At 52.9% G+C, this 115343-nt stretch carries 108 protein-coding genes, 1 other RNA gene, 1 pseudogene and 1 other annotated feature (2 of these 111 cut by a window edge); of the genes and pseudogenes, 60 read left to right on the forward strand and 50 right to left on the reverse strand.

What is annotated here, in order from left to right:
* From brnQ to malZ, 4 genes are all read left to right on the forward strand, one after another.
* Positions 1–1183, forward strand: partial view of a branched-chain amino acid transporter carrier protein BrnQ gene (gene brnQ, locus AL515_RS06975; protein ID WP_040232748.1) — the 3' portion only. 137 nt of this gene lie to the left of the window's left edge; 1183 of the gene's 1320 nt are visible here — the last part of the coding sequence; its start codon lies off the left edge, out of view; the stop codon is at positions 1181–1183.
* Positions 1184–1264: 81 nt separating this feature from the next.
* The gene (proY, locus tag AL515_RS06980) at positions 1265–2638 is read left to right on the forward strand and encodes a proline-specific permease ProY (protein ID WP_061067409.1); all 1374 of its coding nucleotides are present in this window, start codon (positions 1265–1267) and stop codon (positions 2636–2638) included.
* A 519-nt stretch (positions 2639–3157) separates the two neighbouring features.
* Positions 3158–4573 (forward strand): hypothetical protein, encoded by a 1416-nt coding sequence (locus AL515_RS06985; protein WP_129533665.1) that lies wholly within the window; start codon positions 3158–3160, stop codon positions 4571–4573.
* Between the two features lie 144 nt (positions 4574–4717).
* The gene (malZ, locus tag AL515_RS06990; RefSeq protein ID WP_061067411.1) at positions 4718–6535 is read left to right on the forward strand and encodes a maltodextrin glucosidase; all 1818 of its coding nucleotides are present in this window, start codon (positions 4718–4720) and stop codon (positions 6533–6535) included.
* On the opposite strand, the gene AL515_RS06995 is transcribed toward malZ, so the two are convergent.
* The gene (locus AL515_RS06995; protein WP_061067412.1) at positions 6529–7431 is read right to left on the reverse strand and encodes a LysR family transcriptional regulator; all 903 of its coding nucleotides are present in this window, start codon (positions 7429–7431) and stop codon (positions 6529–6531) included. The two genes, malZ and AL515_RS06995, sit on opposite strands and share 7 nt — an antisense overlap.
* Before the next feature lie 273 nt (positions 7432–7704).
* On the opposite strand from AL515_RS06995, the gene AL515_RS07000 reads away from it, so the two are divergent.
* The 3 genes from AL515_RS07000 to AL515_RS07010 all read left to right on the forward strand — a co-directional run bounded on the left by AL515_RS07000 (position 7705) and on the right by AL515_RS07010 (position 10954).
* Positions 7705–8346, forward strand: a complete 642-nt coding sequence (locus tag AL515_RS07000; RefSeq protein WP_048212446.1) for a hydrolase — start codon at positions 7705–7707, stop codon at positions 8344–8346.
* A gap of 172 nt (positions 8347–8518) precedes the next feature.
* Positions 8519–9064, forward strand: a complete 546-nt coding sequence (locus AL515_RS07005; RefSeq protein WP_005125120.1) for an antibiotic biosynthesis monooxygenase — start codon at positions 8519–8521, stop codon at positions 9062–9064.
* Positions 9065–9085: 21 nt separating this feature from the next.
* On the forward strand, positions 9086–10954 hold the full coding sequence (locus tag AL515_RS07010; protein WP_061067413.1) for an amidohydrolase: 1869 nt from the start codon (positions 9086–9088) through the stop codon (positions 10952–10954).
* A 60-nt stretch (positions 10955–11014) separates the two neighbouring features.
* On the opposite strand, the gene AL515_RS07015 is transcribed toward AL515_RS07010, so the two are convergent.
* Both AL515_RS07015 and acpH read right to left on the reverse strand, forming a co-directional pair.
* Complete coding sequence (locus AL515_RS07015; RefSeq protein WP_048212444.1) at positions 11015–11617, reverse strand: peroxiredoxin; 603 nt, start codon at positions 11615–11617, stop codon at positions 11015–11017.
* A 168-nt stretch (positions 11618–11785) separates the two neighbouring features.
* Positions 11786–12367: an ACP phosphodiesterase gene (acpH, locus tag AL515_RS07020; protein ID WP_048212443.1), complete on the reverse strand. Its 582-nt coding sequence runs from the start codon at positions 12365–12367 to the stop codon at positions 11786–11788.
* Between the two features lie 293 nt (positions 12368–12660).
* Here acpH and queA point away from each other — a divergent pair, with 293 nt between their 5' ends.
* The 8 genes from queA to AL515_RS07060 all read left to right on the forward strand — a co-directional run bounded on the left by queA (position 12661) and on the right by AL515_RS07060 (position 19761).
* On the forward strand, positions 12661–13731 hold the full coding sequence (gene queA, locus AL515_RS07025) for a tRNA preQ1(34) S-adenosylmethionine ribosyltransferase-isomerase QueA (protein ID WP_061067414.1): 1071 nt from the start codon (positions 12661–12663) through the stop codon (positions 13729–13731).
* A gap of 55 nt (positions 13732–13786) precedes the next feature.
* Entirely contained in the window at positions 13787–14914 is a 1128-nt protein-coding gene (gene tgt / locus AL515_RS07030; RefSeq protein ID WP_003021535.1) for a tRNA guanosine(34) transglycosylase Tgt, read from the forward strand.
* Positions 14915–14936: 22 nt separating this feature from the next.
* Positions 14937–15269 (forward strand): preprotein translocase subunit YajC, encoded by a 333-nt coding sequence (gene yajC / locus AL515_RS07035; RefSeq protein WP_003021544.1) that lies wholly within the window; start codon positions 14937–14939, stop codon positions 15267–15269.
* Between the two features lie 27 nt (positions 15270–15296).
* The gene (secD, locus tag AL515_RS07040) at positions 15297–17144 is read left to right on the forward strand and encodes a protein translocase subunit SecD (protein ID WP_003021547.1); all 1848 of its coding nucleotides are present in this window, start codon (positions 15297–15299) and stop codon (positions 17142–17144) included.
* Between the two features lie 10 nt (positions 17145–17154).
* Positions 17155–18126, forward strand: coding sequence for a protein translocase subunit SecF (gene secF, locus AL515_RS07045; RefSeq protein WP_003021550.1), 972 nt, complete (start codon positions 17155–17157; stop codon positions 18124–18126).
* Between the two features lie 289 nt (positions 18127–18415).
* Positions 18416–18523: a type I toxin-antitoxin system toxin Ldr family protein gene (locus AL515_RS23450; RefSeq protein ID WP_071887321.1), complete on the forward strand. Its 108-nt coding sequence runs from the start codon at positions 18416–18418 to the stop codon at positions 18521–18523.
* Positions 18524–18679: 156 nt separating this feature from the next.
* The gene (locus tag AL515_RS07055) at positions 18680–19045 is read left to right on the forward strand and encodes a VOC family protein (protein WP_061067415.1); all 366 of its coding nucleotides are present in this window, start codon (positions 18680–18682) and stop codon (positions 19043–19045) included.
* 23 nt (positions 19046–19068) lie between these two features.
* A complete protein-coding gene (locus AL515_RS07060; protein WP_061067416.1) occupies positions 19069–19761 on the forward strand; it encodes a helix-turn-helix transcriptional regulator in 693 nt (230 codons plus the stop codon).
* A 45-nt stretch (positions 19762–19806) separates the two neighbouring features.
* Here the strand turns inward: AL515_RS07060 and AL515_RS07065 are convergent, their stop codons facing one another.
* Complete coding sequence (locus tag AL515_RS07065; protein WP_003021561.1) at positions 19807–20670, reverse strand: nucleoside-specific channel-forming protein Tsx; 864 nt, start codon at positions 20668–20670, stop codon at positions 19807–19809.
* Positions 20671–21092: 422 nt separating this feature from the next.
* Positions 21093–21632, reverse strand: a complete 540-nt coding sequence (locus AL515_RS07070) for a DUF3251 domain-containing protein (RefSeq protein WP_048212439.1) — start codon at positions 21630–21632, stop codon at positions 21093–21095.
* A 154-nt stretch (positions 21633–21786) separates the two neighbouring features.
* Here AL515_RS07070 and nrdR point away from each other — a divergent pair, with 154 nt between their 5' ends.
* The 6 genes from nrdR to pgpA all read left to right on the forward strand — a co-directional run bounded on the left by nrdR (position 21787) and on the right by pgpA (position 25894).
* Positions 21787–22236 (forward strand): transcriptional regulator NrdR, encoded by a 450-nt coding sequence (nrdR, locus tag AL515_RS07075; RefSeq protein ID WP_016152032.1) that lies wholly within the window; start codon positions 21787–21789, stop codon positions 22234–22236.
* Positions 22237–22239: 3 nt separating this feature from the next.
* Complete coding sequence (gene ribD / locus AL515_RS07080; RefSeq protein WP_048212438.1) at positions 22240–23343, forward strand: bifunctional diaminohydroxyphosphoribosylaminopyrimidine deaminase/5-amino-6-(5-phosphoribosylamino)uracil reductase RibD; 1104 nt, start codon at positions 22240–22242, stop codon at positions 23341–23343.
* 90 nt (positions 23344–23433) lie between these two features.
* Positions 23434–23904: a 6,7-dimethyl-8-ribityllumazine synthase gene (ribH, locus tag AL515_RS07085; protein WP_061067417.1), complete on the forward strand. Its 471-nt coding sequence runs from the start codon at positions 23434–23436 to the stop codon at positions 23902–23904.
* A gap of 19 nt (positions 23905–23923) precedes the next feature.
* The gene (gene nusB / locus AL515_RS07090; protein WP_000801129.1) at positions 23924–24343 is read left to right on the forward strand and encodes a transcription antitermination factor NusB; all 420 of its coding nucleotides are present in this window, start codon (positions 23924–23926) and stop codon (positions 24341–24343) included.
* A gap of 77 nt (positions 24344–24420) precedes the next feature.
* Complete coding sequence (thiL, locus tag AL515_RS07095; RefSeq protein WP_061067418.1) at positions 24421–25398, forward strand: thiamine-phosphate kinase; 978 nt, start codon at positions 24421–24423, stop codon at positions 25396–25398.
* Positions 25376–25894: a phosphatidylglycerophosphatase A gene (pgpA, locus tag AL515_RS07100; RefSeq protein ID WP_061067419.1), complete on the forward strand. Its 519-nt coding sequence runs from the start codon at positions 25376–25378 to the stop codon at positions 25892–25894. Before thiL ends, pgpA begins: the two co-directional genes overlap by 23 nt.
* Positions 25895–25985: 91 nt before the next feature.
* Here the strand turns inward: pgpA and yajO are convergent, their stop codons facing one another.
* The 4 genes from yajO to xseB are packed head-to-tail and all read right to left on the reverse strand — an operon-like array spanning position 25986 to position 30046.
* Complete coding sequence (gene yajO, locus AL515_RS07105; RefSeq protein ID WP_061067420.1) at positions 25986–26960, reverse strand: 1-deoxyxylulose-5-phosphate synthase YajO; 975 nt, start codon at positions 26958–26960, stop codon at positions 25986–25988.
* 56 nt (positions 26961–27016) lie between these two features.
* Positions 27017–28879, reverse strand: coding sequence for a 1-deoxy-D-xylulose-5-phosphate synthase (gene dxs / locus AL515_RS07110; RefSeq protein WP_061067421.1), 1863 nt, complete (start codon positions 28877–28879; stop codon positions 27017–27019).
* Positions 28880–28903: 24 nt separating this feature from the next.
* A complete protein-coding gene (gene ispA, locus AL515_RS07115) occupies positions 28904–29803 on the reverse strand; it encodes a (2E,6E)-farnesyl diphosphate synthase (protein WP_048212434.1) in 900 nt (299 codons plus the stop codon).
* Entirely contained in the window at positions 29804–30046 is a 243-nt protein-coding gene (xseB, locus tag AL515_RS07120; protein ID WP_038638224.1) for an exodeoxyribonuclease VII small subunit, read from the reverse strand.
* A 208-nt stretch (positions 30047–30254) separates the two neighbouring features.
* Here xseB and thiI point away from each other — a divergent pair, with 208 nt between their 5' ends.
* Positions 30255–31703: a tRNA uracil 4-sulfurtransferase ThiI gene (gene thiI / locus AL515_RS07125; RefSeq protein ID WP_005125147.1), complete on the forward strand. Its 1449-nt coding sequence runs from the start codon at positions 30255–30257 to the stop codon at positions 31701–31703.
* 65 nt (positions 31704–31768) lie between these two features.
* Here the strand turns inward: thiI and AL515_RS07130 are convergent, their stop codons facing one another.
* From AL515_RS07130 to panE, 3 genes are read right to left on the reverse strand one after another with little or no spacing between them, the layout of a single operon-like run.
* The gene (locus tag AL515_RS07130; protein WP_061067422.1) at positions 31769–32851 is read right to left on the reverse strand and encodes a hypothetical protein; all 1083 of its coding nucleotides are present in this window, start codon (positions 32849–32851) and stop codon (positions 31769–31771) included.
* A 32-nt stretch (positions 32852–32883) separates the two neighbouring features.
* A complete protein-coding gene (gene yajL / locus AL515_RS07135) occupies positions 32884–33474 on the reverse strand; it encodes a protein deglycase YajL (protein ID WP_061067423.1) in 591 nt (196 codons plus the stop codon).
* Entirely contained in the window at positions 33437–34348 is a 912-nt protein-coding gene (panE, locus tag AL515_RS07140) for a 2-dehydropantoate 2-reductase (protein WP_003021593.1), read from the reverse strand. The genes yajL and panE overlap by 38 nt, the downstream gene beginning before the upstream one ends.
* Before the next feature lie 174 nt (positions 34349–34522).
* Here panE and AL515_RS07145 point away from each other — a divergent pair, with 174 nt between their 5' ends.
* Entirely contained in the window at positions 34523–35014 is a 492-nt protein-coding gene (locus tag AL515_RS07145; protein WP_003831002.1) for a YajQ family cyclic di-GMP-binding protein, read from the forward strand.
* Between the two features lie 80 nt (positions 35015–35094).
* On the opposite strand, the gene AL515_RS07150 is transcribed toward AL515_RS07145, so the two are convergent.
* A complete protein-coding gene (locus tag AL515_RS07150; RefSeq protein WP_061067424.1) occupies positions 35095–36459 on the reverse strand; it encodes an MFS transporter in 1365 nt (454 codons plus the stop codon).
* A gap of 235 nt (positions 36460–36694) precedes the next feature.
* Here AL515_RS07150 and AL515_RS07155 point away from each other — a divergent pair, with 235 nt between their 5' ends.
* Complete coding sequence (locus AL515_RS07155; protein ID WP_061067425.1) at positions 36695–37069, forward strand: DUF1493 family protein; 375 nt, start codon at positions 36695–36697, stop codon at positions 37067–37069.
* Between the two features lie 63 nt (positions 37070–37132).
* Here the strand turns inward: AL515_RS07155 and cyoE are convergent, their stop codons facing one another.
* From cyoE to AL515_RS07190, 7 genes are all read right to left on the reverse strand, one after another.
* The gene (gene cyoE / locus AL515_RS07160; protein ID WP_003835956.1) at positions 37133–38023 is read right to left on the reverse strand and encodes a heme o synthase; all 891 of its coding nucleotides are present in this window, start codon (positions 38021–38023) and stop codon (positions 37133–37135) included.
* Positions 38024–38034: 11 nt separating this feature from the next.
* Positions 38035–38364, reverse strand: coding sequence for a cytochrome o ubiquinol oxidase subunit IV (locus AL515_RS07165; protein WP_003021607.1), 330 nt, complete (start codon positions 38362–38364; stop codon positions 38035–38037).
* Positions 38364–38978 (reverse strand): cytochrome o ubiquinol oxidase subunit III, encoded by a 615-nt coding sequence (locus AL515_RS07170; RefSeq protein ID WP_003021608.1) that lies wholly within the window; start codon positions 38976–38978, stop codon positions 38364–38366. The genes AL515_RS07165 and AL515_RS07170 overlap by 1 nt, the downstream gene beginning before the upstream one ends.
* On the reverse strand, positions 38968–40959 hold the full coding sequence (gene cyoB / locus AL515_RS07175) for a cytochrome o ubiquinol oxidase subunit I (RefSeq protein WP_003021610.1): 1992 nt from the start codon (positions 40957–40959) through the stop codon (positions 38968–38970). Before cyoB ends, AL515_RS07170 begins: the two co-directional genes overlap by 11 nt.
* An 11-nt stretch (positions 40960–40970) precedes the next feature.
* Positions 40971–41927 (reverse strand): cytochrome o ubiquinol oxidase subunit II, encoded by a 957-nt coding sequence (gene cyoA / locus AL515_RS07180; RefSeq protein WP_061067426.1) that lies wholly within the window; start codon positions 41925–41927, stop codon positions 40971–40973.
* Between the two features lie 458 nt (positions 41928–42385).
* On the reverse strand, positions 42386–43861 hold the full coding sequence (gene ampG, locus AL515_RS07185) for a muropeptide MFS transporter AmpG (RefSeq protein WP_061067427.1): 1476 nt from the start codon (positions 43859–43861) through the stop codon (positions 42386–42388).
* Between the two features lie 44 nt (positions 43862–43905).
* Complete coding sequence (locus AL515_RS07190; RefSeq protein WP_016152050.1) at positions 43906–44484, reverse strand: lipoprotein; 579 nt, start codon at positions 44482–44484, stop codon at positions 43906–43908.
* A gap of 305 nt (positions 44485–44789) precedes the next feature.
* Between AL515_RS07190 and bolA the strand changes: the two genes are divergently transcribed.
* From bolA to fadM, 9 genes are all read left to right on the forward strand, one after another.
* Positions 44790–45107 (forward strand): transcriptional regulator BolA, encoded by a 318-nt coding sequence (gene bolA, locus AL515_RS07195; RefSeq protein ID WP_003021619.1) that lies wholly within the window; start codon positions 44790–44792, stop codon positions 45105–45107.
* 344 nt (positions 45108–45451) lie between these two features.
* On the forward strand, positions 45452–46750 hold the full coding sequence (tig, locus tag AL515_RS07200) for a trigger factor (RefSeq protein ID WP_003021622.1): 1299 nt from the start codon (positions 45452–45454) through the stop codon (positions 46748–46750).
* Positions 46751–46997: 247 nt separating this feature from the next.
* Complete coding sequence (gene clpP, locus AL515_RS07205) at positions 46998–47621, forward strand: ATP-dependent Clp endopeptidase proteolytic subunit ClpP (RefSeq protein WP_003021624.1); 624 nt, start codon at positions 46998–47000, stop codon at positions 47619–47621.
* Positions 47622–47747: 126 nt separating this feature from the next.
* The gene (gene clpX / locus AL515_RS07210; protein ID WP_040232704.1) at positions 47748–49022 is read left to right on the forward strand and encodes an ATP-dependent protease ATP-binding subunit ClpX; all 1275 of its coding nucleotides are present in this window, start codon (positions 47748–47750) and stop codon (positions 49020–49022) included.
* Between the two features lie 184 nt (positions 49023–49206).
* On the forward strand, positions 49207–51561 hold the full coding sequence (lon, locus tag AL515_RS07215) for an endopeptidase La (RefSeq protein WP_003831014.1): 2355 nt from the start codon (positions 49207–49209) through the stop codon (positions 51559–51561).
* A gap of 208 nt (positions 51562–51769) precedes the next feature.
* Positions 51770–52042, forward strand: a complete 273-nt coding sequence (gene hupB / locus AL515_RS07220) for a nucleoid-associated protein HU-beta (RefSeq protein ID WP_003021629.1) — start codon at positions 51770–51772, stop codon at positions 52040–52042.
* 267 nt (positions 52043–52309) lie between these two features.
* Positions 52310–54184: a peptidylprolyl isomerase gene (ppiD, locus tag AL515_RS07225; protein WP_061067428.1), complete on the forward strand. Its 1875-nt coding sequence runs from the start codon at positions 52310–52312 to the stop codon at positions 54182–54184.
* Between the two features lie 146 nt (positions 54185–54330).
* Positions 54331–54705, forward strand: a complete 375-nt coding sequence (locus tag AL515_RS07230) for a helix-hairpin-helix domain-containing protein (RefSeq protein WP_048212425.1) — start codon at positions 54331–54333, stop codon at positions 54703–54705.
* Between the two features lie 106 nt (positions 54706–54811).
* On the forward strand, positions 54812–55210 hold the full coding sequence (fadM, locus tag AL515_RS07235; protein WP_003021636.1) for a long-chain acyl-CoA thioesterase FadM: 399 nt from the start codon (positions 54812–54814) through the stop codon (positions 55208–55210).
* Between the two features lie 117 nt (positions 55211–55327).
* Here the strand turns inward: fadM and queC are convergent, their stop codons facing one another.
* Together queC and AL515_RS07245 are read right to left on the reverse strand one after the other, a co-directional pair.
* Complete coding sequence (queC, locus tag AL515_RS07240) at positions 55328–56023, reverse strand: 7-cyano-7-deazaguanine synthase QueC (RefSeq protein ID WP_003021638.1); 696 nt, start codon at positions 56021–56023, stop codon at positions 55328–55330.
* Positions 56024–56088: 65 nt separating this feature from the next.
* On the reverse strand, positions 56089–57789 hold the full coding sequence (locus AL515_RS07245) for an SgrR family transcriptional regulator (RefSeq protein ID WP_061067429.1): 1701 nt from the start codon (positions 57787–57789) through the stop codon (positions 56089–56091).
* 100 nt (positions 57790–57889) lie between these two features.
* Here AL515_RS07245 and cof point away from each other — a divergent pair, with 100 nt between their 5' ends.
* The gene (cof, locus tag AL515_RS07255; RefSeq protein WP_061067430.1) at positions 57890–58708 is read left to right on the forward strand and encodes an HMP-PP phosphatase; all 819 of its coding nucleotides are present in this window, start codon (positions 57890–57892) and stop codon (positions 58706–58708) included.
* 50 nt (positions 58709–58758) lie between these two features.
* Here cof and AL515_RS07260 read toward each other — a convergent pair whose 3' ends face one another.
* Entirely contained in the window at positions 58759–59814 is a 1056-nt protein-coding gene (locus tag AL515_RS07260) for a PLP-dependent cysteine synthase family protein (protein ID WP_086523606.1), read from the reverse strand.
* Positions 59815–59926: 112 nt separating this feature from the next.
* Here AL515_RS07260 and decR point away from each other — a divergent pair, with 112 nt between their 5' ends.
* The 5 genes from decR to amtB all read left to right on the forward strand — a co-directional run bounded on the left by decR (position 59927) and on the right by amtB (position 65886).
* Positions 59927–60385, forward strand: a complete 459-nt coding sequence (gene decR, locus AL515_RS07265; protein ID WP_005125175.1) for a DNA-binding transcriptional regulator DecR — start codon at positions 59927–59929, stop codon at positions 60383–60385.
* Positions 60386–60429: 44 nt separating this feature from the next.
* A complete protein-coding gene (locus AL515_RS07270) occupies positions 60430–62202 on the forward strand; it encodes a SmdA family multidrug ABC transporter permease/ATP-binding protein (RefSeq protein WP_061067431.1) in 1773 nt (590 codons plus the stop codon).
* Positions 62195–63973, forward strand: coding sequence for a SmdB family multidrug efflux ABC transporter permease/ATP-binding protein (locus AL515_RS07275; protein WP_061067432.1), 1779 nt, complete (start codon positions 62195–62197; stop codon positions 63971–63973). The genes AL515_RS07270 and AL515_RS07275 overlap by 8 nt, the downstream gene beginning before the upstream one ends.
* A gap of 256 nt (positions 63974–64229) precedes the next feature.
* Positions 64230–64568, forward strand: coding sequence for a P-II family nitrogen regulator (gene glnK, locus AL515_RS07285; protein WP_003021657.1), 339 nt, complete (start codon positions 64230–64232; stop codon positions 64566–64568).
* A gap of 31 nt (positions 64569–64599) precedes the next feature.
* Positions 64600–65886, forward strand: a complete 1287-nt coding sequence (gene amtB, locus AL515_RS07290; protein ID WP_048212419.1) for an ammonium transporter AmtB — start codon at positions 64600–64602, stop codon at positions 65884–65886.
* Positions 65887–65936: 50 nt separating this feature from the next.
* On the opposite strand, the gene tesB is transcribed toward amtB, so the two are convergent.
* Positions 65937–66797: an acyl-CoA thioesterase II gene (tesB, locus tag AL515_RS07295; protein WP_061067433.1), complete on the reverse strand. Its 861-nt coding sequence runs from the start codon at positions 66795–66797 to the stop codon at positions 65937–65939.
* Positions 66798–67009: 212 nt separating this feature from the next.
* Between tesB and AL515_RS07300 the strand changes: the two genes are divergently transcribed.
* Complete coding sequence (locus AL515_RS07300; RefSeq protein WP_048212418.1) at positions 67010–67579, forward strand: YbaY family lipoprotein; 570 nt, start codon at positions 67010–67012, stop codon at positions 67577–67579.
* Positions 67580–67610: 31 nt separating this feature from the next.
* Here AL515_RS07300 and AL515_RS07305 read toward each other — a convergent pair whose 3' ends face one another.
* Complete coding sequence (locus AL515_RS07305; RefSeq protein ID WP_086523608.1) at positions 67611–68000, reverse strand: MGMT family protein; 390 nt, start codon at positions 67998–68000, stop codon at positions 67611–67613.
* 84 nt (positions 68001–68084) lie between these two features.
* Here AL515_RS07305 and ffs point away from each other — a divergent pair.
* The 3 genes from ffs (at position 68085) to AL515_RS07320 (ending at position 68846) form a co-directional block, all read left to right on the forward strand.
* Positions 68085–68181: signal recognition particle sRNA small type (gene ffs / locus AL515_RS07310), an RNA gene on the forward strand.
* Between the two features lie 198 nt (positions 68182–68379).
* On the forward strand, positions 68380–68631 hold the full coding sequence (locus AL515_RS07315) for a hypothetical protein (RefSeq protein ID WP_048212417.1): 252 nt from the start codon (positions 68380–68382) through the stop codon (positions 68629–68631).
* Positions 68628–68846, forward strand: a complete 219-nt coding sequence (locus AL515_RS07320) for a hypothetical protein (protein ID WP_005125184.1) — start codon at positions 68628–68630, stop codon at positions 68844–68846. Before AL515_RS07315 ends, AL515_RS07320 begins: the two co-directional genes overlap by 4 nt.
* 59 nt (positions 68847–68905) lie before the next feature.
* Here the strand turns inward: AL515_RS07320 and yczR are convergent, their stop codons facing one another.
* Positions 68906–70333 carry a MocR-like transcription factor YczR gene (gene yczR, locus AL515_RS07325; RefSeq protein ID WP_061067434.1) on the reverse strand — a complete coding sequence of 476 codons (1428 nt, stop codon included), beginning with the start codon at positions 70331–70333 and terminating at the stop codon, positions 68906–68908.
* An 86-nt stretch (positions 70334–70419) separates the two neighbouring features.
* On the opposite strand from yczR, the gene yczE reads away from it, so the two are divergent.
* Together yczE and AL515_RS07335 are read left to right on the forward strand one after the other, a co-directional pair.
* Positions 70420–71031, forward strand: coding sequence for a membrane protein YczE (gene yczE, locus AL515_RS07330; RefSeq protein WP_061067435.1), 612 nt, complete (start codon positions 70420–70422; stop codon positions 71029–71031).
* 82 nt (positions 71032–71113) lie between these two features.
* Complete coding sequence (locus tag AL515_RS07335; protein ID WP_061067436.1) at positions 71114–71467, forward strand: DUF1428 domain-containing protein; 354 nt, start codon at positions 71114–71116, stop codon at positions 71465–71467.
* A 54-nt stretch (positions 71468–71521) separates the two neighbouring features.
* Here the strand turns inward: AL515_RS07335 and AL515_RS07340 are convergent.
* A pseudogene (locus tag AL515_RS07340) lies at positions 71522–73075 on the reverse strand (EAL domain-containing protein).
* 188 nt (positions 73076–73263) lie between these two features.
* Here AL515_RS07340 and AL515_RS07345 point away from each other — a divergent pair.
* Positions 73264–73524 (forward strand): type B 50S ribosomal protein L31, encoded by a 261-nt coding sequence (locus tag AL515_RS07345; RefSeq protein ID WP_005125189.1) that lies wholly within the window; start codon positions 73264–73266, stop codon positions 73522–73524.
* Between the two features lies 1 nt (position 73525).
* Entirely contained in the window at positions 73526–73666 is a 141-nt protein-coding gene (gene ykgO / locus AL515_RS07350; protein WP_005125190.1) for a type B 50S ribosomal protein L36, read from the forward strand.
* A gap of 77 nt (positions 73667–73743) precedes the next feature.
* Here the strand turns inward: ykgO and AL515_RS07355 are convergent, their stop codons facing one another.
* The 6 genes from AL515_RS07355 to acrA form a co-directional block, all read right to left on the reverse strand.
* The gene (locus tag AL515_RS07355; RefSeq protein WP_040232692.1) at positions 73744–74214 is read right to left on the reverse strand and encodes a YlaC family protein; all 471 of its coding nucleotides are present in this window, start codon (positions 74212–74214) and stop codon (positions 73744–73746) included.
* 116 nt (positions 74215–74330) lie between these two features.
* Positions 74331–74882 (reverse strand): maltose O-acetyltransferase, encoded by a 552-nt coding sequence (maa, locus tag AL515_RS07360; RefSeq protein WP_061067437.1) that lies wholly within the window; start codon positions 74880–74882, stop codon positions 74331–74333.
* A gap of 188 nt (positions 74883–75070) precedes the next feature.
* The gene (locus AL515_RS07365; RefSeq protein WP_002892050.1) at positions 75071–75289 is read right to left on the reverse strand and encodes an HHA domain-containing protein; all 219 of its coding nucleotides are present in this window, start codon (positions 75287–75289) and stop codon (positions 75071–75073) included.
* A gap of 27 nt (positions 75290–75316) precedes the next feature.
* A complete protein-coding gene (gene tomB, locus AL515_RS07370) occupies positions 75317–75691 on the reverse strand; it encodes an Hha toxicity modulator TomB (protein WP_003021733.1) in 375 nt (124 codons plus the stop codon).
* Between the two features lie 488 nt (positions 75692–76179).
* Entirely contained in the window at positions 76180–79329 is a 3150-nt protein-coding gene (acrB, locus tag AL515_RS07375; protein WP_048212411.1) for an efflux RND transporter permease AcrB, read from the reverse strand.
* A 22-nt stretch (positions 79330–79351) separates the two neighbouring features.
* Positions 79352–80545 (reverse strand): multidrug efflux RND transporter periplasmic adaptor subunit AcrA, encoded by a 1194-nt coding sequence (gene acrA / locus AL515_RS07380; protein ID WP_061067438.1) that lies wholly within the window; start codon positions 80543–80545, stop codon positions 79352–79354.
* A 141-nt stretch (positions 80546–80686) separates the two neighbouring features.
* Here acrA and acrR point away from each other — a divergent pair, with 141 nt between their 5' ends.
* The gene (gene acrR / locus AL515_RS07385) at positions 80687–81337 is read left to right on the forward strand and encodes a multidrug efflux transporter transcriptional repressor AcrR (protein WP_061067439.1); all 651 of its coding nucleotides are present in this window, start codon (positions 80687–80689) and stop codon (positions 81335–81337) included.
* 127 nt (positions 81338–81464) lie between these two features.
* Positions 81465–84830 carry a mechanosensitive channel MscK gene (gene mscK / locus AL515_RS07395; RefSeq protein WP_048212408.1) on the forward strand — a complete coding sequence of 1122 codons (3366 nt, stop codon included), beginning with the start codon at positions 81465–81467 and terminating at the stop codon, positions 84828–84830.
* 74 nt (positions 84831–84904) lie between these two features.
* Here mscK and rsmS read toward each other — a convergent pair whose 3' ends face one another.
* Together rsmS and priC are read right to left on the reverse strand one after the other, a co-directional pair.
* Positions 84905–85066 carry a pleiotropic regulatory protein RsmS gene (gene rsmS, locus AL515_RS07400; protein WP_071887323.1) on the reverse strand — a complete coding sequence of 54 codons (162 nt, stop codon included), beginning with the start codon at positions 85064–85066 and terminating at the stop codon, positions 84905–84907.
* Positions 85067–85080: 14 nt separating this feature from the next.
* Entirely contained in the window at positions 85081–85608 is a 528-nt protein-coding gene (gene priC, locus AL515_RS07405) for a primosomal replication protein N'' (protein ID WP_061067440.1), read from the reverse strand.
* 69 nt (positions 85609–85677) lie between these two features.
* Between priC and AL515_RS07410 the strand changes: the two genes are divergently transcribed.
* The 8 genes from AL515_RS07410 (at position 85678) to hemH (ending at position 93823) form a co-directional block, all read left to right on the forward strand.
* On the forward strand, positions 85678–86055 hold the full coding sequence (locus tag AL515_RS07410; protein WP_003847534.1) for a DUF454 family protein: 378 nt from the start codon (positions 85678–85680) through the stop codon (positions 86053–86055).
* 193 nt (positions 86056–86248) lie between these two features.
* Positions 86249–86800: an adenine phosphoribosyltransferase gene (gene apt, locus AL515_RS07420; RefSeq protein WP_005125198.1), complete on the forward strand. Its 552-nt coding sequence runs from the start codon at positions 86249–86251 to the stop codon at positions 86798–86800.
* A gap of 101 nt (positions 86801–86901) precedes the next feature.
* Positions 86902–88827 carry a DNA polymerase III subunit gamma/tau gene (dnaX, locus tag AL515_RS07425; RefSeq protein ID WP_061067441.1) on the forward strand — a complete coding sequence of 642 codons (1926 nt, stop codon included), beginning with the start codon at positions 86902–86904 and terminating at the stop codon, positions 88825–88827.
* Positions 88160–88224, forward strand: a sequence feature (DnaX frameshifting element). It overlaps the preceding gene by 65 nt.
* A 57-nt stretch (positions 88828–88884) precedes the next feature.
* Complete coding sequence (locus tag AL515_RS07430) at positions 88885–89214, forward strand: YbaB/EbfC family nucleoid-associated protein (RefSeq protein ID WP_003021764.1); 330 nt, start codon at positions 88885–88887, stop codon at positions 89212–89214.
* Positions 89214–89819, forward strand: a complete 606-nt coding sequence (recR, locus tag AL515_RS07435) for a recombination mediator RecR (RefSeq protein WP_003021767.1) — start codon at positions 89214–89216, stop codon at positions 89817–89819. Before AL515_RS07430 ends, recR begins: the two co-directional genes overlap by 1 nt.
* A gap of 110 nt (positions 89820–89929) precedes the next feature.
* Positions 89930–91804, forward strand: a complete 1875-nt coding sequence (gene htpG, locus AL515_RS07440) for a molecular chaperone HtpG (protein ID WP_048212404.1) — start codon at positions 89930–89932, stop codon at positions 91802–91804.
* A 231-nt stretch (positions 91805–92035) separates the two neighbouring features.
* Entirely contained in the window at positions 92036–92680 is a 645-nt protein-coding gene (gene adk / locus AL515_RS07450; RefSeq protein WP_003021773.1) for an adenylate kinase, read from the forward strand.
* A gap of 180 nt (positions 92681–92860) precedes the next feature.
* Positions 92861–93823: a ferrochelatase gene (gene hemH / locus AL515_RS07455; protein ID WP_061067442.1), complete on the forward strand. Its 963-nt coding sequence runs from the start codon at positions 92861–92863 to the stop codon at positions 93821–93823.
* On the opposite strand, the gene aes is transcribed toward hemH, so the two are convergent.
* Positions 93820–94779, reverse strand: coding sequence for an acetyl esterase (gene aes, locus AL515_RS07460; RefSeq protein WP_061067443.1), 960 nt, complete (start codon positions 94777–94779; stop codon positions 93820–93822). The genes hemH and aes overlap by 4 nt on opposite strands.
* A gap of 152 nt (positions 94780–94931) precedes the next feature.
* Here aes and gsk point away from each other — a divergent pair, with 152 nt between their 5' ends.
* Entirely contained in the window at positions 94932–96236 is a 1305-nt protein-coding gene (gene gsk / locus AL515_RS07465) for an inosine/guanosine kinase (RefSeq protein ID WP_048212401.1), read from the forward strand.
* Positions 96237–96328: 92 nt separating this feature from the next.
* On the opposite strand, the gene ybaL is transcribed toward gsk, so the two are convergent.
* Positions 96329–98008 (reverse strand): YbaL family putative K(+) efflux transporter, encoded by a 1680-nt coding sequence (ybaL, locus tag AL515_RS07470; RefSeq protein ID WP_003835904.1) that lies wholly within the window; start codon positions 98006–98008, stop codon positions 96329–96331.
* A 225-nt stretch (positions 98009–98233) separates the two neighbouring features.
* On the reverse strand, positions 98234–99454 hold the full coding sequence (gene fsr / locus AL515_RS07475) for a fosmidomycin MFS transporter (RefSeq protein ID WP_003021788.1): 1221 nt from the start codon (positions 99452–99454) through the stop codon (positions 98234–98236).
* A 173-nt stretch (positions 99455–99627) separates the two neighbouring features.
* Here fsr and ushA point away from each other — a divergent pair, with 173 nt between their 5' ends.
* The gene (ushA, locus tag AL515_RS07480; RefSeq protein WP_061067444.1) at positions 99628–101280 is read left to right on the forward strand and encodes a bifunctional UDP-sugar hydrolase/5'-nucleotidase UshA; all 1653 of its coding nucleotides are present in this window, start codon (positions 99628–99630) and stop codon (positions 101278–101280) included.
* A gap of 181 nt (positions 101281–101461) precedes the next feature.
* Here the strand turns inward: ushA and ybaK are convergent, their stop codons facing one another.
* From ybaK to AL515_RS07530, 10 genes are all read right to left on the reverse strand, one after another.
* On the reverse strand, positions 101462–101941 hold the full coding sequence (gene ybaK / locus AL515_RS07485) for a Cys-tRNA(Pro)/Cys-tRNA(Cys) deacylase YbaK (RefSeq protein ID WP_003021794.1): 480 nt from the start codon (positions 101939–101941) through the stop codon (positions 101462–101464).
* A 201-nt stretch (positions 101942–102142) separates the two neighbouring features.
* A complete protein-coding gene (locus tag AL515_RS07490; protein WP_048212399.1) occupies positions 102143–102937 on the reverse strand; it encodes a TraB/GumN family protein in 795 nt (264 codons plus the stop codon).
* Between the two features lie 100 nt (positions 102938–103037).
* A complete protein-coding gene (copA, locus tag AL515_RS07495) occupies positions 103038–105539 on the reverse strand; it encodes a copper-exporting P-type ATPase CopA (protein WP_061067445.1) in 2502 nt (833 codons plus the stop codon).
* A gap of 147 nt (positions 105540–105686) precedes the next feature.
* Positions 105687–106457: a heme ABC transporter ATP-binding protein gene (locus tag AL515_RS07500; protein WP_061067446.1), complete on the reverse strand. Its 771-nt coding sequence runs from the start codon at positions 106455–106457 to the stop codon at positions 105687–105689.
* Entirely contained in the window at positions 106454–107446 is a 993-nt protein-coding gene (locus AL515_RS07505) for a FecCD family ABC transporter permease (protein WP_061067447.1), read from the reverse strand. The genes AL515_RS07500 and AL515_RS07505 overlap by 4 nt, the downstream gene beginning before the upstream one ends.
* 51 nt (positions 107447–107497) lie before the next feature.
* Positions 107498–108121 (reverse strand): anaerobilin reductase, encoded by a 624-nt coding sequence (gene chuY / locus AL515_RS07510; protein WP_048212395.1) that lies wholly within the window; start codon positions 108119–108121, stop codon positions 107498–107500.
* Positions 108121–108615 (reverse strand): heme utilization cystosolic carrier protein HutX, encoded by a 495-nt coding sequence (gene hutX, locus AL515_RS07515; RefSeq protein ID WP_003847520.1) that lies wholly within the window; start codon positions 108613–108615, stop codon positions 108121–108123. The genes chuY and hutX overlap by 1 nt, the downstream gene beginning before the upstream one ends.
* A gap of 12 nt (positions 108616–108627) precedes the next feature.
* Complete coding sequence (gene hutW, locus AL515_RS07520) at positions 108628–109965, reverse strand: heme anaerobic degradation radical SAM methyltransferase ChuW/HutW (RefSeq protein WP_061067448.1); 1338 nt, start codon at positions 109963–109965, stop codon at positions 108628–108630.
* An 18-nt stretch (positions 109966–109983) separates the two neighbouring features.
* Positions 109984–110808, reverse strand: coding sequence for a heme/hemin ABC transporter substrate-binding protein (locus AL515_RS07525; protein ID WP_061067449.1), 825 nt, complete (start codon positions 110806–110808; stop codon positions 109984–109986).
* Positions 110809–110810: 2 nt separating this feature from the next.
* On the reverse strand, positions 110811–112955 hold the full coding sequence (locus AL515_RS07530; RefSeq protein ID WP_061067450.1) for a TonB-dependent receptor plug domain-containing protein: 2145 nt from the start codon (positions 112953–112955) through the stop codon (positions 110811–110813).
* 290 nt (positions 112956–113245) lie between these two features.
* On the opposite strand from AL515_RS07530, the gene cueR reads away from it, so the two are divergent.
* Positions 113246–113656, forward strand: a complete 411-nt coding sequence (gene cueR / locus AL515_RS07535; protein WP_003021822.1) for a Cu(I)-responsive transcriptional regulator — start codon at positions 113246–113248, stop codon at positions 113654–113656.
* On the opposite strand, the gene AL515_RS07540 is transcribed toward cueR, so the two are convergent.
* Positions 113653–114369, reverse strand: coding sequence for a DUF3142 domain-containing protein (locus tag AL515_RS07540; protein ID WP_048212391.1), 717 nt, complete (start codon positions 114367–114369; stop codon positions 113653–113655). The genes cueR and AL515_RS07540 overlap by 4 nt on opposite strands.
* A protein-coding gene (locus tag AL515_RS07545; protein ID WP_061067451.1) for a hypothetical protein crosses the window boundary here: on the reverse strand, positions 114339–115343 show its final stretch. It continues 1140 nt past the right edge of the window; the window shows 1005 of its 2145 coding nt (coding positions 1141–2145); its start codon lies beyond the right edge, outside the window; the stop codon is at positions 114339–114341. Before AL515_RS07545 ends, AL515_RS07540 begins: the two co-directional genes overlap by 31 nt.

Consider the following 115343-nt stretch of genomic DNA (forward strand, 5'->3'; position numbering starts at 1 on the left):
TGGCTTCCTGATTACCGCCGTAGGCCTTCCGGTACTTACCGTGGTCGCATTGGCGAAAGTGGGCGGCGGTGTGGACAGCCTGAGCACGCCTATCGGTAAAGTTGCCGGTCTGCTGCTGGCTACCGTCTGCTATCTGGCCGTGGGGCCATTATTCGCCACGCCGCGTACCGCAACGGTTTCGTTCGAAGTTGGGATTGCACCGCTGACCGGTGATTCTGCGCTGCCGCTGTTCATCTACAGCGTGGTCTATTTCGCGATTGTGATTCTGGTGTCACTGTATCCCGGCAAACTGCTGGATACCGTGGGCAACTTCCTTGCTCCATTGAAAATTCTGGCACTGGTTGTGCTTTCCGTGGCGGCGATTGTCTGGCCAGCGGGCCCGATCAGCAATGCGATGGAAGCCTATCAAAACGCGGCATTCTCGAATGGCTTTGTGAACGGCTATCTGACGATGGATACGCTGGGCGCGATGGTATTTGGTATTGTTATTGTTAACGCCGCCCGCTCGCGTGGCGTTACCGAAGCGCGTTTGTTGACCCGTTACACCGTCTGGGCTGGGCTGATGGCGGGCGTGGGTTTAACGCTGCTGTACCTTGCGTTGTTCCGTCTGGGTTCAGACAGTGCGACGTTGGTCGATCAATCTGCTAACGGTGCGGCAATTCTGCATGCGTATGTTCAGCACACCTTCGGTGGTGCAGGCAGCTTCCTGCTGGCGGCGCTGATTTTCATCGCCTGTCTGGTCACCGCGGTTGGCTTGACCTGTGCGTGCGCAGAGTTCTTTGCCCAGTATGTTCCACTGTCTTATCGTACGCTGGTATTTATCCTCGGCGGCTTCTCGATGGTGGTTTCTAACCTGGGCCTGAGCCATCTGATTCAGATCTCTATTCCGGTGCTGACGGCTATCTATCCGCCATGTATCGCACTGGTTGTATTAAGCTTTACCCGCTCATGGTGGCATAATTCTTCCCGCGTCATTGCACCTGCGATGTTTATCAGCCTGATTTTTGGTATCCTTGATGGCATTAAAGCTTCTGCAATTGGCGATGTCTTACCAGCCTGGACCCAGCGTTTACCGCTGGCGGAGCAGGGGCTGGCGTGGTTGATGCCAACAGTCGTGATGGTGGTCCTGGCCGTTATCTGGGATCGCGCAGCGGGTCGACAAGTGACCTCCAGCGCACACTAATATCACTGACAATAAGTTTTAACCACGGGGCTATTAATATGGCCCCGTGGTTTTTTTATTGTGTTAACAGGTTAGGAATCGATGGAAAGTAATAACAAGCTAAAGCGTGGGCTGAGCACCCGGCACATTCGCTTTATGGCATTAGGTTCAGCAATTGGTACCGGGCTGTTCTATGGTTCAGCCGATGCCATCAAAATGGCGGGGCCGAGCGTGTTGCTGGCCTATATTATCGGCGGTGTGGCGGCGTATATTATTATGCGTGCGCTGGGCGAAATGTCTGTTCATAACCCGGCTGCCAGCTCTTTCTCGCGCTATGCGCAGGAAAACCTCGGACCGTTGGCTGGTTACATTACCGGCTGGACCTACTGTTTTGAAATCCTGATTGTCGCCATTGCCGACGTGACTGCCTTTGGTATTTACATGGGCGTCTGGTTCCCGGCCGTACCGCACTGGATTTGGGTACTCAGCGTAGTGCTGATTATCTGCGCCATCAACCTGATGAGCGTGAAGGTGTTTGGCGAGCTGGAGTTCTGGTTCTCATTCTTCAAAGTTGCCACCATCATCATCATGATTGTTGCCGGTTTCGGTATCATCATTTGGGGGATTGGCAACGGCGGGCAACCGACTGGTATCCATAACCTGTGGAGCAACGGTGGTTTCTTCAGCAACGGCTGGCTCGGCATGGTGATGTCGCTGCAAATGGTGATGTTCGCTTACGGCGGGATTGAGATTATCGGGATTACCGCAGGCGAAGCCAAAGACCCGGAAAAATCTATTCCGCGCGCCATCAATTCCGTACCAATGCGTATCCTGGTGTTTTATGTGGGGACGTTGTTCGTCATTATGTCTATCTACCCGTGGAACCAGGTGGGAACCGACGGTAGCCCGTTCGTTATGACGTTCCAGCATATGGGCATTACCTTTGCTGCCGGGATCCTCAACTTTGTCGTCCTGACTGCGTCGCTGTCGGCCATCAACTCTGACGTCTTCGGTGTGGGGCGTATGCTGCACGGTATGGCAGAGCAGGGCAGTGCCCCGAAAATGTTCGCCAAAACGTCGCGTCGTGGCGTGCCGTGGGTTACGGTGATGGTGATGACCATCGCGCTGCTGTTTTCGGTGTATCTTAACTACATCATGCCGGAAAACGTCTTCCTGGTGATCGCTTCGCTGGCAACGTTCGCCACGGTTTGGGTGTGGATTATGATCCTGCTGTCGCAGATTGCTTTCCGTCGTCGTCTGCCGCCGGAAGAGGTCAAAGCGCTGAAGTTTAAAGTACCGGGTGGGGTAACGACGACCGTTGTTGGCCTGATTTTCCTGGTCTTTATCATCGCTCTGATTGGCTATCATCCGGATACCCGCATTTCGCTGTACGTCGGTTTTGCGTGGATTCTCCTGCTGCTTGCTGGCTGGGTATTCAAACGCCGTCGCGAGCGCCAACTGGCTGAAGTGCAGTAATTTTTTTACTGGGTGGTAATGTTGGTTCGTAGTTGAATTTGGCAATTGCTCTTTATTTAAAAAACGAAGTTGAATAATCAACTTCGTTTTTATTTGTATAAACATGGTGAATGTTTAGTGTTTAATAATGAAAGATAATAATCATTTTCTTTGTTTGCCATCAAACTATTATGAGCGTTTTTTGAAAGTTTGATGAGGGTTTTTATGTTATTTTTCTGCTGCTTTATGGTTTTTATATTCCTTCTTGTAAAGTATAACTATTATTAATGAGATTAAATGAGGAACTTTATGGGTATAAATGATATTCCAGCAGACTGCTCTACAAAGAGTAGAACTCATAATAACCCGGGAGTTAGGGGTAATAGTACATGTGAGGTTTCTGTCTTTAACTCTAAAACTAACAAATTAGTTGGAGTGGCAAATAGTGGACAAACACCCACAAATATTAGTGGTTTAATATCACAAGGACCACGGCCATTACCACAGGCCGGTATAAAGAAGGCCAGTATAGAGATTTGTGTGCCGAAACCTTCACCAGGAGCGGTACGCGCGCAGGCGTCGGTGCAGACCCCTCCGCCGGTGCCGCCCCGTACAGATGTGCACAAGCAGGCGTCGGTGCAGACCCCTCCGCCGGTGCCGCCCCGTACAGATGTGCACAAGCAGGCGTCGGTGCAGACCCCTCCGCCGGTGCCGCCCCGTACAGATGTGCACAAGCAGGCGTCGGTGCAGACCCCTCCGCCGGTGCCGCCCCGTACAGATGTGCACAAGCAGGCGTCGGTGCAGACCCCTCCGCAGGTGCCGCCCCGTACAGATGTGCATAAGCAGGCGTCGGTGCAGATCCGCCCGCAGGTGCCGCCCCGTACAGATGTGCACAAGCAGGTGTCGGTGCAGACCCCTCCGCCGGTACCGCCCCGTACAGATGTGCACAAGCAGGCGTCGGTGCAGACCCCTCCGCCGGTGCCGCCCCGTACAGATGTGCACAAGCAGGTGTCGGTGCAGACCCCTCCGCCGGTACCGCCCCGTACAGATGTGCACAAGCAGGCGTCGGTGCAGACCCGCCCGCAGGTGCCGCCCCGTACAGATGTGCATAAGCAGGCGTCGGTGCAGACCCGCCCGCAGGTGCCGCTCCGTACAGATGTGCACGGGCAGGCTGCGGTGCAGAATACCCCACGGCCTGCACCCCCTGGAGCAGAAGACTTGCGGAGGTCGGAATTAAAACGTGAAGTTCTTCTACAGCCAGAAACAAAGGTAATGAGTAATCCAAAGAGCCATGTAGCGAAAAATGCAACTATTCAAGCGGAGAATGTCGCTAAGGTAAAAAACGACGTTGTAAAGAAAAATAGTGTTCCAGAAAAAAAATCACTTAAGGATAAAATCCTGCAACTTAAGAATAAAATCCTGCAATTTTTTAGTATTCACCACAGCAAGGATGCCTTGCTAAATCTGGAACAGAGAAAAGCTTTAGCTTATGAAAATAGGGACTTAATTAATAAAGGTGTTAGGAATATTCTTGCTCTCGATGTGCCTCAAAGTAATGAATCAACACGTCTTGAAGCATTTGGGGTTTTTAGGAGGGCGCATCGCGAAGCCAATAACACTCAAACATATTTTCAACAAACCATAAATAAAATGGCTGAAGGTAATGGAGATCTGTTTAATGATGGTGACGATGTAGTTGCTTTCTTTAATATATTCAAATATGCCATCAATCAGGCATACAGTGAAATGAAAAGTGGTCAAGACAAGGAGACAGCCAAGAATGCTTTCAACGAAATGGTGTCATTGCTCGGTTCAATGCAACAGCATTTTGCCAATGCCGATAAAAATACCTATAACTTTAATAATGTAGCGCAAGTTATGTTCAGTGGTATGCCTGAAGCGCTCTCCCATCTAAATTTGGAAAAGCCTACTTTCAATTTGCCTGATGGCCAATAAGTATTCATTGTTTACCGGGTAGTCTGACGTTACCCGGTAATTTTCTCCTCCCCCGCACTCCTCCCCCAATAAACGTTAAGATGATGAGTGATCCTGTACTTCGCTATGGCAAGGTGTCGTCATTATCATCAAAGGGGATACGTGATGTTGAACGCCTGGCACCTTCCGGTTGCCCCATTTGTGAAGCAAAACAAAGATCAACTGACGATTACGTTATGGCTGGCGGGGGAAAATCCTCCTCAGCGGGTGACGCTACGCGCGGAAAACGATAACGAAGAAATTTCTCTGAGCATGCACAAACTGCGTAGCCAACCGCAGCCGGGCGTGAACGCGTGGCGAGCGGCGATCGATCTTACCAGCGGGCAGTCCCGCCGACGCTATAGCTTTAAATTACTGTGGCGCGATCGCCAGTTGTGGTTCACCCCGCAGGGATTCAACCGCTTTCCGCCTGCGCGTCTGGAGCAGTTTGCTGTTGATGTACCGGATAACGGTCCGCAGTGGGTTGCCGATCAGATTTTTTATCAGATTTTCCCGGATCGCTTTGCCCGCGGCCAGTCGCGTGAAGCGACTCAGGATAACGTCTATTACCACCACGCGGCCGGACACGACATCGTGCGGCGCGAATGGGATGAACCGCTTACGGCTCAGGCCGATGGTTCGACGTTTTATGGCGGAGATTTGGGCGGCATCAGCGAGAAACTGCCGTATCTGAAGACGTTAGGGGTAACGGCGCTGTATCTGAATCCGGTGTTTATCGCGCCGAGCGTACATAAATATGATACTGAAGATTACCGCCATGTTGATCCGCAGTTTGGCGGCGACAGGGCGCTGCTGCGCCTGCGTCACAATACGCAACAGCAGGGCATGCGGCTGATTCTGGACGGTGTCTTTAACCATAGCGGCGATTCGCATGCCTGGTTTGACCGACATCATCGCGGGACGGACGGGGCGTGCCATAACCCACACTCCCCCTGGCGCGACTGGTACCATTTCTCTGATGATGGGGTTGCGCTGGACTGGTTGGGGTACTCAAGCCTACCCAAACTGGACTTTTCCTCTGAAAGCCTGGTAAATGAAATTTATCGTGGCGAAGACAGCATTGTTCGCCACTGGCTAAAAGCACCGTGGAGTATGGACGGCTGGCGTCTGGATGTCGTGCATATGCTGGGAGAGGCCGGTGGCGCACGTAATAACTTGCAGCATGTCGCCGGAATTACGCAGGCGGCGAAAGAAACCCAGCCAGAGGCGTATGTGGTGGGTGAACATTTTGGCGATGCGCGTCAGTGGTTGCAGGCCGATGCGGAAGATGCCGCCATGAACTATCGCGGTTTTACTTTCCCCCTCTGGGGATTCCTCGCCAATACCGATATTTCATACGACCCACAATCTATTGACGCTCAGACCTGTATGGCGTGGATGGATAACTACCGCGCGGGGTTGTCGCATCAGCAGCAGTTGCGGATGTTTAATCAGCTCGACAGCCACGATACCGCCCGTTTTAAATCTCTGCTTGGTAAAGACGTTGCACGGTTACCGCTGGCGGTGGTGTGGCTGTTTACCTGGCCTGGCGTGCCCTGTATTTACTACGGCGACGAAGTGGGGCTGGATGGAAATAACGATCCTTTTTGTCGCAAACCGTTCCCGTGGCAGCCTGAAAAACAGGACGCTGACCTGCTGGCGTTGTATCAGCGTCTGGCCAAATTACGTCACCAGATCCAGGCGCTACGCCACGGTGGGTGCCAGGTGATTTACGCCGAGGATAACGTGGTGGTGTTTGCACGCGTGCTAAACCGCCAGCGCGTGTTGGTGGCGATAAACCGCGGCCACGCTTGTGAAGTCGTGCTGCCAGCCTCACCGTTGCTCAATGTCAGTCAATGGCAGCACAAAGAGGGCAAAGGCCAACTCGTCGATGATATCCTGACGCTGCCCGCAATATCGGCTTCAGTCTGGATGAGTCATTGATACAAGCGCGCAATTTCCCCACTGGCCAGCAGCGCGTCTCGCCACCAGCGCTGCGCCAGTCCTTCGCTACTATTGCGCCATGCCATATAGGCGACGTCTTTTTGACGAAATGAGATAACCTTCTTTTCCACCAGTTCACCGCTGGCAATCCATGGGCTGGCAATGTGGCGGGGGAGAAATCCGCAGCCCATTCCCGCCCGCAGCAGCATCACCTTACTGTGGAAATCATCGACGCGAATTTGCGCCTGTTCATCCATCAGGTTGGTCTGTAATGGGTGGCAAAAGCGAGCGCTGTCGCTGATAACAATCGCCCGGTGCAGACACAATTGCTCATTCGTCAGGTCATCAGGCGCGCTCGCCAGCGGGTGTCCTGGGGCGACGACAAAGACATTGTCCAGCGTGCCGAGCATTTTGTAGGACCAGGCCGCTGACGTTGGTGGTTCATTAATCGCCCCCAGAATGATATCTGCTCCATTATGGGTCAGCTCCTCCCATGAACCCGCCAGCGTATGGTGGGTGAAGTTGAGACGGGTCTGTTTATTAAGTGCATGAAATTCATCAATAATAGGTAGCAGCGCGGCAAAGGGAAAAGAATCATCGAGCGCTATTGCCAGCTCCTTTTCCCAGCCAGAACTTAGCTGTATTGCCTGCTTTTCGAGATCTTTTGCCGCACTCAGCAGTAGACGCCCTTTTTCCAGCATCATCCGTCCGGTGTCGGTGAATTTTGCCCGGTGTCCGGAACGGTCAAGCAATTCGATGTTCAGATCGCTTTCCAGCTTCTGAATCATATAGCTGAGTGCCGCAGGGGTTTTAAACAGCGATTCGGCCGCCGCAGCAAATGACCCCTGTTTGTCGAGTGCGTCGAGGATCAGCAGAACATCCAGATTGAGGCGCATAAGCAGAAAATATCCTGAAAATTAAACCTCTCTGTTTTACCGAATGGAGAAAAACAATGCCAGTGAATAAATTAGATGAGTCATGCGCATTTTTTTGATGTTGTTTAGGATATATCGCAACACAGAACGAATAGTTTCACAGGACGGTAAGTTTTCTTTAATAACTCGTTAGAAATTTCCCGCTATACTCAACAAGCTTTCTGATTCAGGATCCTGCTGCTGACGGCAGATACAGACCGTTACCTTTTAACTTATTGATTAAGAAGGTGTGCTATGTCTATTCGGGAACTGATTGACCCTCAAAACTCTACGCTAATTTTTATTGACCATCAGCCGCAAATGTCATTTGGTGTGGCGAATATTGATCGCCAGACATTGAAAAATAATACCGTTGCATTAGCCAAAACCGGGAAAATATTCAATGTTCCAGTAATTTATACTTCAGTAGAAACGAAAAGTTTTAGCGGATATATCTGGCCGGAATTGTTAGCTGTTCATCCTGATGTGAAACCGATTGAACGCACCTCGATGAACTCCTGGGAAGATGCAGCCTTTGTTAAGGCGGTAGAAGCGACCGGGCGTAAAAAACTGATTATTTCCGCGTTGTGGACCGAAGTGTGCCTGACCTTCCCGGCGCTGATGGCGCTGGAAGCGGGCTACGAAGTGTATGTGGTAACAGACACTTCAGGCGGCACGTCGGTGGATGCCCATGAACGTTCCATCGATCGCATGGTGCAGGCGGGTGCTGTACCTGTGACCTGGCAACAGGTTCTTCTTGAGTACCAGCGCGACTGGTCCCGCAAAGAAACCTACGACGCCGTTATGGATTTGGTGCGTGAACACAGCGGCGCCTACGGTATGGGTGTGGATTACGCGTATACCATGGTGCATGGCGCGCCGGAACGTAAAGCCTGAATACACGCCATCTTTCATGTTGCCTCTTTGATGGCTTAGTTTGCGTACCCCGGTCACTGACTTATGTAAGTGACCGGGGCTACACAATCTTGCCGCCTCGATGTTTCACGAATAATTGTGTATTGCTTTCATGGCTTAAGCAGGTCAATTTCCCTTTAGCAAGGAACCTTTCATGGCGCAGAACAAACATGTGACGTTGGTAATTACTCACACCCTGCGGCCTGACCAGGCGCAGCGTTATGAGCAGTGGTTGGGGAAAATCATGCCGCTGGCCGCCGAGTTTCCCGGACATCTTGGGGCGAATGTCATTCGACCCACAGATGGACAAAATCTGTGGAACATCATCATTCGCTTCGACACCCTTGAGCATCTGTATAACTGGACTCAATCTGATACGCGCCGGGAGCTGGTTGAGGAAATTGCGCCGCTGCTGGCCGAAGGCGATAAAACAGAAGTGCGCACCGAAGCGGCCTTCTGGTTTACGCCGCCAGCCCCCCATGTACGTCAGCCCAAACGTTGGAAGCAGTTTTTGATAACGCTGCTGGTGATTTTCCCCAGTACCAACCTGGTGCCGTGGCTGACCGGCATTCTGCTGCCTTCAATGAAAGGCTCGTTACTCCTGCATCTGATTAATGATGCCTGTGTGGTTGCGCTGGTGGTCTGGTTGTGGATGCCCATCGTAACCCGTCTGTTTGCCGGATGGCTGAAAAAAGCCTGACCGGTTTCTCAGGAGATTGTTATGTCTCAAACTGCCACACTGATTCTGACTCACGGAAAAATTCATACTCTCGAAAAGCAAAGCCCGCAGGTAGAGGCGGTGGCGATCGCTAACGGGAAGATCCTCGCGACGGGTAGTCACGATCGGGTAATGAGCTTTGCGACCGACGGTACGCAGATTGTCGATCTGCAGGGACACACCGTGATCCCGGGTTTAAATGATTCGCACCTGCACCTCATTCGCGGTGGGTTGAACTACAACCTGGAGCTGCGCTGGGAAGGTGTCCCATCGCTCGCAGATGCGCTGCGCATGCTCAAAGAGCAAGCCGATCGGACGCCGTCTCCGCAATGGGTGCGGGTGGTCGGCGGCTGGAGCGAGTTTCAGTTTGCCGAACGGCGCATGCCAACCCTGGAAGAACTGAATGAAGCTGCTCCGGATACCCCGGTTTTTGTTCTGCATCTCTACGACCGGGCTTTGCTGAACCGCGCTGCGTTGAAAGCCGTCGGCTACACCAAAGCGACGCCGGATCCGGCGGGCGGTGAGATTGTGCGTGACAGCAACGGCAATCCAACCGGAATGTTGATAGCCAAACCGAACGCCATGATCCTCTATTCGACGCTGGCGAAAGGGCCAAAACTGCCGTTAGAGATGCAAGTTAACTCGACCCGCCAGTTTATGCGTGAACTGAACCGACTGGGGCTGACCAGCGCCATCGATGCCGGCGGCGGCTTCCAGAACTACCCGGAAGATTACGAGATCATCGAGCAACTGCACGCGAACCAGCAGATGACGGTGCGTATTGCCTACAACCTGTTTACCCAGCGTCCGAAGCAGGAAGTGGAAGACTTTGAGCGCTGGACGGATATGCTCAAACCCGGGCAGGGAACCGATTTCTATCGTGCTAACGGGGCAGGGGAAATGTTGGTCTTCTCGGCGGCTGACTTCGAAGATTTCCTGCAGCCACGCCCGGATTTACCGGAAGGGATGGAAGAGGAACTGGAGCGCGTGGTGCGCCACCTGGTGGAACATCGTTGGCCGTTCCGCCTGCATGCCACCTACGATGAATCCATCAGCCGCATGCTCGACGTGTTTGAGAAGGTGAACCGTGACATCCCGTTCAATGGCCTGCACTGGTTCTTCGATCACGCCGAAACGATTACTGAACGCAACATCGAGCGGGTAAAAGCGCTGGGCGGTGGCATTGCAGTTCAGCACCGTATGGCATTCCAGGGCGAGTATTTTATCGATCGCTTTGGCAAAGAGGCGGTTAAACATACGCCGCCGGTGGCGAAAATGCTGGCGGCTGATGTGCCGGTTGGCCTGGGTACCGATGCTACGCGCGTGGCAAGTTACAACCCGTGGACAGCGTTGTACTGGCTGGTATCAGGACGCACCGTTGGCGGTATGGCGATGTATGATGATAACAACCGTCTGGCGCGCGATGTGGCGCTGGAACTGTGGACAGCAGGCAGTGCCTGGTTCTCCAGCGAGCAGGGTAAGAAAGGGCGTATTGAAAAGGATCAACTGGCAGATCTGGTGGTGCTGTCAAAAGACTATTTCAGCGTGCCGGAAGAAGAGATCAAAGGCATTGAGTCGGTGATGACGATTGTCGACGGCAAGGTTGTTTATGCCGCCGGACATTTCACCCCACTGGCACCGCCGGCCATCCCGGTTGTACCTGACTGGTCGCCGGTAGTGAAGGTGCCGGGGCACTATCGCTCAGCGCCTCCTGCTGCGGCAAAAATTGGCGCAATGGTGCAGATGCATCAGTGCTGTGGCAGCTGCGGCGTACACGGTCATCAGCATGATATAGCGCGTAAATCGGGGATTCCTGTGTCAGATGACCGGGCCTTCTGGGGTGCGCTCGGTTGTTCCTGCTTCGCGTTTTAACGGACGGGTCAGAGCCAATAAAAAAGGCCGCTTTTGCGGCCTTTTTTCGATTCATGCCAATTACAGGCTGGAAACGTTTTCAGTCAGGTATTTTGCTACGCCGTCCGGAGAGGCGTTCATACCTTCTTTACCTTTTTCCCACTGTGCCGGGCAAACGTCGCCGTGTTCTTCGTGGAACTGCAGCGCGTCAACCATACGCAGCATTTCGTCGATGTTACGACCCAGCGGCAGGTCGTTAACCACCTGGTGACGAACAACGCCGTTAGCGTCGATCAGGAAAGAACCACGCAGAGCAACGCCCGCTTCCGGGTGCTCGATGCCGTAGGCTTTCTGGATTTCGCGTTTGATGTCAGCAACCATTGCGTATTTCACTGCACCGATGCCGCCTTTGTCGACAGGGGTGTTACGCCATGCGTTGTGGACAAATTCAGAGTCAAAAGAAACGCCAACCACTTCAACGCCACGTTTCTGGAATTCTTCGTAACGCTTGTCGAATGCGATCAGTTCAGACGGGCAAACGAAGGTGAAGTCCATCGGCCAGAAGAACAGAACGGTGGTTTTACCGTTGGTATGCTGTTTGAAGTTGAAGTTATCAACAATCTCACCGCTACCCAGTACCGCAGCTGCTGTGAAATCCGGAGCCTGACGAGTTACCAGTACCATATAATTCTCCTGCAAAGTTAAGGGGTTTTTGGAACGCAACGCGGGCCAGTATAGAGAGTGTTCGGGAATAAGACAAAGAGGCGCTGGCAATCAATGAGACAGGTTTTGTCTATCAATCTTTTGCCGGATGACGGCTACTGCTTATCCGGCGCGTCATGCGGGCTACAATCAAAGGGTTTTACGCCGCGCCTGGTCCATCATTTGCGGATAAAACTGCCAGAATCGTTCTTCTAACGCATCGTAATGCGTATTGAGGTCATACCATGAGTCGCGTAGGGCATCGAGACGTGGACGGCGACTGGCCATGCCGTTGAGTACGTTCTGGATAAAATCCATGTCGCGATAGCGCTCAAGCCATTTCTCTGACCACATATAATTGTTCAGATTAATAAAGCGCGGCGGTGATTCTGGCAGAATAGTGGCAACCTGGGTGTGCGCGTAGCGCACAAAATCCGTCAGCGGGAAATCGGGAGAGATTTCCGACCAGTGGCGCGACAGAAAATGATCCCACATGACGTCCAGTGTAATCGGTGCGACGCGACGCGTTTCGCTACGAAACCACTCCTTGGCTTCACGCACCTGTGGCAGGTTATCGGTCATTACGTCGATGCGACGGTGCATGAAGATGCCTTCCACCACGTCGGGCGAATAGTGCGTTTGGGGATTACCCCGGACAAAATCGGCCAGCAGATTGCCGGAAAGCGAGCTATCGGCAAGGTGGGCCAGGTGCAGGTGTGCAAGAAAATTCATATCCACTTCATCCTTCAAACTGCCTCTTTGTTGGCTGCTGAGTTACTCGTCTCGTCCTGAGACTCGCCCTTACGGGCCGTCGCTTTGCGACGTTCAAATCTGTTCCTGACAGATTTGTCACTCACCCCAGTCACTTACTTGAGTAAGCTCCGGGGACTCATTCAGTTGCCGCCTTGATGCATCTTGAATGATTTTGTGTATAGATTATGTCTCTTAACTTGAGGGGTAAAGGTTGCAGGGAGAACGCCCCGGCACTAGACTACCCGCCTCTTATTTTAGTCTGAGTCAGTGTCATGCGCGTTACCGATTTCACCTTTGAATTACCCGAATCCCTGATTGCCCACTATCCGCAAGCTGAGCGCAGCAGTTGCCGCTTGCTGTCACTGGATGGGCCGACGGGCGCGCTGACGCACGGTACTTTCACTGATTTGCTCGATAAGCTCAACCCTGGAGATCTGCTGGTCTTTAATAATACCCGCGTGATCCCGGCTCGTCTGTTTGGCCGTAAAGCCAGTGGCGGCAAGATTGAAGTGCTGGTCGAGCGTATGCTGGATGACAAACGTATTCTGGCGCATATTCGTGCTTCAAAAGCGCCGAAGCCGGGCGCCGAGCTGCTGCTGGGCGATGACGAAAGCATTAAAGCAACGATGGTGGCGCGCCATGACGCGCTGTTTGAAGTTGAGTTTAACGACGAACGCAGTGTGCTGGATATTCTGAACGCCATCGGCCATATGCCGTTGCCGCCGTACATCGACCGTCCGGATGAAGACGCCGACCGCGAGCTGTACCAGACCGTGTACAGCGAAAAACCGGGTGCCGTCGCTGCGCCGACTGCGGGTCTGCATTTTGACGATCCGCTGCTGGCTAAACTGCGCGATAAAGGCATTGAAATGGCGTTCGTCACCCTGCACGTTGGTGCGGGTACTTTCCAGCCGGTGCGCGTAGACACTATTGAAGACCACATTATGCACTCCGAATATGCGGAAGTGCCGCAGGATGTGGTTGATGCTGTGCTGGCGGCGAAAGCCCGCGGCAACCGCGTGATTGCAGTAGGTACCACCTCCGTACGTTCACTGGAAAGCGCAGCGCAGGCAGCCAAAAACGACCTTATTGAACCGTTCTTCGGCGATACGCAGATCTTCATCTATCCAGGCTATCAATACAAAGTGATAGACGCGTTGGTGACCAACTTCCATCTGCCGGAATCGACGCTGATCATGCTGGTTTCCGCATTTGCTGGCTACAAAAACACCATGCACGCCTATCATGAAGCGGTAAAAGCGGAATATCGCTTTTTTAGTTACGGGGATGCGATGTTTATCACGTACAATCCGCAGGCTATTTCTGAGCGTGTCGGGGAATAAGTTTCCGGCATGAGTGTTTAAAACGTCGGACTGTTTTTCTGACGCAGGAGTGAAGATGAAATTTGAACTGGACACCACAGACGGTCGCGCTCGCCGCGGCCGCCTGGTTTTTGATCGTGGCGTAGTGGAAACGCCTGCTTTTATGCCGGTCGGTACTTACGGCACAGTAAAAGGTATGACGCCGGAAGAAGTTGAAGCGACCGGCGCACAGATCATCCTCGGCAACACTTTCCACCTGTGGCTGCGCCCGGGTCAGGAAATCATGAAGCTGCACGGCGATCTGCACGATTTCATGCAGTGGAAAGGCCCAATCCTCACCGATTCTGGTGGCTTCCAGGTATTCAGTCTGGGCGACATCCGTAAGATAACCGAACAAGGCGTGCATTTCCGTAACCCGATCAACGGCGATCCGATTTTCCTCGATCCTGAGAAGTCGATGGAGATTCAATACGATCTCGGTTCCGATATCGTGATGATCTTCGACGAATGTACACCGTATCCTGCCGACTGGGACTATGCTAAACGCTCGATGGAGATGTCTTTGCGTTGGGCGAAGCGCAGCCGTGACCGTTTTGATAGCCTCGGCAACAAAAATGCGCTTTTTGGCATCATTCAGGGCAGTGTTTACGAAGATTTACGTGATATCTCCGTCAAAGGTCTGGTAGATATCGGCTTTGATGGCTACGCTGTCGGCGGTTTGGCTGTTGGTGAACCGAAGGAAGATATGCACCGCATTCTGGAGCATGTTTGCCCGCAGATTCCGGCTGATAAACCGCGTTACCTGATGGGCGTCGGTAAACCAGAAGATCTGGTTGAAGGCGTGCGTCGCGGTATCGATATGTTTGACTGCGTGATGCCAACGCGAAATGCCCGTAATGGTCATTTGTTTGTGACTGACGGCGTGGTAAAAATTCGTAACGCGAAACATAAAAGCGACACCAGTCCGCTCGATGCTGAGTGTGATTGCTACACCTGTCGCAATTATTCGCGCGCATACTTGCATCATCTTGACCGTTGCAACGAAATATTGGGCGCGCGACTCAACACGATTCATAACCTTCGCTACTACCAGCGTTTGATGGCGGGTTTACGCAAGGCTATTGAAGAGGGTAAATTAGAGAGCTTCGTGACCGATTTTTACCAACGTCAGGGTAGACCAGTTCCACCTGTGAACGTTGATTAATTTTAATAATGAGGGAATTTGAATGAGCTTTTTTATTTCTGATGCGGTAGCGGCAACAGGTGCTCCGGCGCAGGGCAGCCCGATGTCTCTGATTCTGATGCTGGTGGTGTTTGGTCTGATTTTCTACTTCATGATCCTGCGCCCGCAGCAAAAGCGTACCAAAGAACACAAAAACCTGATGAACTCCATTGCGAAAGGCGATGAAGTGCTTACCAACGGTGGTCTGGTGGGTCGCGTGACCAAAGTAGCAGAATCCGGCTACATCGCTATCGCGCTGAACGACACCACTGAAGTGGTTATTAAACGTGATTTCGTAGCTGCCGTTCTGCCGAAAGGCACCATGAAGGCGCTGTAATTTATTGTTTTCCCAAAGGGAACTGCCGTGTTAAACCGTTATCCTTTGTGGAAGTATGTCATGCTGATCGTCGTTATTGTCGTCGGTCTGCTCTATGCGCTTCCCAACCTGTATGGTGAGGATCCGGCTGTTCAAATCACTGGCGTGCGCGGTGCCGCCGCCAGTGAGCAAACGCTGATCCAGGTCCAGAAAACGTTACAAGAAGATAAAATCACACCTAAGTCTGTGGCTCTGGAAGAGGGTGCTATTCTCGCGCGCTTCGACTCCACTGATACCCAACTGCGCGCACGTGAAGTATTAATGGGCGTATTGGGCGATCAATACGTCGTGGCGCTTAACCTTGCTCCGGCAACCCCGCGCTGGCTGGCAGCCATTCATGCAGAACCGATGAAACTCGGTCTTGACCTGCGTGGCGGCGTTCACTTCCTGATGGAAGTGGATATGGACACCGCGTTGAGTAAGTTGCAGGAACAAAATATTGATAGCCTGCGCAGCGATCTGCGTGAAAAAGGCATTCCTTATACTACCGTTCGCAAAGAAGATAACTACGGTCTGAGCATCACCTTCCGTGATAGCAGCGCCCGTGATGAAGCTATCTCTTACCTGAGCAAGCGTCACCAGGATCTGGTTATTTCCAGCCAGGGCAGCAATGCACTGCGTGCGGTAATGACTGATGCGCGTCTGAGCGAAGCCCGTGAGTACGCGGTACAGCAGAACATCAACATTCTGCGTAACCGTGTTAACCAACTGGGTGTTGCTGAACCGGTTGTACAACGTCAGGGTGCTGACCGCATCGTGGTCGAACTGCCGGGTATTCAGGATACCGCGCGGGCGAAAGAAATTCTGGGCGCAACCGCGACGCTGGAGTTCCGTCTGGTAAACACCAACGTTGACCAGTCCGCTGCGGCATCCGGGCGTGTACCGGGTGATTCGGAAGTGAAACAGTCTCGTGAAGGTCAGCCGGTTGTGCTGTACAAACGCGTGATCCTGACCGGTGACCATATCACCGATTCCACTTCCAGCCAGGACGAATACAATCAGCCGCAGGTTAACATCTCGCTGGATAGCGCGGGTGGTAACATCATGTCCAACTTCACCAAGGACAACATCGGTAAGCCGATGGCGACCCTGTTCGTGGAGTACAAAGACAGCGGTAAGAAAGATGCTAACGGTCGTGCAGTACTGGTGAAACAGGAAGAGGTGATTAACATTGCCAATATCCAGTCTCGCCTGGGCAACAGCTTCCGTATCACCGGTATCAACAACCCGAACGAAGCGCGTCAGCTTTCTCTGCTGTTACGTGCCGGTGCGTTGATTGCGCCGATTCAGATTGTGGAAGAACGTACCATCGGCCCAACCCTGGGTATGCAGAACATTAAACAGGGTCTGGAAGCATGTCTGGCCGGTCTGGTGGTGTCTATCCTGTTCATGATCTTCTTCTATAAGAAGTTCGGTCTGATTGCGACCAGTGCGCTGATTGCTAACCTGGTGCTGATTGTCGGTATTATGTCGCTGCTGCCGGGCGCTACGCTGAGTATGCCGGGGATTGCGGGGATCGTCTTAACCCTTGCCGTCGCGGTCGATGCGAACGTACTGATCAACGAACGTATCAAAGAAGAGTTGAGTAACGGGCGTTCGGTGCAGCAGGCCATCAACGAAGGTTATGCGGGCGCATTTAGCTCCATCTTCGATGCGAACATTACGACGCTGATCAAGGTCATCATCCTGTACGCAGTTGGCACCGGGGCAATTAAAGGGTTCGCGATTACTACCGGTATTGGTGTGGCGACGTCGATGTTTACCGCGATTGTCGGTACACGTGCCATCGTAAACCTGTTGTATGGCGGCAAGCGCGTCAAAAAGCTGTCAATCTGAGGAGTGCGAAGTGGCACAGGAATATACTGTTGAACAATTGAACCACGGCCGTAAAGTCTGGGACTTTATGCGCTGGGACTACTGGGCTTTCGGCATTTCAGGTTTCCTGCTGATTGCGGCCATCGTGGTGATGGGCGTACGCGGGTTTAACTGGGGTCTCGATTTCACCGGCGGTACGGTTATTGAAATCACGCTGGAAAAACCGGCCGATATGGACGTGATGCGCGATGCGCTGGAGAAAGCGGGCTTTGTTGATCCGCTTTTGCAGAACTTCGGCAGCAGCCACGACATTATGGTACGTATGCCGCCAACTGAAGGTGCAGACGGCGGTCAGGTGCTGGGCAGCAAAGTGTTGAGTGTGATTAACGAATCCACCAACCAAAACGCCGCGGTGAAGCGAATTGAATTCGTGGGTCCGAGCGTGGGGGCTGATCTGGCGCAAACCGGTGCGATGGCGCTGATGGCGGCGCTGATCTCTATCCTGGTGTACGTCGGTTTCCGCTTTGAGTGGCGACTGGCGGCAGGGGTGGTTATTGCTCTGGCGCACGACGTGATTATCACGCTGGGGATCCTGTCGTTGTTCCATATCGAGATTGACCTGACTATCGTCGCATCACTGATGTCGGTAATCGGTTACTCGCTGAACGATAGTATCGTTGTATCTGACCGTATTCGTGAAAACTTCCGCAAAATTCGTCGCGGTACGCCTTACGAAATCTTTAACGTGTCACTGACTCAAACGCTGCACCGTACGTTGATTACGTCCGGTACAACGTTGATGGTTATTCTTATGCTGTTCCTGTTCGGTGGTCCGGTACTGGAAGGCTTCTCGCTGACGATGCTGATCGGTGTTTCCATCGGTACCGCATCTTCTATCTACGTGGCATCGGCGCTGGCGCTGAAGCTGGGTATGAAGCGTGAGCATATGCTGCAGCAGAAGGTCGAGAAAGAAGGGGCGGATCAACCGTCGATTCTTCCTTAACCATTAAGAGTGAAGATACTGGAATCCCGATCGTAAGGTCGGGATTTTTTTTGCCTGTAGTGCGTTGATTTCGTGTGGATATTAGCAGGTGGAGTAGAATCATCGGCAAGCCGGAATGACCCGGTGAGGCGCAGTGTTACGGGGGCTTGATCCCCGGTGGCCTTGTCGCTGGAAAGAGAAAACCCCCGTACATTGTTCGGTATTCACCGGTGACGTTACGGGGGCGATCCTAACCCTAGACAAGTTCAGGATAGCCGCGAAACGTTGCCATTGCAACCAGGGTGGCTATATGACTCTCACAGAGTTAAGCATTATTTTTTGGCACGATCTGGCAGCACCAACGCTGGTCGGAATCGCAACCAGTCTGTTTTTAGGTTGGTGGCGTAGAAGGAAGTAGTGCACTGTGGGCGTAACTCGTCGCCGCATGGCAACATGCGCCCGAAACGGGCCAGAGGGTAACCTCTGGCCTTTTTTGCAAACACTACTGACAGTATGCTGTCAGTAGCACTGTCTTATAGTCCTTCTGAGATTACCCACACAGGCAGGAGGAAGTATGAGCAACGTAATTAATTGGTTTGAAATCCCCGTAGCACAAATGGATCGCGCCATCGCTTTTTATGAACCAGTGATGCAGGTTTCTTTGCGTCGGGAGAACATGGACTGCGCTGAGCTGGCCGTATTTCCGCATCAGGATCCCGCTCCCGGCGGGGCGCTGGCTAAATTTGACGGTATTACGCCTTCAGCGCAGGGCGCTATTATTTACCTGCATACGGACGATTTGGCTGCAACGCTTGAACGCGTCGCCATCGCTGGCGGCCAGTGCGTGTTTGGCCCGCTTGAACTGGGGCAAGACATTGGCACGATTGCGCTGTTTACTGACAGCGAAGGCAATCGCGTTGGTTTACATCAACCCGCGTAATTTTTTCAGGACTGACGATTAATATGACCAGACGCGCCGACCGCTTGTTTCAGATTGTACAAATCCTGCGTGGCAGGCGAGTGACAACGGCGGCGCTGCTGGCAGAACGTCTGGAGGTGTCTGAACGGACGATTTATCGCGATATCCGCGATCTCTCTTTATCCGGCGTGCCCATTGAAGGCGAAGTGGGTAGTGGATACCGCTTAATGGCGGGGTTTGATCTGCCGCCGTTGATGCTAACCCAGCACGAATCAGAAGCGTTGATGGTAGCGATTCGGTTGCTGAAAACATGGGGCGGGGATTCACTCTCACAGGCGCTGGAATCAGCACAGGAAAAAGTGTTGGCGATATTGCCGCTAGAGAGTCGGCGCAGAGCCGAGCAAACGCGGATTTTCGCGCCAGATTTTGGTAATCAGCCGCATTCACGCAGTGCGTTCGATCTCATACATCGCGCGGTTTCAGCTCAGCAGGTGCTGGCGCTGCATTATCGCGATGAGTCCGGGAACCTCTCCTGGCGCGACGTTCAGCCGCTGGGATTATTTTTTTGGGGCGAGCACTGGCTGCTGGTTGGCTGGTGCGAGAAGCGTGATGATTATCGTTGCTTTCGCGTTGATCGATGCCTGAAGATCACGCCACTCGACAGGCACTTTCGCGAATCTGCGGATCGTTCGCTAAGTGACTTTTTACGTAAAGTACGCTGTGAAGACCAGCCATAAAAAAGCCAGCGGTTAAGCTGGCTTGTTTGCGATAAATTGTCTGGATCAGAAGTTGTAACCTACGACCAGGTAACCACCCCAACCGGTAGATTTCGCGCTGAAGTCGCCTTCGCCCCAGTTCAGAGTATCCCCACCTTTCCACTGACCGCCGTTATGGAAGTAACGCGCGACTACGGAGTAGTGCCAGTGATCGTAGTTCAGCGCCAGGACGTGGCTGGAAGCGATAGAGTTGCTGGTGCGGTTCGGGTCATCACCCAAATCTGAGCCCCAGTCGAAGTTGGTGAAGCCGATGTAGGTCAGTTGGCCGCCCCAAACCTGGGTGATCGGCACAAAGTATTTCACTTTGAAACGGTAGCCATCCCACTCGTTTTCGTTGGATGCGCCATAGTTCTGCCACTGGTATTTAGCATAGACGTTCAGGGACAGACCCATCGGCAGACCGGTATCGATATCGGTACCCAGACCCATATACCAGGTGCTCTGGCGGCTGGCTTTGTTATCACCCATATCGTAGATGTAGTTGTTGGCGAAATACCATTCTTTGAACGGACCAAAGCTCAGGTCAGCGCCGGTCAGCTTGTCGATGGAGAAACGCGGTTCGATTTCCATAAACAGCGGGGAACCGTCAGACCAGATACCTTTATCGTTGCCGTTACCCCAGTCGAAGGTTTTCGGAATATCGATGTAGCCATAGAAATCAAACCAGTCTTTTTTGGCAAATGCTTCGTATTCCAGATACACGTCGTTGTTCAGTTTCGGAGAGAAACGGGTGTGATAGCTACCCACCACGTTAACGCTCTGGTGCCACCAGTCGGACAGATATTGCGGTTTGTCATTTTCTGCTGCGTTGGCAGTAAAAGACGAGGAGAGCGCCAGCACTGCACCGGCTGCAAGTAATGTTTTTTTCATATGTATGCCACTGTTTGAAATCCCTTTCGGGATAGAAAAATGCGCAATTTGCGTTTCTATACACTTCATCCTTCAAGCCGCCTCTTTGTTGGCTGCCTTTGCTCACCCCTGTCACTTACTGATGTAAGCTCCAGGGATTCACGCAGTTGCCGCCTTGATGCGTCTTGCATGATTTTGTGTAGAAATATTTCGTGTTTCTTCGGTGCCTATTATAAAAATCATTGTTCACAAAAATATGTTTTGTTTCACAGTTCTATCATTTGCGTAATCGATTGCGTTCACGTTTGCGTACTTTAGGCGGCGAATTGTACTGGCTCCGGTGAATGTTGCCAAGTTTTACCGGAAATATCGCTTATGTCAGAGGAGTAACAAAATGGGCGGGAGTGATGTTGCGGAACGCACAAAAACGTTCCGCAAAAAGTTTATTGACTAACAGGTTGGATGTCGTGGATGCGAACAAAACCTAACTGATCTGGAGACAGTCCGTTTAACTGCAATGGAATGTCTACATCACTGGGGGCAAGAATACTTGCCGGGGCGTTGACCAATTGGTTGTGAACGTTCACTTCCTGATAGTTGTCCGTGGTGCCCTGAATTTGCCCGTATTCGACGGTGGCGCTAAAGGCGGGTAAAGGCGTGTTGGATTCACCCTGAATCCGCAGCGTCAGGCGCGTACCGTCGGCGTTCGGCGCAATATTTATCAGCGACATACGTAACGTGCCTATCTGGCTGTCCAGTCGGGCAGGGGTTTTGGAACCTGGCAGCAGATAGACGCCGCTGGTTGATTTTGCGTTCAACATATTTTGTTGAGTAATTTTTACCGTTTCCTGATTTAGCTGCGTCATCTCTTTATTCAACGTGCTAACGCTTTGATGCATCTGGCGTACTTCGCTTTGCTGTGCGCAGGCGCTTAGGCTAAAGAGACTTCCCACCAGGAGAATTCTTAGGTAACGTCTTGTCATTGTGATTACTTCCTTTATTGTCGCGATAGCATAATGGTAGTGCGCACTGAGCGCGAAGGCATCGATCCTTTGTCTCAAAAGCGTTGCGCCTTTGTTGTCACGCCAGTTCAGGGTAAAATAGATTCCGGTCAACCACTGAGGTACAGGACGCCGTATGCATTGCCCATTCTGTTTCGCCGTAGACACTAAGGTAATTGACTCTCGTCTTGTCGGCGAGGGCTCCTCAGTACGCCGCCGTCGGCAGTGTCTGGTCTGTAACGAACGTTTCACCACTTTTGAAGTGGCTGAACTAGTTATGCCGCGCGTTGTGAAAAGCAACGATGTGCGTGAACCCTTTAATGAAGATAAGCTGCGCAGCGGCATGCTCAGAGCGCTTGAGAAACGTCCGGTCAGCTCTGATGACGTCGAAATGGCGTTGAACCATATCAAATCACAACTGCGTGCGACTGGCGAGCGTGAGGTGCCGAGCAAGATGATTGGCAACCTGGTGATGGAGCAGTTGAAAAAACTCGATAAAGTCGCCTACATCCGCTTTGCTTCGGTTTACCGGAGTTTCGAAGATATCAAAGAATTTGGCGAGGAGATTGCTCGCCTACAGGACTAAGCCATGCAGGATGAATTATACATGGCGCGCGCGCTGAAGCTTGCTGCGCGCGGACGTTTTACCACTCACCCCAACCCCAACGTGGGCTGCGTGATTGTGAAAGATGGGGAGATCGTCGGTGAAGGATATCATCACCGTGCGGGCGAACCGCATGCCGAAGTTCATGCTCTGCGGATGGCTGGAGAAAAAGCGCAAGGGGCAACGGCCTATGTGACGCTTGAACCCTGTAGTCATCATGGTCGCACGCCGCCGTGTTGCGATGCGCTGATTGCGGCGGGTGTATCGCGTGTGGTTGCGGCGATGCAGGATCCCAATCCGCAGGTCGCAGGACGTGGGCTCTACCGTTTGCAGCAGGCGGGCATCGACGTCAGCCACGGGCTGATGATGAGCGAAGTTGAGCAATTGAATAAAGGCTTTCTCAAGCGCATGCGTACGGGATTCCCGTATCTGCAGCTTAAGCTTGGCGCGTCGCTTGATGGCCGTACGGCGATGGCCAGCGGTGAAAGCCAGTGGATTACCTCACCACAGGCGCGCCGCGATGTGCAACGCTTGCGCGCGCAAAGCCATGCCATTTTAACCAGCAGTGCTACTGTGCTGGCAGACGACCCTCAGCTTACCGTGCGTTGGTCGGAGCTTGGGGAATCAACTCAGGCGAGTTACCCGCAGGAAGAGCTGCGCCAGCCAATCCGCATTGTTCTGGATAGCCAGAATCAGGTCACGCCGGAGCACCGTATTGTGCAACAGCCTGGAGAAACCTGGATTGTCCGGACTGAAGACGACCCTCGCAGCTGGCCGGAAACGGTGCGTAGCCTGAAGGTACCGGAACATAACGGGCATCTGGATCTGGTGGTGCTGATGATGCAACTGGGCAAACAGCAAATTAACAGTATTTGGGTTGAAGCAGGCCCAACGCTTGCTGGCGCGTTATTGCAGGCCGGCGTGGTCGATGAGCTAATCGTGTATGTTGCGCCTAAACTGTTAGGCAGCGATGCGCGAGGATTATGTGTGCTTCCAGGCCTTGAGAAACTGGTTGACGCCCCCCATTTCAAATTCAATGAGATACGCCAGGTGGGCCCGGACGTTTGCCTGCATTTAACGACTGCGTGAGGCTTTCTGATTTAGAGGAAGCAGCGCACAGAATATTATGATAAAATCCGCCCCCCTTACGGGGCTATAAATCGAACCCGAAGGAAGAATATGAACATTATTGAAGCTAACGTTGCTACCCCGGACGCTCACGTCGCCATCACCATTGCGCGTTTCAACAACTTTATCAATGACAGCCTGCTGGAAGGTGCGATCGACGCCCTGAAACGTATTGGTCAGGTTAAAGATGAAAACATTACCGTTGTTTGGGTTCCAGGTGCCTATGAGCTGCCGCTGGCGGCTGACGCTCTGGCGAAAACCGGTAAATACGACGCGGTGATTGCGCTCGGTACGGTGATCCGTGGCGGTACCGCGCACTTCGAATATGTGGCTGGCGGTGCAAGCAATGGCCTGGCGCATGTCGCTCAGGACAGCGGCATTCCGGTAGCCTTCGGTGTTCTGACCACCGAAAGTATTGAACAAGCCATCGAACGTGCTGGCACTAAAGCCGGCAACAAAGGCGCAGAAGCTGCACTGACTGCGCTTGAAATGATTAATGTATTGAAAGCCATCAAGGCCTGATTTTTGTAAGGGGAAATCCGTGAAACCTGCTGCTCGTCGCCGCGCCCGTGAGTGTGCCGTCCAGGCGCTCTACTCCTGGCAGTTGTCCCAGAACGACATCGCTGATGTTGAATACCAGTTCCTGGCGGAACAGGACGTAAAAGATGTCGACGTTCTGTATTTCCGTGAACTGCTGTCCGGGGTGGCGACTAACAGCGCGTACCTGGATGGCTTAATGAAGCCTTACCTGTCTCGCCTGTTGGAAGAGCTGGGTCAGGTAGAAAAAGCCGTGCTGCGTATTGCGCTGTTTGAACTGTCTAAACGTAGCGATGTGCCATACAAAGTGGCCATCAACGAAGCGATTGAACTGGCGAAAACCTTCGGCGCTGAAGACAGCCACAAATTCGTCAACGGCGTACTGGATAAAGCAGCACCTGTGATTCGCCCCAACAAAAAGTAATTCCGAGGCCGGTCGGATGGTGGAACATGTTTCCGCTATCCCCGGCTTTTTCTTTTTTTTCTGCTGAGGCATAACGTATGGCATGCGGCGAATTTTCCCTGATTGCCCGTTATTTTGACCGCGTAAGAACCTCTCGTCTTGATGTCGAAACCGGTATTGGTGACGATTGCGCACTTCTGAACATCCCTGAAAAACAGACGCTGGCGATCAGTACCGATACGCTGGTAGCTGGTAACCACTTCCTCCCTGACATTGATCCGACCGATCTCGCCTGGAAAGCGCTGGCGGTGAATTTGAGCGATCTGGCGGCGATGGGGGCGGACCCTGCATGGCTGACGTTAGCGCTCACGTTACCTGACGTCGATGAAGCCTGGCTTGAAGCCTTCAGCGATGGCCTGTTTGAACTGCTGAATTACTATGATATGCAGCTGATTGGCGGTGACACCACGCGTGGGCCACTGTCGATGACGTTGGGTATCCATGGCTACGTCCCTGTAGGACGGGCCTTAAAACGCTCCGGAGCGAAACCGGGAGACTGGATTTATGTTACCGGTACGCCGGGAGACAGCGCGGCGGGGCTGGCGATTTTACAGAATCGGTTGCAGGTTGGAGATGCAAAAGACGCGGACTATCTGCTTAAACGTCATCTGCGGCCAACGCCGCGCATCCTGCAGGGACAAGCCCTGCGCGATCTGGCGAGCGCCGCTATCGATATTTCCGACGGCCTGATCTCCGATCTGGGGCATATCGTTAATGCCAGCGGCTGCGGCGCGCGGGTTAACGTTGATGCGCTGCCTTACTCTCCGGCATTTGCCCAACACGTGGAATCGGAACAGGCGCTGCGCTGGGCGCTCTCGGGTGGTGAAGATTATGAGTTATGCTTTACCGTACCGGAAATTAACCGTGGCGCGCTGGACGTGGCGCTGGGACATCTTGGCACACCGTTTACCTGTATCGGGCAGATGAGCGCGGATGTGGAAGGCATTCATTTTACGCGTGATGGAAAGCCCGTCACGTTCGACTGGAAAGGATATGACCATTTTGCCGCGCCTTAAAAAAGATGTCGCCAAAAGTCGCCTGAGTATGCGCAACCCGTGGCACCTGTTGGCCACCGGTTTTGGCAGCGGACTGAGTCCAATTGTTCCTGGCACGATGGGATCGCTGGCGGCGATCCCATTTTGGTATTTAATGACCTTTCTGCCGTGGCAGCTGTATTCGCTGGTGGTCATGTTGTCTATCTGTATTGGCGTTTATCTGTGCCATCAAACGGCGAAAGATATGGGCGTGCACGATCACGGCAGCATTGTCTGGGACGAGTTTGTCGGGATGTGGATAACCCTGATGGCGCTACCAACCAACGACTGGCGGTGGGTTGCCGCGGGTTTTGTGATTTTCCGTATCCTGGATATGTGGAAGCCGTGGCCGATCCGCTGGTTTGATCGCAACGTGCATGGCGGTACGGGGATCATGATCGATGATATTGTGGCCGGGATACTTTCTGCCGGGATCCTCTATTTTATCGGCCATCACTGGCCGGTAGGGATTATTTAACCCTTTTGGGGGCTGTTGTAGGCCCGATAAGCGTCGCGCCATCGCCGGGTGCGCTATGCTTATCCGGCCTACAATTAGCAATCGCCAATGCTTATTTAAATCCCACCACCGGATGCTGTTTGTACGGCGTTTCCAGCTCGGCTACCTGCTCTGGTTTCAGCGTTAAATCCACCGCATTAAGCAACTCATCCAGCTGTTCCTCACGCGACGTACCGATAATCGGCGCGGCCACACCGGGTTTACTCAGTAGCCAGGCCAGCGCAACCTGTGCACGCGTGACGCCTAATTCTTCACTGATACCGGCCAGCCGTGCGGCAATTTGCGCATCGTTTTCATCGCTCTCGTTGTACAAATTTTTACCGACTTCATCAGAAACCAGACGTGCCGTCGTTTCTCCCCACGGGCGCGTCAGGCGACCACGCGCCAGCGGACTCCATGGGATCACCGCCACACCTTCCTGATAGCAAAGCGGCAGCATTTCACGTTCTTCTTCGCGGTAAATCAGGTTGTAGTGATCCTGCATGCTAACGAACTGCGCCCAGCCGTGTTGTTTCTGTAAGGCCAGCGCCTGAGCAAACTGCGAAGCGTGCATGGATGAGGCGCCGATATAGCGCGCTTTACCGGCTTTAACGACGTCGTTCAGCGCTTCCAGCGTTTCTTCAATAGGTGTGTTGTAATCCCAGCGGTGAATTTGCAGGATGTCGACATAGTCCATACCCAGACGTCTGAGGCTATCGTCGATTGAGCGCAGGATTTGTGCGCGGGATAATCCTTCCGGCAGGTCGTCAACCTGATGAAAAACCTTGGTGGCGACCACGACATCTTCGCGGCGGGCAAAATCACGCAGCGCGCGACCGACAATCTCTTCGCTGCTGCCAGCGGAGTAGCTGTTGGCGGTATCAAAAAAGTTAATACCGCCCTCAAGGGCATGTTTGATTATCGGACGGCTACTTTCTTCCGGTAGCGTCCAGGCGTGATTGCCGCGATTGGGTTCGCCAAACGTCATGCAGCCCAGACAAAGGCGGGAGACCCGAAGGTCTGTTTTTCCTAAGGTGTTGTATTGCATAAATTCGCTCCTGCTTAGCGTGTTATTCATTAAGCATAGCAGGAGCGAGGGGGGGATTATGCCAGCCAGGCCTTGATTTTGGCCTCAATTCCGGTGGCATTCAGGCCCAGTTCGGCGCGAGCCTCGTCCTGAGTTCCCTGGGGAATGAAGAAATCAGGCAGGCCAATGTTCAGTACCGGAACGGGCTTACGATGTGCCATCAGTACTTCGTTTACGCCGCTGCCAGCACCGCCCATAATGGCGTTCTCTTCAATGGTGACCAGCACTTCGTGTTGGGCAGCCATTTCCAGGATCAGCGTTTCATCCAGCGGTTTCACAAAGCGCATATCCACCAGCGTGGCGTTCATCGACTCTGCGACCTGAGCGGCTTCCGGCATCAGGGTACCGAAGTTGAGAATTGCCAGTTTCTCCCCGTGACGTTTCACTATACCTTTCCCGATAGGCAGTTGTTCCAGCGGGGTCAACTCTACGCCCACCGCGTTACCGCGTGGGTAGCGCACGACCGTTGGACCGTCGTTGTAGTGATAGCCGGTGAACAGCATTTGGCGGCATTCGTTTTCATCACTCGGGGTCATGATGACCATTTCCGGGATGCAGCGCAGGAAGGAGAGATCGAACGCTCCCTGGTGGGTTTGTCCATCTGCGCCCACAATACCCGCCCGGTCGACGGCGAACAGGACCGGCAGTTTCTGAATGGCGACATCATGCAGCACCTGATCGTACGCGCGTTGCAGAAAAGTAGAGTAAATCGCCACGACCGGCTTATAGCCGCCAATCGCCAGACCGGCAGCAAACGTCACCGCGTGCTGCTCGGCAATCGCCACATCGAAGTAGCGGTCCGGGAATTTACGGGAAAACTCCACCATGCCGGAGCCTTCGCGCATTGCCGGGGTGATCGCCATCAGCTTATTGTCTTTCGCTGCGGTTTCGCACAGCCAGTCACCGAAGATTTTTGAATAGCTCGGCAGGCCGCCGCTGCTTTTCGGCAGGCATCCGCTGGACGGATCGAATTTTGGTACTGCGTGGAAGGTAATCGGATCTTTTTCCGCAGGCTCGTAGCCACGACCTTTTTTGGTCATGATGTGCAGGAACTGCGGGCCTTTCAGATCGCGCATGTTCTTCAGTGTGGTGATAAGCCCCAGCACGTCGTGACCGTCCACGGGACCGATATAGTTAAAGCCCAGTTCTTCAAACAGCGTGCCCGGCACGACCATGCCTTTAATGTGTTCTTCGGTACGTTTGAGCAGCTCTTTAATCGGCGGTACGCCGGAGAACACTTTCTTCCCGCCTTCGCGCAGCGAGGAGTAAAGTTTGCCGGAGAGCAATTGCGCCAGGTGGTTGTTCAGCGCACCGACATTTTCTGAGATCGACATTTCGTTGTCGTTGAGGATAACCAACATGTCGGGTTTAATATCACCTGCATGGTTCATCGCTTCAAACGCCATCCCGGCGGTGATGGCGCCATCGCCAATCACGCAGACGGTACGACGTTCTTTGCCTTCTTTCTCAGCGGCAACCGCAATACCGATACCAGCGCTGATGGAGGTTGATGAGTGGCCAACGCTCAGTACGTCATACTCGCTCTCACCGCGCCACGGGAACGGATGCAAACCGCCTTTCTGACGAATGGTACCGATTTTATCGCGGCGGCCGGTCAGGATTTTGTGCGGATAAGCCTGATGTCCCACATCCCAGATTAACTGGTCAAACGGGGTGTTGTAGACATAGTGCAGCGCGACGGTGAGTTCCACCGTGCCCAGACCAGAGGCGAAGTGCCCGCTGGAACGGCTCACGCTGTCGAGCAAATAGCGGCGCAGTTCGTCGCAAAGCTTTGGCAGGCTCTCTTTCGGCAGCAGGCGTAACTCCTGGGTGGAGTCGACCAGCGCCAGGGTCGGGTATTTGGCTATATCAAAACTCATCGCAAGCTCATGGGATATGTTGGTTTATTTATCACGCTGGATTATGTAGTCCGCTAGCGCTTCCAGTGCCGAGGTATCGAGTGACTGTGCGGCCAGCAGATTCAGCGACTGGCGGGCATCTTCGATTAAATCCCGGGCTTTATTCCGGGCTTGCTCAAGACCCAGAAGTGCAGGATAGGTACTTTTGCCAAGCTGCTGGTCAGCACCCTGACGTTTACCCAATGTTGCAGTATCGCCTACCACATCCAGGATGTCATCCTGAACCTGGAAGGCCAGACCGATGCTTTCTGCGTATTTGTCGAGTATTGCCAGGCATTCTCGCCCTTTATCGCCTGCGCTTAATGCTCCCAGACGTACGGCGGCGCGAATCAATGCCCCGGTTTTGTGGCGGTGAATACGCTCCAGCGCATCCAGCTCAACCTGATGGCCTTCTGCTGCCAGATCCAGCGCCTGACCGCCACACATACCGGCGATACCGCTGGCCTGAGCCAGTTCAGAGATCATCGCGATGCGGTCACGGTCAGACACTTCCGGCATCGGGGCGTCGCTGATAATAGAGAATGCCAGCGTTTGCAGCGCATCACCGGCCAGAATCGCATTCGCTTCGCCAAACTTGACGTGGCAGGTCGGCAGACCGCGACGCAGATCATCGTCGTCCATCGCGGGTAAATCGTCGTGCATCAGTGAATAGGCATGGATGCACTCGACGGCTGCAGCGGGAGCATCAAGCGTACTCAGGCTGACGCCAAACATCTGGCCGGTCGCGTACACCAGGAACGGGCGCAGACGTTTACCGCCTAATAATGCGCCATATTGCATGGTTTCGACCACGGGAGTGTTCTGAAAGGGCAGTGGCGCGATAAAACGGCTCAGTGCCTGGTTGGCCTGCTCAACGCAAGCCTGTAGTTGCTGCGTAAAATCCATTTACTCATTATCCGGTGTAAAAGGCGTAAGGGCGGCGTCTTCAGTATCTGACAGCAGGATTTGCACGCGCTGTTCAGCCTGTTGCAATTTAACCTGTCCCTGACGCGCCAACTGTACGCCGCGTTCGAATTCGTTCAGCGCTTCTTCCAGCGGCAGGTCGCCGCTTTCCAGGCGGGTAACAATCTGTTCCAGCTCGCTCAGCGCTGTTTCAAAACTGGCTGGCGCTTCATTTTTCTTCGGCATAATGAATGTCTGACTCTCTGTATTGGCAGCACAAGACTATGGTAACGGACTCGCACTGATAAGCAAATAACGCGCAATGGTAAGGCGATGTGCACAGGATGACCATGATGGTGGTATACTTGCGCGCCTGGATGCAGCCGCAGGGTATGGGCTGCTGTATTTTTTCCCATTACAAGTCATTCAGACTTGCCAAAGAACCATTGCCGCCATGAAGTTTATCATTAAATTGTTCCCAGAAATCACCATCAAAAGCCAATCTGTGCGTTTGCGCTTTATAAAAATTCTGACAGGGAACATTCGTAACGTTTTAAAGCACTATGATGAAGACCTTGCCGTTGTCCGCCACTGGGATCACGTTGAGGTTCGCGCGAAAGATGAAAGCCAGCGCCTGGACATTCGCGACGCTCTGACCCGTATTCCGGGGATCCACCACATTCTCGAAGTAGAAGACGTGCCGTTTACCGATATGCACGATATTTTCGAGAAAGCGCTGGTACAGTATCGTGACCAACTGGAAGGTAAAACCTTCTGCGTACGCGTTAAGCGTCGTGGTAAGCATGAGTTTAGCTCCATTGAGGTGGAACGTTATGTTGGCGGTGGACTGAACCAGCATATTGAATCCGCGCGCGTGAAGCTGACGAAGCCGGACGTGACGGTTAATCTTGAAATCGAAAACGACCGTCTGTTGCTGGTTAAAGGCCGTTATGAAGGTATTGGCGGTTTCCCTATTGGTACGCAGGAAGACGTACTGTCGCTGATCTCCGGTGGTTTCGACTCTGGCGTGTCCAGCTACATGCTGATGCGTCGCGGCTGCCGCGTACATTACTGCTTCTTTAACCTCGGCGGCGCAGCGCATGAAATCGGTGTTCGTCAGGTGGCGCATTATCTGTGGAACCGTTTTGGTAGTTCGCATCGCGTGCGTTTTGTTGCTATCAACTTTGAACCGGTGGTCGGTGAGATCCTGGAGAAAGTCGACGACGGTCAGATGGGTGTGGTTCTCAAGCGTATGATGGTTCGCGCGGCGTCGAAAGTCGCTGAGCGCTACGGCGTACAGGCGCTGGTCACCGGTGAAGCACTGGGCCAGGTGTCCAGCCAGACGCTGACCAACCTGCGTTTGATCGATAACGTATCAGACACTCTGATCCTGCGCCCACTTATCTCCCATGATAAAGAGCACATCATCAATCTGGCGCGTGAAATTGGCACCGAGGATTTTGCTCGTACCATGCCGGAATACTGCGGTGTAATTTCAAAAAGCCCGACGGTGAAAGCGATCAAAGCGAAGATTGAGGCCGAAGAAGAAAACTTCGATTTCTCTATCCTCGATAAAGTGGTTGAAGAAGCGAATAATATTGATATTCGCGATATTGCCCAGCAGACGCAGCAAACCGTGGTAGAAGTGGAAACCGTGAGCGGTTTCGGCCCGAACGATGTGATCCTGGATATCCGTTCTGTGGATGAACAGGATGATAAACCGCTGAAGGTTGACGGCGTGGACGTCGTTTCTCTGCCGTTCTACAAGCTGAGCACTAAATTCGGCGATTTGGACCAGAGCAAAACCTGGCTGCTGTGGTGTGAACGCGGGGTGATGAGCCGTCTGCAGGCGCTTTATCTGCGCGAGCAGGGCTTTGAAAACGTGAAGGTGTATCGCCCGTAATTGAGTAAACACCGTGTTGTAGGCCGGATAAGGCGGTTGCGCCGCCATCCGGCAATGCAACGATATTATTCAAAACGCACAGGAAGCGTCTTCCCGTTCGACTCCCAGACGCCCTGATAAACTCCGTCTTTTAACTCCAGCGTTATCTTCTCTTGCGCTTGTTCAGCAGCAGATGTCTTCAGTTCATAATGTTGATTGTCGGCTGTGTCGCATTTGCCGGTTAATTCAATCGGCGCGCCAAATTTCTGGTAAAAGTAAGCCCCTTCAAAGAAATCACCGTATTTGCAGTCCACCTTCAACACAATACGCATGCTTTTTCCCAGCGTGCCGTACATGACTTTGCCGTCAATGCCGGGCGCTGGCGAAACCGGTGTTGTACTCTTTGCGCCAGTCAAATACTGGCCGTACGGCGTGAGCCGATTTTGCAGTTCCGCGGTTGGGATTTTCGTGGTGAAATCACCCAACTCGTCGAGTGCGCGGCTGGCGTGGTTGCTACAGCGTCCGTTCAGGAAGACCAGATGGTCTTTTTGCAGGGAGAATTTGTCGATGTAATACAACCCGTCGGTGTAGGTTGCGCATGATGCGTAGAATTCGGCATAGTCAAAGTCTTCGCCTTTCTCTTCTTTTATTTGTTCTGGTGTTTGCGATTTATGCGCATCAACAAAGGTGTCGATTTGGCCACGGATATCTTTTCTGATGCGAGTATTTAATTCGGCCATCGTAGAACGGGAAAAGAGGTCGTTGAGGGTAATTGCCGCGCCGTTGGCTAAATCGAAGCTGAGCGGTACATTGTACGATTCGCAATACGCTCCGCAGCCTTCGACAAACATGTTCAGAGTTAGAACTTTGGCGTCGCGATACTCAACCGTGTAGTCAAGGTTTGCGGTGGGGTTTCTCTCTGATTTCGCAAACTGGTTCACAGTTGTTTGTGGATTATTACCCGGTAGCTGATTGATAAAGCTTGCGAAAATATAATCGTTAATACGTTTCGCAACCTTAGGGTTATCCGTTGAGGAAAACAATGGCACGCGATATTGCATTTCAGTGCTTCCGGGATAGCGATACTCAATACTCTTTATGTCGAGTTGCGTCGCTGTGGCATAACCGGAAAGGAGCAATAAAGCCACTCCACTCAGATATCCTTTCACTATGATTCCTTATAAGGGAGTGGCCTGAAGATTTACTCGTAGTAGTTATAAATTCCCGCAGCCATCACCAGTTGTGATGCCACCTCGTGGGCTTTTTCGCGACTGACCAGAAGATCAATGATTTTCAAACCGAAATCGATGGAGGTTCCCGGTCCCTGGCTGGTTAACAGGTTAACGCGCGGATCCCACACGACACGCTTGTCCTGCCATTGATCAGCGGGGATTTGGTCTTTCAGCGCCGGGTAGCCGGTCATGTTACCGATGGGAAAAATGTCGTGTGGGACGAGGACGGTCGCGGCAGCGGCGCAGATTGCCGCGACAATGCGTCCGGAGCGATGAAACTGTTTTACGGTTTCGACCAGCAGAGGGCTGTCGCGAAAACACTCGGCGCCTTTAATACCGCCCGGCAGTACGATAATGTCGAAATCGCCGTCAGCAACTTCGACTAATGGCGCATCCGCCAGCAGTTTCACACCGCGCGAGCACACAATAGTCAGGTTGCCATCGCTGGCGACGCTTGCAGTCGTGACCTTAATTCCGCCGCGAACCAGCAGATCGATAGTGGTGACCGCTTCGGTTTCTTCACTACCAGGGGCGAGACATACCAGTGCTTGAGCGCTCATACTCACTTTCCTTTCTTTTAACCATTTCAAACAGGCGGGCATTTTCCGGAACGGCGATGCCGTGTGCGCGTGCGCGTTTTAACAAATAACCGGTAATGTAGTCGATCTCGGTATGACGCATGGCGCGAATGTCCTGCAGCATAGATGAGATATTTTCCGCCGTACTGTCAATCACTTGCTCGACATAATAGCGTAAATCATCCGCTGATGTGTGGTGGCCTTCGCGTTCGATGACCGCTGCCACTTCCTCGCAGATGAGCGCTATTTTTTCAGGATGATGGCGTAACTCACCGTTTGGGCAATCCCATAATGCGGTCAGCGGGTTAATGACGCAGTTGACGGCCAGCTTGCGCCACAGCTCGGCGCGAATAGTGTTATGCCAAGCGACGTCCGGCAGCACCTCTTGCAGGGTTTCAGCCAGATAGCTGAAATCGCCGTCTTGCTCACGCGCCGGCCCAATACGCGTTGTTCCCTGAGCGACATGAATGATGACGTTCCCGTCACGGCGTGCCGCGTGAGTGGTGGTGCCCATCAGCAAGGGTTGTTTAATGTTATGTAACTCTTCAATCGTCCCCATGCCGTTGTGAATAAGCAGAATGGGCGTGGTTTCAGGCAGAATTGCAGACAGGCCTTTTACCGCATCAGAAACCTGCCAGGCCTTCAGGGTGACCAGCAGCAGGTCGCTTTTTGCCAAAAAGTCGGGGTCATTTGCCGTCAGGGATTCATTAAAAACTGAGCCATCCGTGTCGATCAGGTTTACACTGCAGTAGGGTTGCGGTACGCGCAGCCACCCTTGCACCTCATGTCCATGTTTGCACAGCGCTGTAAGCCATAGCTGCCCTAACGCTCCACATCCCAGTACGGTAATTTTCATTCTTCCTCCTCACCTGCAACAGCACCAGGTGTTAATCCATATCGACCGCACCCCATTATTGTTCGCAGATGTCACTACCACGTACAATGAAAGGATACAGCCTAGTATAGCGCTGTCTGTTGAGTAACTTTGCAGGTATTATGCTTCGCATCAAAAATGAAGGGAGAGGAAAAGATGCCATCTTTCGATATTGTTTCTGAAGTTGATCTTCAGGAAGCCCGTAACGCGGTAGATAACGCCAGCCGCGAAGTGGAGTCACGCTTTGATTTTCGTGGCGTTGAAGCCACTTTTGAGCTGAATGAGTCAAATAAGACGATTAAGGTGCTGAGCGAGTCTGATTTTCAGGTCAATCAGTTGCTGGATATTCTGCGTGCCAAGCTGCTCAAACGCGGTATTGAAGGCACGTCGCTGGACGTACCAGAGACCTTCGTGCACAGTGGTAAAACCTGGTTTGTTGAAGCTAAGCTTAAACAAGGCATTGAAAGCGCAGTGCAAAAGAAAATCGTTAAGCTGATCAAAGACAGCAAGCTGAAGGTACAGGCGCAGATTCAGGGCGAAGAAATTCGTGTGACCGGTAAGGCGCGTGACGATCTGCAATCCGTCATGGCGCTGGTTCGCGGTGGCGATCTCGGCCAGCCGTTCCAGTTTAAAAACTTCCGCGATTAAGTCGTAATGCCTGATCCGGCCTACAGGTCGCACACGCTATTTGTAGGCCGGATAAGACGTTAGTCGCCATCCGGCACTCTTCACGCCTGGCTTATCGCTTGCTCAACCTCGAATCGATTGGTCACTTTGCTGTCGATTTTCACGTAGGCCGAATGCTCTTTCGCCACAATTAACACTTCGCTTATTCCTTCTTTTGCCAACAGGCGCTGCTTCAACGTGTCATCCGCGGCAATTTCAGGTGGGATTTCCACGCGCAGGCTGCTGACATACGGTGGCTCTTTCATTGTGCTTGCCACAATCAACCAAACTGCTGCCAGCAACGCGCCAGCCAGGAATACCGCCTGACCATCAAACATTTCGACCACCCAACCGCCGAGCGAACCGCCAATCGCCACGCCAAGAAACTGGCTGGTGGAGTAAACGCCCATCGCCGTGCCTTTATAGCCAGCCGGAGACTCTTTGCTGATAAGCGATGGGAGGAGGGCTTCCATCAGGTTAAAGGCGAGGAAGAATATTTGCACGCCCGCAATCAGACCCCAGAAACGCACGTTAGCGCTCCACAATACAATCTCTGCAATAAGGATCAGTAACACGCAGGCGAGGAATACGCGTTTCATCTTGCGCTTTACTTCGGCGTAAATGATGAACGGCACCACGGAAACAAAGGACAGCAGCATCGTCACCAGATAAATTTTCCAGTGTTCTGCGGCGGGGAAACCGGCTTTCGCCAGTTGTCCTGGTAACGCGACGAAAGTGGACATCAGCAAAATGTGCAGGCACATGATGCCAAAGTTAAGCTTCAGCAGTTTGGGCTCCGCCAGCACTTTGCTGAAGCTATCTTTTACCATGCCCGATTCACGGTTTAGTACGTGGCTGGTGCTATTGGGAACGACCCAAATGGTCAGCACGATACCCGTGGTAGCAAGGGCGGCGATCATCCAGAACAGCGCGTGTAACCCCAGCGCATGGGTAACGATTGGCCCCAGCACCATCGCAATGGCAAAGGTGATACCAAAGCTGACGCCGATAAACGCCATCGCTTTGGTGCGGTTTTGCTCGCGGGTTAAGTCGGAAAGCAGCGCCATCACGGCGGCGGCAATCGCCCCGGAACCTTGCAAAGCCCGGCCTAGAATAATTCCCCAGATTGAATCGGAAAGGGCGGCAATCACGCTGCCGAGAACGAATACCGCTAGCCCACCGACGATAAGCGGCTTACGGCCGATGCGGTCAGAGAGCAGACCAAAGGGGATCTGGAAGACGGCTTGCGCCAGGCCATAAATGCCGATGGCAAGGCCTATCAGCGCTTCGCTGGCGCCCTGTAGCGCCATGCCGTATGTGGTCAGAACTGGCAGAACCATAAACATGCCAAGCATGCGCAACGAGAATACGGTCCCTAAACCCCAGGTGGCGCGCAACTCACCGGGCGTCATTTTGTAATCGTTCATTCCCACCTCTGTATTAATTTCGCGCCTAGTGTAAAGCGGGGAAGGAATGGGGTAAACCTCTACGATATGTGGAATTGTGTAGCACGGAAACTTAAATAGTTACAATTGCAACTAATTTACTTGCGATAATTACAAGTGTAGTCTTTTTGTGGTTATTTCTAATGGAAAGAGGGAAAAGGAAAATGGTATTTCGCGATAAATATAACCAATTGCTTCCTATGGATGACTGTTTCCGATGGATATCATTCTAATGAGTATTCAAGACGATGTGTTAACACTTTTCAGGGAAGAAATACCTGGGTATTTGGATGAAAACTGGAAAGAGGTTCCTTTAGAACTCGATTCAGATTTGTTTGATGCCCCCGGTGATGATCTCTACTGGGCTCTGGATCGATATGAGAAAGAGTTCAAAGTCGATTTATCATGTGTGAACTGGAAACCTTACTATCCATGGCACAATCTACCGCTATTCACGAGATGGTTCAAAGCTAACCGGGAAGAAGTGGAAGCAACGCGCATACCGTTAACCGTAAGGATGTTTGCTGAGTCGGCTGAAGCGGGGAAATGGCTGTTTGAGGTCTGGGATGATAAACAAAAAGACGAGACCTAATGCTCTCCAAACTGCATAATAATAAAAAAGGGTGCCGAAGCACCCTTTTTGTATCAGCAGATTTTACCAGACGTAAGTCAGCAGGTTCTGCGAGTTTGGCACCATAAAGTCGACGGACATCATCACGGAAAGCGCGGTAATGGCGATGATGGAGAAGCCGAACAGCTTGCGCGCCCAGACTTTGTCATCTTCCACTTTATAACCGCGCAGCGCCATGCCCAACCACCAGACGCTCACCGCCGCAGCAACAATCAGGTATTTATAACCTGCATAGCCGCCCAGGGTTAGCATCAGCGTGGCGATAGCAAATGCGATGATATACAGCGTGATATGGTTTTTCGCGACTGAAATACCTTTTACCACTGGCAGTACCGGGATGTTGGCAGCCTGATAATCCTTAAAGCGGAAAATCGCAATCGCGTAAGAGTGCGGCATCTGCCACAGGCTGAAAATAGCCAGCAGAATCAGCGCACCGCTATCGAACTCACCGGTTACGGCGCAGTAGCCAATCACCGGCGGCGCAGCGCCGGAGAGTGAGCCAATCAGCGTGCCATAAACGGAATGGCGCTTCATGTACAGGCTATAGACGCCCACATAGACCACGAAGCCCATTACCCCCAGCCAGCAGGCCAGAGGGTTCGCGCCAAACCACAGCAGCATAAAACCAGCAATACCCAGCAGGGTGGCGTACACCAGTGAGACCGCAGGGGAAATCAGACCTTTAACCAGCACGCGGTTTTTGGTCCTCTCCATCTTCCTGTCGATATCCCTGTCGATGTAGTTGTTAAATACACAACCCGACGCCACAACCAGTGACACCCCAACCAACGTGTAGATAAACAGGGGATAATCAATGCTGCCTTTCGAGGCCAGCAGGAACCCCCCAATCACCGAGATCAGGTTGCCAAAGATGATGCCTGGTTTCGTTACTTGCAGGTATTGCTTAAACATCATAATCGCCGCTCTTAGTGCATCATCATGTTGTAGTTAAGGTTCCACATAATCCAGATGGAGCCCACAACCAGGATGGCGATGATTAGCACAGTAAAGACAAAGGCCGTCATGTTCCAGCCTTCATCAGATTTGCTATTCATGTGCAGGAAGCACACCAGGTGCACCAGAATCTGTACCACTGCCATTGCCAGAATAGTTCCCAGAATGACGGCCGGAGAGGCAGAACCTGTCATCACCATCCAGAACGGAATGACCGTCAGGATGATAGACAGGATAAAACCTGTCATGTAGGTTTTTACGCTGCCATGGGATGCGCCGCCGCTCTCGTTAGCATGACTCATTACATCGCCCCCATCAGATAAACAACAGTGAACACACAAATCCATACCACATCCAGGAAGTGCCAGAACAGGCTCAGGCACATGATGCGGGTACGGTTAGTACTGGTCAGGCCGCGACGAGCCACCTGCACCATCAGCACCGCCATCCAGATAAGACCGGAGGTGACGTGCAGACCGTGCGTGCCGACCAGCGCGAAGAACGCAGACAGGAAACCGCTGCGATCCGGGCCCATGCCGTTAACAATCAGGTGATGGAATTCATAGAGTTCCATCCCGATGAATCCGGCACCGAACAAGAAGGTCAACGCCAGCCAGGAGATAACCTGGCTCTTGTTGTTCTTGTACATGGCAATCGCTGCCATGCCGTAAGTAATGGAGCTGAATAACAACAGGAATGTTTCAACCAGAACGAACGGCAGTTCAAAAATGTCCTTACCTGTCGGGCCACCTGCGGTGCCGTTCACCAGAACGGCATAGGTTGCAAACAGAATAGAGAACAGAATGCAGTCGCTCATCAGGTAGATCCAGAATCCGAAGATCTTGGTCTGGCCTGCATCGTGGTGCCCGTGTTCGTGCGCGTGGGCAGTCGCGTGCGTTAAAGTATCAGTTGCCATTTTTCAGCCCTGCCTTAGTAATCTCATCGAAATGCTGGTTTTCCAGTTTTTCGACTTCCGGGACCGGCACGTAGTAATCCACGTCTTCATCAAAGCTTTTCACAATCCAGCTGATGATCATGCCTGCGAAGCTTGCAATCGCCAGCCACCAGATATGCCAGATCATGGCGAAACCAAACAGTGTTGCGAAGGCGGTAATGACGATACCGGCACCGCTGTTCTTAGGCATATGAATTTCTTCATAGTGCGCAGGCTGCTTGTACGCTTCACCTTTTTCTTTCATTTCCCAGAAGGCATCACGCTCGTGAACGTGCGGCACAACGGCAAAGTTATAGAACGGAGGCGGGGAAGAGGTTGCCCACTCCAGCGTACGACCACCCCATGGGTCACCGGTCAGGTCACGGTTCTGCTCGCGGTCGCGAATAGAAACGTAGATCTGAATCAGCTGGCACAGGATACCCAGTGCAATCAGCGCGGCGCCGCAGGCGGCAACGACCAGCATCGGATGGAACTGTGGGTCAATCTGCTGGCTGAGGCGACGGGTCATACCCATGAAGCCCAGCACGTACAGCGGCATAAATGCCACGAAGAAGCCGATGATCCAGAACCAGAATGCGCGTTTACCCCAGGTTTCGTTCAGCGTGAAGCCAAACGCTTTTGGCCACCAGTAGGTCATACCTGCGAAGCAGCCAAATACGACGCCGCCGATGATAACGTTATGGAAGTGCGCAATCAGGAACAGACTGTTGTGCAGTACGAAGTCTGCACCCGGAACCGCCAACAGTACGCCGGTCATGCCGCCGACTGAGAAGGTCACGATAAAGCCAATCGTCCACAGCATCGCTGAGTGGAATACGATACGGCCCTGATACATGGTGAACAGCCAGTTGAAGATCTTCACCCCGGTCGGGATGGCGATAATCATGGTGGTAATACCGAAGAAGGCGTTTACGTTAGCGCCTGCACCCATGGTGAAGAAGTGGTGCAGCCAAACAACGAACGACAGAACGGTGATACACACGGTTGCCCACACCAGCGAGGTGTAACCAAACAGACGTTTACGTGAGAAGGTTGCCGCGATTTCGGAGAACACCCCGAAGACCGGCAGAACCAGAATGTACACTTCCGGATGGCCCCAGGCCCAAATCAGGTTGATGTACATCATCATGTTGCCGCCCATATCGTTGGTAAAGAAATGGGTACCCAGATAGCGATCCAGGGTCAGCAACGCGACGGTAACCGTCAGGATTGGGAAAGAAGCGATAATCAGGATGTTCGCGCACAGAGACGCCCAGCTGAATACCGGCATCTTGAACATGGTCATTCCTGGCGCACGCATCTTAATGATGGTCACAAAGAAGTTGATACCGGTCAGGGTTGTACCAATACCGGACAACTGGACTGCCCATATCCAATAATCGACCCCGACGCTTGGACTGTACTCTATTCCCGAAAGTGGTGGATATGCCAGCCAACCGGTCTGCGCGAATTCACCCACGCCCAGAGACAGGTTAACCAGGATTACGCCGACAACGGTGAACCAGAAGCTCAGGTTGTTCAGGAACGGGAATGCAACGTCACGTGCACCGATCTGCAGTGGAACCACCAGGTTCATCAGACCGATAACAAATGGCATTGCCACGAAGAAGATCATAATCACGCCGTGGGCCGTGAAGATCTGGTCGTAGTGGTGAGGTGGCAAGAAGCCCGCTTCACCCGCAGAAGCCAGCGCTTGCTGACTACGCATCATGATGGCGTCGGCAAAGCCACGAATCAACATGACGATTGCGACGATGACATACATGATGCCAAGGCGTTTGTGGTCAACCGAAGTCAGCCACTCTTTCCACAGGTAGGTCCACTTACCGAAGTAAGTGATTAGGCCCAGTAAGGCCGCACCACCGATGATAATGGCAGCGATCGTAACCATGACAATAGGTTCATGGAACGGCACTGCATCCAGCGTCAATTTTCCGAACATCGTATTCTTCCTCAACCCCTTGAGTTGGCGGATTCCGCGTGGCTCATGTCCATGCCTTCCATGCCTTCGTGTGCGTTGTGCTCACCTTCGGGTTGGGTCATGTCCATGCTCTTACCGTGAGCCATAAATTTGTTAATAACGTCTTTAAACAAATCAGGTTTCACGTTGGAGAAGTATTCCACCTGGTTGTATTCGCTTGGCACAGCCACTTTCTCGAACGCAGCCATGTCGCTCATGGTGTTCGTGGACTGTTTAGCTTTAGCAACCCATTGGTCGAATTCGGCGCGGTCCTTTGTTGCGATAGCCTTGAACTTCATACCGGAGAAGCCTGGTCCGCTGTAGCTTGCGGAGATACCATCATAAGTACCGACTTCGTTGGCGATCAGATGCAGTCGAGTCTGCATACCGGCCATGGCATAAATCTGGCTACCCAGACGCGGGATAAAGAAGGAATTCATCACGGAGTTGGATGTCACTTTGAACTCAACCGGAGTATTCGCCGGGAAGGCGATTTCATTCACGGTAGCGATACCCTGTTCCGGATAGATGAAGAACCATTTCCAATCCATGGAAACCACTTCGATGGTAATGGGCTTCTCGTCATGCGCCAGCGGTTTGCTTGGCTCAAGAGCGTGAGTGGTTTTCCAGGTCAGAACGGCAAGGAAAATGATGATTAAGATCGGCACCGTCCAGACCACAGCTTCCACTTTATTGGAGTGTGACCAGTTCGGGCTGTACTTCGCATCTTTATTGCTTGCACGATACTTCCAGGCAAAACCAACAGCCATCAAGATGGCAGGAATAACGACAATCAACATCAGGCCAAATGCCGTCAGTATCAGTGAACGTTGTTCCAGTCCAATCTGTCCTTTAGGGTCAAGCAGCGCAGAATTACAGCCACTGAGTAACGCAGTGCCTGCAATTAATGACAACCATCCCAAACTTTTATTGTATTTCCTGAGTCTCATTTAACGACCTCAATTCCACGGGACCGGGTGGCGTTTAAAGTGTGAGGGCATTTTACGGGAAGGTTACATTACTGTAAACATCCTTGGATCTGTGTTACTGGGTTCTGCCGCGCATGTCACATATGTTGCAATATATGTCGCTTTGACTTTAAGAACCTGTTGCAACATCACGTTATAACGAAAGCAGGCAGGCGGGGGACAGGCTGAGGGCAATTGGTATAACCAATACGAAAATAAAACAATTGTTTAACAATTGATTATCAATAAAAAGACAATTCGGGAACAAAAAATAAATCTGTAGTGGCTGAATCGAGTAAGGAAAATAAAATATATAAAAGGCGTCAATAATTTCCAAATTCTTTGGCGCACAAAATAACAAATATTATTTTTATCAATTGTTGTTTATTTAGCCGTTATAATTACGCAGGGTGATTACAACGGCTTATTAATACGGTTTTTTACGCCAGACGGTTTTTGCGCAGAGCCAGATAATCCAGCAATCCGCCAAAAATCACCCCGCAGACCGCGACCGCCACCGAGACTTCAAGCAGTTCCGGCAGGAAGGAGAAGTTGGTGTAATCCAGCGCGTTCATGGTTAACAGCAGCAGCCAAACCAGCAGCAGGCAGCAGCCCACTACCAACGTCATTAATGCCAGACTGTACGCTCCACGAAATTCCGTACGCGGAATAAAGCTTTCATTTTGCCAGCTATGTTCCAGGGTCTGGCGACATACCAGCAGCAGTATGAGGCCGGGGATCGCGGCAAACACGGAGAACAGATAAAACGTCGGCCAGCCGTGTGCTTCGACAAACCAACCTGCTACCGGGCCAACGTAAACGCGACCGACCGCTGAAAGCGCGGAGAGCAGGGCGAACTGGGTTGCGGAGAACGATTTATTACACAGCGTCATTAATAAGGCGACAAACGCCGCAGTACCCATCCCACCGCACAGGTTTTCAAAGAAGACGGCAGTCGCCATACTGAACATGTGCTTGTCGGTTATAGAAAGCAGCCAGTATCCGGCGTTCGATACGCCCTGCAGAATGCCGAAAATGAGTAACGCGCGAAACAGCGAAAGACGCTGCATCAGGATCCCACCGTATAGCGCACCGACTATTGTCGCCAGCAGCCCCAGCGTTTTATTGACGACGCCGACTTCACCGGCATCAAATCCGACACCGCGGATCAAAAAGGTGGTGGTCAGGCTCATGGCGAAGGCATCACCGAGCTTATACAGCACAATGAGCAGCAGGATAAGCCAGGCGTTGTTACGACCAAAGAAGTCGCGCAGCGGAGCCGCAACCGCCTGTTCCAGCGTTTTAGGCACCGGAATGGTGTCAGTCGGTTCAGGTGCTAACAGGGTGGCGATGATACAAGGGATCAACAGCGCTGCCATCAGCCAGTACATCCCTTGCCAGCCCAGCCAGCGATCGGCCATCCACAGGGCCAGTCCGCCTGAAACCAGCATCCCTAATCGATAGCCCAGCACGCTGATAGCCGCGCCGGTGCCGCGCTCTTCTGCGGGCAACACGTCGGTTTTCCAGGCATCAAAGACGATATCCTGCGAGGCCGAGCAAAAAGCGATCACTACTGCGAGTGCGGCCATCCAGCGTAACTGTGTGCCAGGCTCCAGAAAGCCCATCGCGGCGATAGAAATTAACAACAGCACCTGGGTCGCCAGCAGCCAACCGCGACGTCGACCTAAAAATGGCGGCGTGTAGCGATCCATAAGCGGGGACCAGAGGAACTTAAATACGTAGGCCTGACCTACCAGGGAAAAGAAACCGATGGTTTTAAGATCGATATTCTCGACCGTCATCCACGCCTGAAGCGTACCGGAGGTGAGTGCGAGCGGTAAACCGGAAGCGAACCCCAGCATGAGCAGGATAGCCGAACGTGGTTGCTGAAAAATACGTAAGTAATGACTGGACATGGGCTTCTATAGGCCCGACGAACGCCGGGCCATATGGGCAGAAATTAACGCGCGTTCTGCTTGATGAAATCGTGAACGCTGGTGTCCTGAGACATATCAGCGATGGTGTCGGTCAGCACGCTGTTAACGGCGTCAGCGATATTTTTGTTAGAGGCCTGCAGTGCGCCTTCAACAGAATAGCTTGCGCGGTAGTTTTTGGTCATCTTGTTGCCGTTAGCAGCGGTCGCAATGATGGCGATGTCTGCTTTGGTGGCGATGTTATAGCGCACGCTACCCTGAGACACGTCAGCGTACAGCTGGCTAACAATGATTTGCAGGTTTACAGCACCGTTTGGTCCAATCATATAACCGCGTGCGGTCATCTGTTTTTCCAGCACTTCTTGTAGCAGGAAGCGCAGATCGCGTGACGCAGTCAGCGTAACCAGTTGGTTGTCGCGGGTGACTTTTGCCAGCGCTTGATCCTGACGCTGGTCGGCACCGTTGATGCTAACGGTCACGCCCATCAGGCTTGGGTCCTGCTGCGGCAGAGTAATTTTCGGGGAGACTTCAATAGTGGTCGGCGGCGTTGCGCATCCAGCTAACATGAACAGCGCGACAAACGGGACGAGGATTTTTTTAAACATGCCAGGGCTCTCAGCGAATCTAAATTGTATGGTTGGAGAAATTTCCCGCCATCATAACATCGCCAACGATGAGGGGAAGTGGGTAACGCATGTAAATTCATTGTGTTGTCCGTTTTATGACTTTGTGGAGACCATAAACGGACTTTTTGCAATAAATCGAAGTGAGGATTCAGTGAACTTCATCCGTTTGGCTGAGAAAATCAGACAAGCGCTAATTTTTTGTTGCTAAGGTGTAATGAAAACGGTAAAAGCGGCTAGTATTTAAAGGGATGGGTGACATCTCAGCGTTGTCGGAGGAAAATTTCATGATGATTCGTGAGCAAATAGAAGAAAAATTAAGGGCAGCGTTCGAACCCGTGTTCCTCGAAGTTGTGGATGAAAGCTATCGTCACAATGTCCCGGCTGGTTCTGAAAGCCACTTTAAGGTTGTGCTGGTTAGCGATCGCTTTACAGGTGAACGTTTTCTTAATCGTCATCGGATGATTTACAGCACGTTAACGGCAGAGCTTTCCACAACCGTTCATGCCCTTGCCCTGCATACCTACACCATTAAGGAGTGGGAAGCGTTGCAGGATACGATTTTTGCATCGCCTCCGTGTCGTGGGGCGGGAAGCATCGCGTAAAAACGGATTTGCAACAACCGACGCTTTTCCAGTATGTTGCTACAGATTATGTGAAAACGGCCTGCGGGCCGTTTTGTTTTGTCTGAATTCTGAGTAGGTCGTCCAGTATTCAGACAAAAATTAGCCGGGAATTGTGAAAAAAGCCGCAGCAACGCGCAATAACCGTTCTCGACTCATAAAAGTGATGCCGCTATAATGCGCGTCTTATTTTTCGGAATGTCTTCGGGATGATTCTGACGACAGGGAATGTGATTGATTATGAGAACATCCCAGTTCCGCGAAGCCAACAACCTGTGCTTGCGGAGAAGAGTTGACCGAGCACTGTGATTTTTTGAGGTAACAAGATGCAAGTTTCAGTTGAAACCACTCAAGGCCTTGGCCGCCGTGTAACGATTACTATCGCTGCTGACAGCATCGAGACCGCTGTGAAAAGCGAGCTGGTCAACGTAGCGAAGAAAGTGCGTATTGACGGTTTCCGCAAAGGAAAAGTACCGATGAATGTTGTTGCTCAGCGTTATGGCGCGTCTGTTCGCCAGGACGTTCTGGGTGACCTGATGAGCCGCAACTTCGTTGACGCGATCATCAAAGAAAAAATCAATCCGGCTGGCGCACCGAACTACGTTCCGGGTGAATACAAGCTGGGTGAAGATTTTACTTACGCGGTAGAGTTCGAAGTTTACCCGGAAGTTGAGCTGACTGGCCTGGAAGCAATCGAAGTTGAAAAACCGGTTGTTGAAGTTACTGACGCTGACGTTGACGTGATGCTGGACACCCTGCGTAAGCAGCAGGCAACCTGGAAAGACAAAGACGGCGCTGCTGACGCAGAAGACCGTGTAACCATCGACTTCACCGGCTCTGTAGACGGCGAAGAGTTCGAAGGCGGCAAAGCGTCTGACTTCGTACTGGCGATGGGCCAGGGTCGTATGATCCCAGGCTTTGAAGAAGGCGTTAAAGGCCATAAAGCTGGCGAAGAGTTCACTATCGACGTGACTTTCCCGGAAGAGTACCACGCTGAAAACCTGAAAGGTAAAGCCGCTAAGTTCGTTATCAACCTGAAGAAAGTTGAAGAACGCGAACTGCCGGAACTGACTGAAGAATTCATCAAACGTTTCGGCGTTGAAGATGGTTCCGTAGCAGGTCTGCGCGCTGAAGTACGCAAAAACATGGAACGCGAGCTGAAAGGCGCAGTGCGTAACCGCGTTAAGTCTCAGGCGATCGAAGGTCTGGTAAAAGCTAACGACATCGACGTTCCGGCTGCGCTGATCGACAGCGAAATCGACGTTCTGCGTCGTCAGGCTGCACAGCGTTTCGGCGGCAACGAGAAACAAGCTCTGGAACTGCCGCGTGAACTGTTCGAAGAACAGGCTAAGCGTCGCGTAGTTGTTGGTCTGCTGCTGGGCGAAGTGATTCGCACCAATGAACTGAAAGCTGACGAAGATCGCGTTAAAGGCCTGATCGAAGAGATGGCTTCTGCTTACGAAGATCCGAAAGAAGTGGTTGAGTTCTACAGCAAAAATAAAGAGCTGATGGACAACATGCGTAACGTCGCTCTGGAAGAGCAGGCTGTTGAAGCCGTTCTGGCGAAAGCGAAAGTGACTGAAAAAGCCACTTCCTTCAACGAACTGATGAACCAGCAGGCGTAATTCGTCGCTTTTTTAGCACGAATTTCATACGCAAGCCCGTCACCTTTTGGTGGCGGGTTTTTTTTTGTCACGCATTTTGCATGGGAAGAGTGCGAAAACAGCGTTTCAGTGTTAGCGTTACAACAAAAGATTGTTATGCTTGAATTATGGCGATGTCGTACCCATTACTGAGGGACTAGCTGATAATCCGTCCATAAGGTTACAATCAGCACAGCAGGTTTTTTCAAATTTTATCCAGGAGACGGAAATGTCATACAGCGGCGAACGAGATAACTTTGCACCCCATATGGCGCTGGTGCCGATGGTCATTGAACAGACCTCACGTGGTGAGCGCTCATTTGATATCTATTCTCGTCTACTTAAGGAACGCGTCATTTTTCTGACCGGCCAGGTCGAAGACCATATGGCTAACCTGATCGTGGCGCAGATGCTGTTCCTGGAAGCAGAAAACCCGGAAAAAGATATCTACCTGTATATTAACTCCCCTGGTGGGGTGATCACTGCCGGGATGTCTATCTATGACACCATGCAGTTTATTAAGCCAGACGTCAGCACCATTTGTATGGGCCAGGCGGCCTCAATGGGCGCGTTCCTGCTGACCGCCGGGGCGAAAGGTAAACGTTTTTGCCTGCCTAACTCTCGCGTCATGATCCACCAGCCTCTGGGCGGTTACCAGGGTCAGGCAACGGATATTGAAATTCATGCCCGTGAAATCCTGAAGGTAAAAGGGCGCATGAACGAACTTATGGCGCATCATACGGGTCAATCTCTTGAGCAGATTGAACGTGATACCGAGCGCGATCGCTTCCTCTCCGCTTCTGAAGCGGTGGAGTACGGTCTGGTCGACTCGATTTTGACCCATCGTAATTAATGCCCAGCGCGCAGGTGTGCCGCTATAATTACCTGGAGCGGCACAACGCTGACTAGCGTCTTGCGCCTGAGAATGGCATTTGCGTCGTCGTGTGCGGCACAAAGAACAAAGAAGAGGTTTTGACCCATGACAGATAAACGCAAAGATGGCTCGGGCAAATTGTTGTACTGCTCTTTTTGCGGCAAAAGCCAGCATGAAGTGCGTAAGCTGATTGCCGGACCATCCGTGTATATCTGCGACGAATGTGTTGATTTATGTAACGACATCATTCGCGAAGAGATTAAGGAAGTAGCACCGCACCGTGAACGCAGTGCGCTGCCGACGCCACATGAAATTCGCAACCACCTGGACGATTATGTTATTGGCCAGGAACAGGCGAAGAAAGTGCTGGCGGTCGCGGTATACAACCATTACAAACGTCTGCGCAACGGCGACACCAGCAATGGCGTCGAGTTGGGCAAAAGTAACATCCTGCTGATTGGCCCGACGGGTTCCGGTAAAACGCTGCTGGCTGAAACGCTGGCGCGCCTGCTGGACGTTCCGTTCACTATGGCCGACGCCACCACGCTGACCGAAGCCGGTTATGTGGGTGAAGATGTTGAAAATATTATTCAGAAACTGTTGCAGAAGTGCGATTACGACGTGCAGAAAGCACAGCGTGGGATCGTCTATATCGATGAAATCGACAAGATTTCGCGTAAATCAGACAATCCGTCCATTACCCGTGACGTTTCTGGCGAAGGCGTACAGCAGGCGCTGTTGAAACTGATCGAAGGTACGGTTGCCGCCGTTCCGCCGCAGGGTGGACGCAAACATCCGCAGCAGGAATTCCTGCAGGTTGATACCTCCAAGATTCTGTTTATCTGCGGTGGTGCATTTGCCGGTCTGGATAAGGTGATTGCTAACCGTGTTGAAACCGGCTCCGGCATTGGTTTTGGCGCAACGGTAAAAGCACAGTCTGATAAAGCCAGCGAAGGTGAACTGCTGTCGCAGGTAGAACCGGAAGATCTGATTAAATTTGGTCTGATCCCTGAGTTCATCGGTCGTCTGCCGGTTGTGGCAACCCTGAGCGAACTGAGCGAAGAAGCGCTTATTCAGATCCTGAAAGAGCCGAAAAATGCCCTGACCAAGCAGTACCAGGCGTTGTTCAATCTTGAAGGTGTTGATCTGGAATTCCGCGAGGAAGCGCTGGATGCTATCGCCAGGAAAGCGATGATTCGTAAAACCGGTGCGCGTGGTCTGCGTTCTATCGTCGAAGCGGCGTTACTCGACACCATGTACGATCTTCCTTCTATGGAAGACGTTGAAAAAGTGGTGATCGACGAGTCGGTGATTGGCGGCCAGAGCAAGCCGTTGCTGATTTACGGTAAGCCGGAAGCACAGCAGGCATCTGGCGAATAATTCATCAATTCATACAGACGTTTAACCAAAAAGGGGGGATTTTATCTCCCCTTTTATTTTTCCGTAAACATGGCGTTGAATGTGTGGGAATCATCCCCATATACTGACATACATGTTAAAGGTGGTGTGAAGCACAGTCGTACCACCTGATTACCTGGCGGAAACTAAACTAAGAGAGAGCTCTATGAATCCTGAGCGTTCTGAACGCATTGAAATCCCCGTATTGCCGTTGCGCGATGTGGTGGTTTATCCGCACATGGTCATACCCTTATTTGTAGGGCGGGAAAAATCTATCCGTTGTCTGGAAGCGGCTATGGACCATGATAAAAAAATCATGCTGGTCGCACAGAAAGAAGCGTCAACGGATGAGCCGGGTGTAAACGATCTTTTCACCGTCGGGACCGTGGCCTCTATTTTGCAGATGCTGAAACTGCCTGACGGCACCGTAAAAGTGCTGGTCGAGGGGTTACAGCGCGCGCGTATTTCTGCGTTGTCAGACAACGGCGAGCATTTCTCTGCGAAAGCGGAGTACCTTGATTCGCCTGCTATTGATGAGCGTGAACAGGAAGTGCTGGTACGTACAGCTATCAGCCAGTTCGAAGGCTATATCAAGCTAAACAAAAAAATCCCACCAGAAGTGCTGACGTCGCTTAACAGCATTGACGATCCTGCACGTCTGGCGGACACCATCGCAGCGCACATGCCGCTGAAGCTGGCTGACAAACAGTCCGTGCTGGAGATGTCCGACGTGAATGAACGTCTGGAATATCTGATGGCGATGATGGAGTCAGAAATCGATCTGCTGCAGGTTGAGAAACGCATTCGCAACCGCGTGAAAAAGCAGATGGAGAAGTCCCAGCGTGAGTACTATCTGAACGAGCAGATGAAAGCTATTCAGAAAGAGCTCGGCGAGATGGACGATGCGCCGGACGAAAACGAAGCACTGAAGCGTAAGATCGACGCGGCGAAAATGCCGAAAGAGGCAAAAGAGAAAGCGGAAGCGGAACTGCAGAAGCTGAAAATGATGTCTCCGATGTCGGCAGAAGCGACGGTCGTGCGTGGCTACATCGACTGGATGGTTCAGGTACCGTGGAATGCGCGTAGCAAGGTCAAAAAAGACCTGCGTCAGGCGCAGGAAATCCTCGATACCGACCATTACGGTCTGGAACGCGTCAAAGACCGTATCCTTGAGTATCTCGCGGTCCAAAGCCGTGTGAACAAAATCAAGGGGCCGATCCTGTGTCTGGTTGGGCCGCCGGGGGTAGGTAAAACCTCTCTGGGTCAGTCCATTGCGAAGGCGACAGGGCGTAAATACATCCGTATGGCGCTTGGCGGCGTGCGTGATGAGGCTGAAATTCGTGGTCACCGCCGGACCTATATCGGTTCGATGCCGGGCAAACTGATCCAGAAAATGGCCAAAGTGGGCGTTAAAAACCCGCTGTTCCTGCTTGATGAGATCGACAAAATGTCTTCTGACATGCGTGGCGATCCGGCTTCCGCACTGCTTGAGGTGCTGGATCCAGAGCAGAACGTGGCGTTCAGCGATCACTACCTGGAAGTGGACTACGATCTCAGCGACGTGATGTTTGTTGCGACGTCGAACTCCATGAACATTCCGGCGCCGTTGCTGGATCGTATGGAAGTGATTCGTCTGTCTGGTTATACCGAAGACGAGAAGCTGAACATTGCGAAACGTCACCTGTTGCCAAAACAGATTGAGCGTAACGCGCTGAAAAAAGGTGAGCTGACGGTCGACGATAGCGCCATTGTAGGCATTATTCGTTACTACACCCGTGAAGCGGGCGTGCGTAGTCTGGAGCGCGAAATCTCCAAACTGTGCCGCAAAGCAGTTAAGCAATTGTTGCTCGATAAATCACTGAAACACATCGAGATCAATGGCGATAACCTGCACGACTACCTGGGCGTACAGCGCTTTGACTATGGCCGTGCGGATAACGAAAACCGCGTGGGTCAGGTGACTGGTCTGGCGTGGACGGAAGTGGGCGGCGATCTGCTGACCATTGAAACCGCCTGTGTTCCAGGTAAAGGCAAGCTGACTTACACCGGATCGCTCGGCGAAGTGATGCAGGAATCCATTCAGGCAGCGCTGACCGTGGTGCGTGCGCGTGCGGAAAAACTGGGTATTAATCCGGACTTTTACGAAAAACGCGACATCCACGTTCACGTACCTGAAGGCGCGACGCCAAAAGATGGTCCAAGTGCGGGTATTGCCATGTGCACCGCGCTGGTCTCATGTCTGACCGGTAACCCGGTTCGTGCCGATGTGGCGATGACTGGCGAGATCACCCTGCGTGGTCAGGTTCTGCCTATTGGTGGTTTGAAAGAGAAACTGCTGGCGGCGCACCGCGGCGGCATTAAAACGGTCTTAATTCCAGACGAAAACAAACGTGACCTGGAAGAGATTCCGGACAACGTCATTGCCGATCTTAATATTCACCCGGTGAAACGTATTGAGGAAGTTCTGACTCTTGCGTTGCAAAATGAACCCTCTGGAATGCAGGTTGTGACGGCAAAATAGTGACCTCGCGCAAAGAGCATTAATAAAAACAGGGCTGGCAGGCCATTTCGGGCTTGCCAGCCTTTTTTTGTATAGCTAATTTAGATAACGGATTGGGCTTGCCATCATTATCGGGTGTTGTAAGGGCATGGCAGGCCTGATATAACTGCTGCGCGGTCGCACTTTGAAGGATTCTGGTGCGATATATATTATAAAGAGGAAGAGAAGAGTGAATAAATCTCAACTGATCGACAAAATTGCTGCAGGGGCTGATATCTCTAAAGCTGCGGCTGGACGTGCGTTAGATGCAATTATTGCTTCTGTTACCGAATCCCTGAAAGAAGGTGATGACGTAGCACTGGTAGGTTTTGGTACTTTTGCCGTTAAAGAGCGTGCTGCCCGTACTGGTCGCAACCCGCAAACAGGTAAAGAGATCACCATCGCCGCGGCTAAAGTACCGGGATTCCGTGCAGGTAAAGCACTGAAAGACGCGGTAAACTAAGTGATTTCCCCTTTGGGGATGTGACTAAGTACAAGGGCGCATCAACCGATGTGCCTTTTTTATTTCTGATTCCGGTACTTTCTATGCGTTGTGGGCTGACAATTGCCCCTGTTTCTTGTCACAATAGGCCTTTGTGCGCAGCGTTCAGGAAACGCTATGCTGCGTGAAGCATATATACTCAAAATCCTTGCCGCCGTTGTTGTGTCAACGCGCAGACGGCCTGAAGGATAACGCGTATAGTCATCTACAGCGGAGTGTGGTTACACCATGATGGACAGCTTACGCACGGCTGCTAACAGTCTCGTGCTCAAGATTATTTTCGGTATCATTATCGTGTCGTTCATTTTGACCGGCGTGAGTGGTTACCTGATTGGCGGGGGCAATAACTACGCCGCTAAAGTGAATGGCCAGGAGATCAGCCGCGGGCAGTTCGAGAATGCGTTCAACAGCGAACGTAACCGCATGCAGCAACAGCTGGGCGATCAATATTCTGAGCTGGCGGCGAACGAAGGTTATATGAAAACGCTGCGTCAGCAGGTGCTGAATCGTCTTGTGGACGAAGCGCTGCTGGATCAGTACTCCCGTGAGCTTAAGCTCAACATTAGCGACGATCAGATTAAGCAGGCTATTTTCGCCACACCGGCCTTCCAGGTTGACGGCAAATTTGATAACAACCGCTACAACGCGATTGTGAATCAGATGGGCATGACCGCAGACCAGTACGCTCAGGCATTGCGTAACCAGCTCACCACGCAACAGTTGATCAACGGCGTTGCCGGGACCGACTTCATGCTGAAGGGGGAAACGGACGAACTGGCTGCACTGGTTGCACAGCAACGTATCGTGCGTGAAGCGACGATTGACGTTAACGCACTGGCCGCGAAGCAGTCGGTTACCGACGAAGAAGTGGCCAGCTACTACGAGCAGAATAAAAACAACTTTATGACGCCGGAACAGTTCCGTGTGAGCTATATCAAGCTGGACGCTGCAGCAATGCAGGAAACCGCCAGCGATGCTGATATTCAGTCTTATTATGACCAGCATCAGGATCAGTTCACTCAGCCGCAGCGTAACCGCTATAGCATCATCCAGACCAAAACGGAAGATGAAGCAAAAGCGGTGCTTGATGCGCTGAACAAAGGCGGTGATTTTGCGACTCTGGCGAAAGAAGAATCTGCCGATATCATCTCTGCCCGTAACGGCGGTGATATGGGTTGGCTGGAAGACTCTACCACCCCAGATGAGCTGAAAAATGCCGGTCTGAAAGAAAAAGGCCAACTGTCTGGCGTAATTAAGTCTTCCGTTGGTTTCCTCGTGGCGCGTCTTGATGACGTACAGCCTGCGCAGGTTAAACCGCTGAGCGAAGCCCGTGAGGACATTGCGGCGAAAGTGAAGCAGGAAAAAGCGCTGGATGCCTACTATGCGCTGCAACAGAAAGTGAGCGATGCCGCCAGCAACGATAACGAATCTCTGGCGGGTGCAGAGCAGGCAGCAGGTATGAAAGCGGTTGAAACGGGCTGGTTTAGCCGCGACAGCCTGCCGGAAGAACTGAATTTCAAACCAGTCGCTGACATCATTTTCAATGGTGGTCTGGTTGGCGAGAACGGAACACCCGGCAGTAACTCCGATATCATCACCGTGGATGGCGATCGCGCGTTCGTGCTGCGTATTAGCGAACACAAAGCAGAAGCCGTGAAGCCACTGGCTGAAGTGAAAGAGCAGGTAACTGCGCTCGTTAAGCACAATAAAGCAGAGCAGCAGGCGAAGCTTGATGCCGATAAACTGCTGGCGGATCTGAAAGCCGGTAAAGGCGATGAAGCGCTGAAAGCGGCGGGTCTGAGCTTTGGCGAGGCGAAAACGCTGAGCCGTACGGGTCAGGATCCGTTGAGTCAGGCTGCCTTTGGTCTGAGCCTGCCGGCGAAAGACAAGCCGAGCTACGGTGTTGCGAACGATATGCAGGGTAACGTTGTACTGTTGGCGCTGGACGAGGTGAAAGCCGGTTCTATGCCTGAAGCGCAGAAGAAAGCGATGGTTCAGGGGATCACTCAGAACAACGCGCAGATTGTCTTCGAAGCGCTGATGAGTAACCTGCGTAAAGCGGCAAAAATTAAAGTCGGTGATGCGCTGGAACAGCAGCAATAACCGAGTCCGCTCGCAAAAAATTGCAAAAGTTTGTATCTACAAAAGGCCGCTTTCGCGGCCTTTTCCATTTTTGATATTTGCCGTTTGTCTGCTGTTCTGCACCTCGCTATCGTGATTCCACTGTTAACAAACAAGGAGAAAACAGTATGAAACATGGAATCAAAGCCCTGCTTATCACTCTTTCATTGACCTGCGCTGGTATGGCCCAAACTGCATTGGCGGCTGAGGCTGTCGCCAAAAGCCAGGCGACTCAAACCAAAGCGGAAAACTCAGGGGCGGCACAAAGCAAAGCCACACAGCCCGCTAAAGCAAGCGACGATGAAGGCACCAGGGTAAGCATCAACAGCGCTTCCGCGGAGGATTTAGCGCGAGTCATGAATGGCGTCGGTCTGAAGAAAGCGCAGGCGATTGTGAGCTATCGTGAGGAGTACGGACCGTTTAAAACGGTGGAGGACTTAAAGCAGGTACCGGGTATGGGCAGTTCGCTGGTGGAGCGTAACCTGGCAGTTTTAACACTTTAATAACTTGCACAGCGCTGAAAATTTGCCAGACTGTAGAGGTCATACCAGTTATGACCTCTTTACCCTAAAGTCTGTTCCTATAAAAACAACGTAAGGCCCCTGCGCTATGCAAACACAAATCAAAGTCCGTGGTTTTCATCTTGATGTCTATCAGCACGTCAACAACGCCCGCTATCTCGAGTTTCTGGAAGAAGCCCGTTGGGATGGTCTGGAAAACAGCGACAGCTTTCAATGGATGACCGCACACAACATCGCTTTTGTGGTCGTGAATATAAATATTAACTACCGCCGTCCAGCGGTGCTAAGCGACCTGCTGACCATCACCAGTCAGGTGCAACAGCTAAATGGCAAAAGCGGGGTGTTAAACCAGACAATTACCCTGGAGCCGGAAGGGCAGGTGGTGGCTGACGCGTTGATTACCTTCGTCTGTATTGATTTGAAAACGCAAAAAGCGCTGCCGCTGGAAGGGGAGTTACGCGAAAAACTGGAGCAGATGGTGCAGTAGCTCAACGTTGCCTGATGGCGCTTCGCTTATCAGGCCTACGGGCGACATTGCGTACGATGAACGCTGTCGGTAGGCCGGATAAGGCGTTTACGCCGCCATCCGGCACTATTCGCTCTATTATTTCAGGCCGGTTTTCTGCTTCATTGCCGCCATCACTGCCGGTTTATCCGCCAGATAATGGTTCAGGCCGTTGGCACGCAGATTACACGCCGCACAGTGACCGCAACCGTCACCTTTGATGCCGTTATAGCAGGTTAGTGTTTCTTCGCGTACCAGGTCCAGCTTGCCCCAGTAATCAGCCAGCGCCCAGGTTTCGGCTTTATCGATCCACATCAGTGGGGTTTCAAAGCGAATATCTTTCGCCATCCCCAGGCTTACGGCATGGTTCAGCGCTTTGACGAACTCGTCACGACAGTCCGGATAACCAGAGAAATCGGTCTCGCAAACGCCGGTAATGACGGCCTCTGCCTGCACCTGGTACGCGTAAATTGCTGCCAGCGTTAAGAACAGAATATTGCGTCCTGGCACAAAGGTATTGGGAATGCCGTTCGCATCTGGTTCGTAATCGGGTACCGGAATATTATCGCGGGTCAGGCTGCTGACAGCCAGTTCACTGAGCAGCGTGACATCAAGCACTTTGTGCGCGCGTGCGCCAAGTTTTAAGGCCAGGTCACGTGCGACATCAATCTCAGCGCGATGGCGCTGACCATAATCAAAGGTCACGCAGTGCACTTCATCATACTGATGCAGCGCTTGCGCCAGACAAGTCGTGGAGTCCTGACCTCCACTGAATACAACAACGGCACGTTTCATGGCTTTTCCTGACAAAATAACGAAGCCCTTATGGTAGCGCCTGGGCGTGTCGCCGACCAGCTTCTTCACGATGAAGGGGGCGGTAACCAGGCCTCGGTGAACTCAAACCAGCCACGCGGATTCAAGCGTACGCCGTTCACGCCCGGCGGCGCGCTGATGCGATAGTGATAATTGAACAGCGGCGTCAGGGTTGCGTCATGCATCAGCGTGGCGAAAACTTGTTGTAAAGCCGCATGGCGATCGTCCTCATCGGCCTGGATTTGTAGGGCATCCAGGGTCGTTTGCAGATGTGTGTATGCGGGTGCATTCAATACATGTGACCAGAGCTGATCGCAGCGCAACCACTGTTCGAGAGTATATTCAGGTGCTTCACCAATCAGCCTGTCGCCCATCATCAGGTCGGCCTGGGCTAAAGGATGATCGCCATCCCAGTTTTTAGCATTATGAAAAATAAGGGTTAATTCACATCCAAGCAGTGCCAGCGCCTGGCGAAGCTGTTCAGCCATGGCGTGCAGTTCTACCGGCAGGTGGTAAGCCAGCGTCAGTTTTTCCGGGAGCGCTACTTCGTCCAGTTCATCCCATTGCGGGATAGTCCATCCTGGCAGCAGGGCATTGCTGGGAGTAATGAGGTTTTCATCCACCTCAAGCGTCTGTAGCAGCGAAGAGCGGTGGATAATATTGACCAGTCGACGGGCCTGTTGCGTATTCAGGCGCGCGCTTTTTCTGAGTGTGAGATAGCAAAAACCAAGGCTGATCCCGCTGCTTACCTGGCTTAGCATTGGTAACTCTTCAGGTTTACCAATCGCAATTTGCACCGGATGGCGACAGCTGGTGCCCAAATCCTGGGAGAAAAGCTGTGGGGTTATCCAGTATTCAATGGCTTTCAATAGCGGATGACTCAGATGGTAGTGATCGTGACTCTCGATACGCACCAGCTCGGGAGTAAACAGCGTCAACCGGAACGGGCCGGTACCCACAAACGGGTGCTCAGGATGCGCCAGGTGACTGCTGTAGCTCGCCAGACGGTGCGCCAGCCAGAAGTCGGGACGATGCAGAATAAAGGTCAGACACTGGGGATGCGTCACCTCAATGCGCTTTACGCTGATAAACAGCTTATTCAGCGCAGGTAACTCTAACAGCTTCAGCAACTGTTGATGTAGCTGCGTGCTGCTTACCGTATCGCCGTTATGCCAATGCAGGGTGGAACGAATATAGAAATCCCAGCGCAGGCCGTCAGCGGAGATATTCCAGTGGTGGGCTAAGTCTCCACTGGGACGTTGCGTAGTGCTGTCAAAACGTGTCAGGCCAGAGAATACCTGTCCGGCAAGGTGCTGCTCTGCGCGACCGGGCAGGAATCCAGGATGCAAAGGTTCGAGCTGGCGATAATAGGGGATACGCAGGGTTGGCGTATCATTTTGCCATTGCCCGCCCATAAACGGCTGCAGCAGGGTTCTTAATTCCCCGGGGGCCAGTTGAGCCAGTTCCAGTACGCTGAGCTGTTCACCCTTTTGCAGTGCCTGCTCCATCATCGTGTTGCGCAGCGAGTCTGGGGTGACCAAAAAACGTAATGCTCCGCGTTTCCCGCGTCCGGACCGAGCGTGCCACTCCAGCCAGCCTGCATCCTGCGCTTGCTTTAGCAGGGTTCGCACGTGGCGCTCGCTGCAAAAACAGCGTTCAGCCAGTTCCCCGACGGTCACCGACTGCGGTTCTCCGTTCGAAGGCAGCCACAGGCGTTGATACTGGTTCAGGCGATTCAACAATCTCATATAAACCCGGAACAATTCATTTTATCTATTCACTATTACTTCCGTATATCTCAGGTGATACTGAATCACAAGTTAACCGCGTCACAGTGTGGAGAAAGAAATGGCTCGTCTGGCTGCATTTGATATGGATGGCACCCTTTTGATGCCGAATCACCATTTAGGTGACGAAACGCTTTCAACGCTGGCGCGTCTGCGTGAACGCGATATCACCCTGACATTTGCCACTGGCCGCCATGTGCTGGAAATGCGCCACATTTTGGGTTCTATCTCACTGGACGCCTTTTTGATCACCGGTAACGGCACGCGCATTCACTCTCTTGAGGGCGACGTGTTGCACCGTCAGGATCTGGATCCGAATGTTGCGGATATCGTGTTACATCAGAAATGGGATACCACCGGCAGCATGCATGTCTTTAATGACAACGGTTGGTTCACCGGACAAGAGATACCCTCGCTGCTACAGGCGCATGTGTATAGCGGATTTCGCTACCAGATCGTCGATGTGAAACGTATTCCGGCTCATCAGGTAACGAAGATCTGTTTCTGCGGCGATCATGAGTCTCTGATCCAATTGCGCATTCAACTGAATGAAGCGCTGGGAGAACAGGCGAATCTCTGTTTCTCCGCGGTTGATTGCCTTGAGGTACTACCGCTGGGCTGTAACAAAGGATCCGCGCTGGCGGTGTTGAGTGACCACTTAGGATATTCAATGTCCGAGTGTATGGCATTTGGCGATGCCATGAACGATCGCGAAATGTTAGGTAGCGTTGGGCGCGGCCTGATTATGGGTAACGCAATGCCGCAACTGATGGCTGAACTGCCGCATTTATCGGTGATTGGGCATTGCCGCAATCAGGCTGTATCTCACTTTTTGACGCATTGGCTGGACAATCCGCATCTACCTTATTCCCCCGAATGAGAGATCCCTTCCAGCAAGCCAGACTTCGCGTCTGGCTTTTTTTTGTCTGCTCAGTGTGTATTCAGCAACTGGGCAAGTTCCGCTTTCCACGGCGTTAAATCGCCGATGTGCGCGTCAACCCACTGCGGGTTGTAGTAGGTTTCCAGATAGCGTTCGCCGCTGTCGCACAGCAGCGTCACCAGCGACCCCGTTTCTCCGGCGTCGCGCATACGGGCGGCAAGTTGTAACGTCCCCCACATGTTGGTTCCGGTTGAGGCGCCCACTTTACGACCCAACTGCGTTTCCAGCCAGTGCGCGGTGGCAACGCTTGCGGCATCCGGCACACGCAGCATTTCATCAACTACGTCAGGAATGAAGGACGGTTCGACACGCGGACGGCCGATGCCTTCAATTTTGCTGCCGACCGGGCTGCGCAATGTCGCATCGCGATCCTGCCAGAAGGGCAGAAAAACCGAATTCTCCGGGTCCACCACCATCAGACGAGTGTCGTAGCCCTGACAGCGAATATAGCGACCAATGGTTGCGGAGGTGCCGCCGGTTCCGGCGCTCATCACGATATGGCGAGGCACGGGGTTGGGTTCACACTGCATCTGGCGGAAGATACTGTCGGCAATATTGTTGTTACCACGCCAGTCGGTGGCGCGTTCAGCATAGGTGAACTGGTCCATATAATGCCCGTTCAGTTCACGTGCCAGCTGTTCAGAAGCCGCATAAATTTCGCAGGCGCTTTCCACGAAGTGGCAGCGGCCGCCATAAAATTCAATTTGTTCAATTTTGCGTTTTGCCGTACAGGAAGGCATAACGGCAATAAACGGCAGTCCAAGCAGGCGGGCGAAATAGGCTTCAGAAACCGCCGTTGATCCCGATGACGATTCGATAATCGTGGTGCCTTCTTTGATCCAGCCATTACACAGTCCGTAGAGAAACAGTGAACGTGCCAGGCGATGTTTCAGGCTACCGGTTGGATGCGTGCTCTCATCTTTCAAATAGAGCTGAATACCCGGAAACGCCGGAAGCGACAGGCGAATAAGATGCGTATCGGCAGAACGCTGGTAATCCGCATTAATTTCATTGATGGCGTTTTTAACCCAGGAGCTATTCATCATTAATATCCATTTGTCATTTTGTGCCCAGAATAGCGAAAAGCACGGAAAAAATTGTTGCCATTTAGCCTTTAAAATAGAATGTAAGGAGAAAATTCTTCTCTGTGGAGTGGATATGTTAGACAAAATTGACCGTAAGCTGCTTGGCCTACTGCAACAAGACTGCACCCTTTCTTTGCAGGCGTTAGCCGATGCCGTTAATCTGACGACCACCCCCTGCTGGAAACGGCTCAAGCGGCTTGAGGATGACGGCATTCTGCTGGGCAAGGTTGCTCTGCTGGATCCGGAAAAACTGGGGCTGGGTTTAACCGCGTTTGTGCTGATTAAAACCCAGCATCATAGCAGCGAGTGGTACTGCCGCTTTGTCACCGAAGTGACCGGGATGCCGGAGGTGCTGGGTTTCTGGCGAATGGCTGGGGAGTACGACTACCTGATGCGGGTGCAGGTTGCTGATATGAAACGCTATGATGATTTCTATAAGCGTCTGGTGAATAGCGTACCGGGCCTGTCTGATGTTACCTCCAGTTTTGCGATGGAACAGATTAAATACACGACTGCTCTACCTATTGAATAACTCTCCCGGTGATCATTGCCGGAAATCTTGTCAGGACATAACGCGTGCGATTATTTGCTCAATTAAGCTGGTACTTCCGCCGGGAGTGGCGTCGCTACCTCGGGGCGGTGGCCTTGCTTATCATCATCGCTATTCTTCAGCTTATCCCGCCAAAAGTGGTCGGTATCATCGTGGACGGCGTGACGACACAGCGGTTCACCACCGAGAGACTGCTGATGTGGGTTGGCACGATTGCCCTGATTGCGGTGGTTGTCTATTTGTTGCGCTATGTCTGGCGCGTACTTTTGTTCGGCGCATCCTACCAACTGGCAGTTGAACTACGCGAAGACTATTACCGCCAGTTGAGCCGCCAGCATCCTGAATTTTATCTGCGTCATCGCACCGGCGATCTGATGGCGCGTGCAACTAACGATGTTGATCGGGTGGTGTTTGCGGCTGGCGAAGGTGTATTGACGCTGGTGGACTCGCTGGTCATGGGGTGCGCGGTGTTGATCGTGATGTCTACGCAAATCAGTTGGGAGCTGACGCTTATCGCGCTACTCCCAATGCCGGTGATGGCGATAATGATCAAACGTTACGGTGATCGACTCCATAACCGTTTTAAGGTTGCGCAAGCAGCGTTCTCCAGCCTTAACGATCGTACTCAGGAAAGCCTGACCAGTATCCGTATGATTAAGGCTTTTGGTCTGGAAGACCGACAGTCGGCGCTATTTGCCGCAGATGCTAAAGATACCGGCAAGAAAAACTTACGGGTCGCCCGCATTGACGCCCGTTTTGACCCCACGATTTATATCGCCATTGGTATGGCTAACCTGCTGGCTATCGCCGGGGGAAGCTGGATGGTGGTTCATGGCTCTCTGACCCTTGGTCAGTTAACCAGTTTTATGATGTATCTCGGGCTGATGATTTGGCCGATGCTGGCACTGGCATGGATGTTTAACATTGTTGAGCGAGGCAGCGCCGCGTATAGCCGTATTCGCGCCATGCTGGCTGAAGCGCCGGTAGTGGATGACGGCACAGAACCCGTGCCGGAAGGACGCGGCGAGCTGGCGGTGGCAATTCGCGAATTTCGCTACCCGCAAACGGCTCATCCGGTGCTGGAGAATGTGAATTTCCAGCTTAAGCCAGGGCAGATGCTGGGTATTTGTGGCCCGACTGGCGCGGGTAAAAGTACGGTGTTGTCGCTGATCCAGCGTCATTTTGATATCACCGAGGGCGATGTGCGCTTTCATGATATCCCGTTAACTCGCTTGCAACTTGATAGCTGGCGTAGCCGTCTGGCAGTGGTCAGCCAGACACCTTTCTTGTTCTCGGATACGGTCGCCAACAACATAGCGCTTGGACGCCCACAGGCCACACAGGAAGAGATCGAACATGTTGCACGTCTGGCCAGCGTGCATGAGGATATTTTACGTCTTCCGCAAGGCTATGACACCGAAGTGGGTGAACGCGGGGTGATGCTGTCCGGTGGACAAAAACAGCGTATTTCTATCGCCCGAGCGCTGCTGCTGAATGCTGAAATCCTGATTCTTGACGATGCGTTATCGGCGGTGGATGGTCGTACTGAACATCAAATCCTGCATAACCTGCGCCAGTGGGGAGAAGGCAGAACCGTGATAATCAGCGCTCACCGTTTATCTGCGCTGACAGAAGCCAATGAAATTATCGTGATGCAGCACGGACATATTGCTCAGCGTGGCGAACATGATGCGCTGGTGCAGCAACCCGGCTGGTATCGTGATATGTACCGTTATCAGCAACTGGAAGCGGCGCTGTCTGATGCGCCAGAAGTAAACGAGGAGGCGGCTAATGCGTAGTTTTGGGCAGCTATGGCCGACCCTGAAAAGGCTACTGGCGTACGGCTCTCCGTGGCGAAAACAGCTGGCAATTGCGGTGGTCATGCTATGGGTGGCGGCAGCGGCGGAGGTGAGTGGTCCGCTGCTCATCAGCTATTTTATCGACAACATGGTGGCGAAAAACAATCTGCCGCTGGCGATGGTGGCTGGGCTGGTGGCGGCATATGTCGGTCTGCAACTGTTGGCGGCGGGCCTGCATTACGCGCAGTCGTTGTTGTTTAACCAGGCGGCGGTTGGCGTGGTGCAGCAGTTACGTACCGATGTGATGGATGCCGCGCTACGCCAGCCGCTCAGTGCTTTCGATACTCAGCCAGTCGGGCAGCTTATCTCCCGGGTGACTAATGACACCGAAGTGATCCGTGACCTGTATGTGACGGTGGTCGCGACGGTACTGCGCAGCGCCGCCTTAATCGGCGCTATGCTGGTCGCGATGTTCAGCCTTGAGTGGCGGATGGCGCTGGTGGCGATGGCCATATTCCCGGCAGTGCTGGTGGTGATGGTCATTTATCAGCGCTACAGCACCCCCATTGTGCGTCGGGTTCGCGCCTATCTGGCGGATATTAACGATGGCTTTAACGAAGTCATCAACGGCATGAGCGTTATCCAGCAGTTCCGCCAGCAGGCGCGATTTGGCGAGAGAATGGGGGAGGCCAGCCGCTCGCACTATATGGCGCGTATGCAAACCCTGCGACTGGATGGCTTTTTGCTGCGCCCGCTACTGAGCCTTTTCTCGGCGCTGATCCTCTGCGGTTTGCTGATGCTGTTCAGCTTTACCTCTGGCAGCTCCATTGAGGTTGGCGTGCTGTACGCGTTTATCAGCTACCTCGGCCGTTTGAACGAGCCGCTGATCGAGCTGACCACCCAGCAATCAATGCTGCAGCAGGCGGTTGTCGCCGGCGAGCGAGTGTTCGAACTGATGGACGGGCCTCGTCAGCGCTATGGTGAAGATGATCGACCGCTGAAGAGCGGGGACATTGGGGTGGATAACGTTTCATTTGCCTATCGTGACGACAATCTGGTGCTGCAAAACATCAGTCTGTCCGTGCCATCGCGCAGTTTTGTGGCGTTGGTCGGGCATACCGGTAGCGGCAAGAGCACGCTCGCCAGTCTGCTGATGGGGTACTACCCGCTGACGCAGGGGGAAATCCGTCTGGACGGACGACCGCTGTCTTCACTGAGCCACAGTGTGTTACGCCAGGGCGTGGCGATGGTGCAACAGGATCCGGTGGTGATGGCGGATACCTTCCTGGCAAACGTCACGCTGGGTCGTGATATCTCAGAAGAACGGGTGTGGCAGGCGCTGGAAACCGTACAGCTGGCCGAGCTGGCGCGGGGTCTGAGCGAGGGTATTCATACCCGGCTGGGCGAGCAGGGCAATAATCTATCAGTTGGGCAGAAACAGCTGCTGGCGCTGGCGCGGGTATTGGTGGAAACGCCGCAGGTGCTGATTTTGGACGAAGCGACGGCCAGCATTGACTCCGGTACTGAACAGGCTATTCAGCAGGCGTTGGCAGCGGTGCGTGAGCACACCACGCTGGTGGTGATTGCGCATCGGTTATCCACTATTGTCGATGCTGACACTATTCTGGTACTGCACCGGGGACAGGCCGTTGAACGCGGCACGCACCAGCAACTGCTTGCCGCACAGGGCCGCTACTGGCAAATGTATCAACTGCAGTTGGCGGGCGAAGAGCTGGCGGCTAGCGTAAACGAAGATTCGGCAATCGCCTGATGGCGCTGCGTTTATCAGGCCTACAGCCAGAGTGGTTTCGTAAGCCTGAGAAAGCGTTTTCGCCGCCATCCGACAATCAACAATCTGGTGCAAAAATGTAACGCACTATGCACCGTTATAGTGCGTTTTTTCTTTTTCTCTCCTGGCCGTACCCCGTGCGGCTGAATCATCCCGCGTTTTTCATTCCTGGCACATCCCTTGCAATATTCATTTGGTGTATCTGCAGCCACTACTGAATTCTGACTGGAGGGGATCTATGAAGCTGGTTACCGTGGTAATCAAACCGTTCAAACTGGAAGACGTCCGTGAAGCATTGTCGTCTATTGGTATTCAGGGGCTGACCGTCACCGAAGTGAAGGGGTTTGGCCGACAAAAAGGTCATGCCGAGTTGTACCGGGGAGCTGAATACAGCGTCAACTTCTTACCCAAAGTGAAGATTGATGTGGCAATTGCTGATGACCAACTGGATGGCGTAATTGATGTCATCAGTAAGGCCGCCTACACCGGAAAAATTGGCGACGGCAAAATTTTCGTCGCCGAGCTGCAACGCGTGATTCGTATTCGTACCGGCGAAGCCGACGAAGCCGCACTGTAACGTCTGGCACACAGTGATAGGAAACCAAAAAATGAAGATAGCGACGATGAAAACGGGTATTGCTTCACTGGCGCTGCTGCCGGGTCTGGCGATGGCGGCACCGGCGGTTGCAGATAAAGCGGATAACGCTTTTATGATGATCTGTACCGCGCTGGTGCTGTTTATGACTATCCCAGGCATTGCGCTGTTCTATGGCGGTTTGATTCGCGGTAAGAACGTGTTGTCGATGCTGACCCAGGTTACGGTGACATTCGCTCTGGTTTGTATTTTATGGGTGGTTTATGGCTACTCACTGGCCTTTGGCGAAGGAAATAATTTCTTCGGTAACTTCAACTGGGTCATGCTGAAGAATATTGCACTGACGGCGGTCACGGGGAGCTTCTACCAGTACATTCACGTTGCCTTTCAGGGGTCTTTCGCTTGCATTACCGTTGGGCTTATTGTCGGTGCACTGGCTGAGCGCATTCGGTTCTCTGCGGTGCTGATTTTTGTGGTGGTGTGGTTAACGTTGTCGTACATCCCCATTGCCCATATGGTCTGGGGCGGCGGTTTGCTGGCTACTCACGGTGCGCTGGATTTTGCGGGCGGTACGGTAGTACATATCAATGCTGCGATTGCCGGCCTGGTTGGGGCTTATCTGATTGGTAAACGCGTCGGTTTTGGCAAAGAAGCGTTTAAGCCACATAACCTGCCAATGGTCTTTACCGGCACGGCTATTCTCTATATCGGTTGGTTTGGCTTTAACGCTGGCTCCGCGGGTATGGCGAATGAAATTGCCGCGCTGGCCTTCGTCAATACCGTTGTTGCCACCGCGGCCGCCATTCTCGGCTGGATCTTCGGTGAATGGGCGCTGCGTGGCAAACCGTCCCTGCTGGGCGCGTGTTCTGGCGCCATTGCCGGTCTGGTAGGCGTGACACCTGCCTGTGGCTATATCGGTGTCGGCGGCGCGCTGATTATCGGTGTCGCTGCGGGGCTGGCTGGCCTGTGGGGCGTAACCATGCTGAAGCGCTTTCTGCGTGTTGATGACCCGTGTGATGTCTTCGGTGTTCACGGCGTGTGCGGCATTGTCGGCTGCATCCTGACCGGCGTTTTCGCGGCCAGCTCTCTGGGCGGCGTAGGCTTTGCCGAAGGCGTTACCATGGGGCATCAGTTGCTGGTACAACTGGAAAGCGTGGCGATCACCATTGTCTGGTCCGGTGTGGTGGCTTTCATTGGCTATAAGCTGGCGGACATGACGGTAGGCCTGCGCGTACCGGAGGAGCAGGAGCGCGAAGGTCTGGATGTGAACAGCCACGGCGAGAACGCTTACAACGCTTGATGTTTCAATCTGCCGGATGGCAACGCTTTTGCGTCACCATCCGGTAATTCTCAATTACGATTACGCATTACCCCTTCCTGCACGGTAGAAGCAACCAGCACGCCGTCCTGCGTATAAAACTCCCCGCGAACAAAGCCCCGTGCGCCGGAGGCCGAAGTACTCTCGACGTTATACAGCAGCCACTCATTGATATTAAAAGGACGATGGAACCACATAGAATGGTCGATCGTAGCGATCTGAATCCCTTTTTCCAGAAAACCAATGCCATACGGTTGTAAAGCAACGGGCAGGAAGTTCAGGTCTGAAGCATAACCCAGCAGATACTGATGGACGCGTAGATCGTCCTGCAGCGTGCCGTTAGCGCGGATCCACACCTGGCGAGTCGGGTTGGCAACGTGACCTTTTAACGGATTATGAAATTCCACCGGACGTACTTCCAGCGGGCGGTCGTTGATAAATTTTTCTTTCAACAGCGGCGGCAGCAGGTGAGCGACCGAACGGGCGATCTCAGTTTCTGATTTAAGCTCTTCAGGGCCAGGCGCTGCCGGCATCTCTTTTTGATGCTCAAACCCATCTTCTGGTGCCTGGAAAGAGGCAGTCATATAAAAAATGGGTTTCCCATTCTGGATCGCGGCAACGCGGCGGGCGCTGAAGCTGTTACCATCACGCAGCACTTCGACATCATAGATGATGGGCTTTTGGCTATCGCCCGGACGTAAAAAGTAGCTGTGAAAGGAGTGCACCAGGCGCTCTTCCGGTACGGTTTCTTTTGCGGCATACAGCGCCTGACCGACAACCTGCCCCCCAAAAACCTGACGTAACCCTAAGTCTTCACTTTGGCCCCGAAAGAGTCCTTCTTCAATTTTTTCCAGATTTAACAATGTCAGCAAATTTTTCAGTGCCAGACTCATACGTGCTCTCCAGGTAATAGCGTTCTCGCAGCGAGGTAGGCAGAGTATAACGCAATTTTGAAAGTGGTCCGATGGGTGCAATTGTCTGAATTACTGGCCGATTACAGGCAAAACCAGCTGTCTTGTGCCACACTTAGTCACGTTATGTTTTTGTTAACCACTCTTCTGGCGAGGAAAGTTCTCGCTGGTGCATAGATGATAAGGAGAATTTAATGAAACTCGTGCACATGGTAAGTGGTTTAGCGGTTGCGGTCGCTCTGGCGGCCTGTGCTGATAAAAGCGCGGATATTCAGACACCTGCGCCAAGCCCTAATACGTCAATTGCTGACACACAGTCAAAAATTCAACAGCCGAATGTGTCTGGTACGGTATGGATCCGCCAGAAAGTTGCCTTACCGCCGGATGCCGTGCTGACCGTAACACTGTCAGATGCATCGCTTGCCGATGCACCGTCAAAAGTGCTGTCGCAAAAAGTTGTACGTACCGAGGGTAAACAAGCACCATTCAGCTTCGTACTCCCGTTTAACCCGGCAGATATTCAGCCGAACGCCCGTATTCTGCTGAGTGCGGCGATTACGGTGAATGATAAACTGGTCTTTATTACTGATACCGTCCAGACGGTGATCAATCAGGGAGGGACTAAAGCCGACCTGACCCTGGTCCCGGTCCAGCAGACGGCTGTTCCAGTACAGGCGAGTGGTGGTGCCGCGACAACGGTACCGTCAACGTCACCCACACAGGTGAATCCGTCTTCCGCCGTTCCTGCCCCGACACAGTACTAAGGGCATTCTAACCCTCTCCATCCGGAGGGGGTTAGTACACCCAGCGATAGCGCTGTAAATCGATTTGTCCACTCCCTGAAACCACAATACCTTCCGCCAGCAACGCCTGACGCTGTCGTTGTAGGTCTGGACCTGTAAGCGAAATGGCACCATGACGATTAACCACCCGATGCCAGGGCAAAGTGCTGCCTTCGGGGAGACGCTTAAGCACGCCGCCTACCTGGCGAGCAGCACGCGGTGAGCCAGCAAGCCTGGCGACATCGCCATAGGTGGTGACGAATCCTTCGGGGATTGAGGCAACGATTTGCCAGACGCGTTGAGGGAAAGAGTCTTGTATATCCATCGTTTTTTCCTGCGCTAATCCTCCAGCGTAATCCCGAATGACGAGGTAGTGAAGCTTCATTGCACAAGAAAACAGCATCCGGTGCTGGATGGGTTGCAATTACCGGGTGCAGCAGTGATAATGCGCCTGCGCGTTGGTTGACAACGCTCTCAATGGGGGCTCTGTTGGTTCTCCCGCAACGCTACTCTGTTCACCAGGTCAGGTCCGGAAGGAAGCAGCCAGGGCAGATGACGTGTGTGCCGGGATGTAGCTGGCAGGGCCCCCACCCAATTCTGCCGTCCGGCAATCTCAATTCTTCTCATCTTCTTTTCTTTGTCATCGTATTGTCATTTTATTGTCATCAAATGCTGTCAATGTGTTTCGGGGATGTTATTTGATGCTTTTGCCGCTGCCATCGCGCTGTAACGACATGGTCTTACATCCGGTGTGTTTTGGCTGACCACAAGGATTTTCTACGATGTCGACCGCTGTATTGAATGTCAAAATTGATGAGGCGCTAAAAGAAAAACTGCGTCACTACGCTGAAGTGAATAATGAGAACCTAAGTATCTCGACGGAAAAATTGCTACTTATCGCGTTTTCCGCCATTGAAGAGGCGGGAGTCTCCGCTGATGATATTGATAGCCAGCATACGGAAGAATCCGTGGTTGAAGCACTGACTCCTAAAGAAATCAAAGCATTGCGCAGATTACTGAAGAAGAAAAAATGAAACAACAACCGCTCTCAACCGCCTGTAATTATGGCGAAGCCTGTGAATTGCTACGTTCCGGTTATGTGAAACATGTTCGTCTGAGCTGGAATGTCGGTAGCGATGAGTTTTTCCGTATTGCTTCTGACTGGTGCGATGCCGGGGCGAAAATTAAGAAAGACGGCGAGAATTTTGTGATTTCCCTGAAGGGGTTCCCGGTTCCTCCTCAGCGGTAATAATGCCCAGACATCCTCGTCCATCACGGTATTCCAGGACGAGTCTTTTGACTCGTCGCTTAGATTATTTTGCGCATTTTCCCGTGACTTGCCTGTAAACGCAGATTATCCCAAATGGGTTGCAACGTCCGGAAAGCCGAGCGCATTGTGTCATCGGGCAGAGCAAAGGGCATACGCAAAAAGCGATCGAATGCGCCATCCAGGCCGAAGCGCGTCCCGGTACCCAACTGAATACCTGCACTTTCGGCACGGGTGGCAAAGAGCGTTGCCAGCGTATCGGGTAATTCAACCCAGAAAGAGAGTCCCCCCTGTGGTTGAGTAAACTGCCACTCCGGGAAATGTGTCTTCATCAGGTCATGGCACAGATCGCGCCGGGTGGTGAGCAATTGCCGTCTGTCGGGAAGAAAATCGGCCGCATTGTCCAGCAACCAACCCGTGGCAAGCTGTTCAAGCACTGGTGATCCTAAATCAAATGTGTCGCGAGTCTGTACCAGCGCGGCAATAGTACGTGACGAGGCCCGAATCCATCCCAGACGCAGACCTCCCCAGAAGCTTTTCCCTGCCGATCCCAGCAGGATCACCGGCGCATCGCGATTGAATGCAGCAAGTGGAGGCGGAGGCGGGGCGTCATACCACAGGTTCACCATGGTCTCATCGACCACCAGCGTGGTGCAGGTTCTTTCCGCAATATCCGCCACAACCTGGCGAGTTTCGGCGTCCATACAGCGCCCGGTCGGGTTGTGAAAGTCCGGCATCAGATAGGCCATTCTCGGGGCTGTTTGCGCGAGGGTGGCAACCAGACCCGCTGTATCCCAACCGTGCTCAGGCAGCGAAACGCCGACGGGGCGACATGATGCCCCTTGTATTGCGGCAATCGCCAGCGGATACGTGGGGTGATCGACCACTACGCGATCGCCGGGACCGGTGAGTAAACGCAGGATCAACGCCAGGCCGCTGACCGCGCCGTTCACGACCATTATTTCATCCGACTGTGTGGGTAATCCACGTTCGCAATAATGCCGGGCGATGGATTCACGCAAAACCGCCAGTCCCTGCGGCAGATACCCGGAGCTCAGCAAATGCTGCGGCATCGCAAATAACGCTTGTTGGTAAGCCTGATGAATTTCTGGCCCGGCGCTGAGGGCCGCTGTGGACAAATCCAACGCTGTGCCGGTACTGGTTCGCGTAGGCACATGACGAATGTGTTCCGGCAGGATCACCCGTGAGCCGCTCCCATGACGGCTTTCCAGATATCCCTCTTCACGCAGTTGCGCCATGGCGCTGGCGACGGTGGTTCGGCTCACTTCCAGAACGGCAGCGAGCTCGCGTTCGCCGGGCAAGCGACTATCCAGTGCCAGTCGACCATCCAGGATCAGCAGACGTAACGCTTCCGCCAGTTGTCGCCAGATAGGCGTTCGCGAGGGGCTTTCCTGCCAGTGCCCTAGCAGGCGCTGCAAAGATTGACTTCCGTAACGGCGAGATGACATAGCAGTCCACTTTTTGAAAACTGGACATTAATCATAGTGCCAATTGCGGTGAAGATGAAAGCTATCTGAGAGGCGAGGAGAAAATTATGCTGCGTCGTTTACTTCAGCTGTATGTTGGACTGGCGCTGTACGGCGTTTCGACGGCGATGTTTGTCCGTGCAGATTTAGGGGCTGATCCGTGGAACGTATTTCATCTGGGCGTGGCAAATCTATTATCGATGAATATCGGCCTGGTGATCATCGCCGTGGGTGTATTGGTCCTGCTGGCATGGATACCACTGCGCCAGCGCCCCGGATTTGGCACTCTCAGCAATGTCATTATGATTGGTTTGGCGGCAGATGCCGCGCTGGCGGTGATCCCAGGATTCGAATCGCTACTGACGCGCAGTGGACTGCTGGTTGCGGCGGTGATCCTGAACGCGTTAGCCACCAGTCTGTACATTGGCGCCGGTTTTGGTGCGGGCCCACGTGACGGCTTGATGACCGGCATTCATGCGCGTACTGGTTGGTCTGTACGGACTATCCGGACCGCAATCGAGGTGTCGGTTTTGCTCAGCGGTTGGCTTCTTGGCGGAACCGTGGGTGTTGGAACGGTACTGTATGCGTTAGCTATTGGACCGTTAATTCAGATTTGCCTGCCGTGGTTTCGTCATCTGCCGCAGTCACGTATTTGTGTTCGGAATGAGCCTACGGCGTGATTGCCTGCTGACGACTAAACTTAACCTCGACTGACGCGGCTGGAATCGGCTTGCCGCGCAGTACACTTCGGAGGTTTATCTGATGAAGTATGTTGATGGTTTTGTTGTTGCCGTTCCTGCCGAAAACAAGGAGGCATATATCGCGATGGCGGCAAAGGCTGCGCCGCTTTTCAAGGAATTCGGTGCACTGCGCGTTGTGGAGTGTTGGGCTGATGATGTTCCCGACGGTAAGTTGACCGATTTTCGTATGGCGGTGAAAGCGCAGGATCATGAAGAAGTGGTATTCAGCTGGATTGAATACCCTTCCAAAGAAGTCCGCGATGCGGCGAACCAGAAGATGATGTCCGATCCCCGTATGAAGGAGTTTGGTGAATCTATGCCATTTGATGGCAAGCGAATGATCTACGGTGGATTCTCGCCCATTATGGAAGAGTGACATGACTGGCTGTGCGGCGTGCCGCCAGCCATCTCAATACACGCCAGTGCCATGCTAAAGTCGTTTTTCCGCCCACAGAATAAATTCCGCCTTTGGCAGTGCTTTGCTGTACAACCAGCCCTGACCATACTGCACGCCATGTTGATGTAGCCAGCTTTCCTGGTTCTCGGTCTCGATGCCTTCTGCCACCATTTCCAGCTTCAGCGTTTTGGCTATCTCGATAATATGTGGCGTGACGTTATTGTATTCCAGCGCATCGACGAACGATTTGTCTATCTTCAGGATGTCTACATCCAGATCCTGCAAATAGCTCAGACTGGAATAACCGGTACCAAAGTCATCAATATAGATTGAGTGACCCGCCTGACGGTATTTAGCAATAAACGGCGCGCTGTTTTTCGGGTCGGCAAATTCGCGTTCAGTCAGTTCCAGGGCAATTTGTGCGGGCTTTAGTTGCCAGTGGTTAATCATGCGGCTTAGCAGCGCCGGAAGCGTTTCGGACTTCAAATCGGCCGACTCAAGGTTGAGTGATATATGCTGTTGAGGATGTTGATGCAGCCATTTACCTAGATCCTCGAAGACGTTTTCAATAATCAAACGTGTGAGTGGTTCTGTCAGGCCGGTTTCTTCGGCCAGCGGGATAAAAATATCGGGTGAGAGATAGCTACCGTCAGCTTGTCGCCAGCGGGCCAGTGCTTCCGCACCTACGACCTTTCCTGTTTTGAGCGAAATAATGGGCTGGTAATGGACCTTGATAGCCCGGTTCTGAATGGCATCTTGCAATTGGTGATGGGGAGACTGCAAGCGGCGCAAAATACGCAGAATAAAGAGGGCGGTGAGCAGGCCAATAATGAGCCCTGCCGGGAGCCAGATCAGCGCCTGTCGGTGCCAGGATTTTTGCAAAGGTAATGTCGACGCCCAGCTTACGATAGTGATGCCCAGTTCGGGGAAAGGGCGAGAATTATAAATACTGCCCTCTTTTTGAAAATGGCTGATAGAACGGTCTTTTTGCAGATGATGTAACACGTCTGAAGGGAGATCGGCACTACTGGCCACCACGACGTTGCTTACTGTACCCACAATGGCGACTTCGATAGGCCATGAACCAAATGGAATGACATCAATGAACGATCCCGGATCGATCATCACGACATAATGTTCGCTGCCGAGCGCCGCCATAAAACGTTGTATTCCGAGGTCGTTTTGCGAAGTTAACTAGGCGCGATAGCCATCAGGTGTCATTTTCATTGGTGGCGGAAACGCAGCAGCCAGGCTCCTTTTCTCAAGGGAGGAACATTGTGGAACATTGCCTTTGAGGTACATCACTTCCTGAATATAACGGTAGCTGTATGACAACCGGCGCATTTCCAGCAAATGTTCCTCTGAGCAGGGCACACCCTGGAAGGCTTCTATTTTGCGTAGCGCTTTTTTGGCCTGCTCGCCGACGCGTTCTGTACGCAAAGCGACGCGGGTAGAGAATGAATCAAGTTCATCGATAAATTTCGTTTCGACCTGACGATGTGCCAGCCACAGGCTTAAACACACCGGTACGAGGATGGACAGAACCAGTATTCCCGTCACCAGGCCAATCAGATGTCGTGTTGTCACGGTGATATCCTTATTTACACAGCATAGGGAAAGTATATCTGAAAGCCGAAAAAGCTATTCGATTGGCATCATATATTTACGGCCACTTATCATCCCGTTTAGTAACCCACAACGTAAATCGGGTTGTGATTCGTACAAGAGTGGTGTATTTTGTTTGGTATGTTATAACGTAACAAATTGAGGTTGCCATGAAACCGGATATCCACCCTTTTTATCGCCCAGTGGTGTTTCACGATACCAGTGCCAATGAATACTTTAAGGTCGGTTCGACGATTAAAACCGAACGAGAGATTGAGTTCGAGGGCCAAATGTACCCGTACGTAACGCTTGATATCTCGTCTAAGTCACATCCGTACTATACCGGTAAACAGAAAACCTTCGATAATGAAGGCAGCGCGGCTCGTTTCCAGAAACGTTTCGGCCACTTCATTGGCACTAAGCGAGGTTAAGATGCAGGTACTCAATTCACTTCGCAGCGCAAAGCAGCGGCACCCTGACTGCCAGATAGTCAAACGCAAAGGGCGTTTGTACGTCATCTGCAAAACGAATCCGCGGTTTAAAGCGGTACAGGGCCGTAAAAAAAGACGTTAGTCACTTCGCCAGCATTACAGGGACTGAAGTGCGTTCCCCTCGTGGGACGCACTTTTTTTGTTTGTGACAGGGCGTGATTACTGACTAGCCTGCGCGCGGGTTAGTGTGAAGACATCATAAAATGACAGTTCGCCTTTCCGCGTTATCATTTTTTGCAGTTGGGCCTTATGCTCACTGTCGACTTGGGGAGAGTGCAGAATAGTGTCGATCAGCGAGGGTGGCACAAAGCGTGTGTTGTACCATTCACCGTTATAGCAGACTCTGAAATCCAGTACGTCAATGTCTTCAAAGCGGTAACGTGGCGCAACGTCAAAAAAGAAAAAGGCGTTGAGTAAGGCGAACAGTACAACCAACAGCCATACCGAATCGACCAGCGTTTCTGATTGCAGCATAACCGCCAGTGTGGCAAAAAACGCAACATACATGCCGATAAATAGCCCTGGATGTTTACGAATAAAGCTGATGCTAAAGCGCGGTTTGTTGTCGCGCTTTTCGCGAATATTTAAGTCATCGATGGTTTCGGTAAGCAGGCGTTGTATTTCTGTCATCTCTTGCCTTCGTGAAGTCTGCAATAGTCAGGAGGGATCAGCCCATTTTAAAAGGGGATACTGTCTGAGAAAAGTAACAGATTAACCACAATTTAGCATAACAGTTACATATCAGATCACAGTGTTTTGATGATCCGTGCCGGATTGCCTCCGACGACGGTGTTTGCCGGAACGCTTTTCGTCACCACTGCGCCTGACGCCACAACCACATTGTCGCCCAGTGTTACCCCCGGATTTATGACTGCGCGACCACCGATCCAGACATTATTCCCGATGGTTACAGGTTTCCCTAGTTCAACCCCGCTATTGCGTTCGTTAGCGTCCAGTGGATGAGTTGCCGTATAGATATGGACTCCCGGTGCCAACATACAGTTATCACCGATGTGGATTGGGCAGACATCAAGCATGACGCAGTCGAAGTTGGCGTAAAACGCGTTGCCGAGATAAATGTTATACCCGTAGTCGCAACGAAAAGAGGGCTCAATGTAAGCGCCTTCGCTTTGCCCCAACAGATCGCGCAGGATAGCCTGACGTTCACTCTGCGCATCGGGTGCGGTGGCATTGTATCGGTGGATGAGTAGGCGTGCACGGAGACGGTCGTTGCGCAACGTTTCATCTGCCGGGCGATACAATTCGCCGGCGATCATCTTTTTCTTATCTTCACTCATTACGAACTTTCCCGTTTGCTGATAGGCAGTCACAGTACAGTAAAACGCAATGCAGGGAAGGGGAACGTTCCCGTTTTCTCACTGTGATCGCAATCACGTGATTTGAATTAAATAATGATAGTTGGTGCGGGAAATGGTCAGCCAGACAAACAAATGTTTCGCGATACCTGACTTAACCTCATGAGCAATTAACGAATAAATTTCCAAACAGATGTTGGGATCTTGTCGTAGAGCTTATTCATTGTCAATTCAGCAAGACGATGATCGGCGGCTGAGTAAAATACAGCCAGTTCATTGTCAGACAATTCATATTTATTTTTCTCAATAACACGTTCAAGCGTGTCAATTGTTTGACAGCGTCGCAGGCGCATCAAATAATCTGTTTTAGTTAATGGTTTATCGGACATAACTCTTACCTATGATTGTAATAATTTTTAACAAGACAAACTGACAGGATTAGCCCTGGTGGCATTGACAAAACAGCGAAACAGTCGATTACCTGACTTCCGCCATTTCTGTAGATCCTGCGTATTAATACCATAACTACTGAACAACATAAAAGTGTCATCCAGGTATTCATCAATCTGCGCGATCAGCTTATTGTCCTCATTGTACTTAATTTTATAATTAAGTGCGAAGGTTGCAATATGCTCTATCAGTTCATTGAGCTGCAAGCTGGTTGCAGAGGTAGGGTCATTTACCCAACCATGGTTGCTTTGTTCAAGGTTTGCAAGACAGTCATGATACAGGGTTTCGCAGAGAAATTTAAGCTGCGCGATATCATGTCTTTTCGGTGAGTATTCATCCATAACGCATCCCCTTCTTAGTGGTTTAGACTAACCGAACACCTTTCGGGATGGATACAACAAACGACCTGGAACTTGCCCGCGACTCCTGATGATTTAACTATAATCTACTCTAAAAAAGATTTCATCGTCATATCACGAAAAATTACAATTATGCAAAATTATGACGCAGTCCCATTTTTACATTTTAACAGATAAATGCCGGTATTCGAAATGGAACAACTTCTTTATTCTCGGCCAATCATCACGTTATCTTGTTTAGGTTTAGCAACGAAAGGCGACAACCGACTCTGTGAACGAAAACTAGGAATAGTCTTAATATTTATTTAAGTAAATAAGGGTTCATGACGTTTTTTAAGAATAGCCTTTAGACTCACAAGGATTATATCGCTTATTTAAACAAGAGAAAATAAACGAAATCGCAATAAGCGCTTTTTATGATTTTTTTCCAGAAAAAAGGCCGCTTGCGCGGCCTTATCTTTAGGAATGTATCAATGATGCTCAACTGAGTGGCTATGTTCAACATCTTCGTTCTTGCGGCTAAAGCGGCGGCGGACCACCACAAAGAACACCGGAACAAAGAAGATAGCCAATACGGTTGCTGTGACCATCCCGCCCATTACGCCAGTACCGACGGCGTTCTGCGCGCCACTCCCTGCACCGGAGCTGATAACCAGTGGCATTACGCCGAGGATAAAGGCTAACGATGTCATCAGAATCGGACGTAAACGCATACGAACTGCGTCCAGCGTCGCTTCTACCAGGCCTTTACCTTCTTTATCCATCAAGTCTTTGGCGAATTCGACGATCAATATCGCGTTCTTCGCCGACAACCCAATGGTTGTGAGCAGGCCCACCTGGAAGTAAACGTCGTTGGTCAAACCACGGAATGTTGCCGCCAGCAGCGCACCGATAACCCCCAGTGGAACGACCAGCATAACGGAGAACGGAATTGACCAGCTCTCGTACAATGCCGCCAGACACAGGAAGACGACGATCAGTGAAATCGCATACAGGGCAGGTGCCTGGTTACCGGACAGCCGTTCCTGGTAGGACATGCCCGTCCAGTCATAGCCGATACCGGATGGCAGTTTGCTGGCCAGTTGCTCCATCATTGCCATCGCTTCACCGGTACTTTTACCCGGTGCGGCCTGGCCCAGGATTTCCATGGAAGGCAGACCGTTATAGCGTTCCAGACGCGGAGAACCATATTCCCAACGTGAGGAAGAGAACGCAGAGAACGGCACCATTTGTCCATCGCTACCGCGGACATACCAGTTTCCAATATCTTCTGGCAACATACGGTATTTGGCTTCAGACATGACGTAAACTTTCTTCACACGACCGCGGTCGATGAAGTCGTTCACGTAGCTTCCGCCCCATGCAGCGCCCAGCGTTGTATTAATGTCACTAATGGAAACACCCAGAGCCTGCGCTTTTTCCTGATCGATATCGATCTTGAATTGCGGAGTATCTTCCAGACCGTTAGGACGTACGCCTACCAACAGATCTGGATGTTTCGCGACTTCACCAAACAGTTGGTTACGCGCCTGAGTCAATTTTTCATGGCCCAGACCAGCCTGGTCAATCAACTGGAAGTCGAAACCCGTCGCGGTGCCAAGTTCTACGATTGCTGGCAGGTTAAAGGCGAATACCATGGCGTCTTTAATCTGCGAGAATGCACCCATCGCACGTTGAGTAATGGCCTCAACTTTGTTCTCTTCGCCCGGACGTTCACTCCAGTCTTTCAACGAGACGAACGCGATACCGGTGTTCTGACCACGACCCGCAAAACCGAAACCGTTAACGGCAAACACCGATTCAACGTTCGCTTTTTCTTTAGTCAGATAGTAATCCGTCATTTCGTCCAGCACCTTCTGGGTACGCTCTTGCGTTGCACCCGCTGGCAGCTGAGCCATTGACAGGAATACCCCCTGGTCTTCATCCGGCAAGAACGAACTTGGCAGACGAACGAACAGATAGGCCATGCCCACGACGATGATCAGATACAGCGCCAGATAACGACCGGTGCTGCGCAGAATACCGCCTACGCTGTCGGTATAGTGGTGCGTGCTCTTATCGAACATGCGGTTGAACCAACCGAAGAAGCCCGTTTTGCCTTCACCGTGATCGCCTTTAGCAATCGGTTTAAGCATTGTTGCACACAGGGCAGGGGTCAGAATCAACGCCACCAGTACAGACAACGCCATTGCGGAAACAATGGTGATGGAGAACTGGCGGTAAATCGCACCGGTAGAACCCCCGAAGAAGGCCATTGGGATAAATACCGCTGACAGTACCATCGCGATACCCACCAATGCGCCCTGAATCTGGCCCATTGATTTACGCGTTGCTTCTTTCGGTGGTAGCCCTTCTTCGGCCATGACACGTTCAACGTTCTCGACCACCACGATGGCGTCATCCACCAACAGGCCGATGGCGAGCACCATCCCGAACATCGTCAACGTGTTTATCGAGAAGCCGAAAATCGCAAGGACGGCAAACGTACCCAATAGCACCACCGGCACGGCGATAGTCGGAATCAACGTCGCGCGGAAGTTCTGCAGGAACAGATACATGACCAGGAATACGAGGATGATTGCTTCCGCCAGCGTTTTCACTACTTCGTGAATAGAGATTTTCACGAATGGCGTAGTGTCATACGGGTAAACGATCTTCAGGCCTGACGGGAAGAAGGGTTCCATCTTCTTCAGCTCTTCGCGGATAGCGTTCGCGGTGTCGAGGGCGTTAGCGCCTGTCGCCAGCTTGATACCCAGACCAGACGCAGGTTTGCCGTTGAACTTCGCAATGATGTCGTAGTTCTCGCCACCCAGTTCGACTTTCGCGACGTCACGCAGACGTACCTGAGAGCCATCCTGGTTCACTTTCAGCAGAATTTTGCCGAACTCATCTGCGGAGGTCAGACGGGTTTGCGCGATGATCGACGCGTTAAGCTGCTGGCCTTTCACTGGCGGCGTACCGCCTAACTGACCGGCTGCAACCTGGGCGTTCTGCGCTTTAATGGCGCTGATCACATCAACCGGCGTCAGCTGGAAGTTGTTCAGTTTATTCGGATCCATCCAGATACGCATCGCGTACTGGGAACCGAACAGCTGCACGTCGCCCACACCTGAAGTACGGCTGATCGCATCCTTCATGTTGGCGCCCACGTAGTCGGAAATATCCTCCTGCGTCATGGTGCCGTTGGTGTTGATGACGCCGACAACCATCAGGAAGCTACTGGACGATTTCTCGACGCTCACGCCCTGTTGTTGTACTTCCTGCGGCAGCAGCGGCATTGCCAGCTGCAGTTTGTTCTGCACCTGTACCTGCGCAATGTCAGCATCAGTACCTGACTGGAAAGTCAGGGTGATCTGAACCGTACCGGTTGAGTCACTGTTAGAGGACATGTACATCAGGTTATCGATACCGTTCATATTCTGTTCGATAACCTGCGTAACAGTATCCTGTACTGTTTTGGCATCAGCGCCAGGGTAGGTCGCGGAGATCGTCACTGCCGGAGGTGCAATAGTAGGATATTGCGCTACCGGCAATTTGAGGATCGCGAGCCCCCCTGCCAACATGATGATAATGGCGATCACCCACGCAAATATGGGGCGATCGATAAAGAAATTAGGCATGTCTTAACGGCTCCTGTTTAAGTTAAGACTTGGACTGTTCAGGCTGGCTACCGCTTGCGGCTGGCTGGTTATTATCCGCGGTGACTTCCTGCGCTTTAACCTGAGCGCCAGGACGAACTTTCTGCAGCCCACTTACAATCACGCGGTCGCCTGGCTTAAGTCCTTCAGTGACTAACCATTTGTCGCCAATTGCTTGTGCTGCCACAATTTGACGCGTTTCAACTTTGTCATCAGCACCGATAACTAATGCACTGGCATCGCCACGCGGTGTGCGGGTAACGCCTTGCTGTGGAACCAGTAACGCCGTTGGGTTAATCCCTTCTTCCAGACGTGCGCGGACGAACATACCCGGCAGTAGGGTGTGATCCGGGTTCGGGAAGATTGCGCGTAACGTAATTGACCCAGTGGTTTGATCAACCGTCACATCCGAAAACTCCAGCGTACCGGACTGCGGGAATTTAATACCGTCATTGGTCACCAGTTCGACTTTTGCTTTACCGTTCTCTTGCTTCAGCGTGCCATTGGCCAACTCTTGTTTCAGGCGCAGGAAATCGTTACTTGACTGCGTCACATCGACATAGATGGGATCCAACTGCTGAACGGTCGCCAGTGCGGTCGCCTGACCGTTTTGCACCAGTGCGCCTTCAGTAACAGATGACTTACCAATGCGGCCGCTGATTGGCGACGTGACTTTGGTATAGGCCAGGTTGATACGTGCGGTTTCTACTGCGGCTTTCGCAGCGACAACAGCAGCGTTCGCCTGTTGTGCATCTGCCTGCGCGCTATCGTAGTCCTGTTGACTGATGTACTTTGTACCTAACAGTTTCTGATAACGTTTAACCGTCAGCTGAGCGATATTTGCCGCTGCTTGTGCTTTGGCCAGATCGCCTTTCGCACTTTCGTACGCGGCCTGGTAAGTAGCAGGATCAATCTGATAGAGAGACACACCTGCTTCAATGTCGCCGCCTTCGGTAAAGTTACGCTTCAGGATAATACCGCTGACCTGAGGGCGAACTTCCGCAATGCGAAACGCACTGGTGCGACCTGGGAGTTCAGTTGTGATCTGTAGAGGTTCAGTTTTGAGCGTCACAACTCCAACTTCTGGCATCTGCTGGCCCCCTTGTTGGGCCTGTTTGTCGTCACATCCTGTTAGCGCTAAGCTGCCTGAGAGCATCAGAACGACTGCCAGAGGCGTTAACCCTCTGTTTTTGTTCATATGTAAACCTCGAGTGTCCGATTTCAAATTGATCAATGGCTTAAAGCCCATAAACCCATTGCTGCGTTTATATTATCGTCGTGCTATGGTACATACATTCACAAATGTATGTAAATCTAACGCCTGTAAATTCACTGACATATGGCACGAAAAACCAAACAACAAGCACAGGAAACACGGCAGCACATTCTGGATGTTGCTCTGCGTTTGTTTTCGCAGCAAGGGGTATCATCCACCTCGCTTGCGGAGATCGCAAAAGCCGCTGGTGTAACGCGCGGTGCTATCTATTGGCATTTCAAAAATAAGTCGGATTTATTCAGTGAAATCTGGGAGCTAGCAAAACCTAACATTGATGAGTTAGAAACTGAGTATCAGGCAAAATTCCCCGACGATCCACTATCAGTATTAAGAGAAATTTTAATTTACGTTCTTGAAACTACCGTGACAGAAGAACGCCGACGTTTATTGATGGAGATTATATTCCACAAATGCGAATTTGTCGGGGAAATAGCATCAGTTCAGTTAGTCGAACGTAGCCTGTGCCTGGAAAACTATGACCGTATAGAAAAAACGTTACGCCACTGTATGGATGTCAACATGCTGCCGGAAAACCTGAACACACGTCGTGTTGCGGTGTTAATGCGTAGCTATATTTCCGGAATCATGGAGAACTGGTTATTTGCCCCCGAATCATTTGATCTGAAAAATGAGGCTCGCCACTACGTGGCGGTGTTGCTGGAGATGTGCCTGCTTTGTCCAACCTTGCGCCTGCAGATAGGGGAGACACGCTAACTTACCATTTCTGCACCAGGAATTCTCCTGGTCATTTTGCCTCCTGCTATTCTGCTGGTCACAGCCGTGATATTCTTGCCGCTTGACTATTTCCGGTCACTTTCCCGGTTCAGAAACATTCATTCTCATGACTATGTTGCAGCTCTATAAACGTTCACAGCATGTAATTGCTATTAGCATTCTTTTCTTCATTCTATTGCTATCCTGCCAGTCATCTGCATTTGCGCGGGCGCAACAGAGTGGTGAACTGCCGACGAAAGCGGATATCCAGAGCCAGTTAGACACGCTGAGTAAACAAAAAGATCTCTCCGCGCAGGATAAGCTGGTCCAACAGGATCTCATCGATACCATCGCCACGCTGGATAAAATCGATCGCGTGAAAGATGAGACCGTACAGCTTCGCCAGAAAGTGGCCCAGGCGCCGGAGAAAATGCGCCAGGCAACGGATGCGCTAAATTCGCTCAGCGATGTTGATAATGATGACGAAACGCGGAAAACACTGAGTACGCTCTCTCTGCGCCAGCTTGAATCTCGTGTCGCCCAGGTGCTGGACGATCTGCAAAGCGCGCAAAACGACCTTGCAGCCTACAACAGTCAGTTGGTCTCGCTGCAAACGCAGCCAGAGCGCGTGCAAAATGCGATGTACACCGCATCACAGCAAATGCAGCAAATCCGTAATCGCCTGGATGGGACTAATGTGGGTGAGGCGGCATTACGCCCCAGCCAACAGGTGTTGCTGCAGGCGCAGCAAGCGTTGCTGAGCGCGCAGATCGATCAACAGCGTAAAAGTCTGGAAGGCAACACTGTTTTGCAGGATACCTTGCAGAAACAGCGTGATTATGTAACGGCGAATACGAATCGTCTCGAACACCAGCTTCAGTTGCTGCAGGAAGCGGTGAACAGCAAACGTCTGACGCTAACCGAAAAGACGGCGCAGGAAGCGGTAACGCCAGACGAAGCGGCCCGTATCCAGACCAACCCGCTAGTTAAGCAAGAACTTGATATTAACCATCAGCTCAGCCAGCGTCTGATTGCCGCGACTGAAAACGGCAACAGCCTGATGCAGCAAAATATTAAAGTCAAAAACTGGCTTGACCGCGCGCTGCAATCCGAACGTAACATTAAAGAGCAGATTGCCGTTCTGAAAGGCAGTCTGCTGCTGTCGCGTATTCTGTATCAGCAACAACAAACGCTGCCGTCGGCGGATGAACTTGCCGATATGACCAACCGGATCGCCGACTTGCGTCTGGAGCAGTTCGAAGTCAACCAGCAGCGCGACGCGCTGTTCCAGAATGATGCGTTTGTCGCCAAACTGGAAGAAGGGCACAGCAACGAAGTTAACGGCGAAGTCCATGATGCCTTACTGCAGGTTGTGGATATGCGCCGTGAACTGTTGGATCAGCTCAATAAGCAACTGGGCAACCAACTGATGATGGCGATTAATCTGCAAATTAATCAGCAGCAGTTAATGAGCGTGTCGAAAAACCTGAAAGGGATCCTCACGCAGCAGATTTTCTGGGTTAACAGTAACCGTCCGATGGACTGGGACTGGATCAAAGCTTTCCCGCAAACGCTTAAAGACCAGTTTAAGTCGATGAAAATCACGGTGAACTGGGAAAAAGCGTGGCCCGCAGTGTTTATTGCGTTTCTGGCGGGATTGCCGCTGCTGCTCATTGCCGGGCTCATCCGCTGGCGTCTTAAATGGTTGAAAGAGTACCAGGCGAAATTAGCCGCCGCGGTAGGTAACCTGCGTAATGACAGTCAGCTCAACACGCCAAAAGCGATTCTGATCGATCTCATCAGAGCCTTGCCGGCGTGCCTGATTATCCTCGCGGTAGGTCTGATTCTGTTGACTATGCAGTTGAATATCAGCGACCTGCTGTGGGCGTTCAGCAAGAAGATGACCGTCTTCTGGCTGGTGTTTGGTCTGTGCTGGAAGGTGCTGGAAAAAGATGGCGTGGCGATTCGTCATTTTGGTATGCCTGCGAAACAGACCAGCCACTGGCGTCGCCAGATTGTGCGCATCAGCCTCGCGCTGTTACCGTTAAACTTCTGGTCGGTTATTGCTGAGCTGTCGCCGCTCAACCTGATGGACGATGTGCTGGGTCAGGTGGTCATTTTCCTCAACCTGCTGCTGATCGCCTTCCTGGTATGGCCAATGTGCCGCGAAAGCTGGCGCGATAAAGAGTCGCATGGTCTGCGTCTGGTGACGATTACCGTGCTGTCGATTATCCCGATAGCATTAATGGTGCTGACGGCAACCGGCTATTTCTACACCACGCTGCGCCTGGCGGGACGCTGGATTGAAACGGTTTATCTGGTCATTCTCTGGAACCTACTGTACCAGACCGTGCTGCGTGGATTAAGCGTCGCGGCGCGTCGTATCGCCTGGCGTCGCGCGCTGGCGCGTCGTCAGAACCTGGTGAAAGAAGGGGCGGAGGGCGCAGAGCCGCAGGAAGAGCCGACCATCGCGCTGGAGCAGGTAAACCAGCAAACGCTGCGTATCACCATGCTGGTGATGGTGGCTCTGTTTGGTGTTCTGTTCTGGGCCATTTGGTCTGATCTGATCACCGTGTTCAGCTATCTCGACAGCATTACGCTCTGGCATTACAACGGTACCGAAGCGGGTGCGGCAGTGGTGAAAGACGTCACCATGGGTAGCCTGTTGTTTGCCATTATTGCCTCGATGGTGGCGTGGGCGTTGATCCGCAACTTACCCGGCCTGCTGGAAGTGCTGGTACTGTCGCGACTCAAAATGCGCCAGGGGGCATCGTACGCGATCACCACGATCCTCAACTACGCGATCATCGCTATCGGTGCGATGACGGTCTTCGGATCGCTCGGTGTTTCGTGGGATAAGCTACAATGGCTGGCCGCCGCTCTGTCGGTTGGTTTGGGTTTTGGCTTGCAGGAAATCTTCGGTAACTTTGTTTCGGGTCTGATTATTCTGTTTGAACGCCCGGTGCGTATTGGCGATACGGTTACCATTGGTACGTTCTCCGGTACGGTCAGCAAGATCCGAATTCGTGCTACCACCATTACCGACTTCGATCGCAAAGAGGTGATCATCCCGAACAAAGCATTCGTGACGGAGCGTTTGATCAACTGGTCGCTCTCCGATACGACCACGCGTCTGGTGATCCGCATTGGCGTGGCCTATGGTTCGGATCTGGACAAAGTGAAGAAAGTGCTGCTGCAGGCGGCGATGGAGCACCCGAAAGTAATGCACGATCCGGAGCCTGCGGTGTTCTTTACCGCCTTCGGCGCCAGCACGCTGGATCATGAGCTGCGTTTATACGTGCGCGAACTGCGCGATCGTAGCCATACGGTTGATGAACTTAACCGTGCGGTCGATCGTTTGTGCCGTGAAAACGACATTGATATTGCCTTTAACCAGCTCGAAGTGCACCTGCACAACGCGAAGGGAGACACCGTGACTGAGGTTAAGCGTGACATCATTAAAGGTGATGATCCTACGCCTTCGGTAGGTTAATAGAAAAACTCATCAGGCCTGCGAGCTTCGATTCATTCGTAGGCCTGATAATTGAAACGCCATCAGGTTTTCAGTTACAGCTCTTTTTTAGATAAAGAGAGCAGTTTCTTTTCGTAATCCCGTTTAACAATCTCCAGCGCCTTCAGTACGGTTTCAGGTGCAACCTGGTTTTCCTCAAGTAAAACAATCAAATCGACGGCCAGTTTGACCTCGTCCGGGGCGTTCTCTAATGACATAAATTCTCCGGGGATTAACGGGTTAAACGCGCCAGCACGTTTTCTATTCTTGCCAGAGCATGGCGGCAGCGAGCCAGTCGCGCCTCGAATGCTTCTACTTCACGATGCAGTTTTTGCTGTTCTTCAAAACCCGTTGCCTGAGCCAGACGCTCTTTGCGTTCACGCGTCATTTCCACCAGTCGGCGTTCAAACTCCTGGTGTTGAACCCGCTTGCGCTGCCAGCGCGCCAGGCCTGGAGATGCGCTGTCCCACTCTCGGAGCGACCAACTGGCGGTTTCACGCGAAATCGCCTCTAACTGTGAGGCAAGGTGTTCCGCCAGCCAGCTAATTTGTGGTAGTTGTTGCTGTTCGACTGCACGGCGCAAGGCGGCGAGATTATCTTCAGCTTCATCCAGACAGGCCTGCAGCAACGTGCTGCGAGTGTGAAACAGATGCCTGTCAAAGCGGGCGCTCAGCGTTGTGTGGTGCGCCAACGGAGCACAATGCTGCCGCAGGCGGTTAAGCTGGTTTTCAAGCGTCTGTAGCAGCATGACGGTTTTCACGACAACACTCCGATGAAAATGAGAACTGTTATGCTAAAGTAGCGATTCTCTGTGTTAAGTACTGATATTATGCAACGCATTATTCTAATCATCATTGGCTGGATAGCGGTAGTGTTAGGCACGCTGGGTGTTGTATTGCCGTTGCTGCCCACGACGCCATTTATCCTGCTGGCCGCCTGGTGTTTTGCCCGCTCATCGCCGCGTTTTCACGACTGGCTGCTGTATCGTTCGTGGTTCGGCGGGTATCTGCGTCACTGGCAAAAACACCGCGCAATGCCGCCTGGGGCGAAGCCGCGCGCGATTTTGTTGATCCTGGTGACGTTTGCTATTTCCCTCTGGCTGGTCAATATGATGTGGGTGCGCGGCCTGTTGCTGGTTATTCTCGCCTGTTTACTGATTTTTATGTGGCGGATCCCGGTGATTGATGAAAAACAACAAAAGCAGTAAAGCGCAATAATCGCTGTTGCAATTGTATCTCGCAGCCAGTAAATTCGACCGTTTTCGAGCACAGGCGCAGATGGTCAAAGGTTAACCAAGTGTAACCCTGGCCCTAATATAGACACAAAATCATTCAAGATACGTCGAGGATGAAGTGTATAGTGCGCCGTGAAGTAATACTGTATCAATCAGGCACAAACTTATGACCGCGACTGCACAGCAGCTTGAGTTTCTCAAAAATAGCATCAAAAGCATCCACGATTACCCAAAACCGGGCATTCTTTTCCGTGATGTCACCAGTTTACTGGAAGATCCGAAAGCCTACGCCCTTAGCATTGAATTGCTGGTTGAACGCTATAAAGATGCGGGTATCACTAAAGTGGTTGGCACCGAAGCGCGTGGCTTCCTGTTTGGCGCGCCGGTAGCGTTGGGTCTGGGCGTCGGCTTTGTTCCGGTACGTAAACCGCGTAAGCTTCCGCGTGAAGTGATTGCTGAGAGCTATGAGCTGGAATACGGCACCGATCAACTGGAAATTCACGTTGATGCCATCAAACCGGGCGATAAAGTCCTGGTTGTGGACGACCTGCTGGCAACCGGCGGTACGATTGAAGCGACCGTGAAGTTGATCCGCCGTCTGGGTGGCGAAGTGACCGATGCTGCTTTTATCATTAACCTGTTTGATCTGGGCGGCGAACAGCGCCTGGAAAAACAGGGGCTGACCTGTTATAGCCTGGTGCCTTTTCCAGGGCACTAATCAGTTAAGCAGTACCTGACGACACAACCTCGCCGTTGCTGCGAGGTTGTGTTAGCATTACCCTCCTGTGAATCCACCCTCCAGCCTTTCAGAGCCTGCCAATGAGTTATCAGGTCTTAGCCCGAAAATGGCGCCCACAAACCTTTGCTGACGTCGTCGGCCAGGAACATGTGCTGACGGCACTGGCGAACGGCTTGTCGTTAGGGCGTATTCATCATGCTTATTTGTTTTCCGGCACCCGTGGCGTCGGAAAAACCTCTATCGCCCGCTTGCTGGCGAAGGGATTAAACTGTGAAACTGGCATCACCGCTACGCCGTGCGGCGTGTGCGATAACTGTCGGGAAATTGAGCAGGGGCGTTTTGTCGATTTGATTGAAATCGATGCCGCCTCACGCACCAAAGTCGAAGACACACGCGATCTGCTGGATAACGTCCAGTACGCGCCTGCGCGCGGCCGTTTTAAGGTCTATTTGATCGACGAAGTGCACATGCTGTCGCGGCACAGTTTTAACGCCCTGCTGAAAACGCTCGAAGAGCCGCCCGCGCACGTCAAGTTCCTGCTGGCGACCACCGATCCGCAGAAGCTGCCGGTGACCATTCTGTCGCGTTGTCTGCAATTCCACCTTAAAGCGCTGGATGTCGAACAGATTCGCCATCAGCTTGAGCATATTCTCAAAGAAGAGCATATCGCTCATGAACCACGCGCGCTGCAACTGCTGGCCCGCGCCGCGGACGGCAGCCTGCGCGATGCGCTGAGTTTGACCGATCAGGCGATCGCCAGCGGCGATGGTCAGGTCTCGACCGGCGCGGTCAGCACCATGCTCGGCACGCTGGACGACGACCAGGCGCTCTCGCTTGTTGAAGCAGTTGTGGCCGCCGACGGCGAACGCGTGATGACATTGGTGAACGACGCCGCCGCGCGCGGTATTGAGTGGGAAGCGCTGCTGGTTGAGATGTCGGCTTTGCTGCATCGTATAGCCATGGTTCAGCTTTCACCTGCCGCGCTCGGCAGCGATATGGCCGCCATTGAACAGCGTATGCGTGAACTGGCGCGAATCGTCCCGCCAACCGATGTGCAGCTTTACTACCAGACCCTGCTAATCGGGCGCAAAGAACTGCCGTATGCGCCGGACAGGCGAATGGGCGTCGAAATGACACTGCTGCGTGCGCTGGCTTTTCATCCGCGCATGCCGCTTCCGGAACCTGAAGTCCCGCGCCAGTCGTTTGCCCCGGTCGCACCCACAGCGGTGATGACCCCGACGCAGGTGCCACAGCAGCAGCCTGCGCCAGCGCAACAAAATGTGCCGCTCTCCGACGCCACCAGCCAGGTGCTGGCGGCACGCAGCCAGTTGCAACGCGCTCAGGGAGCAACCAAACCAAAAAAGAGTGAACCGGCAGCCGCTTCCCGCGCGCGGCCGGTGAATAATGCTGCGCTGGAAAGACTGGCTTCGGTGTCGGAACGTGTTCAGGCGCGTCCGGCAGTCTCTGCGCTGGAAAAAGCACCGGCGAAGAAAGAAGCGTATCGCTGGAAAGCGACCAATCCTGTTGCAGAAGTCAAAGAAGTCATCGCCACGCCGAAAGCGCTGAAAAAAGCGCTTGAGCATGAAAAAACGCCGGAACTGGCGGCAAAGCTTGCGGCTGAAGCCATTGAACGCGACCCGTGGGCCGCCCAGGTGAGCCAGCTCTCGCTGCCTAAACTGGTGGAGCAGGTGGCGCTTAATGCCTGGAAAGAAGAGAATGGCAACGTGGTTTGCCTGCACCTGCGTTCCACGCAGCGACACCTTAATTCCAGCGGCGCGCAGCAAAAACTGGCCGAAGCATTGAGTACCTTAACAGGGTCAACGGTTGAATTGACCATCGTTGAAGATGATAATCCCGCGGTGCGTACGCCGCTGGAGTGGCGTCAGGCCATTTATGAAGAGAAGCTCGCGCAGGCGCGTGAGTCGATTATTGCGGATAATAACATCCAGACGCTGCGTCGTTTTTTCGATGCGGAGCTGGACGAAGAGAGTATTCGCCCCATTTGATCGTCAGCCTAATGGTTTGACGATCGTCATCCCTTAACGTGATTGAGAGAGAAGCCTATGTTTGGTAAAGGCGGTCTGGGTAACCTGATGAAACAGGCCCAGCAGATGCAAGAAAAAATGCAGCAGATGCAGGAAGAAGTCGCCAAGCTGGAAGTGACCGGCGAATCTGGCGCGGGTCTGGTAAAAGTGACCATCAACGGCGCGCATAACTGCCGTCGCGTGGAGATCGATCCAAGCCTGCTGGAAGACGACAAAGAGATGCTGGAAGACCTGGTTGCTGCGGCATTCAACGACGCGGCGCGTCGCATTGAAGAGACGCAGAAAGAGAAGATGGCCTCTGTTTCTTCCGGAATGCAGCTGCCGCCTGGCTTTAAGATGCCGTTCTGATGCAAACCAGCCCGCTGTTAACTCAGCTTATGGAAGCACTGCGCTGTCTGCCGGGCGTTGGCCCGAAGTCTGCGCAGCGCATGGCGTTCACGCTGCTTCAGCGCGATCGCAGCGGCGGGATGCGTCTGGCACAGGCGTTAACGAAGGCAATGTCGGAAATCGGCCACTGTGCCGATTGCCGCACTTTCACCGAGCAGGACGTCTGCAACATCTGCTCGAACCCGCGTCGCCAGGAAAACGGTCAGATTTGCGTGGTGGAGAGTCCGGCGGACATCTACGCCATTGAGCAAACCGGGCAATTTTCCGGACGTTACTTCGTGCTGATGGGACACCTGTCGCCGCTGGACGGTATCGGGCCTGATGACATTGGGCTGGATCGTCTTGAACAGCGACTGGCGTCTGAGCAAATTAACGAACTGATCCTCGCGACCAATCCCACGGTCGAAGGAGAGGCGACCGCCAACTATATTGCTGAGCTTTGCATGCAGTATGGCGTTGAAGCCAGCCGTATCGCCCATGGCGTTCCGGTCGGCGGCGAGCTGGAAATGGTCGATGGCACCACGCTATCGCACTCTCTGGCAGGACGACACAAGATTAAATTCTGAACAAACGGAGGCCGCGACGGCGGCTTCCGCTTGAAATCCTTCCCGCTTGTCCCCATTTCACCCTCAACGTGTTTTTACCATTGAAAATGGCATTGTTGAGGTAGATCTACATGAAAGGACAAGAAACTCGTGGTTTTCAGTCAGAAGTAAAACAGCTTCTGCACCTGATGATCCATTCTCTGTATTCCAATAAAGAAATCTTCCTGCGTGAGCTTATCTCTAACGCCTCGGATGCGGCAGACAAGCTGCGTTTCCGCGCACTGTCTAACCCGGACCTGTATGAAGGTGACGGTGAGCTGCGTGTGCGTGTTTCCTTCGATAAAGATAAGCGTACGTTGACTATTGCCGATAACGGCGTGGGGATGAACCGTGATGACGTTATCGATCATCTGGGGACCATTGCGAAATCCGGCACCAAATCTTTCCTCGAATCCATGGGCTCCGATCAGGCGAAAGACAGCCAGTTGATCGGCCAGTTCGGGGTTGGCTTCTACTCAGCCTTCATCGTGGCGGACAAAGTCACCGTGCGTACCCGTGCTGCGGGTGATAAACCGGAAAACGGCGTGTTCTGGGAGTCTGCGGGCGAGGGTGAGTACACCGTAGCCGACATCACCAAAGAAGACCGTGGTACCGAAATTACTCTGCATCTGCGCGAAGGCGAAGACGAGTTCCTTGATGACTGGCGCGTACGTTCCATCATCAGCAAATATTCCGACCATATTGCGCTGCCGGTCGAGATCGAAAAATCCGAAGAGAAAGACGGCGAGACCGTGGTTTCCTGGGAAAAGATCAACAAAGCGCAGGCGCTGTGGACGCGTAACAAGTCGGAAATCAAAGACGACGAGTACAACGAATTCTATAAGCATATCGCCCACGATTTCACCGATCCGCTGACCTGGAGCCACAACCGTGTGGAAGGTAAGCAGGAGTACACCAGCCTGCTGTATATCCCGTCGCAGGCGCCGTGGGATATGTGGAACCGCGATCACAAGCATGGTCTGAAACTTTACGTCCAGCGTGTATTCATCATGGATGACGCCGAGCAGTTCATGCCGAACTACCTGCGCTTTGTGCGCGGTCTGATAGATTCCAACGATCTGCCGCTGAACGTCTCCCGTGAGATCCTGCAGGACAGCACCGTCACCCGTAACCTGCGTAGCGCGCTGACCAAACGCGTACTGCAGATGCTGGAAAAACTGGCGAAAGACGACGCGGAAAAATACCAGACCTTCTGGAAACAGTTCGGTCTGGTGCTGAAAGAAGGCCCGGCGGAAGACCATGCCAACCAGGAAACCATCGCCAAACTGATGCGCTTCGCGTCTACGCACACTGACTCTTCCGCACAGACCGTATCTCTGGAAGACTACGTTGCGCGGATGAAAGAAGGGCAGGAGAAAATCTACTACATCACCGCAGACAGCTATGCGGCGGCGAAGAGCAGCCCGCACCTGGAACTGCTGCGTAAGAAAGGCATCGAAGTGTTGCTGCTTTCTGACCGCATCGATGAGTGGATGATGAACTACCTGACCGAGTTCGATGGCAAACCGTTCCAGTCTGTGGCCAAAGCCGACGAGTCCATCGACAAACTGGCAGATGAAGTTGACGAATCGGCAAAAGAAGCGGAAAAAGCGCTGACGCCGTTTGTTGAGCGCGTGAAAACCTTGCTGGGCGATCGCGTAAAAGAAGTGCGTCTGACTCACCGTCTGACCGACACGCCAGCCATCGTTACCACCGATGCGGATGAAATGAGCACCCAGATGGCGAAACTGTTTGCCGCTGCGGGCCAGGCCGTACCGGAAGTGAAATATATCTTTGAACTGAACCCGGACCACGTGCTGGTAAAACGCACGGCGGATACCCAGGATGAAGCGCAGTTTAAAGAGTGGGTCGAACTGCTGCTGGATCAGGCGCTGTTTGCTGAGCGCGGCACGCTGGAAGATCCGAACCAGTTCATCCGTCGCATGAACCAGTTGCTGGTGTCCTGATACCCGTAATGTAATGCCGGATGGCGCTAGCGCTTATCCGGCCTACAGTATCTCGTAATAGTAGGCCGGATACGGTGTTTACACCGCCATCCGGCTTTTTTTCGCCTTCTGAACTCAATTTTCCATCATTAACCGTTTCAGCGCGGGTGGCTTCCTTGAGCCAATTGCGTGATGGTGGTATCGTTTAGCGCTTTTTAAAAAATATCGACAACCTTTAAGGGGATTTTCGTAATGCGTATCATTCTGCTTGGCGCTCCGGGCGCGGGTAAAGGAACTCAGGCTCAGTTCATCATGGAGAAGTATGGTATTCCGCAAATCTCCACCGGTGATATGCTGCGTGCCGCCGTGAAATCTGGCTCCGAGCTGGGCAAACAAGCGAAAGACATCATGGACGCCGGTAAGCTGGTGACTGATGAGCTGGTGATCGCGCTGGTAAAAGAGCGTATTGCTCAGGAAGACTGCCGTAATGGTTTCCTGCTCGATGGCTTCCCGCGTACTATTCCGCAGGCAGATGCCATGAAAGAAGCGGGTATCAACGTGGACTACGTTCTGGAATTCGACGTTCCGGACGAGCTGATCGTTGACCGTATTGTAGGTCGTCGCGTACACGCTGCTTCTGGCCGCGTTTACCACATCAAATTCAACCCGCCTAAGGTTGAAGGCAAAGACGACGTGACCGGCGAAGAGCTGACCACCCGTAAAGACGATCAGGAAGAGACCGTACGCAAGCGCCTGGTGGAATACCATCAGATGACCGCGCCGCTGATCGGCTACTACTCTAAAGAAGCGCAGGCGGGTAACACCAAATACGCGAAAGTTGACGGCACTCAGGCCGTGGCTGACGTTCGCGCAGCGCTGGAAAAAATCCTCGGTTAATTTTTAACGCGGTTAATGCCGGATGGCGGTGGATACACCTTATCCGGCCTACGATTTTTTGTAGGCCTGATAAACGCAGCGCCATCAGGCAAATTCTCGTCTTACCTCTCACAGCAATTAGTTCTTCTTTACCGCTTTTCCGCTACAATTATCAACAATTTGAATCGATAAGAGGCGGTAATGCGTCAGACGAAAACCGGTATCCTGCTGGCAAACCTCGGCACTCCCGATGCCCCAACCCCCGAAGCCGTTAAGCGCTACCTGCGCCAGTTTTTAAGCGATCCACGCGTCGTCGATACGTCCCCCGCACTGTGGTGGCCGTTGCTGCGTGGTGTGATTTTGCCGCTGCGCGCGCCGCGTGTGGCAAAGCTGTACCAATCAATCTGGATGGAAGACGGTTCCCCGCTGATGGTCTACAGCAAGGCGCAACAGCAGGCGCTGGCACAACGTCTGCCTGATACGCCTGTTGCACTGGGGATGAGCTACGGTTCGCCGTCGCTCGAAAGCGCGGTCGATGAACTGCTGGCAAGCGGGGTTGAACACATGGTGGTGTTACCGCTGTACCCGCAATATTCCTGTTCGACAGTGGCGGCAGTCTGGGACGAGCTGGCGCGCATTTTAGCGCGTAAACGCGGTATTCCTGGCGTCTCATTTATTCGCGATTACGCTGATGACAGCAGCTACATTGATGCGCTGGCCAAGAGCGCCCGGGATTCATTCGCTCAACATGGCGAACCTGATTTACTGCTGCTCTCCTATCACGGCATTCCGCAGCGCTACGCCGATGAAGGCGATGACTACCCGCAGCGCTGTCGCGATACGACGCGTGAGCTGGTTTCAGCGCTTGGCCTGCCGCCGGAAAAAGTCATGATGACCTTCCAGTCTCGCTTTGGCCGCGAACCATGGCTGACACCGTATACCGACGAAATGCTAAAAATGCTGGCGGAGAAAGGAACCCGACATATCCAGGTTATGTGTCCGGGCTTCGCGGCTGATTGCCTCGAAACGCTGGAAGAGATAGCGGTACAAAACCGGGAGATTTTCCTTGAAGCGGGTGGTAAGCAATATGAATATATTCCGGCGCTGAATGCCGCGCCGGAGCATATTGAAATGATGGTGAAACTGACCGAAGCCTACCGCTAAAGCTGTTGCTTAAAGAAATGCGCGCCGTCCTGCAGAGCTTCATCGGCGGTTTTCATCATCCGCGAATAGTGCAGGAAGGCGTGCAGCGTACCGGGATACATTTTGTACTGGCAGGGCTGCTGATGCGCCTGTAACGTCTGGAATAATAAGCGGCTATCGTCGATCAGCGGATCGAACTCCGCACCGGCGATAAAACACGGCGGTAGGTCGCGCGTCAGATCGTTATTAAACAGGCAATAGTACGGTGACTCGCGATCGTCAGCGCTACGTAGGTACGCGTTTTCGTACATCTGCAGATCCTCGCGGGTTAAACCATCCCACGCTCCGCCCATCAGCCGTCGGCTCAGTGAATCCTGCAGGCCGTAAAGGCCATACCACAACAGCACGCCAGCGACTTTGCCGCAGGCAATGTTTTTATCTCGCAGCCACAACGCACTGGCGAGCGCCAGCATCGCTCCGGCGGAATCGCCGGCAAAACCTATCGTATTGATATTGAGGGAATAGTCGCCAGCATGTTGATGATAGTACTGGCAAACGGCGACGATCTCTTCGATGGCTTGTGGGTAGCGCGCTTCCGGCGCCAGAGAATAGTCGATGCCAATAACTGTGCACTGGGTGTAGTGCGCCAGTAAACGCATAATACGGTCGTGGGTATCCAGATTACCGAGAATAAAACCACCGCCGTGCAGGTAATACAGCGTCGCCTGGCTTTGGGGCTGCGGAGCGTAGATGCGTGTGGCAACGGGGCCGCACGCGGTAGAAATCACGCATTCGCGGGTATGCATCTGCGGGGCATCGGCATTCCACAATCGCCGCTCATGAATGTAGTGTTGGCGCTGGGCCACAAAGTCATCGGCAGCGGGCCACGGTGGCAAATCGTCGCGATGAAAATTCACCACGCTTTTCATTTCATCCGAAATTTTGTCGAGTACGGGGATTTTGTTTTCCGGCTTCATAAAACACTCCTTGTGAAGGTGAGTTATTGTAGAAATTAATCCCGGATAAACTGCGATCTCACCGTCCGATATTGAAACTCAGCGCCGCATCGCATGCGCAGCAGGGAATGTGCTACCATGCATCGCTCAGTTAACCACCCGTAAAATCGACCATGAAATTTCCCGGTAAACGTAAATCCAAACACTATTTCCCCGTCAGCGCGCGCGATCCGTTGCTGCAACAAATTCAGCCAGAAAATGAAACCAGCGCAGCCTGGGTTGTCGGTATCGACCAGACGCTGGTAGATATTGAAGCCAAAGTGGATGATGATTTTGTAAAACGTTATGGATTAAGCGCCGGGCACTCTCTGGTGATTGAAGATGATGTTGCGGAAGCGCTCTACCAGGAGCTGGTACGCGAAAACCTGATCACCCATCAGTTTGCAGGTGGCACCATCGGTAACACTATGCATAACTATTCCGTGCTGGCAGATGACCGTTCGGTACTGTTGGGGGTGATGTGCAGTAATATCGAAATTGGTAGCTACGCGTATCGCTATTTATGCAACACCTCCAGCCGCACCGATTTGAACTATCTACAGGGTGTAGATGGTCCTATTGGCCGCTGCTTTACGCTGATTGGTGAATCCGGAGAGCGTACATTTGCCATCAGCCCTGGTCACATGAACCAACTGCGCGCGGATAGCATCCCTGAATCAGTCATTGCCGGGGCTTCCGCGCTGGTGCTGACCTCCTATCTGGTGCGCTGTAAGCCGGGCGAACCGATGCCGGAAGCGACCATGAAGGCGATTGAATTTGCCAAAAAGCACAACGTGCCAGTGGTACTGACGCTGGGCACCAAATTCGTTATTGCGGATAACCCGCAGTGGTGGCAGACATTCCTGAAAGAGAATGTCTCTATTCTGGCGATGAACGAAGAAGAAGCCGAAGCGTTGACCGGCGAGAACGATCCGCTGCTGGCGTCTGACAAGGCGCTGGACTGGGTGGATCTGGTGCTGTGTACTGCGGGTCCGGCAGGTCTGTATATGGCCGGCTTTACTGAAGAAGAGGCGAAACGCAAAACTCAGCACCCACTGCTGCCAGGGGCGATTGCCGAATTTAACCAGTACGAGTTTAGTCGCGCCATGCGCCATAAAGACTGTACTCATCCGCTGCGCGTGTATTCGCACATCGCGCCGTATATGGGCGGGCCAGAAAAGATCATGAATACCAACGGTGCTGGCGACGGCGCACTGGCGGCATTGCTGCATGATATTACCGCTAACAGCTATCACCGCAGTAACGTGCCTAACTCCAGCAAGCACAAGTTCACCTGGTTGACCTACTCGTCGCTAGCCCAGGTATGTAAATATGCTAATCGCGTGAGTTATCAGGTGCTGAACCAGCATTCACCGCGCCTGACGCGCGGTTTGCCGGAACGTGAAGACAGTCTCGAAGAGTCGTACTGGGATCGCTGAGTTCTTGCCCGATGGCGCTACGCTTATCGGGCCTACGCGTAGCAATATGTAGGCCGGATAAGGCGTTTTACGCCGCCATCCGGCACGTAACATTAACTGGCAGTAGCAACTTCACCGGCAGGCGGCGTTTCAATCAGCTCCAGCATGGTGCGGGCGATTTCACGCTCACCCATGACCACCTGATTGGCGCCACGCTCGGTAATGTATTCCACCTCATCGTCATAATGCGCGCGGGCGATAATCTCAATCGACGGGCACTTCTCACGAGCGGAAGCAACAATTTCACCCGCTTCATAGCCATTCGGAATGGTCAGCAACAGCCAGCGTGCGCAATCCAGATGCGCCAGATTCATAATCTCTTCGTTGGCGGCATTTCCCAGCACCGCGCGGATCCCGCGCTCGCGCAGTTCATCCACCCGGGTACGTGAGGTTTCGATAACCACCAGCGGGATCCCCGCAGCCATCAATTTCTCACCCAGCAGGCTGCCGACGCGACCAAAGCCAACCAGCAGGGCGTGATTGCAGATATCCACCGGAATTTGCTTCTCTTCTTCGATAGCCTCTTCCAGCGTCTGCTCTTCCAGCGTTTCTGTTTTGGCGAGATATTTTTCTAACACCGCGAACAGCACCGGGTTGAGCATGATGGACAGGATTGCCCCTGCCAGCACCAGATTCTGTCCGGCCTGCGGCAGCAGATTTAACGCCATTCCCAGACCCGCCAGGATAAAGGCAAATTCACCAATCTGCGCCAGGCTGGTGGCAATGGTGAGCGCCGTGCGTTGGGAGTGACCAAACATGCGCACCAGGAAATAGGCGGCAAGGGATTTACCAAAGATGATAATCGCCAGCGTACCCAGCACTGCCAGCGGCTGTTGGATCAGGACTAACGGATCGAACAGCATCCCGACGGAAACGAAGAACAGTACAGCGAACGCATCGCGCAGCGGCAGGGTGTCATGCGCCGCACGGTGGCTCAGTTCCGATTCATTCAACACCATACCAGCGAAGAATGCGCCCAGCGCAAAGGAGACATCGAACAGTTCCACTGCGCCAAAGGCGATACCTAAGGCAAGGGCGAGAACTGACAGGGTAAACAGCTCGCGTGACCCGGTTGCGGCGCTGCGGGCCATAATCCACGGTACCAGGCGACGCCCCACCAGCATCATAATCGCGATAAACGCCACCACCTTACCGATGGTAATCCCCATATCGACGGCCAGCGAAGCGAAGCCGACATCTTCTTTTTCCAACATTCCGGCGACGGCTGGCAGGAGAACCAGCGTCAGTACCATCATCAGATCTTCGACAATCAGCCAGCCAATGGCAATTTGCCCGCGCTGGCTGTCAATGAGCTGTCGTTCTTCAAGCGCACGCAGTAGCACTACGGTACTGGCGGTTGAAAGACACAGACCAAAGACGATACCGACCATCAGCGACCAGCCTAATACGGCTGAAAGCGCCATACCCAGCAGCGTTGCCACCGCTATCTGGGCAATCGCGCCGGGAATGGCGATAGACTTTACCGCCATCAAATCCTTCAGGGAAAAGTGCAGCCCGACGCCGAACATCAACAGGATCACGCCAAGCTCGGCCAGTTCAGGCGCGAGCTTGGTATCAGCAACAAAACCAGGTGTAAATGGACCGGCCAGAACGCCCGCTAACAGATATCCCACCAGAGGAGAAATACGTAGTTTATTGGCAATCATGCCTAATATAAAAGCGAGCACAAGGCCGCCGACAATGGTGGTGATAAGCGGGGTGGCGTGATGCATTCCGTCTCCTTTGGTTGCTGTGTTGATCCTGAAAACCCAAATTCCGAGTAATAGTTTATGACAATTTTGATGTTTATGTTGATGAATAATTATTGAATTTTGATGAAAACAGGATTTTAAAGGAAAAAAAGCACGGATCGGAAAACTACGGGGGGATGTTTGAGGCAAACGCTGATGGCCGCTGTAAGTGATGACGACCAAAGTTTACCTTTGGCCGTCAGAAAATCAGGCTTTATGTCGGTTATCAGGTAAGAATATGGTCAGTATCCCCAGAAGTGGCAGGAAAGCACATATTTTGTAGACCAAATCGATACTGGTATGGTCGGCAATCAGCCCTAACACCGCGGCTCCCAAGCCACCCATGCCGAAGGCAAAACCGAAAAATAGCCCAGAAACCATGCCGATACGCCCAGGAAGCAGCTCCTGTGCGTAGACCAGAATGGCAGAAAAGGCCGATGCGAGGATAAAACCAATGATCACGGTTAAAATCCCGGTCCATTCCAGCGTTGCGTAGGGTAAAACAAGGGTAAATGGCGCAACGCCGAGGATAGACCCCCAAATAACATATTTTCTGCCAATTTTATCGCCTAATGGTCCGCCAATCACCGTCCCGGCCGCGACGGCAAACAGGAAGGCAAACAGATGAAACTGGGCATTTTGTACCGATAATCCGAATTTTTGCATCAGATAAAAGGTGTAATAGCTGCTAATGCTCGCCATATAGAAGTATTTGGAGAAAATCAGCACCAGCAGAATGCTTACCGCCAGCACCACTTTATTACGCGGCAACGGATTAACGATAGCGACCTTCGGCTTTCCTTTACTCATCCGATGCTGCGCGGCATACCAACGGCTGATTTGTGCCAGGACGACAATCGCTAATAGCGCAGCCAGCACAAACCAGGCCACATTACCTTTACCATATGGCGCGATGATGACAGCCGCCAGCAATGGCCCCAGAGAGCTACCGAAGTTGCCGCCAACCTGGAAAATCGACTGGGCAAGGCCGTGGCGACCACCGGAGGCCATACGCGCCACGCGGGACGATTCCGGGTGAAATACCGAAGAGCCGGTACCAACCAGCGCCGCGGCGAGCAGCACCATATGGAAGCTGCCGGCCATGGCCAGCAAAACAAGCCCGCTCAGCGTGAAGCACATCCCAATGGGCAGCGACCACGGCATCGGGTATTTGTCAGTCCAGTAACCCACCACCGGTTGCAGCAGCGAGGAAGCGAGCTGGAAGGTTAGGGTAATCATCCCTATCTGCATAAACGTCAGCGAGAACTCTGACTGCAAAAGTGGATAAATCGCCAGAATCAGCGACTGGATCATATCGTTGAGCAGATGGGAGAGGCTGATTGCCCCTAAAATGCCAAATGAGGTGCGTGCTTTAGCAACCGACGCTGACGCGCCAGCCACTGGCTGGGTTGGTTCACTTATTGCCATAGAAAGTCACTTCTGTTTGGTTGCGATTATGAGGGTAATCTAATTCGTTATTATTACTTGCCTAACATACCTGCGGAAGGTGTTTGAAGGAAGTCTCATTTCTGAAAACATTTTCGACTATTATTTTATATCATTGTAATTTCAGTCGTTGATTTTGGCTCAGGGAGAGAAATATGACGTTTTTGAAACGGGGCGTGGAGCTGGCGCTATTAGCCGCATTTGCGCTGGCAGGTCAGCCTGCACAGGCGTACGAAAAAGATAAAACCTATAAAATCACCATTCTACATACCAACGATCATCACGGTCACTTCTGGCGTAGTGAATACGGGGAATATGGGCTGGCGGCGCAAAAAACGCTGGTGGACGGTATTCGTAAAGAGGTGGCTGAGGAAGGGGGCAGCGTACTGCTGCTTTCCGGCGGTGACATTAATACCGGCGTACCGGAGTCCGATCTGCAGGATGCGGAACCTGATTTTCGCGGGATGAACCTGATTGGCTATGACGCGATGGCGGTCGGTAACCACGAGTTTGATAATCCCATGACCGTACTGCGCCAGCAGGAAAAATGGTCCAAATTCCCGTTTCTCTCGGCCAATATCTATCAGAAAAGCACCGGCGAGCGTTTATTTAAGCCGTGGGCCATCTTTAAGCGCCAGGATTTAAAAATTGCCGTACTCGGTTTAACCACTGACGATACGGCAAAAATAGGCAACCCCGAGTTCTTTACCGATATTGAGTTCCGTAAACCTGCTGATGAAGCCAAACTGGTTATTCAGGAACTGAATATGGGTGAAAAGCCAGACATTATTATCGCGACCACCCATATGGGACATTATGACAACGGCAACCACGGCTCGAACGCCCCTGGCGATGTCGAAATGGCGCGCAGCCTGCCAGCAGGTTCGCTGGCGATGATTGTGGGTGGTCACTCACAGGATCCGGTGTGTATGGCTTCAGAGAACAAGAAGCAGGTGGATTACGTCCCGGGTACGCCGTGTGCGCCAGATAAGCAAAATGGGATCTGGATTGTACAGGCACACGAGTGGGGAAAATACGTGGGCCGGGCGGACTTTGAGTTCCGTAACGGCGAAATGAAAATGGTTAACTACCAGCTCATTCCAGTCAACCTGAAGAAAAAAGTGACCTGGGACAACGGTAAAAGTGAGCGCGTACTCTACACCCCGGAAATAGCGGAAAATCAGCAAATGCTTTCGCTGCTGACGCCGTTCCAGAATAAAGGTAAAGCGCAACTCGACGTGAAAATCGGTAGCGTCAATGCGCGCCTCGAAGGCGATCGAAGCAAAGTCCGTTTCGTGCAGACCAACATGGGACATCTGCTGCTGGCTGCGCAAATGGCGCGAACCAGCGCTGATTTTGGCGTGATGAGCGGCGGCGGTATCCGTGACTCCATCGAAGGCGGCGATATCACCTATAAGAGCGTGCTGAAGGTACAGCCGTTTGGCAACATCGTGGTGTATGCCGATATGAGCGGGAAAGAGGTGATTGACTATCTGACCGCAGTGGCGCAAATGAAGCCGGACTCCGGGGCCTATCCGCAGTTTGCCAACGTCAGCTTTGTGGCGAAAGACGGCAAGCTTAACGATTTGAAAATCAAAGGCGAGCCCGTTGACCCAGCCAAAACCTATCGTATGGCAACGCTGAGCTTCAACGCCACCGGCGGTGATGGCTATCCGCGTATTGATAACAAACCAGGCTATGTGAATACCGGATTTATTGATGCGGAAGTGCTGAAGGAGTACGTGCAGAAGAACTCACCGCTGGATGTCGGTGCGTATGAGCCGAAGGGTGAGGTGAGCTGGCAGTAACAGGGCTATTTTGTTCGCCATTTTGAACACGGGCAGTGCTCGGAATCCTCACGTACTTCATGTACGCTCCGGTTCCTGCGCGCTGGCCGAGTCCAAACTGCCTTCACCAATAACGCCCTGTTGAGTATTCGATTTGCAGGCCTTAAAGCTGCACGCCATCAGGCAGTCATTCTATAACCGCTTAATCCCGGCGGGCGATATCGGCGAATTTCGCATCCAGAATTTTCGCCAGATCGCTCGCTGCCAGTTCGATGTCCAGTCCGCGTTTGCCGCCGGAAACATAAATGGTGTCAAACGTTTGGGCTGGCGCGTCGATGAGCGTCGGCAATCTTTTTTTCTGCCCCAACGGGCTGATACCGCCTACCAGATAGCCGGTAGTGCGTTGCGCGACCATGGGGTCGGCCATATCGACCTTTTTGGCGCCCAAAGCTTTGGCAACCTTTTTGAGATCCAGTTGACCGGCTACCGGTGTGACGGCAACCGCCAGATGTTTCATATCGCCATTCACGGCAACCAGCAGCGTTTTGTAGACCTGATCCGCATTCAGTCCTAATTTACGGACCACTTCGTCGCCAAAGTTGGTCTCGGACGGATCGTGATCGTAGGTGTGGATCTGAAAAGAAATTTTGTTTTTTTCGAGTAGTTTAACGGCGGGTGTCATAGCAATTTTTCCTGGCCCAGACAAAATACGCCATAAGCATACGCCTGATGGCGGTGGAAAAAATAGTACCATCTTGCGCAATAGTATTGGCAGGATGATGACTTTGAGCGACAATCGACCTACACCGATGCTTTAAGCGTCGGCATAATAATAATGATGAAATTCCTCTTTGACGGGCCAATAGAAATATTGGCCATTTTTTTATCGCATCATCTCCGGTAAATTTCCCTCTCCATACAGATGCAGTGCGCCCACTGCGACCACATAGTGGCCTGCAGGCATTGCCTTGAGTTTGTCCCGCCAGGCCTCATTACGCTGGTGCATTAATACGTCATATAATGACTGGCTGAATGTGTTGGGTAACGTGAGTGCGCTATTTTGTGGTGGTGATTCAAGCCACCAGCCCATCATTTGTTGCAGCAACCTGGCGTTGGTGTGCCAGTGCGTCAGGGTATCGTCAAGCAAAGCCAAACCGTTATCAGGCAATTGACATAACAGGTCGATTTGGCTGGAGGCGCCTTCCAGTTCAATAATGGTTTTTTGCGCCTGTTTAGCCGCTTTGAGCAGTTGGTAGTCAATGCCATATTCCGCCCGTAATCCCAGCTGTTGCGCCTGTGTGGCTTGTAAGATCATGGCTATTTGCCACAGGGGTTGAGTCGAAAACAGGGAAGGGGAAATACCAAGATCGGCAGAAACTTTTTGCAGATTGCGCAATTGCTCTTCGCTGATGCGTTCTTCCAGCGTGGCAAAAGCCGGAAGATTGGCAAACGGAGTATCGTCACCGGAGACATCGGCTTCGACAATCAGTGCGTCAGCGTGGCTGAGTTTTTTCAGTAACCTGGCAGGCAGAGGGGCCATACCCCGGCTACCCATATGAATACTGCCAATCAGATGAAAATGGCGGTTGCCAGGCAAAGAGATATCGATGGCCGGCCAGGTATAATGGTTACCGCGCAGTGCAGACCATAATGCTTTTACCCGGTATAACAAATCCATACGACCTCCCTAAGTGGAGAACCATGCTAGCGCGTGGCCGGAAAAGTCGCAATGTGTGAATTGCCGGATGGCGCAGTTGATAGCGCCATCCGGCAAAGGGTTACTCTTTCGGTTTGAAACGCAGCAGTCGGTTCGCGTTGCTCACCACGGTAATGGAAGAAAGCGCCATCGCCGCCCCGGCAACGACCGGGTTGAGCAGCGTGCCGGTGAACGGCCACAAGATCCCGGCGGCAACGGGGATACCGATGCTGTTATAGATAAACGCGCCGAGCAGGTTCTGTTTCATATTACGCAGCGTTGCCCGCGAGATAGACAGCGCATCTGCAACGCCCATCAGGCTATGACGCATCAGCGTAATCGCAGCTGTTTCAATCGCCACATCGCTGCCGCCACCCATGGCGATCCCTACATCGGCCTGCGCCAGTGCAGGCGCATCATTGATACCGTCACCGACCATGGCGACCTGGCGCCCCTGGCTCTGCAGACGCTTGATCGCCTCGGCCTTACCGTCTGGCAGAACGCCCGCAATCACCTCATCAATACCCGCCTCTTTGGCAATGGCGTTGGCGGTCGTTGGGTTGTCGCCGGTCAGCATCACCAGACGATACCCGGCGCGGTGCAGGCGCTGGAGCGCTGCCACGCTGTCGCTACGCAGTGGATCACGCACCGCTAACAGCGCCGCTGCTTTACCATCAATCGCCAACAGCACCGGGGTTGAACCCTGGGAAGCCTGAGCGGTGATTTCAGCTTCCATTTCAGTGGTATCTACCTGCTGTTCATTAAGCAGTGCCTGGTTGCCCAGCAGCAGCGTATGACCTTCCGTTTCGCCACTAACGCCTAACCCGCGCAGCGTACGGAAACCGTTGACCTGCGGCAGCGAGACATCGCCTGCTTTGTCCAGAATCGCTCTGGCCAGCGGGTGGCTGGAACCCTGTTCAAGGGCCGCTGCCAGACGAATTGCCAGCGCTTCCTCGGTGTTGCCAAACGTTTTGATTGCGACAACCTGCGGTTTACCTTCGGTCAGCGTCCCGGTCTTGTCAAAGACGACGGTATCAAGCGTGCTGGCGCGCTGCAGCGCATCGGCATCACGTACCAGTACCCCAAACTCAGCGGCACGCCCCACGCCGGAAATAATCGACATCGGCGTTGCCAGACCCAACGCACACGGGCAGGCAATAATCAGGACGGTGGTGGCGATGACCAGCGTATAAACAATTTGTGGCGCCGGGCCAAAGAAATACCAGATAGCGGCACTCACCAGCGCGATCAGCACCACCACCGGAACGAACACCGAGGAAATACGGTCGGCCAGCTTACCAATCTCGGGCTTACTGCTTTGCGCCTGACGCACCATGCGAATAATGCGCGACAGCGTGGTGTGGCTGCCAACAGCGCTGGCGCGGAACAGTACGCTGCCGTCCTGGACGACCGTACCGGCGTGGACGCTATCGCCTTCGCCTTTTTGTTGCGGAATCGGCTCACCGGTCAGCATCGCTTCATCCAGCCAGGCTTCGCCCTGGGTAATTTCGCCATCGACCGGAACGCGGTCGCCGGTGGTCAGGCGCAACAACATTCCCGCCTGAACGTCTGCCAGCGGTACGTTCTTTTCACCTTCGTCAGTAACGACGCGTGCGGTCGGCGGCGTCAGATCGAGCAGTTTTTCCAGCGCTTTGGACGAGCGCTGGCGAGCCCGCGCTTCCAGCATGTGTCCGAGGTTAATCAGACCGATAATCATGGCGCTGGCTTCATAATAGAGGTGTCGCGCTTCCATCGGGAACCACTGCGGCCAAAGGTTGACGCTCATGGAATAGAGCCATGCCACCCCTGTACCCAGCGCGACCAGCGTATCCATGGTTGCGGTGCCGTTCATCAGGCTTTTCCACGCGCTGCGGTAGAAGTGACCGCCTGCGAAGACCATCACGGCGAGTGTTGCCAGACCAATTACCAGCCACAGGCTACGGTTGTCGGCACTCACCATCATGTTATCGCCAATCATTCCCCATACCATGACCGGGATACCCAGCAGCAGCGCGACGGCTGCCTGCCAGCGAAAACGCTTCATGGTTGCCACGGCGGTTTCCTGCTGGCGTTCGCGACGCTTAGCGTCGTCTTCAATGGCTTCTGCGCCGTAACCCGCTTTTTCCACCGCCTGCACTAAATCTGCGGCGGAGGCACTGCCCATTACCAGCGCAGTGCGTTCCGCCAGGTTTACCCGTGCCTGGGTGACGCCCGGTACGCTTTGCAATGCATTTTGTACACGGGTCACACAACTGGCGCAGCTCATGCCGTTTAACAGCAACTGTTGGCTGTCATCATCAGCCGTAGCTGCCGGAAGCTCGGAAGGGACCGCTGCCAGTGCTTCCGACGGGATTGATGACTCCGTCAGCGGTTTAGCCTTTGGGTGGCTTAACTCCGCCCCGTAACCGGCTTGTTTGATGGTTTCAATCAGCGCTTCTGCGCTGGCGCTCCCGGTAACATGGGCCTCTGTCACGGTGACATCCGCTTGCTCAACATCCGGACGTTGTTCCAGACTTTCTTTAACGCGTTTTACGCAGTGACCACAGGACAAACCGTCCAGGGTTAGATCGATTGTTTGAGACATAACCAACTCCTTCATTGCAGGTTTAACTGACTGTGATAAAGGTTAAACCTTCCAGCAAGGGGAAGGTCAAGGGTGTTTTTAGAAAAGATGAAAAAAGGAGGCGAAGGGGGAAAAACGGGAACGTCACGTCAGAGCGTTCCCGGTCTGTTATTGATTGAGGACGATAAGCGGCGTTCGATGCTCCGGTTCATTTATGACCGTGAGATCGGCACCGTACAGCGCGTTCAGCGCCCGTTGCTTCAGGACATCCTGCGGATACCCGTTATCAACAATCCTGCCGCGTTCCATCAATACCACGCGGTCGGCATAACGCGCTGCGAGGTTGAGATCGTGCAGGACGCAGCAGACGCTAAACTGCCGTTCACGCACCAGGCGACGCAGCAGACGAAAAAGGTGCTGCTGGTGGTGAATATCCAGGGCGGAGGTGGGTTCATCGAGAAACAACCATTTGGACCGAGGCTCGGGCTCCCAAAGCTGAACCAGCAGACGCGCCAGCTGTACCCGCTGTTGTTCTCCTCCCGACAGATGCCGGTAATCGCGCGCGGCCAGCGCCTGGCAGTCGCACAACGTCATGATGTGCTCCGTTTCATCGCCCGTATTGCGCGTGCGATACGGATGCCTGCCCATGCGAATGACCTCCTGAACGCTAAACGGGAAGGCCATATGACTGTTCTGGCGCATCACGGCACGGATTTTTGCCAGCTCGGTGATTGACCACTCGTCCAGCGGCTTGCCGAATAAGCTACAGCGCCCACTGTGAGGTTGCAGATAACCTGTGAGCTGGCGTAGCAGCGTCGATTTCCCGGCGCCATTCGGGCCAAGGATCGCGACGATCTCTCCTTGGGGTAGCGTCAGGGAAACATCGTCGGTCAGTCGTCTCCCCTGAATGTTGTAGATCAGATTTTCTGCGGCGATCATGACACCCTCCGGCTACGCAGGATTAACCACAGAAAATACGGTCCTCCGATCAGGCTGGTTAACAGGCCAACGGGCATTTCGGCAGGCTGCACCAGAGTGCGGGCCAGCGTATCGGCAATCAGGAGTAGACAGGCGCCCGCCAGCGTAGAGCAGGGAATCAACCAGCGATGATCGGCGCCGGTAGTCATTCTGATCAGATGCGGGATCACCAGGCCTATAAAGCCAATTACGCCGCTGACGGAAACGGCAGCGCCAACCAGTAGCGAGCTGAGCAACAGTAACTGCTGGCGCTTACGTTTGACGTTCACGCCGAGGTAATGCGCCTCTTCATCACCCAATTGCAGCAAATTAAGCGTGCCCGCCATACAGACGGTGATAGCAATGGCTGGAAGAACAAAGGTACTGGCAACCAGCAGCGTTGGCCACTGGGCCTGGCCGAGATTGCCCATCATCCACAGTGTAAGTTGACGTAGCTGCTGCTCATCGCCCACATAGCTCAGCACGCCAATAGCCGAACCGCACAGAGCATTGATAGCGATACCAGCTAACAGCAGTTGCATCATTCCGCCGTGGTTATGCCGCTGGCTTATCAGGAAAATAATCGTGCAGACCACCATGCTGCCCGCGACGGCAAAAATCATCTGCTCATACAGCACCAACACCACGGGAAACGAAAAGGGGATAACTATCGCGATACCGACCATCAGCGCGGAGCCGCTACTGACGCCAAGCAGGCCAGGATCGGCCATCGGATTGCGAAAAAGCCCCTGCATAATGACCCCTGCCGTTGCCAGCGCTGCGCCTACCAGAACGGCCAGCAACACGCGGGGCAGGCGGATGTTCAACCAGATGTCACGGTATTCGTCGTTGAACAGCGCGCTGAAGCTAATGTTCAGCGCCCCCTGGCTGGCTCCGAAGAGCATCAGAGCGACCAACAACAGAGAAAGACCCGTCAGAATGCTGACGGAAGAAAGCGAGTCCTTAAGCACGCAACGCTCCATAACGTCTTTGCGGCGCGAAGTTCCCGCGCCGCGAGGGGTTTACGCGGGTTTCAGTCCTGGCTCAACCAAACTGTAAATCTGGTTATTGAGTGACGGAGCTGTAGCCAGTTCGTGAATGTGCCTGGCAACATCTGCGCGCATCACAAAACCATGGCACTCCTCGGCCTGTATCCGTTGCGCCTGACCTGTGGCTGCACCGTTCAGTAAACCGCCGGGGCGGAGAATGGCGTAGTCCAGTTGACTGGTTTGTAGCCAGCTTTCAGCCAACGATTTTTCGCGTACCGCCTGACCAAATGCGGCCCTGGCGCGTGGGGACAAAAAGGGCCAACTGTCGCCACAGCCAAGCGAAGTCACCAGAATCATGCGTTTGATCTCCGCTTTTTCTGCTTCATCAATGACGGTTCTGTGCGCCAGATAATCCTCGGCACCGCCCATGGAGGAGATCACCGTGGCATGTTGACCCGCTGCGCGACAGGCACAGGCGGTGACCTGGCTGTCGCAGGCGTCGCCAATGAAGACCTGCACTCCTTTTTCCTGCAACCCGGCAGCGACCTGCGCGTTGCGAACGACGGCAATCACCGGACGTTGTTCCGCCAGTGCGAGTGCCAGCGTTTTCGCGCCGACGCCGCTACCACCCGCACCAAAAATGAGCCATGGAGCCATCAGGCATGTTCCTTTAAGGATGAAGACAGCGCGTGAAAGGCGCTGACCTGGTCGGCCAGTAGCTGACGATGCTCATCCCGACCGAGGAAAATTTTGAACATAGCGCTACCCGCCTGGTTAAAGAAGAGAATGGACGCGGTGTCCATGCCCATAAATTTGCGTTCAATCAGGGCGATATGCGTGCAGTTTTCTGCCTTGATATGACCGGTCATGCCTTTTTTGCCGCGCAGGTTGAAGTAACCGTGGCGGTGGAATCCTGAAGGTAATTCACCCGTGAATTCCAGTATGACATCAGCAGTATGGACCAGGGTGGTGACTTTGCCCCATTCGCTGACGGTTTCCCAGACGGTATCAAATTGACTGCCGGAAACCAGCGTCGGGGAGGGGAGGTTTTTCACCACCTCCAGCAGCGTGGTGTTGTACTGGGCTGCGATAGCTTCCAGCGTACCGTCCGGCTCAGTTTTCAAAAAATCCTGTAAAGAGACATGGCTCATACTTCACTCCTTTTATGGTTGCTCTACCGCAATACGCGGCGCGTTAAGTGTTTGAATCAGTTCATCAAGAGACTGCAAAATATTGCTCGCCCAAAAACGCCCTTCATTGGTCAGGCGCAAACAGGTACTGGCATCTCGCGTCAGTCCTGCGTGATGCCACTGGGTCAGTAGCGGGGCCAGTTTTTGTGCATGAGGCGTCAGTTCATCCAGCGGGACGCGGGCCGTTTCGATACCGGCCTGGAGGGTGTGTCGCCACTGGAAACCACGCTCGGCGGTGCGCATCATCATCATTAGCGGTTTTTTTCCGGCGACGATAGATTCATGCCATGTACTCAGATTGCGCTCGACCATCCAGGAATAGCCATTGACTGACCCTCCTGCGCCAGAGCCGAATGCCAGACAGTCTGCTCCCTGTTTAATCAGCAGGTTGTACAGATTGCGTTCCCGCGTCGTTCTCGCCCAGTGGCTGTTACTGATACAGCGCCAGCCCGCGCTGTCCATAAAATCGCAGCCCTGAAGATAGAGATCGCGGCGTTCGGCAGGAGAGGGAACGGTTGTGCGCCCGGTTTCAACCGCTTTGCCAAGCGGTGTATTAGGGATCAGGTTCAGCGCATAAAGATCTACACCGTCGAGGCCGATGTCGCGAGCAATCGCCAGATCCTCGCCCCACACCTTTGCGTCCTGTCCTGGCAGACCAAACAGCAGATCGCACACCACGGCGGCACGATCCCGTTTTACCAGCCCCTGCATAAAGGCCGTCGCGGTCGGGCCGTCCGAAGTGCGCGCCATTTTCTTGCGGATCCGGCTGTTAAAAGACTGAATACCGATCGAAAATCGATTGGCGCCAGCGTCAAGGCAGGCATCTATTCGCGCATCGTCAAAATTGAGTACCCGCCCCTCAATAGTGATTTCGCAGTCCGGCGCCAGAGGTAGCTTGTCACGCAGTGCGGTGATGATTCTGGCCAGATCCCGTGCCGACAGCGCAGACGGTGTACCGCCGCCAAAATAGACGGCGTGAATCGGGGCCGACTGATGTAATGCGCTATCGGCTTCCATCTCTATTTCGCGTAATAGCGCGTTGGTGTAGCGGGCGCAGTGATCCTCTTCAAAGCGGTTTTGATAAAAACCGCAGAAAGTACAATGTGTTGCACAAAAAGGGATATGCAAGTACACCAACCGTTTCCGCGGTGGGGTTGGCTGGCTGATGACCTCCTGCCAGGTTTGTGACAATAGCTCTTTGGCAACCGGGATCGCCCCACGCCAGGGCATCGTGGCGCGGCGATCCTTAAAGGGCTGACTTCCCTCGAGCGCAAAATGCGCGGTGAGATCCAGCGAGTGTTCAGTTTTCATTGTTCTTTATAAATCCAGTTAGTGAGGCCAGAATTGCTGGTGCAGGGCTTCAACCGCATCGGCGACGCGCGGCCCCATACCCAGAATCAGCGCCTGGTCTACCGCCACAATGCGCTGCTTTTTCCAGGCTGCAGTGTGGGTAATACCGGCGATTGCGCTCAGACGAGCCAGACCACCATCCACCATTTGCGACGTCACCACGATCACCTCTGGGTTGGCGGCGATCAGCGATTCCGCGCTGTAGCTTTTGTACTGTGCGTGAGTGGCGACATTTTGTGCGCCCGCAAGGGTCATAATGGCATCGGCAACGCTACCCTTGCCGGCGACCTGTGGCGCGCTGCCGCCAGCGGAGAGAATGAACATGGCTTTGACCGGCGCGTTTTTCGCTGCCACGCTGTGCTGAACGCGATCCAGACGTTGACGAATGCGATCGATCAACGTCTCACCTTGTTCGGGAATGCGCAGGGTTTGAGCCAGTTCCCGGATGTTGGCGTACATTTGCTCAACGGTGGCCGGTACGCGCGGCAACGTCACGACGTTAACTTTTTGCGCCCGCAGCTGATCCAACACGATTTGAGGGCCTGCATCCTGCCAGGTGATAAAGCTGTCCGGATGCAGCGATAAAATGCCCTCGCTGCTTAACTGCTTCCAGTAACCGATGTGCGGGAGTGCGGCAGTTTCGGGCGGGTACGAGGTGGTTTCATCAACGCCGAGCACCCGGTTGCCGACGCCCATGGCGTATATCAGTTCGCTAAGCGAGCCGCCCGCCACCACCAGGCGGTCGGCGGACTGGGCGCTGAAAACGCAGGCGAGGCTCAGTAAGCCAATCAAGAGTTTTTTCATCGTCAGAAATTCCACGCAAAGCCAACGGCGGCATTGAAACCAGCGTCTGGAATAGATTCATGCGCGGTTCTGTAACGCTTGTCGGTCAGGTTGTTGAGCGCGAGGTTGATCTGATACTGATCCTGCGGACCGAACTCGGCGTTGAATGCAAGGTTAAGCGTGGCCCAGCCTGGGTAGTTGATTTCCGTGGTGCCGGTATTATCTTTGGCGCTGGACGCCGCGCGGATAAAGACATCGGACGTCAGGTTAGCGACGTTCATCAACCAGGTATGTTTCAGGCCGACGCGCCCGGTCAGAGTGGGTTCGCCGGTATCCCAGGTTTTAAGGGTATTGCCTTCGTACTGACGGCGAATGAGATTACCGCTCAGGTAAGGTGAAACTGCCCAGCCGTTGTATTCTGCGGTGAGTTCCATGCCCCAGGTTTTGGCCCGATCGATGTTGTCGTAGTAGTAATAGCCGCCCCGTGAAGAGGTGGTATTACCGCTGCATACGGGTTGACCTGAACAAGCCAGACTGGCGATATAGTCTTTAGCTTCGGAGTAATAAATGGCGCCGTCTATCAGCCACATATTCCCTTTATACCGCGCGCCCAGCTCATAGTTATTCGAGTGTTCCGCCTTCAGGTTTGGGTTGCCGTAGGTCACGCTACCGCCTGCGGACGTCTGTGTGAACAACTGAGTCAGCGTAGGGAAGACATAGCCCTGGGCATATGCAGCCCGGAGTTCAAGATCCTTAAAACCGGAATAGCGTAGGCTGGTTGAGGTCACCAGTTCATCATCGTGAACGGAATTTCCCCCGGTAGATTGCCAGGTCGTACCGCTGCTTTGGATAGTTTGCGTATCGTTGCGATTGAGCTTCGAAGACAGCCAGTACTGGCGTGCGCCCACGGTCCACGTCCAGTCATCGGCAAAGCGCCAGTCGTTTTGCGCGAACAATGAGGTGTTGCTTTGCTCCGCTTCGTTGTATGACAGCGTGCGGGTTTGTGTATCGAAGAAGCCGGTAGCCGCGGTCTGGCGCGTGCTGCCGTCCGTGTCCTGTTTTATTTTGTCATGCTGGTACTGAGCGCCAATCACCAGCTCGTTGTTAGCAGGCAGGGAGAAGTTGCTCTGTAGCGTTACCCCCTGGGTATACTGTTTGTCGTTGGTATTGGTCTGATTGCTGACCGTCAGCGCTTTAATCATCGGGCTGGGGATAACCTGGGTCGTTTTGACCCGGTTTTCAAATTTGCGCTCTATTGTCTGGGTGTATGCGTCAACATGGATGTTCTTCAGGTAATCCCCATCGGCCGCGTAGTCGTAGAAAAGACCGATTTTCTCGCGTTCCAGCTTAGGAATTTTGACGCTAAAGTCGTCGAACTGGCCTTCCGGATCGTCAAACCAGGTTTGGGTGGACAGTTTGTAACGATCGAGGGAGAGTCCGATTTTGTGGCGATCGAAGTTGTAACCAAGCCACACGCCCTGGCCGTTATTACGGAAATTGGTGTCGGGCAATCTTCCGTCAGGTGTGTCGCGGTCGCCCTGGTCGGAATAGCTGCCATTGATGCGGTAGTCAAAGTTTCCGATGCTGCCCCAGGCTGCCGCTGATTCTTCCCATCCTGCCGTTGCGGAGTTATAAACAGCCTTAACGCTGCCACCGAGAGGCTTATCGCCGCCTTTTTTGGTAATAAAGTTCACGACGCCGCCAATCGCCTGCGAACCGTAGAGGACAGAATAGGGGCCTTTGACCACTTCAATCCGTTCCAGCGCGGATTCGTCAATCAGCAAACCGGCTCCGTAGTTTTGTCCGGCACGTTGGTAACTGACGACCTGGCCGTCGATCAAAATCAGCACCCGCGAAGAGGCTTCGCCACGGATACGAATTTGTTTCCGCCCTGCGAGGGCGTTATCGGTGACTTCGACGCCGGGAATATCTTGTAAATCATCAGCAATAGAAACGTTGGTGGAATTTTGCAGCGTCTGACGATCGATAACCTGGATGGTTGCCGGGCTATCCCAAAGACTACTTTCTGTGCGGTTAGCCGTGACGATCACCGTGTCTTCGTCGGACGTAGAAGCGTGTGCTGAAGAGGTAGCTGCAAAAGCGGCGCCGGACATGCATAATGTCAGGGCTGAAAGAATAAATGGCCTTTGGTTATTCCGTGGCAACATAAGAGAACCTTTGTTGAATGTAAATGATCATCATTATCATTCGCGTTTATATATAAAATTGTTTCCCTTTGTTCAAGATGAAAGATGTAGAACCAATATATCTTTTGATTTGAGTCAATTTCGTGCAGTCATTAAATGCATAAATGTGATCTGAATCGGATATAACAATGTGAATTAAAAGGATTTGTGCATCGCGGTGATGGTGGAAAATGTGCAGAGTTCTCGGGTAAATCATTACGACAATCTGGGCTATAATGGGGCTCAGTACCAACAAGATCCGCGGGGGAAATGTGAATATTAGCGATGTTGCGAAAAGAACCGGTTTGACCAGCAAAGCGATACGCTTTTATGAAGAAAAAGGCTTAGTGACGCCGCCGCTGCGTAGCGAAAATGGTTATCGCACATACAACCAACAGCATCTGAATGAACTGACGCTGCTGCGCCAGGCACGCCAGGTGGGTTTTAATCTCGAAGAGTGCGGCGAACTGGTGAATCTGTTTAACGATCCGGCGCGCCATAGCGCAGATGTGAAAAAGCGTACCTTAGAAAAGGTCGCGGATATTGAGCGGCATATCAGCGAGCTGCAGGCCATGCGCTTGCATTTGCTGGCACTGGCGGAGAGTTGCCCTGGCGATGACAGCGCCGAATGCCCGATAATCGATAACCTCTCCGGCTGCTGCCACCATAAAGCAAAGGCTTAACGGCGAGGGGGATTAAGCATAAATACCACCGTGCCGCGGTACCACGGGGATTTCTCAAGCTGCGCTTCCGCCTGCGGGTCCCGGCTACCGTTTTGCACCAGCCCCAGCTTAAACGGAATGCGCAGACGACTGAGTGCAGGCAGATACGCCTGATAATTCGTTACCGTATGACGGCCCTGATAGCTCTGGACCACCAGTTCATCGACCGCCAGCGCATTCAGCGTGGCGACGTCGCCCGTTTTTGCCCAATCCAGAAGTCCAGTCACGCCAAGTGCAAACTCGGCCGGTAGCTGTTGGCGTAATTGCTGCAGAAAGCGGGCGTAATCGGCAAGCTGATGGGTCGCCGCGTCAAAATCAACCTGCAGGCCGACCACGTGATTCCCGGCGGTCTGCCAGCGTTGCATCAATCTTATGATGCGAGCCGGGATCGCCTCCGGTACGTCGAGCGTGGTAAAGCGCACGGTCAGCCAGATTGAGGGAAAAGACAGGCGGCTGACCGGCAGCCCGAGACGCTGGAAAACCACGTTACCCGAACGAATCAGCACCTCACCCTGATGCAGATAGACCGTTTGTGCGTCTTTCAGCTCGTCACTGGCCTTCACGCCGGACCACAGCCAGAAGGCCGGATGCTCACGGGCGGCGACGATATCCGCCGCCTGTGCCTGTCCGACCAGCAGCGCGGTTACCAGTAGTATTTGAGTTTTTGCGCCCACGGACTTCCCGGATACTGCGTTTTCAGTTGGGTGAACCAGCCTTTACGCTGCAGTTTATCCACTTCCTCACCGCCGCACTCGTTAGAACCTGACGGCGCATAGCACATGATGGCGCGATACAGCGCGAAGCTCTTGTCTTCAACCTCTGCTTTTGGCGAAGTGATTACCTGCTGATAGTAGCTTTGCCTGTCGAACTGGCCGAACGGCTCCTTGCGCGATATTGCTGATTCAAGTACGTCGTTGCCAGCACTGTTTTTCCACAAATCGACGTGGGTTTGCGTGGTGCGGAAGAATTCGCCTAAGCAGTTCAGCGCGTGGGCATCATCCGCTTTTTTGCTCAATACCGTTACCGTTTCATTGAGGCTGCGACAGGTGTAACCGGCTTGAGCGGCATCGCCATTCCAGTCGAAAATACTCAGATTAACGTCAGCAAACGCGTCGCCAATAACCGGTGGGGTAATGGCGCTGGCCAGCTTTCTGTCATTCAACCAGTCGCCAAAGCGGTTTTCGGTAAGATCGCGTACCAGCAGCGTATGCAGGGCGATGGTACGCTCTTCATTGTTAGGTCCATGGACGGCCTGCTGGCGCAAAAGTTCAGGCGAGGCCTGTGTTTTCAGTATCTGCGAGCGAAAACGCAGGTTGGTTACTGCGCTTTCTGGGGCAAAAACCGCCGCCACGTCGCCGCTATAAACCAGCGTTGCGGCGAGCTTAGCCTGTACATACTGCTGCTGTTCGTTGTCCTGGCTGAGTTTTAGCAACTGCTGCCAGAAATCACGCGCCGCGCGCCAGTTCTTCTGGCCCATCAGCGCTTCGCCGTACAGTACCTGTTCACTGAAGGCGAGCGTATCGTGAGCGGCAAGTTTCTGCGCTGGCGTAACGGCCTGAATAATCGCCGCGTAGTTCTCCGTCGCCAGCCACAGATTCAGTTGCAGATCGCGCCATAGCGGCAATTTTTGGCTCTGCTCAAACACCGG

It is taken from the genome of Citrobacter sp. FDAARGOS_156 (assembly GCF_001559235.2).
Lineage (GTDB): Bacteria > Pseudomonadota > Gammaproteobacteria > Enterobacterales > Enterobacteriaceae > Citrobacter > Citrobacter youngae.

Excerpts from the sequence above, each read along its gene's own strand:
- proY (WP_061067409.1), top strand. The coding sequence starts at position 1,265 with ATGGAAAGTAATAACAAGCTAAAGCGTGGGCTGAGCACCCGGCACATT.
- malZ (WP_061067411.1), top strand. The coding sequence starts at position 4,718 with ATGTTGAACGCCTGGCACCTTCCGGTTGCCCCATTTGTGAAGCAAAAC.
- AL515_RS06995 (WP_061067412.1), bottom strand. The coding sequence starts at position 7,431 with ATGCGCCTCAATCTGGATGTTCTGCTGATCCTCGACGCACTCGACAAA.
- AL515_RS07000 (WP_048212446.1), top strand. The coding sequence starts at position 7,705 with ATGTCTATTCGGGAACTGATTGACCCTCAAAACTCTACGCTAATTTTT.
- AL515_RS07005 (WP_005125120.1), top strand. The coding sequence starts at position 8,519 with ATGGCGCAGAACAAACATGTGACGTTGGTAATTACTCACACCCTGCGG.
- AL515_RS07010 (WP_061067413.1), top strand. The coding sequence starts at position 9,086 with ATGTCTCAAACTGCCACACTGATTCTGACTCACGGAAAAATTCATACT.
- AL515_RS07015 (WP_048212444.1), bottom strand. The coding sequence starts at position 11,617 with ATGGTACTGGTAACTCGTCAGGCTCCGGATTTCACAGCAGCTGCGGTA.
- acpH (WP_048212443.1), bottom strand. The coding sequence starts at position 12,367 with ATGAATTTTCTTGCACACCTGCACCTGGCCCACCTTGCCGATAGCTCG.
- queA (WP_061067414.1), top strand. The coding sequence starts at position 12,661 with ATGCGCGTTACCGATTTCACCTTTGAATTACCCGAATCCCTGATTGCC.
- tgt (WP_003021535.1), top strand. The coding sequence starts at position 13,787 with ATGAAATTTGAACTGGACACCACAGACGGTCGCGCTCGCCGCGGCCGC.
- yajC (WP_003021544.1), top strand. The coding sequence starts at position 14,937 with ATGAGCTTTTTTATTTCTGATGCGGTAGCGGCAACAGGTGCTCCGGCG.
- AL515_RS23450 (WP_071887321.1), top strand. The coding sequence starts at position 18,416 with ATGACTCTCACAGAGTTAAGCATTATTTTTTGGCACGATCTGGCAGCA.
- AL515_RS07055 (WP_061067415.1), top strand. The coding sequence starts at position 18,680 with ATGAGCAACGTAATTAATTGGTTTGAAATCCCCGTAGCACAAATGGAT.
- AL515_RS07060 (WP_061067416.1), top strand. The coding sequence starts at position 19,069 with ATGACCAGACGCGCCGACCGCTTGTTTCAGATTGTACAAATCCTGCGT.
- AL515_RS07065 (WP_003021561.1), bottom strand. The coding sequence starts at position 20,670 with ATGAAAAAAACATTACTTGCAGCCGGTGCAGTGCTGGCGCTCTCCTCG.
- AL515_RS07070 (WP_048212439.1), bottom strand. The coding sequence starts at position 21,632 with ATGACAAGACGTTACCTAAGAATTCTCCTGGTGGGAAGTCTCTTTAGC.
- nrdR (WP_016152032.1), top strand. The coding sequence starts at position 21,787 with ATGCATTGCCCATTCTGTTTCGCCGTAGACACTAAGGTAATTGACTCT.
- ribD (WP_048212438.1), top strand. The coding sequence starts at position 22,240 with ATGCAGGATGAATTATACATGGCGCGCGCGCTGAAGCTTGCTGCGCGC.
- ribH (WP_061067417.1), top strand. The coding sequence starts at position 23,434 with ATGAACATTATTGAAGCTAACGTTGCTACCCCGGACGCTCACGTCGCC.
- thiL (WP_061067418.1), top strand. The coding sequence starts at position 24,421 with ATGGCATGCGGCGAATTTTCCCTGATTGCCCGTTATTTTGACCGCGTA.
- pgpA (WP_061067419.1), top strand. The coding sequence starts at position 25,376 with ATGACCATTTTGCCGCGCCTTAAAAAAGATGTCGCCAAAAGTCGCCTG.
- yajO (WP_061067420.1), bottom strand. The coding sequence starts at position 26,960 with ATGCAATACAACACCTTAGGAAAAACAGACCTTCGGGTCTCCCGCCTT.
- dxs (WP_061067421.1), bottom strand. The coding sequence starts at position 28,879 with ATGAGTTTTGATATAGCCAAATACCCGACCCTGGCGCTGGTCGACTCC.
- ispA (WP_048212434.1), bottom strand. The coding sequence starts at position 29,803 with ATGGATTTTACGCAGCAACTACAGGCTTGCGTTGAGCAGGCCAACCAG.
- xseB (WP_038638224.1), bottom strand. The coding sequence starts at position 30,046 with ATGCCGAAGAAAAATGAAGCGCCAGCCAGTTTTGAAACAGCGCTGAGC.
- thiI (WP_005125147.1), top strand. The coding sequence starts at position 30,255 with ATGAAGTTTATCATTAAATTGTTCCCAGAAATCACCATCAAAAGCCAA.
- yajL (WP_061067423.1), bottom strand. The coding sequence starts at position 33,474 with ATGAGCGCTCAAGCACTGGTATGTCTCGCCCCTGGTAGTGAAGAAACC.
- panE (WP_003021593.1), bottom strand. The coding sequence starts at position 34,348 with ATGAAAATTACCGTACTGGGATGTGGAGCGTTAGGGCAGCTATGGCTT.
- AL515_RS07145 (WP_003831002.1), top strand. The coding sequence starts at position 34,523 with ATGCCATCTTTCGATATTGTTTCTGAAGTTGATCTTCAGGAAGCCCGT.
- AL515_RS07150 (WP_061067424.1), bottom strand. The coding sequence starts at position 36,459 with ATGAACGATTACAAAATGACGCCCGGTGAGTTGCGCGCCACCTGGGGT.
- AL515_RS07155 (WP_061067425.1), top strand. The coding sequence starts at position 36,695 with ATGGATATCATTCTAATGAGTATTCAAGACGATGTGTTAACACTTTTC.
- cyoE (WP_003835956.1), bottom strand. The coding sequence starts at position 38,023 with ATGATGTTTAAGCAATACCTGCAAGTAACGAAACCAGGCATCATCTTT.
- AL515_RS07165 (WP_003021607.1), bottom strand. The coding sequence starts at position 38,364 with ATGAGTCATGCTAACGAGAGCGGCGGCGCATCCCATGGCAGCGTAAAA.
- AL515_RS07170 (WP_003021608.1), bottom strand. The coding sequence starts at position 38,978 with ATGGCAACTGATACTTTAACGCACGCGACTGCCCACGCGCACGAACAC.
- cyoB (WP_003021610.1), bottom strand. The coding sequence starts at position 40,959 with ATGTTCGGAAAATTGACGCTGGATGCAGTGCCGTTCCATGAACCTATT.
- cyoA (WP_061067426.1), bottom strand. The coding sequence starts at position 41,927 with ATGAGACTCAGGAAATACAATAAAAGTTTGGGATGGTTGTCATTAATT.
- ampG (WP_061067427.1), bottom strand. The coding sequence starts at position 43,861 with ATGTCCAGTCATTACTTACGTATTTTTCAGCAACCACGTTCGGCTATC.
- AL515_RS07190 (WP_016152050.1), bottom strand. The coding sequence starts at position 44,484 with ATGTTTAAAAAAATCCTCGTCCCGTTTGTCGCGCTGTTCATGTTAGCT.
- bolA (WP_003021619.1), top strand. The coding sequence starts at position 44,790 with ATGATGATTCGTGAGCAAATAGAAGAAAAATTAAGGGCAGCGTTCGAA.
- tig (WP_003021622.1), top strand. The coding sequence starts at position 45,452 with ATGCAAGTTTCAGTTGAAACCACTCAAGGCCTTGGCCGCCGTGTAACG.
- clpP (WP_003021624.1), top strand. The coding sequence starts at position 46,998 with ATGTCATACAGCGGCGAACGAGATAACTTTGCACCCCATATGGCGCTG.
- clpX (WP_040232704.1), top strand. The coding sequence starts at position 47,748 with ATGACAGATAAACGCAAAGATGGCTCGGGCAAATTGTTGTACTGCTCT.
- lon (WP_003831014.1), top strand. The coding sequence starts at position 49,207 with ATGAATCCTGAGCGTTCTGAACGCATTGAAATCCCCGTATTGCCGTTG.
- ppiD (WP_061067428.1), top strand. The coding sequence starts at position 52,310 with ATGATGGACAGCTTACGCACGGCTGCTAACAGTCTCGTGCTCAAGATT.
- AL515_RS07230 (WP_048212425.1), top strand. The coding sequence starts at position 54,331 with ATGAAACATGGAATCAAAGCCCTGCTTATCACTCTTTCATTGACCTGC.
- fadM (WP_003021636.1), top strand. The coding sequence starts at position 54,812 with ATGCAAACACAAATCAAAGTCCGTGGTTTTCATCTTGATGTCTATCAG.
- queC (WP_003021638.1), bottom strand. The coding sequence starts at position 56,023 with ATGAAACGTGCCGTTGTTGTATTCAGTGGAGGTCAGGACTCCACGACT.
- AL515_RS07245 (WP_061067429.1), bottom strand. The coding sequence starts at position 57,789 with ATGAGATTGTTGAATCGCCTGAACCAGTATCAACGCCTGTGGCTGCCT.
- cof (WP_061067430.1), top strand. The coding sequence starts at position 57,890 with ATGGCTCGTCTGGCTGCATTTGATATGGATGGCACCCTTTTGATGCCG.
- AL515_RS07260 (WP_086523606.1), bottom strand. The coding sequence starts at position 59,814 with ATGATGAATAGCTCCTGGGTTAAAAACGCCATCAATGAAATTAATGCG.
- decR (WP_005125175.1), top strand. The coding sequence starts at position 59,927 with ATGTTAGACAAAATTGACCGTAAGCTGCTTGGCCTACTGCAACAAGAC.
- AL515_RS07275 (WP_061067432.1), top strand. The coding sequence starts at position 62,195 with ATGCGTAGTTTTGGGCAGCTATGGCCGACCCTGAAAAGGCTACTGGCG.
- glnK (WP_003021657.1), top strand. The coding sequence starts at position 64,230 with ATGAAGCTGGTTACCGTGGTAATCAAACCGTTCAAACTGGAAGACGTC.
- amtB (WP_048212419.1), top strand. The coding sequence starts at position 64,600 with ATGAAGATAGCGACGATGAAAACGGGTATTGCTTCACTGGCGCTGCTG.
- tesB (WP_061067433.1), bottom strand. The coding sequence starts at position 66,797 with ATGAGTCTGGCACTGAAAAATTTGCTGACATTGTTAAATCTGGAAAAA.
- AL515_RS07300 (WP_048212418.1), top strand. The coding sequence starts at position 67,010 with ATGAAACTCGTGCACATGGTAAGTGGTTTAGCGGTTGCGGTCGCTCTG.
- AL515_RS07305 (WP_086523608.1), bottom strand. The coding sequence starts at position 68,000 with ATGCTGTTTTCTTGTGCAATGAAGCTTCACTACCTCGTCATTCGGGAT.
- AL515_RS07315 (WP_048212417.1), top strand. The coding sequence starts at position 68,380 with ATGTCGACCGCTGTATTGAATGTCAAAATTGATGAGGCGCTAAAAGAA.
- AL515_RS07320 (WP_005125184.1), top strand. The coding sequence starts at position 68,628 with ATGAAACAACAACCGCTCTCAACCGCCTGTAATTATGGCGAAGCCTGT.
- yczR (WP_061067434.1), bottom strand. The coding sequence starts at position 70,333 with ATGTCATCTCGCCGTTACGGAAGTCAATCTTTGCAGCGCCTGCTAGGG.
- yczE (WP_061067435.1), top strand. The coding sequence starts at position 70,420 with ATGCTGCGTCGTTTACTTCAGCTGTATGTTGGACTGGCGCTGTACGGC.
- AL515_RS07335 (WP_061067436.1), top strand. The coding sequence starts at position 71,114 with ATGAAGTATGTTGATGGTTTTGTTGTTGCCGTTCCTGCCGAAAACAAG.
- AL515_RS07345 (WP_005125189.1), top strand. The coding sequence starts at position 73,264 with ATGAAACCGGATATCCACCCTTTTTATCGCCCAGTGGTGTTTCACGAT.
- ykgO (WP_005125190.1), top strand. The coding sequence starts at position 73,526 with ATGCAGGTACTCAATTCACTTCGCAGCGCAAAGCAGCGGCACCCTGAC.
- AL515_RS07355 (WP_040232692.1), bottom strand. The coding sequence starts at position 74,214 with ATGACAGAAATACAACGCCTGCTTACCGAAACCATCGATGACTTAAAT.
- maa (WP_061067437.1), bottom strand. The coding sequence starts at position 74,882 with ATGAGTGAAGATAAGAAAAAGATGATCGCCGGCGAATTGTATCGCCCG.
- AL515_RS07365 (WP_002892050.1), bottom strand. The coding sequence starts at position 75,289 with ATGTCCGATAAACCATTAACTAAAACAGATTATTTGATGCGCCTGCGA.
- tomB (WP_003021733.1), bottom strand. The coding sequence starts at position 75,691 with ATGGATGAATACTCACCGAAAAGACATGATATCGCGCAGCTTAAATTT.
- acrB (WP_048212411.1), bottom strand. The coding sequence starts at position 79,329 with ATGCCTAATTTCTTTATCGATCGCCCCATATTTGCGTGGGTGATCGCC.
- acrA (WP_061067438.1), bottom strand. The coding sequence starts at position 80,545 with ATGAACAAAAACAGAGGGTTAACGCCTCTGGCAGTCGTTCTGATGCTC.
- acrR (WP_061067439.1), top strand. The coding sequence starts at position 80,687 with ATGGCACGAAAAACCAAACAACAAGCACAGGAAACACGGCAGCACATT.
- mscK (WP_048212408.1), top strand. The coding sequence starts at position 81,465 with ATGACTATGTTGCAGCTCTATAAACGTTCACAGCATGTAATTGCTATT.
- rsmS (WP_071887323.1), bottom strand. The coding sequence starts at position 85,066 with ATGTCATTAGAGAACGCCCCGGACGAGGTCAAACTGGCCGTCGATTTG.
- AL515_RS07410 (WP_003847534.1), top strand. The coding sequence starts at position 85,678 with ATGCAACGCATTATTCTAATCATCATTGGCTGGATAGCGGTAGTGTTA.
- apt (WP_005125198.1), top strand. The coding sequence starts at position 86,249 with ATGACCGCGACTGCACAGCAGCTTGAGTTTCTCAAAAATAGCATCAAA.
- dnaX (WP_061067441.1), top strand. The coding sequence starts at position 86,902 with ATGAGTTATCAGGTCTTAGCCCGAAAATGGCGCCCACAAACCTTTGCT.
- AL515_RS07430 (WP_003021764.1), top strand. The coding sequence starts at position 88,885 with ATGTTTGGTAAAGGCGGTCTGGGTAACCTGATGAAACAGGCCCAGCAG.
- recR (WP_003021767.1), top strand. The coding sequence starts at position 89,214 with ATGCAAACCAGCCCGCTGTTAACTCAGCTTATGGAAGCACTGCGCTGT.
- htpG (WP_048212404.1), top strand. The coding sequence starts at position 89,930 with ATGAAAGGACAAGAAACTCGTGGTTTTCAGTCAGAAGTAAAACAGCTT.
- adk (WP_003021773.1), top strand. The coding sequence starts at position 92,036 with ATGCGTATCATTCTGCTTGGCGCTCCGGGCGCGGGTAAAGGAACTCAG.
- hemH (WP_061067442.1), top strand. The coding sequence starts at position 92,861 with ATGCGTCAGACGAAAACCGGTATCCTGCTGGCAAACCTCGGCACTCCC.
- aes (WP_061067443.1), bottom strand. The coding sequence starts at position 94,779 with ATGAAGCCGGAAAACAAAATCCCCGTACTCGACAAAATTTCGGATGAA.
- gsk (WP_048212401.1), top strand. The coding sequence starts at position 94,932 with ATGAAATTTCCCGGTAAACGTAAATCCAAACACTATTTCCCCGTCAGC.
- ybaL (WP_003835904.1), bottom strand. The coding sequence starts at position 98,008 with ATGCATCACGCCACCCCGCTTATCACCACCATTGTCGGCGGCCTTGTG.
- fsr (WP_003021788.1), bottom strand. The coding sequence starts at position 99,454 with ATGGCAATAAGTGAACCAACCCAGCCAGTGGCTGGCGCGTCAGCGTCG.
- ushA (WP_061067444.1), top strand. The coding sequence starts at position 99,628 with ATGACGTTTTTGAAACGGGGCGTGGAGCTGGCGCTATTAGCCGCATTT.
- ybaK (WP_003021794.1), bottom strand. The coding sequence starts at position 101,941 with ATGACACCCGCCGTTAAACTACTCGAAAAAAACAAAATTTCTTTTCAG.
- AL515_RS07490 (WP_048212399.1), bottom strand. The coding sequence starts at position 102,937 with ATGGATTTGTTATACCGGGTAAAAGCATTATGGTCTGCACTGCGCGGT.
- copA (WP_061067445.1), bottom strand. The coding sequence starts at position 105,539 with ATGTCTCAAACAATCGATCTAACCCTGGACGGTTTGTCCTGTGGTCAC.
- AL515_RS07500 (WP_061067446.1), bottom strand. The coding sequence starts at position 106,457 with ATGATCGCCGCAGAAAATCTGATCTACAACATTCAGGGGAGACGACTG.
- chuY (WP_048212395.1), bottom strand. The coding sequence starts at position 108,121 with ATGGCTCCATGGCTCATTTTTGGTGCGGGTGGTAGCGGCGTCGGCGCG.
- hutX (WP_003847520.1), bottom strand. The coding sequence starts at position 108,615 with ATGAGCCATGTCTCTTTACAGGATTTTTTGAAAACTGAGCCGGACGGT.
- hutW (WP_061067448.1), bottom strand. The coding sequence starts at position 109,965 with ATGAAAACTGAACACTCGCTGGATCTCACCGCGCATTTTGCGCTCGAG.
- AL515_RS07525 (WP_061067449.1), bottom strand. The coding sequence starts at position 110,808 with ATGAAAAAACTCTTGATTGGCTTACTGAGCCTCGCCTGCGTTTTCAGC.
- AL515_RS07530 (WP_061067450.1), bottom strand. The coding sequence starts at position 112,955 with ATGTTGCCACGGAATAACCAAAGGCCATTTATTCTTTCAGCCCTGACA.